At 70.0% G+C, this 113447-nt stretch carries 114 protein-coding genes and 4 tRNA genes (2 of these 118 cut by a window edge); 54 read left to right on the top strand and 64 right to left on the bottom strand.

The annotated features are described in order from the left end of the window. Positions 1-1262, bottom strand: the 5' portion of a protein-coding gene (thrS, locus tag H036_RS0104760) for a threonine--tRNA ligase (RefSeq protein WP_017933636.1). The gene continues 736 nt to the left of window position 1, outside the view; the window shows 1262 of its 1998 coding nt (coding positions 1-1262); it begins with the start codon at positions 1260-1262; its stop codon lies beyond the left edge, outside the window. A gap of 109 nt (positions 1263-1371) precedes the next feature. Between thrS and H036_RS0104765 the strand changes: the two genes are divergently transcribed. From H036_RS0104765 to H036_RS0104775, 3 genes are all read left to right on the top strand, one after another. After that, positions 1372-1752, top strand: coding sequence for a hypothetical protein (locus tag H036_RS0104765; RefSeq protein ID WP_157417060.1), 381 nt, complete (start codon positions 1372-1374; stop codon positions 1750-1752). A 110-nt stretch (positions 1753-1862) separates the two neighbouring features. Next, positions 1863-2525: an HdeD family acid-resistance protein gene (locus H036_RS21795; RefSeq protein WP_017933638.1), complete on the top strand. Its 663-nt coding sequence runs from the start codon at positions 1863-1865 to the stop codon at positions 2523-2525. A 10-nt stretch (positions 2526-2535) separates the two neighbouring features. Further along, positions 2536-3480: a hypothetical protein gene (locus tag H036_RS0104775; protein ID WP_017933639.1), complete on the top strand. Its 945-nt coding sequence runs from the start codon at positions 2536-2538 to the stop codon at positions 3478-3480. 36 nt (positions 3481-3516) lie between these two features. Here H036_RS0104775 and H036_RS21800 read toward each other — a convergent pair whose 3' ends face one another. The 8 genes from H036_RS21800 to H036_RS0104815 all read right to left on the bottom strand — a co-directional run bounded on the left by H036_RS21800 (position 3517) and on the right by H036_RS0104815 (position 10404). After that, on the bottom strand, positions 3517-4044 hold the full coding sequence (locus H036_RS21800) for a potassium channel family protein (RefSeq protein WP_017933640.1): 528 nt from the start codon (positions 4042-4044) through the stop codon (positions 3517-3519). Beyond that, entirely contained in the window at positions 4041-4586 is a 546-nt protein-coding gene (locus H036_RS0104785; RefSeq protein WP_081615443.1) for a DUF1269 domain-containing protein, read from the bottom strand. Before H036_RS0104785 ends, H036_RS21800 begins: the two co-directional genes overlap by 4 nt. Then, positions 4586-5179: a TM7S3/TM198-like domain-containing protein gene (locus H036_RS21805; protein ID WP_017933642.1), complete on the bottom strand. Its 594-nt coding sequence runs from the start codon at positions 5177-5179 to the stop codon at positions 4586-4588. The genes H036_RS0104785 and H036_RS21805 overlap by 1 nt, the downstream gene beginning before the upstream one ends. A gap of 94 nt (positions 5180-5273) precedes the next feature. After that, positions 5274-7076, bottom strand: coding sequence for a SulP family inorganic anion transporter (locus H036_RS0104795; RefSeq protein ID WP_017933643.1), 1803 nt, complete (start codon positions 7074-7076; stop codon positions 5274-5276). Continuing rightward, complete coding sequence (locus tag H036_RS0104800; protein WP_017933644.1) at positions 7073-8179, bottom strand: AI-2E family transporter; 1107 nt, start codon at positions 8177-8179, stop codon at positions 7073-7075. The genes H036_RS0104795 and H036_RS0104800 overlap by 4 nt, the downstream gene beginning before the upstream one ends. Further along, the gene (locus H036_RS0104805) at positions 8172-8354 is read right to left on the bottom strand and encodes a hypothetical protein (RefSeq protein ID WP_017933645.1); all 183 of its coding nucleotides are present in this window, start codon (positions 8352-8354) and stop codon (positions 8172-8174) included. Before H036_RS0104805 ends, H036_RS0104800 begins: the two co-directional genes overlap by 8 nt. Positions 8355-8391: 37 nt before the next feature. Further along, positions 8392-9060 carry a GAP family protein gene (locus H036_RS0104810; protein ID WP_017933646.1) on the bottom strand — a complete coding sequence of 223 codons (669 nt, stop codon included), beginning with the start codon at positions 9058-9060 and terminating at the stop codon, positions 8392-8394. Positions 9061-9174: 114 nt separating this feature from the next. Further along, positions 9175-10404, bottom strand: coding sequence for a threonine/serine ThrE exporter family protein (locus H036_RS0104815; protein ID WP_017933647.1), 1230 nt, complete (start codon positions 10402-10404; stop codon positions 9175-9177). 196 nt (positions 10405-10600) lie between these two features. On the opposite strand from H036_RS0104815, the gene H036_RS0104820 reads away from it, so the two are divergent. From H036_RS0104820 to H036_RS0104860, 9 genes are all read left to right on the top strand, one after another. Beyond that, entirely contained in the window at positions 10601-12088 is a 1488-nt protein-coding gene (locus tag H036_RS0104820; protein ID WP_017933648.1) for an MFS transporter, read from the top strand. Between the two features lie 38 nt (positions 12089-12126). Next, positions 12127-13242 carry a M24 family metallopeptidase gene (locus H036_RS0104825; protein WP_198289899.1) on the top strand — a complete coding sequence of 372 codons (1116 nt, stop codon included), beginning with the start codon at positions 12127-12129 and terminating at the stop codon, positions 13240-13242. 102 nt (positions 13243-13344) lie between these two features. Continuing rightward, positions 13345-14808 (top strand): APC family permease, encoded by a 1464-nt coding sequence (locus tag H036_RS0104830; RefSeq protein WP_051068603.1) that lies wholly within the window; start codon positions 13345-13347, stop codon positions 14806-14808. Continuing rightward, entirely contained in the window at positions 14805-15251 is a 447-nt protein-coding gene (locus tag H036_RS0104835) for a hypothetical protein (RefSeq protein ID WP_017933652.1), read from the top strand. Before H036_RS0104830 ends, H036_RS0104835 begins: the two co-directional genes overlap by 4 nt. Next, on the top strand, positions 15248-16603 hold the full coding sequence (locus tag H036_RS0104840; protein ID WP_017933653.1) for a dipeptidase: 1356 nt from the start codon (positions 15248-15250) through the stop codon (positions 16601-16603). Before H036_RS0104835 ends, H036_RS0104840 begins: the two co-directional genes overlap by 4 nt. A gap of 111 nt (positions 16604-16714) precedes the next feature. After that, on the top strand, positions 16715-18427 hold the full coding sequence (locus H036_RS0104845; RefSeq protein WP_017933654.1) for a SulP family inorganic anion transporter: 1713 nt from the start codon (positions 16715-16717) through the stop codon (positions 18425-18427). Positions 18428-18496: 69 nt separating this feature from the next. After that, positions 18497-19006 carry a DUF1269 domain-containing protein gene (locus H036_RS0104850; RefSeq protein WP_017933655.1) on the top strand — a complete coding sequence of 170 codons (510 nt, stop codon included), beginning with the start codon at positions 18497-18499 and terminating at the stop codon, positions 19004-19006. Positions 19007-19096: 90 nt separating this feature from the next. Further along, positions 19097-19510 carry a DUF7144 family membrane protein gene (locus H036_RS0104855; protein ID WP_017933656.1) on the top strand — a complete coding sequence of 138 codons (414 nt, stop codon included), beginning with the start codon at positions 19097-19099 and terminating at the stop codon, positions 19508-19510. Positions 19511-19555: 45 nt separating this feature from the next. Further along, positions 19556-19984 (top strand): DUF7144 family membrane protein, encoded by a 429-nt coding sequence (locus tag H036_RS0104860; protein WP_017933657.1) that lies wholly within the window; start codon positions 19556-19558, stop codon positions 19982-19984. Positions 19985-20026: 42 nt separating this feature from the next. On the opposite strand, the gene H036_RS25250 is transcribed toward H036_RS0104860, so the two are convergent. Beyond that, positions 20027-20203 (bottom strand): hypothetical protein, encoded by a 177-nt coding sequence (locus H036_RS25250; RefSeq protein WP_017933658.1) that lies wholly within the window; start codon positions 20201-20203, stop codon positions 20027-20029. 171 nt (positions 20204-20374) lie between these two features. On the opposite strand from H036_RS25250, the gene H036_RS21810 reads away from it, so the two are divergent. Together H036_RS21810 and H036_RS21815 are read left to right on the top strand one after the other, a co-directional pair. Next, positions 20375-21787 carry a hypothetical protein gene (locus H036_RS21810; RefSeq protein ID WP_017933659.1) on the top strand — a complete coding sequence of 471 codons (1413 nt, stop codon included), beginning with the start codon at positions 20375-20377 and terminating at the stop codon, positions 21785-21787. A 114-nt stretch (positions 21788-21901) separates the two neighbouring features. Then, positions 21902-23611: a SulP family inorganic anion transporter gene (locus tag H036_RS21815; RefSeq protein WP_198289900.1), complete on the top strand. Its 1710-nt coding sequence runs from the start codon at positions 21902-21904 to the stop codon at positions 23609-23611. A 10-nt stretch (positions 23612-23621) separates the two neighbouring features. Here H036_RS21815 and H036_RS25860 read toward each other — a convergent pair whose 3' ends face one another. Continuing rightward, positions 23622-26201 carry a helix-turn-helix transcriptional regulator gene (locus tag H036_RS25860; RefSeq protein WP_017933661.1) on the bottom strand — a complete coding sequence of 860 codons (2580 nt, stop codon included), beginning with the start codon at positions 26199-26201 and terminating at the stop codon, positions 23622-23624. 318 nt (positions 26202-26519) lie between these two features. Continuing rightward, complete coding sequence (gene cls / locus H036_RS0104885; protein ID WP_051068604.1) at positions 26520-28037, bottom strand: cardiolipin synthase; 1518 nt, start codon at positions 28035-28037, stop codon at positions 26520-26522. A 103-nt stretch (positions 28038-28140) separates the two neighbouring features. On the opposite strand from cls, the gene H036_RS0104890 reads away from it, so the two are divergent. From H036_RS0104890 to H036_RS0104900, 3 genes are all read left to right on the top strand, one after another. Then, the gene (locus H036_RS0104890) at positions 28141-29298 is read left to right on the top strand and encodes an acyl-CoA dehydrogenase family protein (RefSeq protein WP_017933663.1); all 1158 of its coding nucleotides are present in this window, start codon (positions 28141-28143) and stop codon (positions 29296-29298) included. A gap of 94 nt (positions 29299-29392) precedes the next feature. Beyond that, on the top strand, positions 29393-29677 hold the full coding sequence (locus H036_RS0104895; protein ID WP_017933664.1) for a hypothetical protein: 285 nt from the start codon (positions 29393-29395) through the stop codon (positions 29675-29677). 230 nt (positions 29678-29907) lie between these two features. Next, a complete protein-coding gene (locus H036_RS0104900; protein ID WP_017933665.1) occupies positions 29908-30483 on the top strand; it encodes an RNA polymerase sigma factor in 576 nt (191 codons plus the stop codon). Here the strand turns inward: H036_RS0104900 and H036_RS21825 are convergent. Beyond that, positions 30453-31631 (bottom strand): AraC family transcriptional regulator, encoded by a 1179-nt coding sequence (locus H036_RS21825; protein WP_017933666.1) that lies wholly within the window; start codon positions 31629-31631, stop codon positions 30453-30455. The two genes, H036_RS0104900 and H036_RS21825, sit on opposite strands and share 31 nt — an antisense overlap. Before the next feature lie 204 nt (positions 31632-31835). On the opposite strand from H036_RS21825, the gene H036_RS0104910 reads away from it, so the two are divergent. After that, on the top strand, positions 31836-32072 hold the full coding sequence (locus tag H036_RS0104910) for a hypothetical protein (protein ID WP_017933667.1): 237 nt from the start codon (positions 31836-31838) through the stop codon (positions 32070-32072). 16 nt (positions 32073-32088) lie between these two features. Here H036_RS0104910 and H036_RS0104915 read toward each other — a convergent pair whose 3' ends face one another. Beyond that, on the bottom strand, positions 32089-33591 hold the full coding sequence (locus H036_RS0104915; protein ID WP_017933668.1) for an aldehyde dehydrogenase family protein: 1503 nt from the start codon (positions 33589-33591) through the stop codon (positions 32089-32091). 46 nt (positions 33592-33637) lie between these two features. Then, positions 33638-34972, bottom strand: coding sequence for a 4-aminobutyrate--2-oxoglutarate transaminase (gabT, locus tag H036_RS0104920; protein WP_017933669.1), 1335 nt, complete (start codon positions 34970-34972; stop codon positions 33638-33640). 90 nt (positions 34973-35062) lie between these two features. Between gabT and H036_RS21830 the strand changes: the two genes are divergently transcribed. Beyond that, complete coding sequence (locus H036_RS21830) at positions 35063-36544, top strand: DUF2252 domain-containing protein (RefSeq protein WP_232421805.1); 1482 nt, start codon at positions 35063-35065, stop codon at positions 36542-36544. A gap of 12 nt (positions 36545-36556) precedes the next feature. On the opposite strand, the gene H036_RS21835 is transcribed toward H036_RS21830, so the two are convergent. From H036_RS21835 to H036_RS21850, 5 genes are all read right to left on the bottom strand, one after another. Next, positions 36557-37330 carry a SigB/SigF/SigG family RNA polymerase sigma factor gene (locus H036_RS21835; RefSeq protein ID WP_157417065.1) on the bottom strand — a complete coding sequence of 258 codons (774 nt, stop codon included), beginning with the start codon at positions 37328-37330 and terminating at the stop codon, positions 36557-36559. Next, the gene (locus tag H036_RS25255; RefSeq protein ID WP_017933672.1) at positions 37327-37770 is read right to left on the bottom strand and encodes a hypothetical protein; all 444 of its coding nucleotides are present in this window, start codon (positions 37768-37770) and stop codon (positions 37327-37329) included. The genes H036_RS21835 and H036_RS25255 overlap by 4 nt, the downstream gene beginning before the upstream one ends. Before the next feature lie 100 nt (positions 37771-37870). Continuing rightward, on the bottom strand, positions 37871-38209 hold the full coding sequence (locus H036_RS21840; RefSeq protein WP_017933673.1) for an STAS domain-containing protein: 339 nt from the start codon (positions 38207-38209) through the stop codon (positions 37871-37873). A 1-nt stretch (position 38210) separates the two neighbouring features. Beyond that, entirely contained in the window at positions 38211-38549 is a 339-nt protein-coding gene (locus H036_RS24215; protein ID WP_017933674.1) for an STAS domain-containing protein, read from the bottom strand. Next, entirely contained in the window at positions 38546-38974 is a 429-nt protein-coding gene (locus H036_RS21850; protein ID WP_017933675.1) for an ATP-binding protein, read from the bottom strand. The genes H036_RS24215 and H036_RS21850 overlap by 4 nt, the downstream gene beginning before the upstream one ends. A gap of 519 nt (positions 38975-39493) precedes the next feature. Between H036_RS21850 and H036_RS0104965 the strand changes: the two genes are divergently transcribed. The 7 genes from H036_RS0104965 (at position 39494) to H036_RS0104995 (ending at position 45195) form a co-directional block, all read left to right on the top strand. After that, positions 39494-40330 carry an STAS domain-containing protein gene (locus H036_RS0104965; protein ID WP_017933677.1) on the top strand — a complete coding sequence of 279 codons (837 nt, stop codon included), beginning with the start codon at positions 39494-39496 and terminating at the stop codon, positions 40328-40330. Further along, the gene (locus tag H036_RS21855) at positions 40330-40734 is read left to right on the top strand and encodes an STAS domain-containing protein (RefSeq protein WP_017933678.1); all 405 of its coding nucleotides are present in this window, start codon (positions 40330-40332) and stop codon (positions 40732-40734) included. The genes H036_RS0104965 and H036_RS21855 overlap by 1 nt, the downstream gene beginning before the upstream one ends. Then, positions 40715-41131, top strand: a complete 417-nt coding sequence (locus H036_RS0104975) for an anti-sigma regulatory factor (protein WP_017933679.1) — start codon at positions 40715-40717, stop codon at positions 41129-41131. The genes H036_RS21855 and H036_RS0104975 overlap by 20 nt, the downstream gene beginning before the upstream one ends. Next, positions 41128-42165 carry a SpoIIE family protein phosphatase gene (locus H036_RS0104980; RefSeq protein WP_026145795.1) on the top strand — a complete coding sequence of 346 codons (1038 nt, stop codon included), beginning with the start codon at positions 41128-41130 and terminating at the stop codon, positions 42163-42165. Before H036_RS0104975 ends, H036_RS0104980 begins: the two co-directional genes overlap by 4 nt. Beyond that, positions 42162-43490, top strand: coding sequence for an ATP-binding protein (locus H036_RS0104985; protein WP_017933681.1), 1329 nt, complete (start codon positions 42162-42164; stop codon positions 43488-43490). Before H036_RS0104980 ends, H036_RS0104985 begins: the two co-directional genes overlap by 4 nt. Beyond that, a complete protein-coding gene (locus tag H036_RS21860) occupies positions 43483-45054 on the top strand; it encodes a fused response regulator/phosphatase (protein WP_017933682.1) in 1572 nt (523 codons plus the stop codon). The genes H036_RS0104985 and H036_RS21860 overlap by 8 nt, the downstream gene beginning before the upstream one ends. Before the next feature lie 69 nt (positions 45055-45123). Then, positions 45124-45195: transfer RNA gene (locus H036_RS0104995), tRNA-Val, on the top strand. Between the two features lie 136 nt (positions 45196-45331). On the opposite strand, the gene H036_RS25260 is transcribed toward H036_RS0104995, so the two are convergent. Both H036_RS25260 and H036_RS21865 read right to left on the bottom strand, forming a co-directional pair. Further along, complete coding sequence (locus H036_RS25260; protein ID WP_157417067.1) at positions 45332-45571, bottom strand: hypothetical protein; 240 nt, start codon at positions 45569-45571, stop codon at positions 45332-45334. Between the two features lie 148 nt (positions 45572-45719). Further along, on the bottom strand, positions 45720-46181 hold the full coding sequence (locus H036_RS21865) for a hypothetical protein (RefSeq protein WP_017933683.1): 462 nt from the start codon (positions 46179-46181) through the stop codon (positions 45720-45722). A gap of 337 nt (positions 46182-46518) precedes the next feature. On the opposite strand from H036_RS21865, the gene H036_RS21870 reads away from it, so the two are divergent. Beyond that, positions 46519-47085, top strand: coding sequence for a potassium channel family protein (locus H036_RS21870; protein WP_017933684.1), 567 nt, complete (start codon positions 46519-46521; stop codon positions 47083-47085). Between the two features lie 109 nt (positions 47086-47194). On the opposite strand, the gene H036_RS21875 is transcribed toward H036_RS21870, so the two are convergent. The 5 genes from H036_RS21875 to H036_RS0105030 form a co-directional block, all read right to left on the bottom strand. Next, complete coding sequence (locus H036_RS21875; RefSeq protein ID WP_036487489.1) at positions 47195-48940, bottom strand: glycoside hydrolase family 43 protein; 1746 nt, start codon at positions 48938-48940, stop codon at positions 47195-47197. 462 nt (positions 48941-49402) lie between these two features. Further along, complete coding sequence (locus H036_RS0105015; RefSeq protein WP_157417069.1) at positions 49403-49990, bottom strand: hypothetical protein; 588 nt, start codon at positions 49988-49990, stop codon at positions 49403-49405. A gap of 82 nt (positions 49991-50072) precedes the next feature. Beyond that, entirely contained in the window at positions 50073-50744 is a 672-nt protein-coding gene (locus tag H036_RS0105020; RefSeq protein WP_017933686.1) for an anti-sigma factor, read from the bottom strand. Beyond that, positions 50734-51288 (bottom strand): RNA polymerase sigma factor, encoded by a 555-nt coding sequence (locus H036_RS21880; RefSeq protein ID WP_017933687.1) that lies wholly within the window; start codon positions 51286-51288, stop codon positions 50734-50736. Before H036_RS21880 ends, H036_RS0105020 begins: the two co-directional genes overlap by 11 nt. Positions 51289-51393: 105 nt before the next feature. Next, complete coding sequence (locus H036_RS0105030; protein ID WP_017933688.1) at positions 51394-52254, bottom strand: ERCC4 domain-containing protein; 861 nt, start codon at positions 52252-52254, stop codon at positions 51394-51396. A 113-nt stretch (positions 52255-52367) separates the two neighbouring features. Between H036_RS0105030 and H036_RS0105035 the strand changes: the two genes are divergently transcribed. The 5 genes from H036_RS0105035 (at position 52368) to H036_RS21885 (ending at position 57049) form a co-directional block, all read left to right on the top strand. Beyond that, a complete protein-coding gene (locus H036_RS0105035; RefSeq protein ID WP_017933689.1) occupies positions 52368-52862 on the top strand; it encodes a hypothetical protein in 495 nt (164 codons plus the stop codon). 212 nt (positions 52863-53074) lie between these two features. Continuing rightward, entirely contained in the window at positions 53075-54142 is a 1068-nt protein-coding gene (locus H036_RS0105040; protein WP_026145797.1) for a glycosyltransferase, read from the top strand. Then, positions 54139-55212, top strand: a complete 1074-nt coding sequence (locus H036_RS0105045; protein ID WP_017933691.1) for a glycosyltransferase — start codon at positions 54139-54141, stop codon at positions 55210-55212. Before H036_RS0105040 ends, H036_RS0105045 begins: the two co-directional genes overlap by 4 nt. Continuing rightward, entirely contained in the window at positions 55209-56210 is a 1002-nt protein-coding gene (locus H036_RS0105050; RefSeq protein WP_017933692.1) for a glycosyltransferase, read from the top strand. The genes H036_RS0105045 and H036_RS0105050 overlap by 4 nt, the downstream gene beginning before the upstream one ends. Then, a complete protein-coding gene (locus H036_RS21885; protein ID WP_017933693.1) occupies positions 56207-57049 on the top strand; it encodes a glycosyltransferase family 2 protein in 843 nt (280 codons plus the stop codon). The genes H036_RS0105050 and H036_RS21885 overlap by 4 nt, the downstream gene beginning before the upstream one ends. Before the next feature lie 131 nt (positions 57050-57180). Here the strand turns inward: H036_RS21885 and H036_RS0105060 are convergent, their stop codons facing one another. After that, positions 57181-57618, bottom strand: coding sequence for an Hsp20/alpha crystallin family protein (locus H036_RS0105060; protein WP_017933694.1), 438 nt, complete (start codon positions 57616-57618; stop codon positions 57181-57183). A gap of 140 nt (positions 57619-57758) precedes the next feature. On the opposite strand from H036_RS0105060, the gene H036_RS0105065 reads away from it, so the two are divergent. The 3 genes from H036_RS0105065 to H036_RS0105080 all read left to right on the top strand — a co-directional run bounded on the left by H036_RS0105065 (position 57759) and on the right by H036_RS0105080 (position 60039). Beyond that, on the top strand, positions 57759-58016 hold the full coding sequence (locus H036_RS0105065; protein ID WP_269745915.1) for a MerR family transcriptional regulator: 258 nt from the start codon (positions 57759-57761) through the stop codon (positions 58014-58016). A gap of 439 nt (positions 58017-58455) precedes the next feature. Beyond that, the gene (locus tag H036_RS0105075) at positions 58456-59337 is read left to right on the top strand and encodes a hypothetical protein (RefSeq protein WP_017933697.1); all 882 of its coding nucleotides are present in this window, start codon (positions 58456-58458) and stop codon (positions 59335-59337) included. A 270-nt stretch (positions 59338-59607) separates the two neighbouring features. Further along, a complete protein-coding gene (locus H036_RS0105080) occupies positions 59608-60039 on the top strand; it encodes an SsgA family sporulation/cell division regulator (protein ID WP_157417071.1) in 432 nt (143 codons plus the stop codon). Positions 60040-60069: 30 nt separating this feature from the next. Here H036_RS0105080 and H036_RS0105085 read toward each other — a convergent pair whose 3' ends face one another. From H036_RS0105085 to H036_RS0105110, 5 genes are all read right to left on the bottom strand, one after another. Next, entirely contained in the window at positions 60070-60891 is an 822-nt protein-coding gene (locus H036_RS0105085; protein ID WP_017933699.1) for an aminotransferase class IV, read from the bottom strand. Positions 60892-61026: 135 nt separating this feature from the next. Beyond that, positions 61027-61602 carry a 4'-phosphopantetheinyl transferase family protein gene (locus H036_RS21890; RefSeq protein ID WP_017933700.1) on the bottom strand — a complete coding sequence of 192 codons (576 nt, stop codon included), beginning with the start codon at positions 61600-61602 and terminating at the stop codon, positions 61027-61029. Positions 61603-61786: 184 nt separating this feature from the next. After that, positions 61787-61861: transfer RNA gene (locus H036_RS0105100), tRNA-Val, on the bottom strand. Between the two features lie 25 nt (positions 61862-61886). Next, positions 61887-61960: transfer RNA gene (locus H036_RS0105105), tRNA-Cys, on the bottom strand. Between the two features lie 20 nt (positions 61961-61980). Then, positions 61981-62053: transfer RNA gene (locus H036_RS0105110), tRNA-Gly, on the bottom strand. 322 nt (positions 62054-62375) lie between these two features. Between H036_RS0105110 and H036_RS0105115 the strand changes: the two genes are divergently transcribed. Continuing rightward, positions 62376-63029, top strand: a complete 654-nt coding sequence (locus tag H036_RS0105115) for a class I SAM-dependent methyltransferase (protein ID WP_232421807.1) — start codon at positions 62376-62378, stop codon at positions 63027-63029. 28 nt (positions 63030-63057) lie between these two features. Here the strand turns inward: H036_RS0105115 and H036_RS0105120 are convergent, their stop codons facing one another. From H036_RS0105120 to H036_RS0105135, 4 genes are all read right to left on the bottom strand, one after another. Further along, positions 63058-64197 (bottom strand): hypothetical protein, encoded by a 1140-nt coding sequence (locus tag H036_RS0105120; protein ID WP_017933703.1) that lies wholly within the window; start codon positions 64195-64197, stop codon positions 63058-63060. Positions 64198-64204: 7 nt separating this feature from the next. After that, positions 64205-64948: a class I SAM-dependent methyltransferase gene (locus H036_RS0105125; RefSeq protein WP_017933704.1), complete on the bottom strand. Its 744-nt coding sequence runs from the start codon at positions 64946-64948 to the stop codon at positions 64205-64207. After that, positions 64948-66231, bottom strand: coding sequence for a glycosyltransferase family 4 protein (locus H036_RS0105130; protein WP_017933705.1), 1284 nt, complete (start codon positions 66229-66231; stop codon positions 64948-64950). The genes H036_RS0105125 and H036_RS0105130 overlap by 1 nt, the downstream gene beginning before the upstream one ends. A gap of 106 nt (positions 66232-66337) precedes the next feature. Beyond that, positions 66338-67309, bottom strand: a complete 972-nt coding sequence (locus H036_RS0105135) for an NAD(P)/FAD-dependent oxidoreductase (protein ID WP_017933706.1) — start codon at positions 67307-67309, stop codon at positions 66338-66340. A 49-nt stretch (positions 67310-67358) separates the two neighbouring features. Between H036_RS0105135 and H036_RS0105140 the strand changes: the two genes are divergently transcribed. After that, positions 67359-67997, top strand: coding sequence for an ion channel (locus tag H036_RS0105140; protein WP_017933707.1), 639 nt, complete (start codon positions 67359-67361; stop codon positions 67995-67997). A gap of 13 nt (positions 67998-68010) precedes the next feature. Here H036_RS0105140 and H036_RS0105145 read toward each other — a convergent pair whose 3' ends face one another. The 5 genes from H036_RS0105145 to H036_RS0105165 all read right to left on the bottom strand — a co-directional run bounded on the left by H036_RS0105145 (position 68011) and on the right by H036_RS0105165 (position 72197). After that, the gene (locus tag H036_RS0105145) at positions 68011-69492 is read right to left on the bottom strand and encodes a glycoside hydrolase family 6 protein (RefSeq protein ID WP_017933708.1); all 1482 of its coding nucleotides are present in this window, start codon (positions 69490-69492) and stop codon (positions 68011-68013) included. Between the two features lie 73 nt (positions 69493-69565). Then, entirely contained in the window at positions 69566-69931 is a 366-nt protein-coding gene (locus H036_RS0105150; RefSeq protein WP_332308787.1) for an MmcQ/YjbR family DNA-binding protein, read from the bottom strand. Continuing rightward, positions 69922-70437 (bottom strand): VanZ family protein, encoded by a 516-nt coding sequence (locus H036_RS24805; RefSeq protein ID WP_017933710.1) that lies wholly within the window; start codon positions 70435-70437, stop codon positions 69922-69924. Before H036_RS24805 ends, H036_RS0105150 begins: the two co-directional genes overlap by 10 nt. A gap of 37 nt (positions 70438-70474) precedes the next feature. Next, complete coding sequence (locus H036_RS0105160) at positions 70475-71044, bottom strand: type 1 glutamine amidotransferase domain-containing protein (RefSeq protein WP_017933711.1); 570 nt, start codon at positions 71042-71044, stop codon at positions 70475-70477. Then, positions 71037-72197, bottom strand: a complete 1161-nt coding sequence (locus tag H036_RS0105165) for a glutathione-independent formaldehyde dehydrogenase (protein ID WP_017933712.1) — start codon at positions 72195-72197, stop codon at positions 71037-71039. Before H036_RS0105165 ends, H036_RS0105160 begins: the two co-directional genes overlap by 8 nt. 245 nt (positions 72198-72442) lie before the next feature. On the opposite strand from H036_RS0105165, the gene H036_RS0105170 reads away from it, so the two are divergent. Further along, the gene (locus H036_RS0105170) at positions 72443-73450 is read left to right on the top strand and encodes a helix-turn-helix transcriptional regulator (protein WP_017933713.1); all 1008 of its coding nucleotides are present in this window, start codon (positions 72443-72445) and stop codon (positions 73448-73450) included. Positions 73451-73528: 78 nt separating this feature from the next. Here the strand turns inward: H036_RS0105170 and H036_RS0105175 are convergent, their stop codons facing one another. Together H036_RS0105175 and uvrB are read right to left on the bottom strand one after the other, a co-directional pair. Beyond that, positions 73529-74824 (bottom strand): MFS transporter, encoded by a 1296-nt coding sequence (locus H036_RS0105175; RefSeq protein ID WP_036487492.1) that lies wholly within the window; start codon positions 74822-74824, stop codon positions 73529-73531. A 159-nt stretch (positions 74825-74983) separates the two neighbouring features. Next, a complete protein-coding gene (uvrB, locus tag H036_RS0105180; protein ID WP_026145801.1) occupies positions 74984-77110 on the bottom strand; it encodes an excinuclease ABC subunit UvrB in 2127 nt (708 codons plus the stop codon). A gap of 87 nt (positions 77111-77197) precedes the next feature. Between uvrB and H036_RS0105185 the strand changes: the two genes are divergently transcribed. After that, complete coding sequence (locus H036_RS0105185) at positions 77198-78451, top strand: phospholipase D-like domain-containing protein (protein ID WP_017933716.1); 1254 nt, start codon at positions 77198-77200, stop codon at positions 78449-78451. A gap of 91 nt (positions 78452-78542) precedes the next feature. Here the strand turns inward: H036_RS0105185 and H036_RS0105190 are convergent, their stop codons facing one another. Next, the gene (locus tag H036_RS0105190) at positions 78543-79454 is read right to left on the bottom strand and encodes a DNA-3-methyladenine glycosylase family protein (RefSeq protein WP_017933717.1); all 912 of its coding nucleotides are present in this window, start codon (positions 79452-79454) and stop codon (positions 78543-78545) included. A gap of 57 nt (positions 79455-79511) precedes the next feature. On the opposite strand from H036_RS0105190, the gene H036_RS0105195 reads away from it, so the two are divergent. Next, positions 79512-81044: an ATP-dependent DNA ligase gene (locus H036_RS0105195; RefSeq protein WP_017933718.1), complete on the top strand. Its 1533-nt coding sequence runs from the start codon at positions 79512-79514 to the stop codon at positions 81042-81044. Positions 81045-81133: 89 nt separating this feature from the next. After that, entirely contained in the window at positions 81134-81865 is a 732-nt protein-coding gene (locus tag H036_RS0105200) for a TetR/AcrR family transcriptional regulator (protein ID WP_017933719.1), read from the top strand. Positions 81866-81902: 37 nt separating this feature from the next. Here the strand turns inward: H036_RS0105200 and H036_RS0105205 are convergent, their stop codons facing one another. The 3 genes from H036_RS0105205 to H036_RS0105215 all read right to left on the bottom strand — a co-directional run bounded on the left by H036_RS0105205 (position 81903) and on the right by H036_RS0105215 (position 84903). Beyond that, positions 81903-82088 carry a hypothetical protein gene (locus H036_RS0105205; RefSeq protein WP_026145803.1) on the bottom strand — a complete coding sequence of 62 codons (186 nt, stop codon included), beginning with the start codon at positions 82086-82088 and terminating at the stop codon, positions 81903-81905. Positions 82089-82160: 72 nt separating this feature from the next. Beyond that, a complete protein-coding gene (locus tag H036_RS21900; protein ID WP_017933721.1) occupies positions 82161-83405 on the bottom strand; it encodes a serine/threonine-protein kinase in 1245 nt (414 codons plus the stop codon). Positions 83406-83619: 214 nt separating this feature from the next. Next, positions 83620-84903 (bottom strand): acetyl-CoA C-acetyltransferase, encoded by a 1284-nt coding sequence (locus tag H036_RS0105215; protein ID WP_017933722.1) that lies wholly within the window; start codon positions 84901-84903, stop codon positions 83620-83622. Between the two features lie 130 nt (positions 84904-85033). On the opposite strand from H036_RS0105215, the gene H036_RS0105220 reads away from it, so the two are divergent. Both H036_RS0105220 and H036_RS0105225 read left to right on the top strand, forming a co-directional pair. Next, a complete protein-coding gene (locus H036_RS0105220) occupies positions 85034-86368 on the top strand; it encodes a 3-oxoacyl-ACP reductase (protein WP_017933723.1) in 1335 nt (444 codons plus the stop codon). Next, a complete protein-coding gene (locus H036_RS0105225; protein WP_017933724.1) occupies positions 86361-87251 on the top strand; it encodes a MaoC family dehydratase in 891 nt (296 codons plus the stop codon). The genes H036_RS0105220 and H036_RS0105225 overlap by 8 nt, the downstream gene beginning before the upstream one ends. A 101-nt stretch (positions 87252-87352) precedes the next feature. On the opposite strand, the gene H036_RS0105230 is transcribed toward H036_RS0105225, so the two are convergent. From H036_RS0105230 to H036_RS0105250, 5 genes are all read right to left on the bottom strand, one after another. Then, the gene (locus H036_RS0105230) at positions 87353-88252 is read right to left on the bottom strand and encodes an acyl-CoA thioesterase (protein ID WP_232421808.1); all 900 of its coding nucleotides are present in this window, start codon (positions 88250-88252) and stop codon (positions 87353-87355) included. 5 nt (positions 88253-88257) lie between these two features. Next, complete coding sequence (locus H036_RS0105235) at positions 88258-89193, bottom strand: proteasome assembly chaperone family protein (protein WP_017933726.1); 936 nt, start codon at positions 89191-89193, stop codon at positions 88258-88260. Between the two features lie 254 nt (positions 89194-89447). Then, positions 89448-91346 carry a 1-deoxy-D-xylulose-5-phosphate synthase gene (gene dxs / locus H036_RS0105240; protein WP_017933727.1) on the bottom strand — a complete coding sequence of 633 codons (1899 nt, stop codon included), beginning with the start codon at positions 91344-91346 and terminating at the stop codon, positions 89448-89450. 23 nt (positions 91347-91369) lie between these two features. Further along, entirely contained in the window at positions 91370-92311 is a 942-nt protein-coding gene (locus H036_RS0105245; RefSeq protein WP_017933728.1) for an SMP-30/gluconolactonase/LRE family protein, read from the bottom strand. After that, positions 92308-92736, bottom strand: a complete 429-nt coding sequence (locus H036_RS0105250) for an NUDIX domain-containing protein (protein ID WP_017933729.1) — start codon at positions 92734-92736, stop codon at positions 92308-92310. The genes H036_RS0105245 and H036_RS0105250 overlap by 4 nt, the downstream gene beginning before the upstream one ends. Before the next feature lie 76 nt (positions 92737-92812). On the opposite strand from H036_RS0105250, the gene H036_RS0105255 reads away from it, so the two are divergent. Further along, the gene (locus H036_RS0105255; protein ID WP_017933730.1) at positions 92813-93046 is read left to right on the top strand and encodes a hypothetical protein; all 234 of its coding nucleotides are present in this window, start codon (positions 92813-92815) and stop codon (positions 93044-93046) included. Here the strand turns inward: H036_RS0105255 and H036_RS0105260 are convergent. Continuing rightward, positions 93030-93431, bottom strand: coding sequence for a secondary thiamine-phosphate synthase enzyme YjbQ (locus tag H036_RS0105260; RefSeq protein WP_017933731.1), 402 nt, complete (start codon positions 93429-93431; stop codon positions 93030-93032). The two genes, H036_RS0105255 and H036_RS0105260, sit on opposite strands and share 17 nt — an antisense overlap. Positions 93432-93475: 44 nt before the next feature. Then, positions 93476-93775, bottom strand: a complete 300-nt coding sequence (locus tag H036_RS0105265) for a thiamine-binding protein (protein ID WP_017933732.1) — start codon at positions 93773-93775, stop codon at positions 93476-93478. 98 nt (positions 93776-93873) lie between these two features. Here H036_RS0105265 and H036_RS0105270 point away from each other — a divergent pair, with 98 nt between their 5' ends. Together H036_RS0105270 and H036_RS21905 are read left to right on the top strand one after the other, a co-directional pair. Next, positions 93874-94104, top strand: a complete 231-nt coding sequence (locus H036_RS0105270; RefSeq protein ID WP_017933733.1) for a hypothetical protein — start codon at positions 93874-93876, stop codon at positions 94102-94104. After that, positions 94097-94795: a hypothetical protein gene (locus tag H036_RS21905; RefSeq protein ID WP_017933734.1), complete on the top strand. Its 699-nt coding sequence runs from the start codon at positions 94097-94099 to the stop codon at positions 94793-94795. Before H036_RS0105270 ends, H036_RS21905 begins: the two co-directional genes overlap by 8 nt. A 102-nt stretch (positions 94796-94897) precedes the next feature. Here the strand turns inward: H036_RS21905 and H036_RS0105280 are convergent, their stop codons facing one another. Next, positions 94898-97714: an aconitate hydratase gene (locus tag H036_RS0105280; RefSeq protein WP_017933735.1), complete on the bottom strand. Its 2817-nt coding sequence runs from the start codon at positions 97712-97714 to the stop codon at positions 94898-94900. Positions 97715-98045: 331 nt separating this feature from the next. On the opposite strand from H036_RS0105280, the gene H036_RS24225 reads away from it, so the two are divergent. Continuing rightward, positions 98046-98795, top strand: coding sequence for a DUF4232 domain-containing protein (locus H036_RS24225; protein ID WP_017933736.1), 750 nt, complete (start codon positions 98046-98048; stop codon positions 98793-98795). A 28-nt stretch (positions 98796-98823) separates the two neighbouring features. Here H036_RS24225 and H036_RS0105290 read toward each other — a convergent pair whose 3' ends face one another. Next, entirely contained in the window at positions 98824-99693 is an 870-nt protein-coding gene (locus H036_RS0105290) for an LLM class flavin-dependent oxidoreductase (protein WP_017933737.1), read from the bottom strand. 62 nt (positions 99694-99755) lie between these two features. Here H036_RS0105290 and H036_RS0105295 point away from each other — a divergent pair, with 62 nt between their 5' ends. Further along, the gene (locus tag H036_RS0105295; RefSeq protein WP_017933738.1) at positions 99756-100250 is read left to right on the top strand and encodes a DinB family protein; all 495 of its coding nucleotides are present in this window, start codon (positions 99756-99758) and stop codon (positions 100248-100250) included. Between the two features lie 42 nt (positions 100251-100292). Here the strand turns inward: H036_RS0105295 and H036_RS21915 are convergent, their stop codons facing one another. The 4 genes from H036_RS21915 to H036_RS0105315 form a co-directional block, all read right to left on the bottom strand. Next, positions 100293-100850, bottom strand: coding sequence for an N-acyl homoserine lactonase family protein (locus H036_RS21915; protein ID WP_051068609.1), 558 nt, complete (start codon positions 100848-100850; stop codon positions 100293-100295). Positions 100851-100938: 88 nt separating this feature from the next. After that, complete coding sequence (locus tag H036_RS21920; RefSeq protein ID WP_232421820.1) at positions 100939-101460, bottom strand: pyridoxamine 5'-phosphate oxidase family protein; 522 nt, start codon at positions 101458-101460, stop codon at positions 100939-100941. Positions 101461-101465: 5 nt separating this feature from the next. Beyond that, positions 101466-102215, bottom strand: coding sequence for an enoyl-CoA hydratase-related protein (locus H036_RS0105310; protein WP_017933740.1), 750 nt, complete (start codon positions 102213-102215; stop codon positions 101466-101468). Continuing rightward, complete coding sequence (locus tag H036_RS0105315) at positions 102212-102397, bottom strand: hypothetical protein (RefSeq protein ID WP_017933741.1); 186 nt, start codon at positions 102395-102397, stop codon at positions 102212-102214. The genes H036_RS0105310 and H036_RS0105315 overlap by 4 nt, the downstream gene beginning before the upstream one ends. 98 nt (positions 102398-102495) lie before the next feature. Between H036_RS0105315 and H036_RS0105320 the strand changes: the two genes are divergently transcribed. The 4 genes from H036_RS0105320 to H036_RS21925 all read left to right on the top strand — a co-directional run bounded on the left by H036_RS0105320 (position 102496) and on the right by H036_RS21925 (position 108181). Continuing rightward, complete coding sequence (locus tag H036_RS0105320) at positions 102496-103158, top strand: TetR/AcrR family transcriptional regulator (RefSeq protein ID WP_017933742.1); 663 nt, start codon at positions 102496-102498, stop codon at positions 103156-103158. Next, positions 103155-103571, top strand: coding sequence for a VOC family protein (locus H036_RS0105325; protein WP_017933743.1), 417 nt, complete (start codon positions 103155-103157; stop codon positions 103569-103571). The genes H036_RS0105320 and H036_RS0105325 overlap by 4 nt, the downstream gene beginning before the upstream one ends. Positions 103572-103640: 69 nt before the next feature. Continuing rightward, positions 103641-104861: an ROK family transcriptional regulator gene (locus tag H036_RS0105330; protein ID WP_017933744.1), complete on the top strand. Its 1221-nt coding sequence runs from the start codon at positions 103641-103643 to the stop codon at positions 104859-104861. A 344-nt stretch (positions 104862-105205) separates the two neighbouring features. Further along, the gene (locus H036_RS21925) at positions 105206-108181 is read left to right on the top strand and encodes a beta-glucosidase family protein (protein WP_198289901.1); all 2976 of its coding nucleotides are present in this window, start codon (positions 105206-105208) and stop codon (positions 108179-108181) included. A 60-nt stretch (positions 108182-108241) separates the two neighbouring features. Here H036_RS21925 and H036_RS0105340 read toward each other — a convergent pair whose 3' ends face one another. Both H036_RS0105340 and H036_RS0105345 read right to left on the bottom strand, forming a co-directional pair. Next, complete coding sequence (locus tag H036_RS0105340) at positions 108242-109495, bottom strand: class I SAM-dependent RNA methyltransferase (protein ID WP_017933746.1); 1254 nt, start codon at positions 109493-109495, stop codon at positions 108242-108244. Next, positions 109492-111528: an APC family permease gene (locus H036_RS0105345; RefSeq protein WP_017933747.1), complete on the bottom strand. Its 2037-nt coding sequence runs from the start codon at positions 111526-111528 to the stop codon at positions 109492-109494. Before H036_RS0105345 ends, H036_RS0105340 begins: the two co-directional genes overlap by 4 nt. Before the next feature lie 118 nt (positions 111529-111646). Here H036_RS0105345 and H036_RS0105350 point away from each other — a divergent pair, with 118 nt between their 5' ends. Further along, positions 111647-112294, top strand: coding sequence for a potassium channel family protein (locus H036_RS0105350; protein ID WP_442852438.1), 648 nt, complete (start codon positions 111647-111649; stop codon positions 112292-112294). Between the two features lie 5 nt (positions 112295-112299). Continuing rightward, complete coding sequence (locus H036_RS0105355) at positions 112300-112971, top strand: potassium channel family protein (RefSeq protein WP_017933749.1); 672 nt, start codon at positions 112300-112302, stop codon at positions 112969-112971. A gap of 295 nt (positions 112972-113266) precedes the next feature. Here the strand turns inward: H036_RS0105355 and H036_RS0105360 are convergent, their stop codons facing one another. Then, positions 113267-113447 carry the 3' portion of a DUF3159 domain-containing protein gene (locus H036_RS0105360; protein WP_017933750.1) on the bottom strand. Its footprint extends 584 nt past the window's final position, so only the last 181 of its 765 coding nucleotides appear in the window; the start codon falls outside the window, past its right edge; it ends in the stop codon at positions 113267-113269.

Raw genomic sequence — 113447 nt, forward strand, 5'->3', positions numbered from 1 at the left:
TTGACCTCGTCAGGGGCCTGCTCCTGGGTGCAGTAGGAGTGGCTGTCGTCCTGGGCGAAGCCGCGCACGCGGGTCAGGCCGTGGATCACGCCGGACTTCTCGTAGCGATAGACCGAGCCGAACTCGAAGAGCCGAAGCGGCAGCTCGCGATAGGAGCGTCCCCGCGAACTGAAGATGAGGTTGTGCATCGGGCAGTTCATCGCCTTGAGCTGATAGTTCGCGCCCTCGAACTCCATCGGCGGGAACATCGTGTCGGCGTAGTGCGGCAGGTGGCCCGAGGTGTGGAACAGGCCGTCCTTGCTGATGTGCGGGGTGCCGACGTAGGAGAAGCCCTCCTCGATGTGGCGACGGCGGACGTAGTCCTCCATCTCCCGCTTGATGACGCCACCCTTGGGGTGGAACACCGGCAGGCCCGAACCGATCTCATCGGGGAAGCTGAACAGGTCCAGCTCCTTGCCGAGCTTGCGGTGGTCGCGGCGCTCGGCCTCCTCGATCCTGTGCAGGTGCTCGTCGAGGGCCTCCTTCGACTCCCACGCGGTGCCGTAGATGCGCTGCAACTGCTTGTTCTTCTCGTCCCCGCGCCAGTAGGCGGCGGCCGAGCGCATCAGCTTGAACGCCGGGATGCGCTTGGTGGTCGGCAGGTGCGGGCCGCGGCACAGGTCCTTCCAGGCCACCTCGCCGTTGCGGTTGATGTTGTCGTAGATGGTCAGCTCGCCGGCGCCGACCTCGGCGCTGGCACCCTCGGCAGCGTCGGCGGCACTGCCCTTGAGACCGATCAGCTCGAGCTTGTAGGGCTCCTCAGCAAGCTCGACCCGGGCATCGTCGTCGGTGGTGACGCGGCGGGAGAAGCGCTGGTTCTCCTTGACGATCTTGCGCATCCGGGACTCGATCTTGTCCAGATCGGCCGGCACGAACGGGGTCTCGACGTCGAAGTCGTAGTAGAAGCCGTCCTGGACCGGCGGCCCGATCCCGAGCTTGGCCTGCGGGAAGATCTCCTGCACCGCCTGCGCCATCACGTGTGCGGTCGAGTGCCGCAGGATGTCGCGGCCGTCCCTGGAGGCGATCTCCACCCCCGCGACCTCGTCACCGTCGACGAGCTCGTAGGCGAGGTCCTTGAGGGCGGCAGCACTGGAGGCGTTGCCGACCCGCGCAGCGATGATCTCGGGCTCGTCCTTGAACAGCTCCCAGGCCTTCGTGCCGGTCGTGACCGACCGTTCCTCACGACCCGCGGGGGTGAGTACGACGATCTTGATCTCGGACACGGTGCTCTCCTGGTGTGCTGGCGGTGCTCGGCGGTTTCCGACATCGCCGATGCTATCGGCCGCAGCGCGCCGGCCGCGCAGCAGTTCTTCGGCTGCTAGTGTTTCGAACGTGCGTTCGACATCGAGGCGTGCCTCACCGGAGCCGGCGCTGCCCTTCGGCCTGCCCGAGCAGCGAGAGGCACGACCGCGACGGTCTCGGCGCAAGGTCGCGGTGGGCGCGGAGTTCGTGCACACACTGGGCAGCGACGCCCTGGCCTCGCTCGGCTTCCCGGCCGGCACGCAGATGGTCGTCGACACCACGCGGACCCCGCGGCGCGGCGACATCGTCTTCGTGCGCTCGCGCGGACGGCTCAAGGTCGGCGTCCTCGACGTCGAGCTCGGTCGGCCGGCGCTGAGGGCCGACCACGGGACGTTCTGGCTCGACCCCACTACCGAGGTGTGGGGTGTGGCCACCGCGGCCGACCCACCCCTCGACGGCCTCGCGTGGTGACCTCCTGCGACACAGCTCAATCTCGGCCCTGATCGGCACGCCGTGGTCGTACGCTGCGAGGGCACCATCGATCCCGGCGCCCGCGTGGCGCCCGTGACGGAGGGACTGGCATGAGCAGCTTCGACGCGACGGACACCGATCCCCAGCCGGGCGGCCGGCCATCGTACGGCGGGACCCCAGGCGGGCGTCTGCTGGAGGAGATCGCCAACCATTGGGGGCTGGTGGTCGCCTACGGTGTGGCGAGCGCCGCCCTCGGCATCGTGCTCGCGGTCTGGCCGGACGAGACCCTCGTGGTCTGTGCCGTGCTGATCGCGATCCAGCTGATCGTCTCCGGCGTGATGCGGCTGACCGTCGCCGTAGCCGGGCACGGTCTCGACGGTGGCCTTCGCGCCGTGATCGGCCTCTCCGGCGCGGTCGGGCTGATCATCGGCCTGCTCTGCCTGCGGCACCCGGTCCAGACGCTGGTCGCGATCAGCCTCCTGATCGGCGTGTGGTGGGTGCTCGCCGGCATCATCGACATCCTCGGCGCCCTGGTCGCGCCGGTGCCCGGCCGCCGCGGCTGGGACCTGGTCACCGGCGTGATCAGCATCGTGGCCGGAGGCTTCCTGCTGATTGACCCCAAGCTGACCCTGACCGCGCTCGTGGTGGTGGTCTGCTTCTGGCTGATCGCGATCGGCATCGTCGCGATCGTGGCCGGCCTGCGGCTGCGATCCCTCGCACGCCAGGCACCCCACGCATCGGGCCCGGCCACCGGCCTCCACCCCGTCGGCTGAGGGCGCGCCCGTGACCCAGGAGTCCGCGGCGCGACCTTCGCCGACGGCTGCTCCCGGCCGCCGCGGCACCTGGCGCACAGCGCTGGTGGCGATCTGCCTGATCCTGCTCGGCCTGGTGGCTCCGCTCTCGATCGTGTCGCTGTGGACGCACTACGAGATCGCCGACAGCGACAGGTACGTCGCGATGGTCGCGCCCCTGGCCCGCAACCCGGAGATCCAGGACGCGGTCGCCACCCGGCTCACCCAGGAGATCACCTCGCGGCTCGCGTCCAACGGCGTCGCGATCAACGACACGGTGAGCAGCTGGATCAGCAGCCAGGTCCGCACGTCGGTGGCCACCGGCGCCTTCGGCGCTGCGTGGGACCAGGCCAACCGCGAGGCGCATCACCAGCTGATCGGGCTGCTGACCGGCACGAGCACCGTGGCCGCGATCCGCGACGACGCGGTGACGATCGACCTGGCCGCCTTCATCGACCTGGTCAGGGCGCGACTCGTCGACGCCGGGCTCCCGCTCGCCGCGAACATCCCGACGGTGCACGTCGAGTTCACCGTCTTCTCGGCCCGCCACCTGTCAGTGCTGCAGAAGGTGTTCCGGACACTCGACGACCTGGCCTACGTGCTGCCGTTCGCCGGGCTCGCGCTGCTCGTCGTCGCGCTCGCGGTCGGCCGCAGCAGGCGCCGTACGCTGCTGGCTGCCGCGCTCGTGCTGGCGCTCTCGATGCTGCTGCTCTGGCTGGCCCTGGCCGTCGCCCGCTACGTCTACCTCGACGCGGTCTCGGCACGGCAGATCTCCCGGGCCACCGCTGAGGCGTTCTACGACGCCATCACCAGATTCATCCGCACCAGCCTGCTGGTGGTGCTCGCGTCCTCGGTCGTGGTCGCAGCGATCGCATGGCTGGCGGGGCCGGTCTCCTCGGCCGTACGACGCAGGTCCGGCGCCGGTCCGACCGCCTGAGTGCGGCCGACACGCGACGTTCTGACGTCCCGGCCCTCAGTCATCACGGCGCTCAGCATCACGGGGAGGTGCCTGCTGGCGCTCCCGTGCCGAGGCCACGCGGCGCAGCCTCGAGGTGAGCAGGCTGGCAGCCGTGGTGACGAAGACGACGTCGAAGGCCATCTGGAGGAGCACCAGCACCCGCGCGAGCTGGCCGGTGGCGTGGATGTCGCCGTACCCGACGGTGAGCATCGTGGAGGCGGCGAAGTAGAGGGCGTCGACGCGGGTGTGCAACCCGTCGAGCTGCTGCGGATGATGCAGCTGCAACACGTAGAACGCGAGCGAGAACACCGCCCAGACCGCGACGATGGCGCAGACCAGGCCGTCGATCCGGCGGTCGGCGCTGGCGAGCGACAACCGCACCTGAACGAGCACCAGCAGGGCCAGAGCCGCGAAGACGACCAGCGCCGCCACGACCCGCAGGACGACACCTCCCCTGGCATCGGAGTCGACGGGGACGACGAAGTAGAGCAGCACGATCAGTGCCAGCAGCGCCGCCAGGCGGACACGGTGCCGGATCGTCACGGCGCATCGGGCGGGTCCGGCGCGTCGCGCGCGACGGCGTCATCGACCAGGGCACGCAGCTCGGCGGGCGCATCGTCGGCGAGGCGCGCGTGGAGCAGCTGGACGTCACCGCGAGCCAGGCCGCGGGCGACGAACGACCTGACCGTCTCGGGATCGGCCTCGCTGGAGAGCACCACCAGCGCCGACCGGCCCGGGCCAAGCCGGCTGCGGAGATCCTCCAACATCGAACGCTCGATGCCGACGCCTCGCATCTTGCTCAGCAGCGCGCCGACACCGGCCCCTGCGACCGCACCCGCCACCGGCGCGAACAGCACCGCACCGAGGATGACCCCGAGCACCGAGCCACGACCCGCGCTCATCAGCGCATGGTGCCGCACATGGCCGATCCTGGGCTCGTGCGCTCCGGGGAACCACGTCACCGTGACCGCGTCGTGCACGGTGAGCGCGTTGCGCTGCTCCAGGTCCTTGAGCCGGACCTCTCCAGCCGCGGCACCCAGCGCCGAGTCGTAGACCCAGACCGTCAATGTCGTCGAACCTGTCATCACCGCCCCTTTCCCCCTGCGGCCGCCTCAGCGTGATGCCGCGCCTGCCGGGTCCGACCGCGTTGCACGCGATAGCCCAGCACGGTGAGACCCAGCCACAAGACCGCGAAGAGCACTCCCCCGGCGGTCGTGTCAGGTCGCCACAGCTGGTCGGTGTCCCCGGACCCGATCCGACCGATCCCGGACAGCAGCAGCGCCGCTCCGGCCGCGGCGGTCACCATCCGCAGGAAGCCGCGCTGCCACCGGTCCGCGAGGAAGCCGCACAGCACCGCGATCGCAGGTACGACGATGCACGCCAGCAAGACGTCGGGGTCGCCGTGCCCGACCCCGGAGTCGGTGATGACGAAGACCTTCGCGCCCAGCACCGCGCCGGCGCACAGGCCGCCGATGAAGAAGACCAGCTTGGCGAACAGCAGCGTCACCACGAACGCCGCCAGGGCCGCGACCAGCCCGACGACGGCCCGGGTCAGCACCGAGGCGTCGAAGACCTCGGCCAGCAGCCACCCGCCGCCGAAACCCGCGGCCAGCACTCCGAGGCGCAGCGAGACCGCTCCCAGGAAGCACAGCACCGCCCCCAGCACCAACAGGACCATCGCGGACAAGAGGCCCCTCCTCCCCGACCCCGGACGGGACGTTCCGAGTCAACGCCGAGGACGGGGCACCCGCATCACCCATTTCGCACGAGAGCTATTCGGCCGTGCTGTCGTCCTGCGGGTCGCCTTGTGCATCGTCGCCCTGTGCGCCGTGTGCCGCCAGGACCGCGGCGTGCGTCGACTCCCCGAGCACCGGAGTCGCCGGCTCGATCCGCACACCGCTGAGTCGCTGGAACGTGCCGTCGGCGCGCCAGCGCTCGACCAGTCCGGGGTCGACACCCGAGAGGTGGAGCCGGGCGCCGGCGGCCTCCAGGCTGCGGGCGTAGTCGCCGACCATCTTCAAGAAGGTGGCGCCCAGCGTGGTCCGCCCGCGCAGGCGCAGCACCACGACGGCGTGCGACGCCGTACCGGACGGCGTCGGAAGGCGACGCTGGAGCGTCTTGACGCCGGCATAGAAAAGCGAGCCGTAGGCGTCCAGGACGACGACGTCGCCCGCCGCGAGCGTCTCCGGGACGCTCGTCTCGACCACGTGACCGGAGGCGTCGCGCTGCAGCCTGACCACGCGAAGGTCGAGCGAGTCCTGCCGCAGCTGCAGCGCCAGCGAGGCGAGCACGCCGATGCCGACCGCTTGGGCCACGGGCAGCACCAGCACCGCGACGAAGGTCGCGAACATCGCCACCGCCGAGATCCGCCCGGCACGGGCCACCGCCACGATCTCGCGCGGGTGGATCGAGCCGGCGCCGGCATAGATCAGCACCGCCGCCAGGGTCGGCATCGCGACCTGGCCCACGATGCCGGACAGGGCCAGCAGGATGATCGCCATCCACACGCCACTCCAGATCCCACCCCAGCGCGAGACCGACCCGGCGCTGACGTTGAGCGCCGTCTGGCCGACGGAGCCGCCGACGGGTTGACCGCGGAACAGCCCTGCGGCGACGTTGCCCAGGCCCTGGGCGACGAAGTCGCGGCGTACCGAGGATCGCGTGCCGTCGGCGTTGGGCACGGCCTCGGCGACCCCGGCGCCCTGAACCAGCACCAGGGCGGCGATCGCGAAGGCGCCCGCGACCAGGCCGGGACTCAACAGGCTGAGGTCGGGCAGCTGCGGAGCAGGCAGTCCGTGCGGGATCCGGCCTGCGTCCTGCACCTTGGCGACGCTCGACGCGCCGGTCGCCAGCACCACGACGGTCGGTACGGCGAGGGCCACCAGCGAGGAGGCCACCGCGATCCGGGTCTGCGCCAGCAGCACCAGGATCGCGAGCGCGGCGACGCCCGTGGCGAGGGTGGGCCAGTCCACCTCGTCCAGACGACCCAGCAGGTTCCACGTCTTGGCGGCAGCGAAGTCTCCGTGCGCGTCGACCCCGGCCAGGTCCGGCAGCTGGCCCAGGACCATGTTGACCGAGACGCCGGTGAGGAACCCGAGCATCACCGAGTACGACACGAACCGGATGTAGCGTCCCAGGCCGAGCAGGGCCGCTGCCAGCATCAGCAGCCCCGCCAGCACGGTCAGCAGCAACATGGCGCTCGACCGCTCGCCACGGTCGTAGCCCGAGAGTGCGGACCCGGCCGCGAGCGCTGCCGCGCTAGTGGTCGTGACCACCATCAGCCGGGTCGAGGAGGTCAGGCCGCCGACGATCGGACCAGCGAAGGAGGCGTAGAGGCCGTGCGCGGGCCCCACCCCCGCCAGCACGCTGGAGGCCATCCCGTCCGGCACGCTCGAGATCGCTCCCGGCAGCCCGGCGATCAGGTCGCGGCGCCACTGGTGACGACGCGGGATGATCTCGCGCGCCTGGTGGCCGAGCCAACGTCCAGCGCGCGACTGCGCCTGCTGCAACGAGGCGCCGTACAGGCTCTTGAGGGGTGAGCGCCGCCCCGGTCCGCGGTCGTCCTCGGAGCTCACGGCGCGGCGGGCGACGGCTCAGACGAGGGCGGGCCGTGCGGTGGAGGGTCAGGCTCGGTGGTGGCCTCGCGGTTGGAGACCAGCGGCCGCAGCCAGCGGCTCCCCGGATCGGCGTCGATCAGCAGCGCCTTGACGAGCAGCGAGAGGGGAATGGCAAGGATCGCTCCGAGCGGACCGATCACCCATGACCAGAACACCAGCGAGACGAAGGTGAGGGTGGTCGAGAGGCCGACCGCGTCACCGACGACCTTGGGCTGGATGGCCGATTGGATGACCAGGTTGAGCAGGCAGTAGACGGCCACCACCGCCAGCATCAGCCCGAGACCGGAGTCGAGGCCGGCCAGGACGGCGGGCGGCACCAGGCCGATGATGAAGCCGATGTTGGGGATGTAGTTGGTCAGGAACGCCAGCAGACCCCACAGCAGCGGCGCCGGGACGCCCATGATCGCCAGGGCGACGGTGTCGCAGACCGCGACGATGAGGCCGAAGACGGTGGAGACCAGCAGGTAGCGGCGGGTGCCGTGACAGAAGTCCTCCACCGCCTCCACCAGCGTCGGCTTCGCCTTGGCGGCCTCCGCGAGCCTGCTCGGGAACGCGCTCCCGTCGATCGTCATGAAGAACACGAGCGCGACGATGAAGAGCACGCTGGAGAGCGCACCGAAGATCCCGGACAACGCCGCGGTGACAGCGCCGGTCAGCTTGCCGAGGTCGAGGTGGTCGCGGAGGTTGTCGATCTGGTCGGTCGAGATCGACAGCGTGTGGAGATGCGCAGTGAGCTGGTTGAGCTGCTCGTTGAACTTCGCCTCGTACTCGGGCAGGAGCGAGGCGAACCGGGCGACGGCGATCACCAGGGTGCAGGCCAGCCCGATCAGGAGGAGGTTCACCACCAGCAGGCACACCGTCGTCGAGACCCAGCGAGGGACGTGGCGGTCGAGCATGGTCCGCAGCGGATGGGCGGCGATCGTCACCACGAGCGCGAGAAAGATGGGCCCGATCAGCGACGCCGCTCCCCGAGCGCCGGCGATCACCACGACCGCTGCCGCGAGCCCCAGCAGCACCACCAGGATCCGCGGCAGCCCTGGCAGCGCGCGCTGCTCAGTCATCGGGGATGGTCACCACCTCGACCACGTCGATGCCCAACGAGCTGAGCAGGTTGAGCACACCCTGCAGCTCCTGCTGGTCGATCACGTCGCCGACCAGCGTCGTCGAGGCGCGCTGCTGGCGCGCTATCAGGTGCGGGAAGGCGCTCGTCGCGTCCTCCGGAATCTCACCGTCCACCCGAATCAGGGCCCGTATCATCGCCGTCCCACCTCACTCACAATCCGCCGACGCCCTTGCCGATCAAGGCCACGCCGATCACCAGCAACAGCACGGACAACACCGCCGCGTTGTGCACGGTCAGCCATTCGCGCAGCTCGTTCAGCGGTGCACGCATCCGATCCGCCGCAACGAGGTATCCGATCACCGGCACCCCGATGGAGATCGAGGCCACCACCACGAAGACCGCCCCCGCGATCACCTCCTGACCGACGGCGAGGCCGGCCCCGCCGATGGTGGCGCCACCGGCGATGCACAGAGCCAGGTTCTTCGGGTTGGCCGCCGAGAGCAGCAGCCCCAGGCCGCCGGCCCGGACCGCTGTCATGGTGTCGACGGCCTTCATCCAGGACGGCAGCTCAGCGGTCTCACCCGCATGGGGGCGTCCCTGCCATTGCCGCGCCCCGAGCAGTACGGCGAGCGCACCGAGCACGATCTTGAGCACCGAGGCGACGGTCGAGGGGTCGTCCGGGCTGCCGTTCGTCGGTCCCAGCAGCGCGGTCACGACCGCCAGTACGACGGCCACGCCGACCACCCACCCCACCAGGAACGCCAGTGACGCCGACCGGGCGTGGGGCGCGAAGAGCATGAGGATCACGGCGATGATCGGCACCGGCGAGATGGCCACCCCGAGCGCGGTGGGGAGCAGATCGCCGATCACTTTGCCCATGTCCCGGCCTCCCTGCGTCGTAGATCGCCAACGACTTCGTGCGAACCTACGGGCGTGTTTCTGCGCTGTGGTCACCGGAATCAGGCGAGGCCGCACGACTTCACCGCCTGGCCCTCACAGGCCGCGCCACGTCGACGTCGCGCGACCGACCCGTTCTGAGAAGCCGGCGCCCACCAGCACACCGGCAGCGATCGCCACGATCGACAGCAGCGCGTTGAGGAACTCCCCCAGGCCGGCCAGGGCATCGGCTCCGACGAGCTGGGTGACACCCTGCAGGCCGAGCGCGCCGGGCACCAGCATCCAGAACGCCGGAAGGAAGGTGACCGGCACCGGCGGTCCGCTGGGCAACTGCTGGACGGCGTACGCGACCGGGACGACGACGGCGCTGGCCATGAAGCTGGCGCCGAGCGGACCCAGCACCAGCCCACTTCCCGCTTGGACCGCGTAGGCGAGGTAGAGCACCAGCAGCAGCCACCGCAGGGTCCCGCGGGGCGCCGACGAGGCGAAGTACTGGCCCAGACCGAACACCAGCACCCCGAGCCACGGCGCCCACGCCCCCAGTCGGAGGGCTGTGTCTGCCTGCGGCGGCGTTGCCGCGAGGTCGACACCCATCGCGATCCCGAAGGTGAGGAGCAGCAGCCGCTGGAGCCCGTACACCAGGCGCGATGAGCCGGAGATCATCGAGCCGGCGGAGAGCTCCACCGTGGCGATCGTCAGCGCCGCCCCCGGGAGCAGCGTGACCAGCGAGGGGATGACGATGTCGAGCGGATCGGTGTTCAAGAGCGGCGCCGCAAGCTCGAAGGCGACCCACGTCACCGCGAACGAGGACGCGACCGGAAGGATCGGGTAGAGCCACCGGTAGCGCCCGGCCAGCAGACCGAGCGCGCCGACCAGAGCGCCGAGCACCACGTACGCCGCCAGCGCGGTCGTCGCCGGGTTGAGCAGCAGGCCAAGGCCGAGTGTGAGGATCGCGTTGCCCAGCAGCGTCGCGGCCGGCCCGAACCGGGGGCGGGACGTGACGATGGCCTGCAGGCGGTCGGCGGCCTCGCGGACGGGCGGCTTGACCTGTCGGATGTCGTCGACCAGCCGGTACAGCGCGTCGATCTGATCGAGCCGGAGCGGGTCGTTGCTCCCGGGGGCGAAGTCGACACGGGTCGATGGGTCGGCTGCGATCCGGACGAAGACGCCGGTGGGCAGGACGAAGAACGAGACCCTGCGTGCGGCGTACGCGTCGGCGACGTCCTCGAGGATGACCGTCACCCGGTCTGCCGCGTCCCCCGCTCGGCACATCGCGACGCCGAGCCGGCGCAGGAAGTCGAGCACCTCCTCGGGCGGCTGCTCCACCGCTGGCGCCGGCACCGGCTTCGGCAACCGGCGCGACGTCGCAGCATTCAGCCGTGACCAGAAGCGTTGACGGCGCTCGTGCATTGGGCCAGGCACCCGTGCAGCGTGCCCGCCGACAGGGACGGGGTCGTTCGCCCAGAACGGGTGAAGGCGGCCGTGCCACCGTCGGCCTAGCGTGCTCCGCGGGAGGTGTCCGATGGCCGACGTACCGCGTCAGACCAGCCACGCCACCGGCGTACTGGTCACGACCTGCATCTCCACCTTGGTCGTCAACGCCAACACCTCGGCGGTGAGCATCCTGCTCCCGGCCATCAGCAAGGACACGCACACCTCTGTCGACACCCTGCAGTGGGCGGTGACCGGCTACTCGCTGGTGGGAGCGGCCGTGATCATCACCTCAGGCTCGCTCGGAGACGTCTTCGGCAGGAAGCTGATCTTCCAGCTCGGCCTGGTTCTCTTCGTGGGCTCCTGCATCCTGATCGCGCTGGCGAACTCCGGTGGGATGGTCATCGCCGGGCGCGCGATCCAAGGGGCCGCGGGCGCCACCATCCTGGCGTGCGGTCTCAGTCTCCTGACCGTCGCCACCGACGACGAGGAACAGCTGCGTGCCGTCTCGCTGTGGGGCGCGGCGGCCGCCGTCGGGGCGGCCGCCGGACCGCTGCTCGGGGGCGTGTTGGTCGAGGCCACCGGCTGGCAGGGCCTCTTCTGGATCGACGCCGGGATCGGCGTGCTGTGCATCGTCCTGACCGTGGCAACGGTCAGCGAATCCCGGGACCCGGGCCGCACCAGGTCGATCGACTACGCGGGCACCCTGCTCATCGCCCTCACGTTGGTGCCGCTCATCCTGGGGGTCAGCAAGAGCGGCGACTGGGGCTGGCTGTCCGCTGCCACGCTGACCTGCTTCGCGGTCTGTGTCGTCGCCTGCTTCACCTTCGTCAAGGTCGAGCAGCACGTCGCGGTCCCGCTGCTCGACCTCCACCTGCTCGGCAACCGGGTGCTCGTCGGCGCCACCATCGCCATCCTGATCGGCGCCGGCACGATCAACGGCCTGATGTATCTGCTGGGCCTCTACTTCCAGGATCCGGCGACGCTCGGCATGTCCCCGCTCCAGGCCGGACTTGCGACGCTCCCTGCGACGGTGGGGCTGGTCGTGGTGGCGACGTTCGTGCCCCGACTCGCCAAGCGGTTCGGGACCCGCCTGACGGTCGGCGCGGGCTTCGCTGTCACCACCGCCGGCTTCGCGGTCATCGGGTTCGCCGAGGGGTCGTGGAAGTACGCCGCCTTCGTCCTGCCGCTCATCGCGATCGCGGTCGGCATGGGCCTCTCGAACGGGCCATCGTCGTCGGCGGCCACTGCTGCGGTCGATGCCGGCCAGGTGGGTGAGGCCTCGGGGGTCTCCAACATGGCGAGGTACGTCGGAGCGGCCGTTGCGACCGCTCTCGCAGCGACGGTCTACGGCACCGTGATCGCCAACCACGAGCACGACGGCGCCTCCAGCGCCGACGCCGTCGCCGCAGGGCTGGGCGCGGCATCCTGGGTGATGGCCGTCTTCAGCGCAGCCGGGTTGCTGCTGGCGATCCTGGTCATCGTCCGCCACCGCTCCGACCGCGGCACCATGCGTGACGTCGCTGCTGGTGCCGCCGCCCACCTGCACACCCTGCCGGACCCCGGTAGCCAGACCTGACCAGACGGAGATGCGACATGGCCGACACTCACCCTCCCGTGGCCGTTCCCTTCGCCACCGGTGACTACACCGCCCGGATGCGGCGCGTGGTGGACTCGGCCACCGCCGCAGGACTCGACGGCGTACTTGTCACGCCTGGGCCGGACCTGGTCTGGCTCACGGGCTACCAGCCGACCGCGATCACGGAGCGGCTGACCATGCTGTTCCTCACCCGCGAGCATGAGCCGACCCTGCTGGTACCGACGCTCGAGCGGCCCGATGCGGCGGCGGCCCCGGGCACGGCCGACCTGGCGCTGACGGACTGGCGAGACGGCGCCGACCCGTATGCCGCCGCGAGCACGCTGCTGCGACCGGCCGCCCGCTACGGCGTCTCCGACTCCGCGTGGGCCCTGCACCTGCTCGCACTCCAGCACCTGATGCCGAGCGCGCGCTTCGCCTCGCTCACCCAGGCTCTCGCGATGATGCGGGCGGTCAAGGACGAGAACGAGCTCGCCCGGCTCGCAGCAGCCGGCGCGGCAGCCGACGCGACCTACCTCGAGATCCTCAAGGTGCGCTTCGCCGGTAGGAAGGAGCGCGACGTCGCCGGTGACCTCGCCGATCTCCTGCTCGGCTTCGGGCACGAGCAGGTCGACTTCACCGTCGTCGGGTCCGGCCCGAACGGCGCGAACCCGCACCACGAGGCCGGCGACCGAACGATCGAGGAGGGCGACGCGATCGTCCTCGACTTCGGCGGGCTGATGTCCGGATACGGCTCGGATACCAGCCGCACCGTCAGTGTCGGCGAGCCGAGCGCACGCGTCCGCGAGGTGCACGAGATCGTCCGGCTGGCCCAGCAGGCCGGCGTCGACGCGGTGCGGCCCGGGGGGGCCTGCCAGGAGATCGATCGGGCGGCCAGGCGGGTGATCACCGAGGCGGGCTACGGCGAGCAGTTCATCCATCGCACCGGCCACGGCATCGGCGTCACCACGCACGAGCCGCCGTACATGGTCGAGGGCGAGGAGCAGGAGCTCGTTCCCGGCATGTGCTTCTCGGTCGAGCCCGGCATCTATCTGGCGGGTGAGTTCGGCGTGCGGATCGAGGACATCGTCGCGGTCACCGACGACGGCGGCCGCCGGCTCAACAGCACCTCGCGCAGCCTGCAGATCGTGGAGTGAATCTCACCCGGACTGGGTGACCTCGTTCCCGACACCGCCGGTGACCATGACTCTCAGTGTCACAACACCGAACTCAGGTGGAGTCCAGCATCGGAGGCACAGATGAGCGCGATGGACATGCCGGCGGATCGCCCGGTTGCGGGGTCGACGGCCAGATCCACGGCCCCAGCCACGCACTGGATCTCCTGGGTGGCCCTGGCCATGATGACGACGAGCTCGGTCGCGAGCCTGCGTGCTGCACCGACGATGGCCGTCTACGGGCTCGCCTGCGTCTTCCTCTACCTCCTCCCGGCGGTCCTGTTCCTGCTGCCCACCTCGCTGGTCTCCGCCGAGCTCGCGTCGGGCTGGGACGGCGGCATCTACAAGTGGGTCTCCGAAGGCATCTCCAAGCCGATGGGCTTCCTTGCGGTCTGGTGCCAGTTCGCGATGACGATCTTCTACTACCCGAGCCTGCTCGGCTTCGTGGCCAGCACGCTCGCGTACGTCATCAATCCCGACCTGGCGTCGAGCGGCGTCTGGACCGCCTGCGTGATCGTCGTCATCTACTGGGCCGGCGTCTGGGTCTCCTCGCGTGGCACCTCCGGGGTCGCCGGCCTGGCCAGCGGCGGTCTGATCATCGGGACCCTCATTCCCGGCGTCATCCTCGTCGTGCTCGGCGTCGTCTTCCTCGGCCAGGGCAACACGTCGGCCGCCCCGATGGATTCGAGCCATCTGTTGCCGGCGTGGGCCGGCGTATCGAGCCTGGTCCTGATCGTCAACAACTTCCTGTCCTATTCGGGCATGGAGATGAACGCCGTCCATGTGAGCTCGCTGCGCAAGCCGGGCAAGGAGTTCCCTCGGGCGATGTTCCTGGCGATGGGCCTCGTGCTGCTGATCTTCATCCTGCCGGCGCTGGCCATCAGCTGGATCGTGCCGGCCGACGAGCTGTCACTGACCGCCGGCGTGATGCAGGCCTTCGATGCGGTCTTCGCCCAGTTCGGCACCCAGTGGCTGACGCCGATCCTCGGCATCATGCTGGTGGCGGCCTCGTTGGGCGGCATGCTGACCTGGCTCGCCGGGCCCTCGAGGGGTCTGCTGCTCATCTCCCGGCAGGAGGGTTACCTGCCTCCGTTCCTGCAGGCCCTCAACAAGCACGGCGTGCAGCAGAACATCCTCGTCGCGCAGGGAGCCGTCACCACGGTCATCGCGCTGGGCTACGCACTGATTCCGGACGTCTCCAGTGCCTATTGGATCTTCTCGGTGATCACGACGCAGGTCTACCTGATCATGTACCTGCTGATGTTCGTCGCGGCGCTGCGCCTGCGGCGCAACCAACCCGACCATCCGCGCGGATACCGAGCGCCCATGCTCGTGGCCATGTGCGGGGTCGGCTTCGCGGCCTCGTTGGCAGCCCTGCTCGTCGGTTTCATCCCACCGTCGCAGTTCGGCGGCGACAACGGCTTCGTCTACTTCATCATCGTGGGCGGTGGGGCACTCGGGCTCGGCCTGCTGGTCCCCTTCCTCTTCTACCGCTTCCGCAAGCCGACGTGGCGGCAGGCCGAGGCAGAGCCAGAGGCGGCGTCATGATGGCGACATCGCACGGCGTCTCGCACCACCAGAACCGCTTCGTCTACTGGACCGCCGCCGGGCTGCTGGTCGTGTTCGTCGTCATCGGGCTCCTCACCTTCAGCTCCGGACACGCGTCGAACAAGGCCGACGACAAGGCCGATCAGCTGATCAAGGCACTCAAGGACGCCGGCGCCACCGCACCTGACAAGGATCAGATCGTGCGCGTGCTCGGCTCCGACGGCGGGTCGGTGTGCCAAGACCCGGGCGATGCGCTGCGCAAGGCGACCCTCTTCGCCCAGCTGATGAACGGGGCCACCGGGCCGGGGATGCGCCCCGTGGTCGCCGACGACCGAGTGGTCAAGGGGCAGATCCTGATCATGAACATCTACTGCCCCGACAAGCTGGACGACGTACAGGGCTATCTCGATGACCTGAAGACCGGCGACGTGGTCAAGCAATGAGCACCGCGGACCTCGAGGCGGCCGTCACCGGGCTGATGCCCCGGGTACGCGCCGAGCTCGCCGAGCTCGTCGCCATCAAGTCCGTGGCGGACGCCCGCCAGTTCCCTCCCGAGGAGTGCGACAGTGCCGCGCAGTGGGTCCTCGACGCCTTCCGCGAGGAAGGGTTCGCCGACATCGGCCTGCACGAGACGAGCGACGGCAGCAGCGCCGTCGTCGGCTCCCGTCGTGGACCCGGCGACGGCGCGCCGACGGTGCTGCTCTACGCCCACTACGACGTGCAGCCGCCCCTGGACGAGGACGCCTGGCGCACGCCGCCGTTCGAGCTGACCGAGGTCGACGGCCGCTGGTACGGCCGTGGTGCTGCCGACTGCAAGGGCAACATCCTGATGCACCTGACGGCATTGCGGGCCTTGGGTGAGCAGCTTCCGGTCAACCTCAAGCTGGTGGTCGAGGGATCCGAGGAGCAGGGTACCGGCGGTCTGGAGGACTTCGTGCCGAAGAACGCCGACCTGCTCCGTGCCGACACCATCCTGGTCTGCGACACCGGGAACGCCTCGGTCGGGGTCCCGGCGGTCACCGTCAGCCTGCGCGGCATGGTCAACGTCGTCGTGCACGTCGAGGCGCTGCCGACCGAGCTGCACTCCGGCATGTTCGGCGGCCCGGCACCAGACGCACTGGCCGCTCTGGTCGCCATGCTGGCGAGCCTGCGCGACGCGCAGGGCGAGACCACTGTTGACGGCCTCGTCCACGATCAGACCTGGAGCGGCGCGCCCTACCCGCCGGAAGCCTTCCGGCGGGACGCCGGGATGGATCCGGCGGAATCCCTGCTCGGGGCCGGCACCGTGTCCGACATGCTCTGGGCGCGGCCGGCGCTGACCATCCTCGGCATCGACTGCCCGCCGGTCATCGGGTCTGCGGCGGCCATCGTCCCGCGCGCGAGCGCCCGGCTGAACCTCCGCATCCCGCCGGGAACCGAGCCCGACCTGGCCGAGCGGGCCCTCACCGATCATCTGCGCGCCGCCGCACCGTGGGGCGTCCGGGTCACCGTCGAGGTCGAGGCGAGCGGCGGTCCTTTCCGCGCGCACACCGACGGACCGGCGTACGCCGCCATGCGAGCCGCGATGAGCGAGGCGTACGGGCGAGACATGGTGCTGCTGGGGCAAGGCGGCTCGATCCCGCTGTGCAACGTCTTCGCCGAGACCTACCCCGATGCCGAGCTCATCCTGATGGGCGTCGAGGAGCCGCTGGCCCTGATCCACGCGCCGAACGAGAGCGTCGATCCTGGGGAGATCGCGCGGCTGGCCATCGCCGAGGCAAGCTTCCTGCGATCCTTCGGCTCCGCCCCGGGCTGACCTCACCCGATGCGGGTGACAACCCCCTCCTCAGGCCGCACCTAGGCTGCCACAGACGCGCCGGCTGCGTCGCCGGCGACGGTCCGCTCGCCGCGTCGAAAGGGTCCGCACGTGCCCAGACTGCTCGCCCCGTCCTTCGCGTCGTACTCGCGCTCGTGGATCAGGTCCGACCTGATCGCCGGCCTGACGGTGTGGGCCGTGCTGGTGCCGGAGTCCCTCGCCTACGCCACCATCGCGGGCGTCACCCCCGTGATCGGCCTGTACGCCGCGGTGCCGTCGCTGCTCCTCTATGCGCTCATCGGCTCGTCCCGGCACCTCATCGTCGCCCCGATGTCGGCGACCGCCGCCCTCTCGGCCGGTGTCGTCACCGCGATCGGCACGGGTCATGACCAGGCCGCCGTCCTCACCGCCGGGCTGGCGATCACCACCGGGATCGTGGCACTGCTGGCCGGACTGATGCGGCTGGGCTTCCTGGCCGCGTTCATCAGCGAGCCGGTGCTCAAGGGGTTCATCATCGGCCTGGCCCTGACCATCATGATCGGCCAGGTCCCCGCCCTGCTGGGACTGGAGAAGGGCTCGGGCGACTTCTTCGAGAAGACCTGGGACGTGCTGCGCCACCTCGGCGGCGTCGACGGCCTGACCGTCGCGGTGGGGCTGACCAGCCTGGCCGCACTCCTCCTGCTGCGGCGGTGGGTGCCGCTGCTCCCCGGCTCGCTGGTGGTGGCACTGGTCGCCATCGGCCTGACCGCCGCGCTCAACCTGGACGACCACGGCCTCGACATCGTCGGGCACATCGACGCAGGCCTGCCCCACCTCGGCTTCCCCGACGTCTCCGTCGACCAGTTCCGCGATCTGCTCGGTGGAGCGGTCGGCGTGATGCTGGTGGGGTTCGCCGAGGGGCTCGGCGCCGCCAAGACGTACGCCGCCCACAGCGGCTACGAGATCGACGCCAACCGGGAGCTGCTCGGGCTCGGGGCCGCCAACCTCGGCGCTGGCCTGGCCTCGGGCATGGCGGTCAACGGGTCCCTGTCCAAGACGGCCGTCAACGGCTCCGCCGGCGCACGCTCACAGATCTCCGGCGTGACCGCCGCCGCCCTGACCGTGCTGACGCTGCTCTTCCTGACCGGCCTGTTCGAGAACCTGCCCGAGGCGACGCTGGCGGCGATCGTGATCGCCGCGGTGATCGAGCTGGTGGACATCGCCTCGCTGCGACGGCTGTGGCGGGTCCGGGCCGGGCAGATCGCCAAGGTCTACCAGATCAGCGCCCGAGCCGACTTCGTCGGCGCTGTGGCGGCGCTGCTGGGCGTCTTGCTCTTCGACACGCTGCCCGGGCTGGTGATCGGGATCGGCGTCTCGCTGCTCCTGCTCATCGCCCGCACGTCGCGCCCGCACCTCGCCCCGCTGGCGCCGGTCGGGGGTGCCGACCTCGCTCAGGCCGGTCATCCGGCCGGACCGTGGGTCGACATCACCCGCAACCCCGAGTACGCCGAGGTTCCCGGCGTACTGGTGCTGCGGGTGGAGGCACCCCTCGTCTTCGCCAATGCGGACTACGTCCGCGAACAGGTCTGCGCCATCGTCGACGCGGCATCCGACCTGCGACTGGTGGTGCTCGACGGCCGCACCACGCCATCGATCGACGTCACGGCCACCGGGATGCTGATCCAGCTCCGGGCGGATCTGCGCCGTCGGGGCACGGAGTTCGTGATGGCCGAGGACGTCGGCCAGGTCCGCGACGTGCTCGAGCGTGCCGCCGACTCCGATGAGCCGGAGATCTATCGCACCGTGGAGGCCGCGATCCGCGCCTCGTTCACCGGGAACGGGTGAGCAGCCGGCCCACCGGCACGCCCACGCTGATGGGAGCAGAACCCCGCACTCACAGCGAAGGAGCACACGATGGCCAACGGAGCCCTGACCGTATGGAAGTTCGACACGCCTGAAGGAGCGGAAGAGGCGGCCCGGACCCTGGCGGACCTCGCCCGCGAGCAGGTGATCAATGTGCATGACGCCGCGGCAGTCTCCTGGGAGGTGGGCAAGAAGAAGCCCAAGACCCGCCAGCTCAGCGGCAGCACCACCGGCGGCGGGGCGCTGGGCGGAGCCTTCTGGGGGATGCTGTTCGGACTCATCTTCTTCGTCCCCCTTCTCGGCGCGGCCGTTGGGGCGGCGACGGGAGCATTGGCCGGGTCCCTGACCGATGTCGGCATCGACGACCGCTTCATCAACAAGGTCCGCGACGAGGTCACCCCCGGTACGTCGGCCCTGTTCGTGATGACCTCGGACGCGGTCCTGGACAAGGTGCGTGACGCCTTCGCCGGACACCAGCCCTCCGAGCTGGTCTTCACCAACCTCTCCGAGGAGCAGGAGAAGGCGCTGCGCGAGGTTTTCGAGGCAGACGACAACGAGTAGCTCTGAGCATGACCCCGGCCGCCCCGCCTCTGCGAGGTCAGCGGGCGGGATCGCCGCAGCATCGTCGACAACACCTGAGGAGCGTCAGCCATGACCTCACAATTCCCAACGCATTACGAGCGGTCCGACTCGCTGTGGGCCCAGGGGCTCGCGCTGTTCGCCGGGATCATGCTCATCCTGGTCGGAGTCCTTCAGTTCCTGGTGGGTCTGGCCGCGGTCCTGGGCGACGACGTCTTCGTGGTCACCCGCAGCTATGTGTTCCAGTTCGACCTCACCACGTGGGGCTGGATCTGCCTGGTGATCGGGGCACTCGCCGCGCTGATCGGCGTCGGCATCGTCCTGGAACAGAATCTCGCCTATGTCCTCGGCATGATCGCCGCCATCATCTCGACCCTGGCGTCGTTCCTCTTCCTTCCCTACTCACCGGGCTGGGCGATCGCCCTGATCGTCTTCAACGTCGTTGTCATCTGGGCGCTCGCCGCGATGATCCCACGTCGGGTCTGACCCAATCCGAGCCCACTTCGTTCGATCCGACCCAGGAGGTCACCGATGAGCACCACTCACTCAGGTCATGACTACGACGACAGCGCGCGCGGGCTGGTGTCGACGTCCACGACCATCTTCGCCGCTTCCATGCTCGCCATCGTCGGCGCCTGCCAGATCCTGCAGGGCATCAGCGCCGTCGCCAAGGACAAGATCTACGTGTCAGGCATCAACTACGTCTACCAGTTCGACGTCACCACCTGGGGCTGGATCCACATCGTCGTCGGGGCCTTGGCCATCGCGGTGGCCGTCGGCATCATCGCCAATCAGACGTGGGGTCGCATCGGCGGCATCGTCATCGGCGTCATCGGCGCCGTGGCCAACTTCATGTTCCTGCCCTACTACCCGTTCTGGTCGCTGGTGCTGGTGGGCTTCAACGTCCTGGTCATCTGGGCGCTGTGCGTCCAGCTGAGCTCCGCCCGGCGTGCCTACTGACACCGATGCCGGCCCCGGTGTCGGGGCCGGCATCGCGGCGGTTCAGGAGAACACGCCGAGCAGGAGGCGCGAGGTCGCCCAGGCGGCGACGGCGAGCAGACCGCCCACCATGCCCGCCAGCGCCAGCATGGCCGCGATACCGGCTGCGACCGTGCCGATGCCGCGCCGTTCGAGGCGACGCGGTCGAACGCTCGCATGGAACCTCATCATGTGGGCCATGGCCTCTCCCTCCCGAGTAGGTGCTGCGGGTTCCTCCAAGCACGACGGTGCACCGGCCGGCCCGGAACGGCCACACCCGAAACGGGCGAGCCGGTAGCAGGCCCGCTCCCAACATCGTTTCCAGGCATCGTTCCAGCGCCCGCGAGAGCGTCCGCAAGAGAGGAAAGCGCGATGAGCGGCACGAACGACCCAGAGCCCGAAGCCCAGCGCGACCCGGAGGCCGAGCGCGACGCCGAGCGGCTGCGTCGGCTCCGGGCCGAGGTCTCGGGCCTCGAGTCGAAGCTGGGCGACCCTCCGGGCGGGGCGGAAGACGGGAGCGGGCGGCGTACGTCGCGGACCGGCTGGTGGCGACTCCCGGTCGTGACGGTCTGCCTGGTGCTGCTCGCGCTGATCGCACCTCTCTCCATCGTGGCGACGTGGGCCCATGACGAGGTCTCGGACACCGACAGGTATGTCTCCACGGTCGCCCCGCTCGCCCGGGACCCGCAGCTGCAGAAGGCGATCACCGCCCGGATCACCAACGAGATCACCTCCCGCGTCGATGTCAGCGGCCTCACCGCCAGCGCGGTCGCGGCACTGCAGCAACGCGGCGCACCGCCGGCGGCCGCCCTGGGCCTCCGGGCGCTGAGCGGGCCGCTCGCCGATGCCCTGGACGGCTGGATCAGCAAGCAGGTCCACAAGATCGTCTCCTCGGACACCTTCGCAACCGCCTGGGACGAGGCCAACCGCCAGGCACACAGCCAGATGGTCGCGCTGCTGACCGGGAAGGGGCGTGTCGCCCAGGTCCAGGACGGGGCCGTCCGGGTCAATCTGGCCGCCTTCATCGACACCGTCAAGGCGCAGCTGGTGTCGGCGGGATTCGGCCTGGCCGCGAACATCCCCACCGTGAATGCCGAGTTCGTCGTGATGCAGTCCGCCGACCTGGAGAAGGCACAGAAGGGCTTCCGGGCGCTGTCGGCGCTGGCCCACACCCTGCCGGTGATCGGCGTGCTGCTGCTGGTCGCAGCGATCGCGGTGGCGCGCAACCGGCGTCGTACGGTCCTCGCGGCGGCGATCGTCATCGCGGCCTCGATGCTGCTCCTGGGCATCGCCCTCAACGGCGCGCGCAGCTTCTACCTCGACGCCCTCTCCGGCCAGCAGGTCTCGCAGTCCACCGCCCAGCTCTTCTACGACACGCTCGTCCGCTTCATCCGGTTCAACCTCAGGGCGTTGCTGGTGCTCTCGCTCGCGGTCGCCCTGATCGCCTGGCTGATCGGGCCCTCCCCCTCCGCGAGCGCCGTACGCCGCGGCAGCGGCCGGATGCTGGACACGGCACGAACAGGCTCTGACCGGCTCGGCTTCGACACCGGGGCGATCGGCACCTTCCTGCACCGCAACCGGCGGGCGGTGCGGATCGCCGTCGCCGCAGCGGTGATCGTCATCTACGCCCTTGCCGACCACCCCACCGGCTCCTGGACGCTGTGGCTGATCGTGGTAGCCGCACTGATCCTGCTGGTCCTCGAGGTCATCGCCCGGATGGCACCGCGCGAGCCCGCGCCGATCACCACCCCGGACGGGCACGACGCGGCCAACCCGCCCGTGTGAGGTGACGTCGGCACGCCGTGCGCGAGCCGACCTGCGTGTCCCGTGGTCGGGCGCCGCCACTACTCACCCGAGCCGGGTGATGTTGCCGGTGGGCTGCACCGTCAGCGTGGGACCGTGCCCAAGCAACGACCCGCGTGGTGGTGCCCCTCGATGCGCGACTACCAGCACGTCTGGCTGCGCGCCGACGTCATCGCGGGCCTGACCGCCGGCACCGTGGTGATCCCGCAGGCCATGGCCTACGCCACCATCGCCGGGCTGCCCGTGCAGGTCGGTCTCTACACCTGCCTGGTGCCGATGGCCGTCTACGCACTCTTTGGTGGCGCCCGGGCGCTCAGCGTCTCCACAACCTCGACCATCGCAGTGCTGGTCGCCTCTGCGCTCACCGCCCTGCCGGCGCACTCCGTCGACACGGCCGCCCACCAGGTGCAGGCGGCGGCCACGCTGACCTTCATGGTCGGCGTGTGCCTGCTGGGGATGCGGCTGCTGCGCCTGGGCAGCCTGGTCGAGATGGTCTCGCCGGCCACGCTGAGCGGCATCCGGGTCGGCGTCGGGCTCACCGTCGCGGCCAGCCAGCTGCCGGCGTTGCTGGGCGTGACGTCCGACCCTGATGACGACGGCTTCTTCGGACGTGTCGGCGACGTCCTGGGCAAGCTGGAGAGCGTCAACGGCCCGACCGTGGCCATCAGTGCCGTCTGCCTCGTCGTGCTGCTCGCGCTGCGCCGGTTCGCTCCGCGCGTCCCGGGCCCGCTGCTGGTGGTGGCGGCCGGCATCGCGCTCGTGGCACTCACCGCGGTCGAGGACCACGGGGTCGCGCTGATCGACAAGGTGCCGCGGGGTCTTCCCGACGTACAGCTGCCGGTGGCGGGCGACATCCTGGACCTGCTGCCCGCTGCCCTGGCGATCGCGGTGATGGCCTTCTTGGAGACGGTGCTGGTCTCTCGGACCAATCGCCGCCGCGGGGAGCCGGCGATCGACGTCGACCAGGAGCTGGTGGCGGTGGGCCTGGCGTCGCTGGGCGGCGGCCTCACCCAGACGCTGCCCCCGGCCGGCGGGCTGTCGCAGTCGGCGGTGAACCTGCGGGCAGGCGCCCGCTCGCAGGTGGCCCAGCTCGCCACCGTCGTCCTCGCTCTACTGGTCGCTCTGGTGCTCGCGCCCGTGCTCGACGACCTGCCCCGGTGCGTGCTGGCAGCGGTGGTGTTCGTCGCGGTCATCGGCCTGCTCGACGCCACCGACTTCGTCGACTACGCGCGCATCGACCGCGCCGAGCTCTGGATCGCGCTGATCGTGGCGGCCATCGGCCTGACCGGCGGCATGCTGGTGGGCGTCGCCGTCGGGCTGGTGCTGACGCTGGTGCTGGTCGTGCGCCACGTCAACCAGCCACGCGTCCGACTCCTCTATCCCCGGCCCGAGGGCGGCTGGACCACCACGCCGCCGGCCGTGGAGGCCGCGCCGCCCGTCGGCGACGTGCTGCTGCTCCATCTCGACGGCAGCCTCTACGCCGGCAACGCGCGCCCCACCGCCGATGCGGTACTGGCGGCAGCAGACACGGCCCAGCCACCGGCGCGGGCGGTCGTCCTGGAGGCGGCCGCCGTGCACGACGTCACCGTTCCCTTCCTGGACGCTCTGCGCACGATGGCGACCGATCTGGAGCAGACGGACTCGGTGCTGGTGGTCGCGGGTCTGGCGCCGGACGCGAGCGCGGTCCTCGACCGCTCGCCGTGGTTCCGCAAGCAGCACGACGCCGGACGCGTGCAGCGCACCGTCGAGGAGGCCCTCGCCTCGATCGGGCCCAGCCCGGCGCCGGTCGTGGGTGACCAGCCTTGACCTAGATGAGCTAGATGAGGTGGTGCCCGCGAGCCAGCGCGAGCGCCTCGCTGCGTCGGGCCGCGCCTAGCTTGGCGTAGAGGTTGCTGACGTGGGTCTTCACGGTGTTCTCCGAGACGAACAGGATCGCGCTGATGTCCGCGTACGTCGCACCCCTCGCCAGCTGCCGCAGCACCTCGCGCTCCCGCGCGCTGAGGACCGGGAGGTGGACGGTCTGGTCGTCCACCTCCTCCAGCGGTGTCGCCGTGCCGGGATCGAAGTAGGTCGCCAGGCTGGTCGCGTCCGCCATCGCCCCGGCCAGCTCCGTGGCCCAGGGGCGCGGCGCCCGTTGGACCAACCGCTCGAGCATCGTCTGAATCGGCGTGCCTTGTCGTGTCCAGCCGAGGAACGGGGCCGCGTTGCGTCGTACCTCGGTCTCGACCACTGCCTGCCACAGGAGCTCCTGGGCCTCGCCGGTCTCTCCGAGCTCGTCGAGCAGCTGGGCGCGGGCGACGAGAGCGATCGGACGGATCACCGGCTGTGCGAAGCTCGCGTCGTCGGCAGCGGCCTCGAAGAGCTCGGCCGCCTGGCGCCGCTCGCCCTCCAGGTCGGCGCGCAAGGCACCTGCCCAGGCAGCCTCGCCGCGGAAGGCGGCGGCCGCGAGCCTGTCCTCGACGGCCTTGAGGGAGGTGCGGTCGCCCGCGAGCGCGGCCAGCGTCGCCTCCGCCACCAGCCACGAGACCCGCAGGTGGTCGGGCAGGGGCCACGAGTCGGGCAGGTCCAAGGGCTGCTGCAGCATCAGCCGTCCGTCCGCCACCGAGCCCTCGACGAGCACGGCGTGCGCGCGCTGCACCTGCAGCCAGAAGACGCTGCACAGGTCCGCCGGGTGGACCCTGGCGTCCTGGAGCGGCGAGACGGGCTGCCAGGGCACGTCGACGCTCCGGGCCAGGCCGAGGGCGAGCTCGAGCCGCCAGCGGGTGAACTGCGGTGACCACGAGCGGGTCGCGTCGATCTGTGCCAACGCCTGGCGAGCGACCTCGGTGCACGCGCGCTCGCGGCCGAGCATGTACTGCGTCAGCGCCAGGTGACTGAGCGCCGCCGCCCTCAACGCGGGCAGCTCCCTCGTCCGCGCGAGACCGGCGGCCGTGACCAGGTTCACCTCGGCCTCGTGAAGGTCACCGAGCCACGCCTGGGTCATCGCGAGCTCGGTCAGCAGCTGCGGCAGGATCGCCGCGCTCACCTCGCTGGCTCTCTCCGCGAGCATGACCCCTCGGGCGAAGCCGACCGCGGGCAGCATCGGCTCTCGGCCTAGGCGGGCGCGCATCAGCCGCGCGCACGCCAGCTCCTCCGAACGCAGGCACCCGACCATGCCCAGGCACTGGTCGAGCCAGCGCTCTGCGGCCGCAGTGTCACCGGCGACCCAGCGCTCGATCGCGAGCGGGAACCACACGCCCGGAACGTGCTCGACCTGCTCGAGATGGTCGCGGGCGAACACAGCCAGACCGGCACCCTCGCCGCGCATCACCATCGAGGCGCCGTACTCGGCGATGAAGGCGGCGCCCTCCTCGGACGCCCGCACCGCCTCCAACCGCGGGAGCGCAAGGTCGGTGTTTCCGGCGGCGGCGTCCAGCAGGACAGCACGTACGACGGTTGCCCGCGCTCCGATGATGTCCACTCCATCAGTGATCAGCCGCCGCCGGACCACCTCGTTGAGCAGCGGGTGCAGGCGGTACTGGACGGCCTCGTCGGCAGCGTCGGTGACGAGCCGGGAGACGAGCAGCCCGGTGCTGTCGAGATCCTCGAGGAGCTCGCCCGCCACCGGATCGTGCGACAGGTGGGCCGCCGTCTGCGGGGTGACCACGCTCTCCGCCGACAGGCACAGCAGCAGGTGCCGCGTCCGTGGCGACAGCGAGGCGAACACGTCGCTCGCCATCTGATCGCCGAAGCGGCTACCACCTTCGACGCACCGCTGTGCGGCCGCGATGGGGTCGGGCGTCACCGCGACGGCCCGCGACGCGAGCACAACCGCGGCGCACCACCCTCGCGCATAGGTCGTGATGGCGTCGACGACCCCGGGCTCCTCGGTGCGTGCGTGCGCGACGATCAGGGCTCGTGCCTCGTCATCGTCGAGCCGCAGGACGTCGCCCCGGATGACAGCGAAGTGGCCGAGGAGCTCGGGCACCAGATGCGCGATCGGCAGATCCCAACGGCTGAGCAGCACCACCCGCATCGAATCTGGGTCGTTGTTGAGCCGATCGTCCAGCGCACGGTGCGACGCCGCGGGCAGGAGGTGGGCGTCGTCGATCACCACCCGGGCAGGCGCCACCTCGTCGGCGCCGTCGGCTCCAGCCGCCTCGTCCAGCAGATCGGTGAGCCGGTCGGGCCCCCAGGTCTCGTCGGCGTGGACCCATCGGGCCGCCGGCTCCCCGCGTTCGGCCGCGGTTCCGAGCCAGCCCGCCACGCCGAAGGTCTTGCCCGCTCCCGCAGGAGCGACCACGAGGGTGACAGCGCACTCGCGCGCCTGGTCCAAGCGCCGACACACCTGGGCCCGCGGCACGTAGACCCGCGGCAGCCGAGGCATCTTGTCGGGGGCGACACGCGGTCGGGGCACACGCGCTCGCGCCTTGGGCTCCGCCTGGTCACGCTTCCGGTCAGCAGCGCGCCCCCTGCTCGTTGCATCCCCGACTGCTGGCGCACGACGTTGGTCCAAGATCGCTTCCCTTCGAACCCGGGGAAGCCCCACTCTTCCCCGCCCGGTCGGTTCATGCTCGAGTCTCACATCGGATCCCGGCCAGCGCGTGCGCCGGTGCTTCGTCTCTTGCCTGCAACCAACGTAGAGCCCGCGGGTGTCCGACGGTCACCCGTTCCGGGTGAAATTTCGGTGACGCCGGGGGTGCCGGCGGTCCCTGTGACGCCACGTCGCGGGTTCCTACTGCAAGGTCGCGGTCAGTCGCATCACGTTGTCGATGCCGACGCTGCGCCACGGCCGACGCCGCCACGCCTCGAGCGTCAGCTCGGTGGAGAGTGCCCGGTAGGTGTCCTGCACCTCGGCGAGCGCGCGCAGTGGACCCGCTCCGGTGATCATCATGACCACCTCGTAGTTGAGCGCGAACGAGCGCATGTCCATGTTGCTCGACCCCACCACGGCGATCCGGTCGTCGACTGAGAAGTGCTTGGCGTGCAGCACGAACGGCTCGGGGTAGAGCCAGATCCGCACACCGGCGACCAGCAGCGCCTCGTAGTAGGAGCGCTGAGCATGGGCGACCATGAACTGGTCCGCGGTCGCGCTGACGAAGAGCTCGACCTCGACACCGCGTTGGGCCGCGGTGGTGACGGCGTACAGCAGCGAGTCGTCCGGGACGAAGTACGGGCTGGTCAGGGAGAGCCGCCGATGCGCGGAGTAGAGCATGCTGGTGAAGAGCCGCAGGTTGTTCTCGGTGACGAACCCCGGACCGCTGGGAATCACCTGGATCCCGACGTCGCCTTCCGCCGGCGGTACGTCGGAGGCCTCGGCCTCGGTGGGCGGCGCCACCAGGTCGGCGAGGTTCTCACCGGTCTCTGTCAGCCAGTCCGTCGCGAAGACGACATCGAGGCTGTGCACGGCCGGCCCCTCGATCCGCGCCACGAGCTCGATCCACTCGCGACCGAGCCGCTGGTTGCCCGGTTTGTCGTAGCAGGGCTCGATGAGGTTCTGCGATCCGCTGAAGGCGAGCCGGCCGTCGACCACCAGGATCTTGCGGTGGTTGCGCAGATCGGGCCGGCGCAGCTCGCCGTGGAGCGGCCGCACCGGGAGCATCGCGGCCCACCGGATCCTGGTCCCTTCCAGGCGCCGGAGGAATTCCTTGTGCACCGGGATCCCCCGCGATCCGAGGTGATCGAACAGCAGCCGCACCTCGACACCCCGCTCGGTCGCGCGGACGAGCTCCTCGAAGAACGGGGCCGTCACCTCGTCCCACGCCGCGATGTAGAACTCCACGTGCACGTAGCGGCTGGCCGAGGCGACGGCATCCGCCATCGCCTGGATCGTCTCGCGGTAGTCGGGGTGGAGCTCGAGCCGGTTGCCATAGGTCATCGGCAGACCCGACAGGTTCTGGTTCAGCACGGTGAAGCCGTGGTCGACGTCGTCGAGGGGGCGGCGCGGGTCGCCGCTGGGCGACTGCCGCGCCACGGCTCCCACGATCGCCCGGTTGACCTCCTCCTGCCCGCGCCGGCGGGAGCGTCCGACACTGGTACGACCGAAGAGGAGGAAGAGCACCAGCCCCAGGAACGGCAGCACCACGATGAGGATCACCCAGGCCATGGCGGTCTGCGGTCGACGCCCGCGTGGCAGCACGAACAGGGCTGCCAGCACGATCGCGATCTGGAGGACCACCACCGCGCCACTGACCAGGGCCGCTATCACCACGCCCTCCCCCGGCTCAGCAGAGCAGCCGGTTGCCGCTCGCATGACAACCTAGGAGCGCGTACGGCATCGACCCTCCCCCGCATCGGGTGAGACGGTTCGAGCGGCCTAAGGTGCTGACAACCCAGCAGGAAGGAAAGTCCCCGCCATGCGACGTACCGTCTTCAACGACGACCACGAGACGTTCCGCAAGACCCTCCGTGCCTTCATCGAGGCCGAGGTCGTGCCGCACTACCAGGAGTGGTTCGACGCCGGGCTCGTCCCACGCGAGTTCTACGCCAAGCTCGCCGATCTCGGCCTCTTCGGCATCGAGGTCCCCGAGGAGTACGGCGGCGCCGGGATCAGCTCGTTCAAGTACGCGGCGATCCAGACCGAGGAGACCGCTCGTGCCGGCGTCGGCTTCGGCGGCTCCGGGGTGCACGTGGCCCTGTGCCTGCCCTACCTGCTCAAGCTCGGCACGCCCGAGCAGCTCGAGGCCTGGATGCCGGGCTTCGTCTCCGGCGAGACGATGTTCGCCATCGCGATGACCGAGCCCGGCACCGGCTCCGACCTGGCCGGCATGCGGACCACCGCGCGCCTCTCCGATGACGGCAGCCACTACGTGCTCAACGGCGCGAAGACGTTCATCACCGGCGGCGTGCACGCCGATCGGGTGATCGTCTGCGCCCGTACCTCGGCGCCGCTGGAGACCGACCGCCGCTTCGGCATCTCGCTGCTCGTGGTCGACACCTCCTCCGAGGGCTACACCGTCGGACGCAAGCTGGACAAGCTCGGTCTGCGCACCTCCGACACGGCCGAGCTGGCCTTCAACGACGTCGTCGTCCCGGCCGAGAACCTGCTGGGCGAGCAGGACAAGGGCTTCTCCTACCTCGGTCAGAACCTCCCGCAGGAGCGGCTCAGCATCGCGTACGGCGCCTACGCGCAGGCGCAGGCCGCGGTCTGGTTCGCGCAGAAGTACACCCAGGAGCGCCAGGTCTTCGGCCAGGCGGTGGCGTCCTTCCAGAACACCAAGTTCGAGCTGGCTGCCTGCCAGGCGAAAGTGGACGCGATGCAGGCCGTCGCGGACCGTGCCCTCGAGGCACTGGACGCCGACGAGCTGACGCCGGCCGAGGCGGCCTCGGCCAAGCTGTTCTGCACCGAGGCAGCCGCCGACGTGATCGACCGATGCCTGCAGCTGCACGGCGGCTACGGCTACATGAACGAGTACCCGATCGCCCGTCTCTACGCCGACAGCCGGGTCAACCGGATCTACGGCGGCACCTCCGAGGTGATGAAGATGATCATCGCCAAGCAGATGGGGCTCTGACGGCGACAGTGGGGCAGGCAGGCCTGCCCCACTGTCATCAGTCCGCTAGGCATCGCGTCCCTGTTGTGGAAGCACATTCGCAGCAGGAGGCAGCATGGCCATCGAGACATCGCCGGACGACGCCCACCCCCACCTCGAGACGTGGGTCCAGATCCTCGTCGAGGCGATGGTCAGGCAAGACGTCGAGGATCTGGACAGGCCGCACGTCGTCCTCACCTGCGACCCGATCGCCGGCGCGACGTTCGTGACCGGCCCGTTCGTCGACGCCGCTGCAGCGCTTGCCGCCGCGTCGCAAGAGGCGGCCTACGACCGCGACGAGCTCGGTGTCAGCCGCCGCCACGAGATCCTTCCCCTCCTCAACCCCGCCCCGCGTCCCTGACGGACCTCGGCTGCGCAATGCGGCCATTGACGTGGCGCGAAGCGGCTGTTGGCGCCGCGTTCCCTCCCCTAGCGTCGAAGCACGGTTCTGTGGGGCCGCCATTCCTTGGGGGAGGAATTCATGTACTCGATCCATGTCACGCGCTGGCGCGCGCAACCTGTCCACGCCACGCTCCGGGCCGCCGGGCCAGACGTCCGCCGCAGGCGGCGCGAGGAGAGCGCTGAGCGTCGATGACACCGCTCGCCGCGTTGGCAGACGCTGAGCTCGTCGAGACGATCCGAGCCGGCCGTGACGAGGACGGAGGCGCCACCGGGGAGCTCTATCGCCGGCATGCGCCGATGGCGCTCCGGCTCGCGCATCGCCTGCGTGGAGCCGACGGCTCTGGCGAGGACCTCGTCTCCGAGGCGTTCCTGCGCAGCTGGCAACGGGTCGTCGCCGGCCACAGGATCGAGTCCTTCAAGAGCTACCTCATGCGTGCCGTGCACAACCTGCACATCGACAGGCTTCGCCGCGATAGGAACCTCGTCCATCTCGAGACCCTCGGCGAGCACGAGCTGGACCTCACCGCCGACTCGCCGGCCGACGAGCTCGACCGCATCGAGCAGGCCGACGAGGTGCGCTCTGCGATGGCCATGGTGAACCCGCGGTATCGCTGCGCCCTGTGGCTCAGCGCCGTCGAGGGCCGTTCCGTCCCCGAGGTCGCCGAGGCCCTCGACGCCAGCCGCAGCACCACCGCCGTGGTGCTCTTCCGAGCGCGCAACGCCTTGCGGGCGGCTTACGCCGACGTGCTCGGCGGCGTCGCCTGAGTCTCTGGGGACGAGGACGTGGCGCGAGCCGCGTCATGACGTCGAAGGCCCCCCATGATCCGAGTCGCCCGGATCAGCGGAGCGCCGGCCAGCGTCTCGGCGGGCGACTCGCCATATCGCTCCCGATACTTCCTCGCGAACCGGCCGTAGTTGCCGAATCCCCACATCGCGGCCACCGCCGTCGCCGAGGCCGACTGCCGGGTCGCGTCGATCAGCGTGCGGTGGGCGCGCTCAAGCCGGACCTGGGTGAGGTAGACGCCTGGGGTCACTCCCACCGCCCTGCGGAAGCCACTCTGCAGCGCCCGCACGCTGAGCCCGACCTCCGCGGCGATGCTCGAGACCGTCAACGGCTCGTGCGCCCGCTCTTGGATGATCTCGACCGCACGCTCCACCGCGGCCGGCCCGACCGGCCGATCCTCGCGCCGCAACAGATCGCTGAACTGGTGGTCGGAGGCCAGCAGCAGCCCCGTCATCACCGCATCCGAGGTCCGCGCAGCCAAGAGCGGGTGCCACCCGGTCGGGCCCTGCTCGGCGGCTTGCTCCGCCGCCTCGGTCGCGAGCGCCTGGACCAGCCGGATCCATTGCGCCCCGATGCCACGATCGAGCCGCATCTGGGTGTCGAACCGGACCTGTCCCTCGACGTCGCGGCCGGTCAGGGCCCGGAGTTGACCCTCGAGTGCGGATCGGACGAACTTGACCCCTAGCAGCCGCTCCTTACCCGACCGCCAGCCGCTGACAGTGCTCAGGGTCGACGGCGTCGCGATGATCCCGACCGACGGGTCCGCGACCAGGCGCTTGCTGCCGATCCGCAGGTCAACGGCACCGTCGATCCCGGCGTTGACGTGGTAGGCGTCCTCCCGCTCCAAGATGCTGTAGACCGTCTCGGTGTCAAAGCGCAGCAGGGCCGTGGCCATCGCCCCGAGGTCGATCACGTGCATGTCCATCCCGAAGCCGGGCGCGGCCAGATCGATCCGGTTCGGGTAGAAGTAACCGGCCGCTCTGGCCGAGGCCTCCTCCGGGTCCCTCGTCCGGATGATCTTCGGCGCGCTCCTCCTCTGACCCACGCCTTCCACCGCGGTGCCCGACATGGTCTCGCCGTGCCGTTCCGGGCCAGCCCCGGACTCTGCGCCCACACCCTCGTCGCCCATCTGTCCTTCCTGTCTCCAGCGATTCCTGGGAGACAGGAAGGAGACGGACGAGCCGTAGCGTTGTGACACAGATCTGGCAGAACTCTCCAGAGCCGGCATCGGGCGCGGCACTTCTCCACAGATCTGAGCCGATGTCACAACCGACCGGGCTCGCGCGTCGAGACTGTGTTCAGGAACGACATCGACCGACCAGGAAGTGCACCGATGAAGACGATGACCTGTCACCAGCTCGGCGGCCCCTGCGACCTGACCCTGCATGGGCAGAGCGCCGACGAGGTGATCAAGGCCCAGGACCGGCACCTGCGGGACATGGTCGCTGAAGGCGACGATGCGCACGTCCCAGCGCGCGAGGAGATGAAGGGACGCTGGAAGCATCCCATCGCCGGCATGGGCTGGTACCGCGACGTCAAGCGGACCTTCGCCGCACTACCCGAGGAGTGAGCGACCGCCACCCGGATCAGGGCAGGGCGAGTACGCCGTCGACCCGGCGAGGCAGCTGCCACGGGTTCGCCGCGCGCGCCGCTTCCGGCAGAGCCGCGTCGGGGACCGACTGGTAGGTCACCGGCCGCACCCACCGACCCAGCGCGGCCGCACCCACCGACGTCGCCGCTGGCGCCGACGTACTCGGCCAGGGGCCGCCGTGCTGCTGCGCCCAGGTCCAGGCCACCCCGGTGGGCCAGTCATCGACGGTGACCCGGCCGACCTTGCCGGCGAGACGGTCGACCAGGTCCGCAGCGCCGGGGTCCGTGCCCGAGCCGTCGGTGACCACCGTCCCCGCCAGGCTGCCCTGCAAGGCGTCCAGAGCGGTCGCGAGCTCGGCGTCGTCGGCGTACTCGACCACGATCGCGACCGGGCCGAAGCACTCCTCCAGGAGCGGCGAGCCGTCCCTCAACGCCCCGGCGGCCGCTCGGAGCACTACCGCGTCCGCCGACCAGCCGGCCCCCGGACCCTTGGCCCGGGCCACCTCGGTGGCGCCGGCCGCGAGCAGTCGCTCGACGCCGTCGATTGCCGCGCTGGCGATCCGCTCGGTGAGCATCGTCGCCGACGGCGCTGCCTCTGTCAGTGCGGCCCCGACAGCCTCGGCGACCCCCTCGCCCGCCGGCGCGAGCAGCATGCCGGGCTTGGTGCAGAACTGCCCCGAGCCCAGGGTGAAGGAGCCGACGAAGCCACGGGCCACCTGCTCCAACCGATCGGGGTGCTCGAGTGCCCTCGGGGTCAGCACCGCCGGATTGACGGTGCCCATCTCGGCAAAGACCGGGATCACCACCGCACGCTCGTTCGCCAGCCGCCACAGTGCCAGACCACCGGCCTGCGAGCCGGTGAACCCCACCGCGGTGATGCCGTCGGCCCGCACCAGCCCTACGCCGGCGTCCATGCCCGCCACCATGCCGAACGCACCCGCCGGCGCACCGGCCTCGGTCAGCGCCGCCGTGGCGATCTCGGCCAGCCGCTCACAGGTCAGCGCGTGCGCCGGGTGCGCCTTGGCGACCACCGGACAGCCCACGGCGAGAGCGGAGGCGGTGTCGTTGCCCAGGACGCCGAAGGCGAAGGGGAAGTTGCTCGCGCCGAAGACTGCCACCGGACCCAGCGACCGGTTGAGCCGGACCAGCTCCGGGCTGGTCGGCGTGGCCGAGTCGACGCTCACACCGAGCCAGGATCCCTCGACCGCGACGCCCGCGTAGAAGCGCAGCTGTGCGGCGGTTCGGCCGACCTCCCCCGTCAGGCGCGGCAGGCCCAGGGCGGTCTCGGTGTCGGCCAGCGCGGCGAGCTCGTCGGCGTGCGCCTCCAGCGCGGTCGCGACGGCGAGCAGCCACCCGGCGCGGGTCGTCGGGGATGCCGCCGCGAGCAACGGTGCCGCAGCACTGGCCGCGGCGACGACCGCATCGACCTCGGCGGGCGTGGTGTCGGGCACCGAACCGGCGACCGTGCCATCTGCCGGTCGGTAGGACGTGATGCTCATGCGGCACCCTCCGCGCTGCATCCGATGACTCGCTCGCTGCGCTCGCTCATGCGAGCGTCGCCACGGCCGCCTCGAGGACGTCCAAGGCGTCGGCGAGCAGGTCCTCGCCGATCACCAACGGCGGCAACAGCCGGATGACGTTGCCGTAGGTGCCGCAGGTCAGGGTGAGCACGCCGTGGGCGTTGGCGTACGCCGCCACCTTCTTCGCCGCCTCCGGCGCAGGCTCCGTGGTGCCCGGACGGACGAACTCCATCGCCAGCATCGCCCCGCGGCCGCGGACGTCACCGACCCAGGAGTCCTCCCCCGTCAGCGCCTCCAGCCTCGGCTTGGCGAGCTGCTCGATCCGGCGCGCCTTGGCCGGCAGGTCATCGCGCTCGATCACCTCCAGGGCCGCCTTCGCGGCCGCGCACGCCACCGGATTTCCGGCGTACGTGCCGCCGAGGCCGCCCGGCGCGACGGCGTCCATGATCTCGGCACGGCCGGTGACCGCCGAGAGCGGCATCCCGCCGGCGAGCGCCTTGGCCGTCGTGACGATGTCCGGCACAACGCCCTCGTGGTCCACGGCGAACATGGTGCCGGTGCGACCCAGGCCGGACTGGATCTCGTCGGCGACGAAGACGATGCCGTGCTCCTTGGCGAAGGCCGCGACCTTCGGCAGGTAGCCATCCGGCGGCACGACGAAGCCGCCCTCGCCCTGGACCGGCTCGACCACGATCGCGGCCACGTTGTGCGCGCCGATCTGCGAGGTGATCACGTCGACGAGCTGGTCGAACGCCTCCTGCGCGACGTTGTCCGGGTCCCCCACCCAGCGGAACGGGTACGGCGAGGGCACCCGGTAGATCTCGGGCGCATAGGGCCCGAAGCCTTCCTTGTACGGCACGTTCTTCGCCGTCATGGTCATCGTCAGCAGGGTGCGACCGTGATAGGCGTGCGAGAGCACGACCACCGCGCTGCGGCCGGTGTAGCTGCGCGCGATCTTGATCGCGTTCTCCACCGCCTCCGCACCCGTGCTGAACAGGCCGGTCCGCTTCTCGTGGTCGCCCGGGGTGAGCCGGTTGAGCGCGGTCGCGACGTCGACCGCGCTCTCGTACTCGGTGACCATGAAGCAGGTGTGGGTGAACCGCTCGGCCTGCGCCTGCACCGCCGCGACCACCTCGGGATGCGAGGCGCCGACGCTGGTCACCGCGATGCCCGAGGCGAGGTCGATGAGGTGGTTGCCGTCGACGTCGACGACGATGCCACCGCCGGCCTCCGCGACGAAGATCGGCAGACTCACGCCGAACCCGGCCGCGAACGCCGCGCCCCGTTGCTCGTGCAGCTTGACCGACTTCGGCCCCGGGATCTCGGTGACGAGGATGCGCTTCTGCTCGGGGGTGGCCATGGCCGTCTCCTCTGGTGCGTTGTCGGGATGGAGGCAGCGGGCGGCTGCCATCGACGTGGACGGTCCCCATGCTGCCACCATCCGCCATCCGTGACTGTTGCCAGCGGACTGCTCGGCGCGGGATCCTCGGGCAGCGGAGCATCCCCTCGACGGCCACTCGGCCCCGGGGTCTCCGGGCGATGGGGGTCGAAGGGGTTGAGCAGACTACGTGCCGTCGGCGCACCGAGCGAGGGACGAGCAGAACGACGGGCCCTCGGCCGGGCCGCGCGCGGGGTGGTGCCGCGCAAGCGTCTCGGCGGGTGGGAGCAGGCGAGCCGCGGGCACGACGCGCTGGAGACGATCCTCGAGCAGAACACCACCCGGGTCCGCGACCTGGTTCCCATCCGGATGTGGCGGATGGCGGCGTCGCCGTGGACCTACTACCGCGGCGCGGCAGCGGTGATGGCGGCCGACCTCGCCTCGACGCCGAACACCGGCATCGACGTCCAGCTCTGTGGCGACGCCCACGTGCTCAACTTCGGCCTGTGGGCCACACCGGAGCGGCAGCTCTCCTTCGACCTGCGCGACTTCGACGAGACGGTGCGCGGGCCGTTCGAGTGGGACGTGAAGCGCTACCTCGCCAGCCTGGTCGTCCTCGCTCGGGACAACGGGCTGCCCGCGAAGGTCGCCCGCGCGGCGGTCAGCGCGGCGATGACGGCGTACGCCGAGCAGATCGCGCGCTACGCGAGCGCAGGCGAGCTCGCCATCTGGTACGACGTGATCACCTCCGAGGAGCTGCTCGAACTCTTCGCACCCGAGCACCGGGAGAAGGCGGCGCGGCGGCTGACCAAGCAGGCCAACCGCCGTACCAGCGCCGGCGCTGCCCGCAAGCTGGTCCACCAGGTCGAGGGCCATCTGCAGATCGTCGAGGACCCGCCGATCCGGATCCGACTGGCGAACCTGCGTCCCGAGATGGACGTGTCGGTGTCGGTCCTCACCGTGCTGCAGCAGTACCACGACAGCCTGCCCTACGAGCGCCGCTACCTGCTGGACCGGTTCAGCTTCGTCGATGCCGCCCGCCAGGTCGTCGGTGTCGGGAGCGTCGGCATGCAGGTCTACCTGGCCCTGTTCGAGGGTCGCAACGGCACCGACCCACTGTTCCTCCAGGTCAAGCAGGCCGGCCCGTCGGTCTACGAGAAGTTCCTCGGCGACAGCCCCTACGCCACCCACGGCGAGCGGGTGATCAGCGGCAAGCGACTGATCCAGGCGGCGAGCGACATCTTCCTGGGCTGGACCAGCTACCAGGGCGCCGACTTCTACGTGCGGCAGTTCCGTGACATGAAGGTCATCCCCGACAGTCGAGCGGTCGCTCCCTACCTGGTGCCGTTCGCACGGCAGTGCGGCCGGGTGCTGGCCCGGGCCCATGCCCGCACCGGGGATGCGCTGACTATCGCGTCCTACCTGGGGACGGGCACCGCCTTCGCGGAGACAATGACCGCCTTCGCCTTCGCCTACGCCGACCAGACCGAGCACGATCACGGCCAGCTGGCCGGCGCGATCAGCGCCGGGAGGGTGCCGGTGGAGCAGGGCTGATCCCCGGTCGGGCTACTCCTCGAGCAGCAGCCGCATCTTCGTCAGGCTGCGCCGCAGCAGCCGGGAGACCTGCATCTGCGAGACGCCGAGGACGCGCGCGATCTCGGCCTGGGTCTTGCCATCGGTGAACCGCAGCGTGACCGCCTGTCGCTCCGCCTCGCTCAGCTCGGCGATGGCCTCGCTGAGGTCGACCCGATCCTCGACGCTGCCGTACCCACGCTCCTCCGCCGCGACGAGGTGCTGCAGCGAGCCACCTGAGGGATCGATGAGCGGCTCCAGGGAGCGACCCTCGCGGCTGCGTCCGACCTCGATCGTCTCCACCACCTCCTCAGCGCTGGCGCCGATCCTGGTGGCGAGCTCGGAGATCGTGGGCGCTCTGCCGAGCTCCTGGCTCAGCCGCTCCCGCGCCTCGATGACGGCGCTCTGCAGCTCCTGAGCGCGGCGCGGTGCGCGAACCAGCGAGCCCGAGTCGCGCAGATAGCGCTTGATCTCGCCCAGGATCATCGGTGCGGCATAGGTGACGAACTCGTGGCCCCGTTGCGGCTCGAACCTGTCGACCGCCTTGATCAGGCCCACCGATCCGACCTGCACGAGGTCCTCCAGCGCGCCCTTGCGCCCGGCCAGGCGGCTGGCCAGGTAACCGACCAGCGGGAGGTTCGTCTCGATGATCTCCTCGCGGACAGCGCGGTACTCATCGACCCCGATCCCCGGTGCCGACAAGCGTTCAAAGAGCCGCCCGACCTCCTCCGACTTCCTCGAGGTCCAGCGGGATTCGTCCTGCGTCACGAAAGCGTGCCCTCCCGGCGCCGCGTGACAGCGATCGCGATGACGTCGCCGTCGGGTCGCACGGAGACATCGGAGTCGATGGCAGTGAGCATCATCCAGGGTAGTCCGGTGCGGTCCACCGCACTGCCCTCGGCACAGGGCGCGCTCAGCTCGAAGCCGACGCAGCCCTCATCCACCTCGAAGGTGGCGGTCAACATCTGGGGGTCGGCGTCAGTGGAAGCGTCGGAGTGCGCACCGTCCGCACCGCGAAGGAGCGGCAGCAGCAGGATGGCGGCCTCGTCGACGGCCATCTGGAGCTCTTCGGCGTCCTCCAGTGCCAGATCGGCGAGCACGGCCATCGATCGACTCATCGCTCGGATCGAGGCGACGAAGTCCGGGTGCGCAGGCACCTTCACCGTCACGGCCGACGAGGGCCAGGAGACGTTGCCAGGGAAGATCATTGCTACCTCACTGCCGCTCGCGCGGCACCCGGGGCTCGGAAGTCCCCCGGACCCGAGGGGCGCGGGGGCGTGACCGATCAGTTCAGTACGGCGCCGCGCCTCACGCGTCACCCTGCCGAGCGGCGAACAGGTCCGTGATGCCGGCCACGGCCAGTACGCGGTCCACGGCCGCCGACTGTCCGACCACCACGACCTCGGTGCCGACGCTGGCCGCAGCGCGCCGAATCTCGAGCAGCGCGCTGATCCCGGTGGAGTCGAGGAACGTGACTCCACTGAGGTCCAGCCGCACCGGGCCGCTACGACCGGTCGCCGTCCACGCATCGGCGGCCGCGACGAACTCGTGCGCCGTCGCCAGATCCACGTCGCCGGTGATCACGAGGACGTCCTGACCGGTCGCGTCGATCTCGCGTGTTGCTGCGAAGAGGGGCACGACGCTCATCCTAACGATCCACCGTGCTGGCACCGACCAGCGACGGAACGGGGGTCCACACCTGGCCCAGGCCGGTGACCTCGAAGATGCGCTCGACCCGGGCCGAGCGCGGCGCCACCACCATCGCGACGTTGCGGGCAGCAGCCTCGCGGGACAGCTCGACGATCGAGCCGATACCGGTGGAGTCGATGAAGTCCACGCCCGCCATGTCGAGGGTCAGCGAGCCGCCCCGTGCGAGCGCGTCGCGGCCGGCCTCGACCAGCGCCTCGCGGGTGACCAGATCCACAGATCCTTCGAGAGTCAAGGTGCAGTTGCCCTCGTCGTCTCGTCGCGTGATCGTCAGCTTCATACCTTCTCCCCTGCCCTCTCATCTTGGTCCCACGTCGCATTCTCGACCGTGAGACGGAACCACACCGTCTTGCCCTCGCGCCCTTGGTCGACGTCCACGCCCCACTGGTCAGCGAGTCGTTGCACGATCCCGAGGCCGCGCCCCGATGCGGCCGACGGGTCGCCGATCCCGGTCCGCACCAGGGGCAGGCCGACCCCGTCGTCGTGCACGGCGACAGTCAACGCCCCGTCGTGCAGCGAGACCGTCAGGAGCGCGAGCCCAGCGCCATGACGTACGGCGTTGCTCATCAACTCCGAGACCAGCAGCGCAGCATCGTCACGCAGTCCCTGGGGCAGTCGCGCCCCGACCGTGGCCACGACGGTGCGCGCCGTGCCGATCGAGGTAGGGACGGCAGGCAGCTCGAGGGACTCCCGACGTTCGATCATGGCGCCGTCAGCTCCGTGGGCGATGCCACTAGCCGGTCGGATGGCTGTGCCACTCGCAGGGTTCCTCTCGTTCAAAAGCGACGAGACGATCACACACGGTTGAAAGCGCGATCGTCGCCGTCGGCCCACCATCGGAGCGGCGAAGCGTCTGTGTCGGGGCCGGTGCGCCCCCATGAGGGTCGGTCGCATTATGCCGCACTGTCCAGGTTCGTCGCGCCACACCAGCACTCGAACTGCCGGAGGGCCACACCGTCATCGAAGACCACCTCGGCGACGCGCCAGTCGTGGCCGTGGGCGCTCCCCTCGCCAACAGCAGCTCTCGCCACGGTGCTCCCCCTCTGGTCGTACAGCCGGTCCCCACGGTCGAGCCATCACTGCCCGAGGGCCGAGATTCTTAAACAACGCGACCTGCCGAACCTTGTTGACGCGTCAGTAGGGCGGGAATCGAAGCCCTCTGCCAAGATACGGACCACGGTGAGCTCCTTACCGTGCAACTCCTGCGACGAAGGATGACAAGACGTGTCGTCACAACCCGAGAACGACTGGATCGACCTGCTCCGCGACAGTCGGGACGAGGTGATCCCCGCCTGGACGAGCGTCGTCGAGGCGACCCTCGCCGGCCGTATGACGACGAGCGAGCTGACCAACGACATCCGCGAGATCTTCGACGGGCTGACGGCCGGCGACGGCCGCGGCAGCGACATCCGCGCAGCGGCGTACGACGGGCTGCGCGCGCTCGTCGCCGACCTCGGCCGCACCCGTGCTCGCCAGGGCTTCTCCCCCACCGAGGCCGCTGTGAGCATCTTCGCGCTCAAGACCGCCGTGCTCGAGCTGCTCGAGAACCGCGCCGACCTCGCCGCCTACCAGGCGTTCGCCAAGCTCTCGCGGTTCGTGGACGATCTCGGGCTCTACATGTTCGAGACCTATGCGAGCGCCCGCGAGACGGTCATCGCCCAGCAGGCCGAGTCCCTGCTCGAGCTCTCCACGCCCGTCGTGAAGCTGTGGGACGGCATCGTGGCGCTGCCCCTCGTCGGCACCCTCGACTCCGCCCGCACCCAGGTGGTGATGGAGGCGCTGCTGCAAGCGCTGGTCGACACCGGCTCCGAGCACGCGATCATCGACATCACCGGCGTCGCCGCGGTCGACACCCAGGTCGCGCAGCACCTGCTCAAGACGGTCCAGGCCGCCCGCCTGCTCGGTGCCGAGTGCATCGTGTCCGGCATCCGGCCGCAGATCGCCCAGACGGTGGTGGCGCTCGGCATCGAGTTCGGTGACATCCACACCAAGGCCAGCCTGTCCGACGCGATGCTGCTGGCGATGCGCCGCTCCGGTCTCGACGTCGTCAGCAGGGCCTGATGGAGCGCATCCCGATCCTGCGGATCGGCAACATGCTGCTGGTCTCCATCCAGGTGGACCTGCAGGACCACACCGCGCTGATGCTGCAGGACGACCTGAGCAACAGGATCGTGGAGACCGGCGCCAAGGGTGTCCTGATCGACATCTCCGCACTGGAGATCGTGGACAGCTTCATCGGTCGGATGATCTCCACCACCGCAGCAGTGTCCCGGGTGCTCGACGCGGAGACCGTCGTGGTCGGCATGCAGCCGGCGGTGGCGATCACCCTGGTCGAACTCGGCCTGACGCTGTCGGGGGTGCGCACCGCGCTCGACGTGGACCGGGGAATCCGGCTGCTGAGCCGCGGCATCGACGACCGCGCCCGCGGAGGGGACGTGATCCGCGATGACTACCTCGCCGAGTGAGGCGAGCACCGTCATCGAGGTACGCGCCGACTCCGATGTCGTGCGCGTGCGACAGTCCGTGCGCGACTTCGCGATGGCGGCGAAGCTCTCACTCGTCGACCAGACGAAGCTGGTGACGGCCGCCAGCGAGCTCGCCCGCAACACGCTGGTCTACGGCGGCGGCGGCGAGGCACGTGTCCGGATCCTCGAGCGCACCGGTGTGGCCGGTGTCGAGGTGGTCTTCGCCGACGAAGGCCCTGGCATCCCGGATGTCGACCTGGCCCTCACCGACGGGTGGACCAGCGGCGGCGGCCTGGGTCTGGGCCTGTCCGGCACCCGGCGGCTCGTCGACGACTTCGAGCTCGACACAGCGGCGGGCGAGGGCACCCGGATCAGCATCGTCAAGTGGAGGCGATGAGGATGGTCGGGCTCTACGACGCCACCGGCGACATCTGGTGGCACGTCGGAGAGAGCGCGGCCGTCCCCGCCGTACGCCGTGCCGCGGCTGTCCTGGCCACTGAGCTGGGCTTCGCGCCGGAGCGGGTGGCGGAGGCCGGCATCGTCGTCACCGAGCTCGCCACCAACCTGGTCAAGCACGCTGCGGGCGGCGAGATCGCCTTGCGCACCCTCGGCAAGGGCGACGGCGCGGCTCTGCGGGTGCTGGCGATCGACGGGGGTCCCGGCAGCCGCAACATCGATGCGCTGATCTCCGACGGCGCCTCCACCCGAGGCACGCTCGGCATCGGCCTGGGCGCCTGCAAGCGACTCTCGTCGGCCTTCGACATCTACTCCGTGCCCGCGATGGGCACGATCGCCGAGGCCGTCATCGGCCGCGATGGCGGCAGCGGCCCAGCCGCGCCGAACCGAGACGGGACGTCCGTCGCAGATCTCAGCCGGCCGTTGACCGGCGAAGGTCCGTGCGGCGACACCGCGGCCCACCGGGTCAGCGGTGGGATCCATGTCACCATGGTCGCCGACGGTCTCGGTCACGGTCCCCTGGCAGCCGAAGCGTCCCGCCGCGCGGCGGAGGTGCTGATGGCGTTGGAGGCCGTCTCGCCCGCCGCGGTGCTGGAGCGAATCCATGCCGCCCTCGGCGGTACGCGCGGCGCGGCGGTCACGGTGATCAGCTACGACCCGGCAGCGCAGCGCCTCGTGCATGCCGGCATCGGGAACGTCGCAGCCCGCATCATCGGACCGAGCACCAGCCGCACCCTGCCTCCGCAGCCCGGCATCGCCGGCCATCGCTCACCGCGCCTGCGCGAGACGACGTACGCGGTCGAGCCGGCGACAGCGGTGCTCATGCACAGCGACGGGCTCTCCCACCGGTGGTCGGTCGACGACGTTCCCGGCGTGCTGGCCCATGCGCCGGCCGTCATCTGCGCCGCTCTCTTCCGCGCGGCCGCCAGCCGACGCGACGACGCCGGCGTCCTCGTCCTGCGGACGCCTTCATGATCGCCACGCCGCTCGCCGAGGTCACGCTGCGCACCGAGGACGACCTCTTCGTCGCTCGCCAGCTCGGCCGCGAGTGCGCGGTCGGCCTGGGTCTCGACCGACTCGATGCCCTCCGCATGGCGACGGCCATCAGCGAGCTCGGTCGCGAGGTCGTCGCCTCCGGCGGGGGCACCGTGGTCCTCGGTGTGCGCGGCGCGATGCTGCAGGTGCGCATGCACGCCGACGGGGTACCGGACCAGTGGCCAGCTTCGGTCGCCGCAGCCTCCCGGCTCGTCGACGAGCAGTTCCCCTACGACGTCGCGCGCGGCGTGGGTCTGACCCTGGAGAAGTCCATCCCCTCGCCCGTCCCCGACGCCCACGTCCTCAAGCGCTTGCGCGGGCAGCTCCTCGCCCAGAACCCTGCCTCACCGGCCGAGGAGCTGCGCGAGCAGAACCGCGACCTGCTCAACGCGTTGGAGGAGCTGCGGGCCCAGAGCCGCGAGCTCGAGGTGGTCAACAACGAGCTCGAGGAGACCAACCGCGGGGTGATGGCGCTCTACGCCGAGCTGTCCGCGGAGCTGGATCGAACCAACCAGGGCGTGGTCGCGCTCTACGCCGAGATCGACGACAAGAACCTCCAGCTGCGCCAGGCCAGCGAGGCCAAGACCCGCTTCCTGCGCAGCATCAGCCACGAGCTGCGCACGCCCGTCAACTCCATCCTCGGCCTCACCGGCCTGCTCCTGGACCCCCACCAGACCGACCGGCTGAGCGCCGAGCACACCGAGCAGGTGCAGTACGTGCGCACCAGCGCGGGTGATCTGCAGCGCCTCGTCGAGGAGCTGCTCGACCTGGCCAAGGCCGAGTCAGGTCGACTGGAGCCCACCATGTCGGCGACCTCGCTGGAGGCACTGCTCGGCGAGCTGCGCGGCGTGATCGAGCCGATCCTGCGCCCGGACGTCACGCTCAAGGTCGAGCTCGACGGCGTCGACGTGATCAGCACCGACCCTGACCTGCTGCGACACGTGCTCCGCAACCTGCTCAGCAACGCCGCGAAGTTCACCTCGTCGGGGTCGGTCCGGCTCAGCGCGCGCGCCGAGGAGCAGGACCTGCTCTTCGAGGTCAGCGACACCGGCGTCGGCATCGCCGAGGACGACCTCGCCCACATCTTCGAGGAGTTCTACCAGGCCACCTCGCCCCTGCATGCCAGTGCCAAGGGCACGGGTCTGGGACTGCCGTTCGCCCAGGTGGTGGCGACAGCGCTCGGCGGGCACATCGAGGTGACGAGCGTCGTCGGCGAGGGCAGCTGCTTCTCGCTGCGGCTGCCGGTCGGCGGCAGCCATGCCTGAACGGCTGCCGTTGGTGCTGGTCTGCGACGACACCCCCGCCAAGCGCTACGTGATCTCCAGCTGGCTGCGCCGCAGCGGCTACCGGATCGTGGAGACCGACACCGCTGCCGAGGCGCGGCGGATCCTCGCCGAGCAGGACATCGACCTCGCGGTCCTCGACGTACACCTGCCTGACGGGAGCGGCCTGGACATCACCCGCGACCTGCGTCACGACCCGGAGCACTCGGGCATCCCGGTCGTGCACGTCTCCGCCGTCGCGATGGAGACGCTCGACCGGGTGGCCGGCCTGGACAGCGGGGCGGACGCGTACCTGGTCGATCCGATCGAGCCGCAGGAGTTGCTCTCGACCATCCGCACGCTGCTGCGCTCCTCCGGCGCGCGGCGAGACGCGGAGGAGCTGGCCAGTCGGATGAGCCGACTCAACCGTGCGGCCGTGCGGCTCAACATCGCCGCCACCACGGCGCGGCTCACCGATGGCGTCGCCCGGGCCGCGGCCGAGGTGCTGGACGAGCCGGCGGTCGCCGTCCTGCTCGACGCGCAGGTCGCGCACCGATCCGCCGCAGCGCCCGGCGGCACCGTCGACGTCAACGGCCCGCTCTCCCGTGACGGGCTCGCCGAGCTCCTAGCCGGCCTCGATGCCACCGACACGGTCTGTCCGCGCGAGGAGACCTGGTCGACATTCCTCCCGACGCTCCGTGAGGAGCTGTGGCGGGTCTGCCCGATCGTCGTGTACGACGAGCGCGTCGGGCTGGTGGCGGTCCCGGCGACATCGGGTGAGGACGGCAACGACCTCCTCCTCGAGCGCCTCGCCCAACTGGCCTCGGTGGCCTTCGACAACCTGCGGACGCTGGAACGCGAGCACCGCACCGCGGTGCTGCTCCAGCGCAGCCTCCTGCCCGCGAGCCTGCCCGAGCCGGACGGCGTCACGATCGCGGCCCGGTACCGCGCCTCCGAGCGCCATGCCGAGGTCGGCGGCGACTTCTTCGACGCCTTCGAGGTCGGCGGCAACCTGTTCGTGGCGATCGGCGATGTGCAGGGGCACTCGCTGGAGGCCGCCGTGGTGATGGCACAGCTGCGCTACTCCCTGCGCGCCTACGCCTACGACGACTACGGCCCGGCCGAGATCATGCGCCGGATCGACCGGGTGCTGGTGCGCAACGTGCCCGGCGTGATCGCCACCGCTTGCATCGGCATGATCGATGCCGATCGGCGCACCATGCAGGTGGTCAGCGCCGGGCACCCGCCGATCATCGTGGTCCGGGGCGGCGAGGCCGAGCTGGTCTCGTTCAGGGGCGTGCTCCTCGGGCTGGACTCGACCCACACCGAGCACGTCGTGGAGCTGGAGCCGGGCGATCGGCTGCTGCTGTTCACCGACGGTCTCGTCGAACGCCGCGACGTACCGCTGGACGCGAGTCTCGAGGAGGTCTCGGCGTTCCTGGCAACCCTCGCCGACTGCGCCACCGAGACGATCGCCGACCGGCTGCTGGCCAGGTTCGGGGCCAGCGACGACGACGTCGCGCTGCTGGTCGTCGGTCTCGACGAGGCCACCGACTCGCCCACCTAGACGTCCGTCTCTCGGGCCGTCCCGAATGTGAGGTGTGGCAGGAGATGCGCTAGTGTTCAGCAACGTCGCGGGTGATTGGCGCAGTGGTAGCGCGCTTCGTTCACACCGAAGAGGTCACTGGTTCGAACCCAGTATCACCCACCGCAACGAAAGGCCCCCTGACCTGCAGAAATGGTCAGGGGGCCTTTCGCATTTCGTCAACGCGATTCGCTCAAGCCTTCCCTTGTGCGCCCCTCGGGCGGTGAACGGCAGATGCGTGATCTTCGGACCTCCGGCGTCATCGATCCGGTCCGCCAGATTCCGCAGCAGCCGCGCGCCCCAGGCCCTCATCGACGCCCCCTACGACGACGAGCACGCCGACGGCCGTCGTACGCCGTGCACATCGCCGAGCGCCGGGCAGCGCGATCTCATGATGCCGACGGCGATGCGCACAGTACTCCTCGGGGAACCGCTCCAGCGCCGCGAAGAACCCCGAGGGATCGAAGGTCGACTTCACCCGCTTAATCCGCTCAGCCACGACCATCACCGCCGTGCCCCTGAACAGGCATGGAGGGCGACACGGTCGGCATGACGAGCCGAACCGTGGGTGAACGGCTCGGATGACTCAGCGATGTGACCCAGGGCGGGGCTGGGGACGACCATGCCCGCCGTCCCTCACCGTCGCATCACGCCTCATCCCTTGTTGCGTCAGGAGCCAAGGCCGTCAGTTCGGCGGCGGCGCGCAGCAGCGTCGTGTGGAGGACCGAGGCGGCCGTCTCCCGTTCGTCGGCGGGGATGTCGCCCCACACGCGTCCGGTGATCTCGGCGACGTGTCCGTGGACGCGTTGGTAGAGCTCGTGGCCGGTGCGCGAGACCGAAGTCGTGCCCGCATCGTCGATCTCCACGAGCCCACTCTCGATCAGGCTCGTCAGCACCGCGGCACCCGCGCGCGGGGAGATCTTGAGGCTCGCGGCCACCCGCTCTGCCGCAGCGGTCGCCGGTGCTGCGCCCTGGTTCACGGTGACGGTCAGGGCCACCCACTGGGGCTCGGTGACGCCGCTTCCCGTGAGCAGACGGTCGAGGATCGCCGATAGCGTCTTCTCGGTCTGACCGATCAGACGAGTGCCGTAGAGGGTTTCGTCAGTCATCCCGTTGTCCCTTCAGATTATGTTGGTGCGACCAACAATAACATCGTTGGTCGCACCAACAAGATCCGATCGCGGCGACGGCGGGGGATGCGGTCACCCGCAGCCGACCGGAGACGAGGTGCTCGACATGTACGACGCGCGTCTCCGCAGGTCAGCGACCTAAGGGCCGCATCTCGCTACCTTGTGCAGCGCCACCAGCGCCGCCACGAGAGGGAGAAATATGCCCCGGTCATCGATGACGAGGCCAGCCGCTACGCCGGTTGAGCGTTGGGAGCGCCATACAGAGGTTCCGCTGATCCTCCTAGCTCTGGCGTTCCTCGTCGCCTACGCATGGCCGGTGCTGGATCCCCGCATCGACCACGAGCTGCGTGGATTCCTCTCGGTCGTGTCGTGGACGGTGTGGGTGGCGTTCGCGGTGGACTTCGCCATCCGGCTCAGCCTGGCCGGCGACCGGAAGCGCTACGCGGTGGCGCACTGGTACGACGTCGCCTTGGTCGCGCTGCCGGTGCTCCGCCCCCTGCGGCTGCTGCGGTTGCTGGCGCTGGTGCGGATCCTGGACCGCTCGGCCGCCCGGAACCTCGCCGGGCGGGTGCTGATCTACGTCTCCGGCGCGGCCACGCTCGCGGTGTTCCTGGGAGCGCTCGCGGTGCTCGACGCCGAGCAGGATGCACACGGCGCGAACATCACGACCTTCGGGGATGCGCTGTGGTGGGCCGCCACCACGGTGACGACCGTCGGCTACGGCGATCACTACCCGGTGACCACCCAAGGGCGGCTTGTCGCCGTGGTGCTGATGCTGATCGGGATCGGTGTGGTTGGCGCGGTCACCGCCTCGGTGGCGACGTGGATCCTGGGGCGGGTCGCCGACGAACGAGCAGAGCAGGCGAGGGAGGACGGACGGTGACCCGACCGGTCCCACCGGCAACGGCCACGTAGGGAGCATCAGTTTCAAGTTCGCTGCGGGCATCGAGGGGCCGGATTGCAGCACGCCGTGCGCCGGCCGCAGAAGGCGGCTATTGCGTCATGCGGTGGACGCCCAGGTGCTTGGTGTGCCGGTTGCGGTCCAGCGTCGCGATATGGAGGCGCCGACCGACGGCGTCATCGCCTGTGTGTCCGCGCTTCCATGCCGCGTAGGCGAGCCGTAGGCGGCCGTGCGTGTCGACGAAGGCGTCTGCGCCTCCGGGGCCGGAGATCTTGCCTCGGGAGGCCAGGAGCGGGCCCTTGCGCGGCTTGGTGCATGGGCCCGCGAGGGAGGCGCAGATGGCGTACCCGGTGGCGTAGTGCCCGGTCTGGTAGCGGTTGGCGGAGTAGAACAGGTACAGCGTGCCCTGGTAGCGAATCATCGACGGGTTCTCCATGATGACGCCTTCCCATTTCTGGGTGAAGCTGAGCAGATTGTGCCGGTGGCTGCCCCTCGCCCATCCGGTGCCGGCACGGTTTAGGCGCCTGATGGCGAGCTGTGCGCGCCGTTGGTGAGGGATCCCCTCGGCGGCCCACACCAGGTAGGCGTGGTGGGTTTGTGGGTCGACGAACACGTCGGGGTCGATCACCCCGAACGGCGTGGACGGGTCGCACAGCAGTGGCTTGCTACGTGCGCGGTACGGTCCGGCGGGGTCGGAGGAGACGGCCAGCCCGATGCAGGAGTCCCGCCGATCACCAGAGGTGGTCCGGGTGGCCGCGGAGAACGCGGCGACGTACGTGTGCTTGTGCACGCGTGCCAGCGACGGGGCCCACTGCGAGATCCGCTCCACGTTCTCTCGCCTGGAGAAGCTCGCAGCCCACGAAGGTGCCTTCGTCAGAGCCTCGTTGTAGCTGCGCCAACTGGAGTAGTCGAAGTAGTTCGGCAACGCGGCTCTGGGACGCCACCGCTTGAGGTCCGTGCTGGTCATCAACGGCAGGTTGAGGTTCGACTGGGTGGTGGAGGCGGCATAGTAGGTGTTGCCGACCCGCATCACGGTCGGGTCGGCGAACCCGCCCTGGTAGTTCGTGATGGCTGGGGAGAACGACCGGCTCGTGCTGTACCGGATCTGCTTTCGAGCCATCCAAGTGGGCACCCGGACCGGCGCGGTCGTCGTCGGGGCGAGGACCCAGCTCACTCCGTGGGAGGCCGGCCGGACCGTGCGGGTCGGCGTGCTAGCCGGGGTGAAGGTCAACGGTGCCGTAGCCGGGACGGCGATCACCCCGGAGAAGGCGCCGGCGGCGTTGGCACGCAGGGTCGCGGCCGGGATCGATGCTCCTCCCTCGAGAACCGTGACCTGTCCTTGCGGATAGGTGCCTCGGGTGCCGTTGTCGTGCTCGGCGTACAAGGTGCCGGTGACGCGGACGTGAGCTCGGTGGTCCCCCGAGACGCCGTACGGCGCAGAGACGGTCACTCCCGAGACCCAGACCTTGCAGGCCCGGTAGGTGAGGTTGAACGAGTGCGAGTAGCCCTCGCCGCTGACCTCGATCGCGCTGACCGGGCGCGTCAGGGTGCGAGACACCCGGCCGTCGTTCGCGGTGGCTGCGACGATGTGGCCGGCCTTGACGCCGCGGGAGTACCAGTCGAGCGCGTAGGGGCTGTGGCTGAGCGCTTCGCCGGTGGCCCGGTTACGGAACTGTACGTCGATGCTCGTTGCCTGCGGGCACACGCTGATCGTGCTCGTTCCCCCGTTCGCTGCGGCGACGGTAGCGCCGTCGACGGAGACAGAGACCACGGTCGGGTTCGTCCCTGCGTCGGCAGGTCGGCTCTCGACGCTGGTGAGGATCACGAAGGTGGTCACCAAGACGGTGAGGCAGATGAGGCTTGCGGTGCAGAGGCGGCGTAAACGGGCGTGCGAATGAGAGCTGGTCACGTATCTCGAGCTGTTGCGGGCTCGGGGCGTGCCGAGCTGATGGACGGTCGGGTGCGCTGGCCCTGTTAGGGCCCTCGCGAACGGCCCCGCAGTGCCGGCACCGTCGAAACGTCGGTGCGCCGCGGTGGACTACGGCCTGCTTGTACCCGGAAGCGCAAGCGACCGCGGCCCGTCGGTGCCGCCACGCGGGACAGTATCAAGGACCAAGGTCCCGACACGGTTTGGTGCGGCCGGGCGAGTCGGCGCCGAGCTCCGCCGCACCGTCTCCTACCGCGTCAAGCGATTCGACGAGATCAGCGGGCGCGACGTGGCTCATCGCCGCTGGGAGCCGCGACCGTCGATGACGGTCGCGGCTCCCGATGTTCAGGTCATGATTGTCCGAGTACGGCGTCACAGCCGCCCGAAAGGCCGTGGCGTGGCGTACCCGAAGGTGCCGTTCTCCGCGAAGGCGCTCACACCGAAGGTCGCGTTGAGTGCACCGGCGGCCGTGCTGGTCAGCGTCAGGCGCACCAGGCCGAGGTCCGGACGGTCGGAGCGTCGGATCTTGAACAGGTCGACACGACCGACGTTCCCAACGGTGCCCGCCACGACGCCACTGACGCGGAGCCGGCTGAGGTCGATGGTGAAGTCGGACAACGAGATCGTCGCCGGCCCAGCCGTCAGGCTGATGCCTCCGGAATGCCGGATCTGCAGAGCAGAGAACCGGTAACCGGTGATCGGGAACCGGGCTGCGAGAGTCCCCTTGTAGGGGAACGCGGTTGCGCCGCCGACAGGAGCCGGCGTGATTCCTGCGGAGGCGACCAGGGCGTAGACGGGCGGGGCGACAACCACCTGGGTGTAGCCCACCCGGGACTGCTGACCCCAGTGGGCGTGGGCGTGGGCGTGGGCGCCGTGCGCGGCTGCCGGCGTCGTGGAGGTGGCGACAAGACCGGTGACGGCGATCAAGCTGACCGCCACCGCTGCAAGAACTCGTTTCATGAGAATCCCTCCGAGATCGGCCGGCGATTCCGGCCCTCACTCGTTACTTCGCGTCTCAGCCGTGCTCCGGATGCATGTGGCGCTAGTAACGTCCGCGCAGCACCGATGTCGCCGAGTGCCCGGGATCGCCATCGTCGGACTCCAGGCTGATATCGACTGCGCTGTAGGCGGCAACGGTCGCGTCGGTGACGTTGAACGAGCTTCCGTGGGGCCCGACCTGACCCAACGGCAGCATCTTCTGGGTTGTCGGATCGAGTAGCCACGCGTAGTAGAAGTGACCGCCGCGGATCGCCGGCAGGTCGGTGGTGCGGATCCGCATCAGCGTGCGGCCGCCTGCCTCGCCGTACATCTTCACCGTGCCGGACACCGCGGGGTTGCCGCGCTCAACAGGCGCGAGTCGAGCAACGGCCAACGGCTGCGACGACGGCCGGGACGATGTCGAGTGCTCGGTGACCGCAGCCGTCACCACGCCGCCCAGCACCAGCCCGATCAGAGCAGCGCCCGCAACCAGGAGCACCGTCCAGGGTCGGCGTGGGTGCGGCAGTGCCATCGGCCGCAGGGTCGGCTCCGGCGCGCCGGTTGCCAGGACCCGCGAGCTGCGGCGCAGCAACGCATGTCCCACCACGGTCTGTCTCAGCTCGTCCTGGCACGCCCGGCAGCCGCCGAGGTGGTCACCGGCAGCAAGGATCTCGACGTTGTCGACCTCCCCGGTGAGCAGACCGAACAGGTCCGGGTGGCCCTCATCAGAGACCATCGGACTGACTCCTTCCGGCATGCTCGGCACCGATCAGGTCGGCGAGGTGACGGGTTCCTCTCGAGGCGCGGGACTTGATCGTCCCGAGGGGAACATCGAGGCGGCTTGCGATCTCGCGCTGCGTCAGGTCGGCGAAGTACGCCAGCTCGAGCACCTTCCTCTCGTGTTCAGGCAGCCGTGCGAGCGCGGCACGGACCTCGGCCGCGTCGGCATACCTGGCTGCGGTCTCTCGCCCGTCCTCGCCGACCAGGTCGCGGATCGTGTCAACATCCACGACGTGGTCGTGCCGGCGTCGTACCGTGTCGACCGCCCGGTGGTGGGCGATGGTGAACAGCCAGCTGCTGAGGCGCTGCTGCGGGTCGTAGCGTCCAGCGCTGCGCCAGACATCGAGGAAGGTCCGCTGCAGCACGTCCTCGGCGTCGTCCACCCCCACGAACCGGCGGAGGTAGGTCAACAGCGCCGGCCCGTAGACCGTGTAGACGTCGTCCAGGGCAGACGACTCACGGCGTGCGAGCCGCATGCCGAGCGCCTGGTCGGTGTCCACACCTCTTCTTCGGTGCGAACAGCAGAATCGGTTGCCGAGCTGGTCGCATCCGTCCGAAGTCTCCGACGTACTGGCACGGAGGTCACCGATGCCCTGCGACCACCCTCACCAAGGACCGAGAGCATCGGGGTGGGAACTCACGCCGATGATCTCCCCTGTCAGCCCGTCGATCAACTGGGCGCCGTCGCCGGCCGAGCGTACGGCGCGCAGCGCGACCGCGCGACGGTCGAACGACTCAGGCTCCGCGCTGCGGTCAGGCCCGGCGACGATCCAGCGCCGGGGCGGACGCTCTGCCCGCGCGGGCCGCCCCGGTTCCGGCTCGCGGTCGACCGCATCGACATACCCACCGCTGAGCGCCTCGGCCAGGCGAGCAGCTCGCACCGGTCCGATGCCGGGATGGCGAAGCAGACCGGCGGGAGCGGCCGCTGCGATCGCCGCCACACTGCCATAGGCGGCGAGCAGGCTGCGGGCCATCGTCGGGCTGATGCCCGGCACGACGGAGAGCATCACCTCGGCTTGTGCCGACGGATGGCGTGGAGCCCGGCGCGGGCCCTCGCTGCGGACGGTCGGCGCGACGCGACGCGCCCGCTTGGCGAGTCGGACGATCCACGCAGCGCTGTCCTCCGCGTCCAGGCTGTGCAACACGGTGAACCCGTCCTCCACCAATCGACAGACCGCTCCACGCCAGGCATCCTCGGCTATCCCCCGAGGCTCGCCCTCGACCATCAGCACCGCCTGAGGGAACGCCGACTGCAACCGCACGGCCTGATCGAAGATCCGCCCATCCCGGATCGAGGCGCCCAGATCATGCGGGCCCTTGCGCTCAACCGCCAGCCCAGGACCCAGCACGTAGTCCCCGACCGGGAGATCAGTCAGTCGGACGTCGAGGCCGGCAGCCACGAGCGCGTGGGGAATCGCACTGCCCCGTTCGCGGTAGTCGACCAACACAGGACCCGTCTCGACCACGCCACGACGGTACCCGCCACCTTCGCGGCAACTCGTCGGAACCGGCGTCAAGACGCACCCCTGTGGGTACATCGTCTCGCCACGATGCCCCGGACGCCGGAAGGACCTCCCCCATGGACGAGCTCGACAACATCGCCGCCGACCCCCTCGGATCACCCGCACCCGGTTCAGCCCAGGTCTCGACCGCGCTCGGGCTCCTCGGCGACCTCCTCACCACCGCTCCCGCGAAGACCCAGCTCTGGGAACGGCGGGACCACGGCAACGGCCTGCCGTACCGCCTGTGGGATGCGCTGCCGATCGTGCACGCCCTCGCCGCCGACCACCTCATCACCGAGGCCGAGGCCGTCCACGCCGTCCAGGCAGCCGTCCGTCAGATCAAGACCGACGACGACGTCATCGACATCCTCTCCGAGCGCCTCGCCGAGCTCGGGGTCGAGAGCCTCAAGGACTTCATGGGCCGCACCATCGAGCTCGAGACCCATCATCCGCTCAACCTCGGCGCCTACGCGCTCAGTGTCGTCGACTCCGATGCCATGCAGGCCGCCTACGCACGCACCGCCACCGCCCTGCGCGAACGGTCGCTCCCCGCTCAGCCGACCGCAGCCTGACAACGTCCGCCGACGTCCGCCGACGTCCGCCGAGCTTGTCGAGGCGCCTCGACAAGCTCGGCGGCCGGAGCTCGGCAGCCGGAGCTGCGGGCATCAGTCGACTCCGTACTGCCACTCGCAACCCGTACGTCGGCAGCGTCGTCGCCGGCTAGTCCATCGGTCGCAGGGTACTGGTATCCGTGGTCGACGAATCCTCTCCCCGGCTTCGGCGGGTGACGGTTGCATCCGTCCCTGCCTCCCACGTGTACGTACGACATGTTGCCGCCGAGGACGATGACGGCGTACGCCGCCTCGCCGATCCGGACCCGTCGAGTCCCGGACGCTCCACCGAGCAGACGTGGTGGCCGCCGGTGATGCTTCAGAAGGGGTGGGCGACCTCGCATGACTTCGACGTGTTCCACGTCCAGTTCGGCTTCGATGCGTGGGACCCGCACGCGCTGCGCGAGTTGGCCGCGGAGCTGGCCGCACGGCACAAGCCCCTGATCTACACCGTGCACGATCTACGCAATCCGCACCACCAGGATCGCAGGCTGCACGACGCCCAGCTGGACGTGCTGGTGCCCGCAGCGGACACGGTGATCACCTTGACCGCGGGCGCCGCCGCCGAGATCCGGCGGCGCTGGGACCGCGATGCCGTCGTCCTGCCCCACCCCCACGTGGTGCCCTTGGACCGGACGAGGCGACGCGCCCTCGCCAGTCCGAATCAGGAGCCCTTCCGCATCGGCCTGCACGTCAAGAGCCTGCGTGCGAGCATGGCTCCCTTGCGTCTGCTGCCTCAGCTGATCGCCACCGTACGGGCACTTCCACATGCGGTCTTGCAGGTCAACGGCCACCGCGACGTACTGGACGACGAAGGCCCGCGGCGCGATCCGGCACTGGCCGACTACCTGCACGCGGCCGCCGCGCGTGGTGATCTCGACCTGAGGGTGCATGACTTCATGTCCGACACCGAGCTGTGGGACTACCTGGAGTCCCTGGACGTATCGGTGCTGCCCTACCGCTTCGGCACGCACTCAGGGTGGTTGGAGGCATGTCTCGACCTCGGGACCGCCGTCGTCGCCCCCGACTGCGGCTACTACGCCGATCAGGGCGCGACGGCGATCTTCCACCACACCGAGGACTCCTACGATCCGACCTCACTCGATCGCGCTCTGCGGCACGCCTACGAGGTCGGCGCCCCGGGGCCCACACCGGTCGGCGAGCGTCGCCGGCAGCGCGCCTGGCTCGCTGAAGCGCACCGCCGGATCTACCACGAAGCGTTGGGCGGAGTGCGGACATGACGCCGCTGCGCATCTGCCTGATCGCCTCCAGCAGGTTCCCGATCTGCGAGCCCTTCGCAGGCGGGATGGAGGCCCACACCCACGCACTGGCGCGCGAACTCATCCGACGCGGGCACGACATCACCTTGTACGCCGCGGCGGGCACCGATCCGAGCCTGGGGGCGCGCACTCTCGAGGTCGCGAGCTTCGCCGCCAGCACGCAGGCGCGTGCCGACGTCGCTGTCTCCTCCGACGGCTGGATGGAGGACCACCACGCCTACCTCGCGCTGCTGCTGGACCTCTCCCGCGAGGCGCCGAGCACGTTCGACATCATCCACAACAACAGCCTGCATCACCTTCCGATCGCGATGGCCGCCGCGGTGCCGGTGCCGATGGTGACCACGTTGCACACGCCGCCGGTGGCGTGGCTGGAGTCGGCACTCCGCTTCGCTCCGTCCCACAGCCGATTCGTCGCTGTCAGCGACCATGTCGGCCGGGCCTGGCGGCACGTCGTCTCATCGCGCACGATCGCCAACGGCGTGGACACCGACCTGTGGGCACCGGGCCCCGGAGGTGGCGGGGCCGTCTGGTCGGGGCGGATCGTGCCCGAGAAGGCGCCGCACCTCGCGATCGACGCTGCCCGGGCGGCCGGTCTGGCCATCGAGCTGGCTGGTCCGGTCTTCGACCACGCGTACTTCGCCGACCACATCGAGCCGCGGCTGGGTGGCGACGTACGCCTTCTCGGGCATCTGAGCCAGCGCGAGCTGGCCACGGTGGTGGGCCGCGCGCGGGTCGCCATCGTCACGCCGGCCTGGGACGAGCCGTACGGACTGGTCGCAGCCGAGGCGATGTCGTGCGGCACTCCTGTCGCGGCGATCCGACGCGGCGCGATGAGCGAAGTGGTCGGGAAGACCGCGGGACGGCTGGCGGAGCCCGGCGACGTACCGGGGTTGGCACGTGCTGTTCTCGAGGCCGCGGCGCTGAGCCGCAACGAGGTCCGGGCGTGGGCATGCCGGCATCACGGCCTGAGCCGGATGGTGGACGAGTACGAGGACTTCTATCGCACGGTGAGACTCCGGGGCGCTGCGTGATCGGCTGGTACGTCCATCACCAGGGTGCCGGCCACCTCCACCGTGCCCGAGCGGTGCAGCGCGTCCTCGATCTGCCGGCGACGGTCCTCTCCTCCCTGCCGCGCCCCGAAGACTGGACCGGCGAGTGGGTGCAGCTGGAACGCGATGACGGCGATCCGGCGCGAGAACCCGATGCGGGTGGGCGGCTGCACTGGGCGCCGCTGCACCAGAGGGGGCTGACGACGCGAATGGCGCAGATCTCCGCATGGCTCGGGTCGGCGCGACCCACGCTGCTGGTCTGCGACGTGTCGGTGGAGGTGTGCCTGCTTGCCCGGTTGCACGGCATCCCGGTCCTGGTCGTCGCGATGCCCGGTGTCCGCTCCGATCCCGCCCACCTGCTCGGGTACGACGTCGCAACCAGCGTGGTCGGCTGCTGGCCGGTCCAGGCTCGCGGCCTGTTCGAAAGCTCCCCCGCCGTGGCCGGCCGACTTCGGCTCGTGGGTGGACTCTCGCGGTTCTCTGTCGTTCGACCTGAGCCTCGCCGTCCCGGTCCCCCACGGGTGAGCGTGCTGCTCGGCACGGGAGGCAGCGACATCGACGAGGTGATGATCGACCAGGCGCGGACCCGGTCCGCAGGCTGGGACTGGACGATCATGGGTCGGCATGTTCGGCAATGGCACGCGGACCCGTCCGAGAGCTTGCGGCACGCGGACGTCGTGATCACGCAGGCCGGCCAGAACGCGGTGGCCGAGGTGGCGGCCGCTCGGCGTCCCGCGATCGTCATCCCGGCCCGGCGCCCGCACGACGAGCAGCTACGGACGGCGGCGGCCCTCGAGCAAGGTCCGTGGCCTGTCTCCGTCCGAGCGGAGTGGCCGCTGCAGGACTGGGCCTCGCTCCTGCACACCACCGCTGCCCTCGACGGCGAGGCCTGGGCGAGCTGGTGCGACGGGCTGGCCGCGAGCAGGTTCGCCGCGATCGTGGAGGAGCTCGCCGCTCGCTTCCCGGACCCGAGCCCATGAGCACCGCGGTCGTCACCATCGCCCATGGGCGCCACCAGCACCTCCTCGCCCAGCAGCACTCGCTGCTCGCCGGCTCGCTCGTCCCGGAGATCTACGTGGTGGTCGCGATGGACGACCCGAGGATCGCAGACGGCCTCAGCTCCGGCCTGCGGCCCGACGTCGTACACCTCCCGGCGGATCCGCGTGGCCTTCCCCTCGCGGCCGCGCGCAACGCCGGCGCCGAGCGTGCCCTCGACTCGGGCGCGGAGATCGTCATCATGCTCGACGTGGACTGCCTGGCCGGGCACGACCTGGTCGACGGGTATGCGGAGGTCGCCTCGACCCACCCGACCGCGGTGTGGTCGGGTCCGGTGACCTACCTGCCAGCCGAGCCACGCGGCTATCGCCTCATCGACCTCGATGCCTACGACGCGCCCCATGCGGCGCGGCCGGCACCGGAGCCAGGCGAGGTGGTCCTAGACGCTTCACCCGACCTCTTCTGGTCGCTGTCCTTCGGGCTCCATCGCCGCGCTTGGACGCAGGCGGGCGGCTTCTGCGAGGGCTACGTGGGGTACGGCGGCGAGGACACCGACTTCGGGCACACGGCTCTGGCTCGCGGCCTGAGGCTGGGCTGGGCCGGGACGCCACGGGCCTATCACCAGTACCATTCCACCGCCGACCCGCCCTACCAGCACCTCGACGACATCCTCCGCAACGGACGCCTCTTCCGCTCCCGCTGGGGCCGGTGGCCCATGCAGGGCTGGTTGGACGCGTTCGCCCGCGGCGGCCTCATCGAGTGCCGCGAAGGCGACTGGGTCCGCACGGAGACCCGGTCGACCTCGCCGCACGCGGCCCCCTAGAACGCACGTCGCGAAGGAAATCCGCAACCGGCGCGCGCCCGGGACGCGTAGGACGGAGAACGGCACGAAGCCTCGGGACCCCGCTCGCTGCGTGAGGGCGGACGTCCCGAGGCTTCGTCGCCTCTCGCAGATCAGGCGGTGATGGCCGTCGGAGACTCCGTGCGGCTCTCGGGGTCGTGCGTGATCTCGATCTTGCGGGGCTTCGCCCGCTCGGCGACCGGCACCACCAGCCGCAGAACGCCGTCGGCGTACCCGGCCTCGATGCGATCCAAGTCGAGGTTGTCGCCGAGCACGAGCTGGCGGCTGAACGCACCGCGGGGGCGCTCGGCCGCCAGCGACTCCCAGTCGCCGTTGCGAGCCACGCGCTCCGCGCGGACCGTGAGCACGTTGCGCTCGACGTCGAGGTCGATGCTGTCACGGGCCACGCCGGGCAGGTCGAACTCGATGACGAAGCGGTCGCCCTCTCGCCATGCGTCCATCGGCATGACCGCGGGGCGGTTGGTCGTACCGAAGACCTGCTGAGCCACGCGGTCGAGGTCACGGAACGGGTCGGTCGTACGGATCAGCATCACATGTCCTCCTGGTTCGTGAGGGCCGAGGTTCGGAGCCCCCGGATCTGTATTGACGGTTATAGGTTTTATATAGTCGAGGAGTGAACCGCGGTCAAGAGAGGCTTGATGCACGTCGTCGTGGGGTGTTCGCCATCTCAGTGGCTGCGGAGATGGTCTCCATGGAGATCCAGAACCTGCGCGTCTACGAGCGCCGGGGGCTGGTCGCACCCGACCGCTCCCCCGGCGGCTCGCGGCTCTACAGCCCCGACGACATCGACCGGCTGCACCGCGTCCGCGAACTCCTCGCCGAGGGCCTCAACCTCGTCGGCATCGCCCGTGTCATGGCCCTCGAGGAGCGGATCGAGATCCTCGAGGCACGGCTTCGCCGTCGCGGCCGACCGGATACGCCAGGCTGACGGTGCGACACGTGGCACGCCATCGAAGCATCGGCCAGGGCGACCTTCTGGCGGACCTTGAGTCCCGCTGCCACAGCCGTACGGGTCCGAGCCACCAGGCCGGTGGTGACGCGGACACGGCTGACCTCGCCGTCGGCGTACACCTCCACCGCACCATCGCAACCGCCGACGTCGGCACGCTGAGGACGTGCGTGGACGAGCCGAGGACGACGTCGATCGCGGCCCCTGTCAGGAGGTCGAGGTCCTCCTGGTCCAGAGCCACGGTCACCGGGTACGTCGAGGAGCCCGACGTATCTGCGGGGCACCTTGCCGACCAGCGTGACGGCGGTGGTGCTGGGAGCGACCACCGCCTTGCTGCAGATCGGGAGCCCTTTGCCTTCCGGTCGCGTCCGCTGTGCTGCACAATGTAAATCGCGTTACACCACAACTGGGCGGTCCAATGACCACGAACCACAGGGCATCTCTGGCGGCGTTCATCGCCGTCGCTCTGGCCTGCGTGGTCGCCTTCCACATCCCGCTGAACTACAGCCCCACCCATCCGGTTCCGCACCTGCCCCGACCCGGCTGGCACCTCATCGCGGGCGCTGAGCTCCTCCCGGCACAGCTCGTCGTCGCAGGGTCGTCCCTCGCGCATGCCGTGAAGGAGGACGTCAGCGAGCCGAGCGAGCCGTCGGTCGCGACGGTCTCCTCCGCAAGCGCGAGCTCGGCGGTCGTCGAGGCGGTGGCGACCCAGGCGCACGCCGGCGGCACCACCACCACCGCCGCCAGCACGACGGCGAAGCATCAGCAGGCGCACACAAGCCCCACCCAGAAGCCTCCCTCGAAGCACCCGCATACCAAGAACCCGCATACCAAGAACCCGCACACCAAGAACCCGCCCGTGGCTCCTGTGACGACGCCGCCGGTGACGGCACCCACCCCGCCGACAGGTACGGGGACGGGTGGCACGGGTAGTGGCACGGGCAACGGCACGGGTAGCGGCACGGGGACGGGCGGATCCGGTAGCGCCGGGTCCGGTGACGGCTACGGGAACGGCTACGGCGGCGGCCATCCCTCGGTGGCGCATGCCGCGACCTACCCGACCGCGTATCCGGGGCACTACTCCGGCTACTACTCCGGCTACGCCTCGAACGCCTACGCCGCCCGCACGCGGTTCGGTTCGTGGCCCTCGCCCACGCATGGCAGCACGGACCGGTCCAGAGCACCGCGACCCCGGTACGACGCCGCGCCCGGTCACCACGCCGGCACCGGCCAGCGCCATCGTTGCGATCGCGGCACGGGAGATGGCGCCCGCACGGCCGGGCGCCACGCGCGTCGCTGAGTGCTGATCTCGCCCCTGACCTGGGCGAACGTTGCTCATCCACGGTGCTGCGCTGACCACAGCGAGGCTCAGGCGACCCCTTCGCGCCCATCTGGTCTATGCAACCAGGACCGTCCCGGCGTACCCCTGGACGCTCACGCGCGTTGATACCTGTGGAGACGGTCTTCGGGATGGTCCGATCCACGACCAGAGTCACTTTCCCGAAACCGGCGTCATGGGGGACGGCACAGACCGTCTCAAGTTCGTTACCAGCGACAAGGAGCGAGAACGATGACTCAGCAGCCAACCACTCCGGTGCTCTTCCAGGACATCACCCTGGCCTGCGTCGACCCGTGGGGCCGCAACGTCGACGTGCCGACCACCCTGGGCTTCTGCTCGCACGACCCCTATGCGGTCACGATGACGTTCCACTCCAGCGCCGGCGACGTCGACTGGGTCCTCGCTCGGACGCTGCTGCTGCGTGGTCTGGCAGCCCCGGCCGGCGAGGGTGACGTCAAGGTCTACCCGAGCATCGACGACGACGCCCGTGCGGTCGCGGTGCTCGACTTCTCCTCCCCCGACGGCCGGCTGGTCGCCCAGGCCTCCACGCACGAGCTCCAGACGTTCCTCTCGCGGACCTTCGCGGCCGTTCCGATCGGCACCGAGAGCGATCACCTCGACCTGGACAGCCTCATCGCGGACCTGCTCCGATCCGTCGAGTAGCCAACGCGTCGGCGGCGCCTGTCAGCGTCGTCAACCCCCGAGAAGCTCCGACTCCTTGCTTCGCCAGACCTCCCGTACCGCCCGCGTGATCGGTCCGTACGGGAGGTCTTTCCCGTCCCAGCCGAGCACGGCCTGCGCATCGCGCAGCGTGGAGGCGAGGAAGACCTCGCTGGCCTGCTCCGCGACGACCTCGATCGGCTCGTTGACCTCGACCCCGCCGTACCACTCCAGGATCAGCGCTCGTGTGACGCCGGCCAGGCAGCCGCTGGCGAGCGTCGGGGTGCGGAGCTCGCCGTCGACGACGTAGAAGACGTTCGTCCCGGTGCCCTCGCACAGGTGACCCCGCGTGTTGGCGAAGACCGCCTCGCTGGCGCCCTGCCGGTGAGCCTCGGCCAGTGCCACCACGTTCTCGGCGTACGACGTGGTCTTCAGGCCGGCCAGCGCTCCTCGCTCGTTGCGCGGCCAGGGCACGGTGATCACGCGCGTGGTCTCGGCGAACGCCGGCACCTCGCTGACAGCGACGATGACGGTCGGCGCGGCGTCGCCACGACCCGAGCCGAGCGGCGCGGGGCCACCGGTGACGGTGATCCGGATGCGGCCCAACCCGATCGGTTCGCTGTCCAGTACGGCGCGAACGCCCTCGCGCAGCGCAGCGTCGTCGACCGGACCGATGCCCAGCCCGGCGGCAGAGCGCTGCAGCCGCTCAAGGTGCCGGGTCAGGGCGAACGCCTGCCCGTCGACCACCTTGATCGCCTCGAACACGGCGTCGCCCACCGTCAGGCCATGGTCGAAGACGCTGACGGCCGGGGCGGTGGGGTCGTCGAGGAGCTTTCCGTCGATCCAGGCGCGCATGGACCGACCCTAGCGGGATAGTCCCGGACGGAATGGCTGGGTCACCGGCCAATCAGGGGACCACTTCGTCCAGGACTACCTGGGCTCCGCGCGTAGCCGGGTCACCTGTCCCCACCAGAGCGCGAGGGTCGAGACTCAGAGCACCACCCAGGCCGCGGCGTACCCATCGGTGAGCAGTTCGCCGGTGAGCCAGTCGGCCTCGAGCACGTCCATGTCGACCGCCCGGTCCAGCCCCTCCCCGGTGGCCTTGACCCACGCCTCCTTGCGCGTCCACAACCTGGTGAAGGCGGCGCCGGGGTCGGGCTGGCGCGCAATCCAGGACTGCTCGCGGGCTGTCAGCGTCCCGGCAGGTACGCCGTCGCCGCGGTAGGGCTCGACGTCGATCCCGCAGGCACCCCCGGCCGCGACGGCCGCGACGACCCCGCGGGCATGGCTGAGGCTGACATGCACATCCGGCAGCCCCGCGATGCTGGGTCGGCCGTGGTCCGCACCGCCGCAGCTCGGACACTGCTGCGCCAGCACCAACCGCTCGGGAGCCACACCGGCGAGCTCTGACGCGACCAGCCGGACCAGGACATGGGCCGCCAGGTAGGCCTCGCGATCGGCCGTCCGGACGAGGCGCTCGTGGCGTCGGGCCTCGGCGCTTGTCAGGAGCCGGAGGTCCCCCGGCACGTCGGCGACACCGCGCACCTGGACGACTGGCTCGCTCACGGCTGGCAGTCTCTCAGATGTCGAGTCATGGCTCCGTCCGGGACGAGTCGGGCCTCCGTCCCGGACCGTGCGGCCTTGGCGCGGTGCTGCGGATGAGCGAGTACTACGAGGCGATCTTCCTGCCGCTGGTGAGGAAGGAATGAAATGCAGATCGGCCCCGCAACTGCGGGGCCGATCTGCATGGTGGTGGACGATACTGGGTTTGAACCAGTGACCTCTTCCGTGTCAAGGAAGCGCGCTACCGCTGCGCCAATCGTCCGGGTCTTTATGAAATTCTAGCGGGTTGGAGGTGGGTACGGGATTTGAACCCGTGTACACGGATTTGCAGTCCGTTGCCTCGCCTCTCGGCCAACCCACCGCGGAGGCTGTGCACCTCAGAGCGGACGACGAGGCTCGAACTCGCGACCTCAACCTTGGCAAGGTTGCGCTCTACCAACTGAGCTACGTCCGCACATCCCCTCGGTTCGGTGCTTTCCCTTGCGGTCCAGCCCCTCGCCTCGGCGACGTCGAGAACATTAGCCGAGTCACCATGCGGTGCCAAATCGGGGGTCACTCGCGTGTCATTCACTCGTCATGCGCGTGTTTCCGGGCCGCTTCTGCGCCTTACCTGTCTAGCCAGCCACGCCCGGGTTTGCCGATTCCGTGAGACAGCGGTCACCTCAGCGCTACCTTTCGCATGGCCCTTGTCCCCACAACAGGGTGAGTCAAAGTCGGAGCTGCCCCCGGACGCGTGTCCAGCCCGGGGGCAGCTCCCGGCGCGCTAGCCTCGGCCGGTGACAGCGCCCCAGCCATCCGCCACGATGCCTGCCGATCTGCTCGCTCACGCACGGGCCGCCAAGGGATTCATGCCGCCCGACGAGGGCGATCTGCTCTTCCGGTACGCCGTCGAACGGCTCTCGCACGGCCCCGCCCTCGAGGTCGGCACCTACTGCGGGAAGTCGGCGGTCTACCTCGGCGCCGCCGCGCAGCGAGCCGGTGGTGAAGCGGTCGTCTTCACGGTCGACCACCACCGCGGCTCCGAGGAGAACCAGGCCGGCTGGGAGCACCACGACGGCTCCCTGGTCGACGAGGAGATCGGGCTGATGGACACGCTGCCGGTCTTCCGGCGTACGGTCCGGGCGGCCGGGCTCGAGGAACAGGTCATCGCCGTGGTCGGTCGCTCCCGCGCGGTCAGCCGCTGGTGGACAACCCCGCTCAGCCTGCTGTTCATCGACGGCGGCCACGGCGAGCAGCCCGCGCGGGACGACTACGAGGGCTGGACCCCGCACGTCATGCCGGGCGGCCTGCTGGTGATCCACGACGTGTTTCCCGATCCCGCCGAGGGCGGGCGCCCGCCGTACGAGCTGATCTACCTGCCGGCGCTGGCGAGCGGTCGCTTCGAGGAGATCGAGGCCCTCGGGTCGATGCGGGTGCTGCGCCGGGTGTGAGACGGCACCCCGGGCGGAATCGGCGCCGTCAGCGCGAGGAGAACGGTGACTCGACGCTGCCGCAGCCGCACTCCAACCCGATCTCGGCGAAGTCGGGGGCGAGGGAGGAGCCGCGCATGATGCCGGAGCCGGCGGTCGCAGCGCCGTACCGCTCCCCCAACGCGTCCACCGCTAGCAGCACCGCGGCGGCGGTGTAAGTGGTCTGCTCGTGCGGCCAGTACACGTCGGGGTTGTCGTTGTCGTAGTCCGGATCGCCGTAGACCCAGCCGGTCCAGTAGGCGCCGCTCTCGTGCCGCAGGTGCTGCATGTCGGCCAGCAGCTGCCGACCACGCTCAGGCTGGCCGACAGCATCCAGCGCCATCACCAGCTCGCAGGTCTCCGCGCCCGTCACCCAGGGGTTGGTGTCGACGCAGCGGATCCCCAGGCCCGGTACTACGAAGTCCCGCCAGCGGCTCGCCAGCAGCGCATGCGCCGCCTCGCCGCGGACCGCACCGCCCAGCACCGGGTAGTACCAGTCCATCGAGTACGTCGACTTGTCCGCGAACAGGTCCCGGTGCGCGCGCAGCGCGTGTCCGAGCCGCCCACCGGCCAGCTCCCACTCGGGCTGCGGGTCGTCGAGCAGGTCGGCCAGCGCCACGCCGGCTCGCAGCGCGTGATAGATCGAGGAGCACCCGGTGAGCAGGCAGAAGTCGTCCACCGGCGTCCACCGGATGCCGCCCCACCCCTGCTGCAGCCCGACCACCCAGTCCAGGCCCGAGCGGACACTGGGCCACAGCTCCTCCACGAAGCCGCGGTCACGACGGATCAGCCAGTGATGCCAGAGCCCGACCGCGAAGTAGGCCGACATGTTCACCTCGCCGCGGGGATCCTCGATCTCGCCGCCGACGATCTTCATCGGCCAGGAGCCGTCGGACCGCTGCAGGGTGGGCACCCACAGCAACGCGTGCTCGGCGGCCGCCACCTCACCGCCGACCAGCATCGCCATCGCGGCCTCGACGTGGTTCCAGATGTCGACGTGCTCCCCTGGCGCCCACGGGATCGCCCCGGACGGCTCCTGCATGGCGACCAGGGTCGCGGCGGTGGCGCGCACCTGGTCGGCGCTCAGGACGCCCTCGACGTACGGGATGGGCGGGATGGGCGGGACGGGCGGGACGTTGCTCGGCGTCATGCCGAGGTCACTCCGGCTTGTGGAAGTAGAGGACGATCGACTTGCCGATGGTCGGGTCGAGCACCTTGCCGGCCCAGTGCAGGGCCTTCGGCTGCTTGACGATCTCCCACACCAGCAGCTTGTGGTAGGCCTTCGCCAGCGGGTGCTGGTCGTTGTTGACGCCGACGGCGCACTTGATCCACCAGTAGGGCGCGTGCAGTCCGTGGGCATAGCCCTTGCCGTCGAAGACCATCGCATCGCCCGGCGTGCCGTCGTTCGGCCGGCCGGCCTTGGTGACCTTGTCGATCAGCTCCTCGGCGGTGTAGATCCGGATGTGGCCGCCCGGGGCGTTGTGATAGTCGGCGGAGAGCCGCCAGTTGATCACCTCGGGCAGCCAGCGCGGCACCGAGATGGCCAGCGTGCCGCCCGGGCGAAGGACCCGCACCAGCTCCTTGATCGCGTCCACGTCCTGCCAGATGTGCTCGAGCACCTCGGCCGCGACGATCCGGTCGAACTCGCCGTCGGCGAAGGGCAGCGAGAGCGCATCGCCCTGCTTGACGTCGGCCTCGGCGCCCGCGGGCACCTCACCGGCGTCCTTCATCGCGGCGAAGAGGTTGCGGACGTTCTCCAGCTCCTCGGCGTCCATGTCGAAGGCGATCACGTCCGCGCCACGCCGGTACATCTCGAAGCTGTGCCGCCCGGCGCCGGCGCCCATGTCGAGAACGCGGTCGCCCGGCCGCAGTCCGAGCCGGTCGAAGTCAACGGTCAGCATCAGTTCTCCTCCGTCGTTGAGGTGCGGTAGTCATCGATCACGCGTGCAAGTACGTCGGCGGTCTTGGTCGCGACGGCGGTCCAGCTGAAGAGCTCCTTGACCCGCAGCCGACCGGCGGTGCCCATGCGGGCTCGCCGCTCGGGATCGTCGAGCAGGGCGCCGATGGCCCTCGTCAGCGCCCCCACATCGCCGGGCTCGACGACGTCGGCGCACAGGCCATCGGGCCCGACGACCTCGGGGATGGCGCCGGCGCGCGAGACGACCAACGGGGTCTCGCAGGCCATCAGCTCGGCGGTCGGAAGCGAGAAGCCCTCATAGAGCGAGGGCACGCACGCCAGCTCGGCCGAGCCCATCAGCGCGACCAGCTCATCGTCGCTGAGCCCGCTGGCGAAGGTGACCCGCTCCCCGATGCCCAGCCTGTCGATCAGCCTCTCGGTGAGACCGCCCGGCTTCGGCTTGGACACCAGGACCAGCTCGAGCTCACGCTCGGTGAGCAGCTTGGCGAACGCCTCCAGCAGGATGTGGATGCCCTTGAGCGGAGCGTCGGCGCTGGCCATCGCGAGGATGCGTCCCGGGACTCGGGGCGCACCCGAGGGCCGGAACCGCTCGTCGACACCGAGCAGGACCGTGGTGATCCGCTCCGGGTCCACCGCGAACTCACGGACCACGTCACGCGCGGACGACTCCGAGGGCACGATCACGTGCCTGACCCGCGGCGCGGTCAACTTCTGCTGACGCAGGAACGCATACCAGCGCCACACCCCGATCTTGGGCAGCTCGAGGTGGAACCTCGACCCTGCCTTGCGTCGGAACCACGGCGCGACATCGAGCTCGATCGCCCGGTCCATCGTGATCGGATGGTGGATGACGGCGGCGAGCGGAAGGCCGTGCTTCTCGATCTCCAGCAGCGGCGTCGCCAGCGTCTGGTTGTCGAGGACGACGTCGAAGTCGTCGCGGCGAGCCTCGAGGAGCTTGATGACGCGCTTGCTGAAGGTGAGCGGCTCGGGGAATGCGCCGCTGCGCATGGTCAGCCACTCCCGGACGTCGATCAGATCGCGGAACTCGCGCAGGCCCGGGTTCCGGAACTCCTCACCGGGCCGGTAGAGGTCCAGGCTCGGCACCTTGGTGAGCGTGACACCCTCGTCGAGCTCGGGATAGGGCTGGCCGGAGAAGACCTCCACGGTGTGGCCCAGCGCGACCAGCGCGCGGCTGAGTCGTCGGATGTAGATGCCCTGTCCGCCCACGTGTGGCTTGCTTCGGTAGGACAGCAGGGCTACCCGCATGCGTCACGACCCTTCGAAGGTGAAGCTGATGACGGCGGCACCCGATGTGACCCGCCAGTAACGTAGGCAAGACTAGATCACGTTCCAGTACTCGGCGCGCCGGGCCTCAGCCCTCACTCGAGTGTCCGGGAAAGACGTGCGCGCCCGGATCGATGACCGGAGCGAGGTTGTTGATAGCGGTCGCTGCCTCACCGAAACCGACGGCGACCAGTCGCACCTTGCCCGGGTAGTCGGTGATGTCACCGGCGGCGAAGACCCGCGGCTGGTTGGTCCGCATCGCCTGGTCGACCACCACGTGCCGTCTGCTCGTCTCCAGCCCCCAGGTCTGCAGCGGGCCGAGGTCGGCCACGAAGCCGAGCGCCGCCACCACGGCCTGTGCGGCGATCACCTGGGTCTCGCCGTCGACCTTCAGCTCGGCCTCCTCGACCGTCGTCGTACCGCGCAGCTCGACCACCTCGGCGTTGGTCACGAGCCGCACCCTGCTGGCCCGCACCTGCGCGACCGTGCGCTCGTGTGCCCGGAACGCGTCGCGCCGATGCACCAGCGTGACGCTGGCGGCGAGGGGCTCCAGGTGCAGGGCCCAGTCGAACGCCGAGTCACCACCGCCGACAATCACCACGTCCTTCCCGGCGTACGGCGCGAAGGACGGCACGAAGAACTCCACTCCCCTGCCGACCCAGCCCTCGCCCGCCGGGAGCGGCCTCGGGTGGAAGGTTCCGATGCCGGCGGTGATGAGCAGGGCCTTGGCGTCGACCACCGTGTCGTCGGCCAGGGTCAGGCTGAGTCCGTCCTCGCGGATCTCGAGCTGCATGGCGGCGCGGTCGAGGAGATAGGTCGGCTCGGCGGAGTTGGCCTGCTCGACCAGCCCCTCGACCAGGTCGCGGCCCTTGACGCTGGGGAAGCCGGCCACGTCGAGGATCTGCTTCTCCGGATACATCGCGGTGATCTGGCCGCCGAGCTCCGGCAGCGAGTCGACCACCGCCACTCGGATCCCGCGGAAGCCGGCGTAGTAGGTGGCGAACAGGCCGGTCGGGCCAGCTCCCACGATGACGAGGTCGGTCTCAAGACGGTCGCTCACCCCGCTGATCCTGCTCCCGACCTGCTTCCGGGCTCAATAGGCTCGGCACGTGTTATCGATCCGCACCGTCCGACGTCACCCGTCCGCCACCCTGCTCGCCGCTCAGCTCACGGCCGTCCTGGCCTACCCGTTCCTCGACGGCTCCACCGCCGGCCGCGCGATCCTCGGGGTGCTGCAGGTCCTGGTGGTCCTCTCGGCCGTCAGCGCGGTGCGGCTCTCGCCCGCGGAGACCTGGGCGGCCGTCAGCCTCGGCGTACCGACGATGGTGATGGCGCTGTGGGAGTCGCTCGCGCCGAACACCGATTGGGTGGTCTTGCTCTCGGCCGCGCTGCACGTGCCGTTCTACGGCTTCGTTTCGTACGCCATGATCCGCTACCTCTTCCACGACGAGGACGTCAGCGGCGACGAGCTGTTCGCGACCGGCGCCGCGTTCACCGTGGTGGCGTGGGGCTTCGCCTATCTGTACGCCGCCGTGCAGGTGCTCTGGCCGGGGTCGTTCGGCGACCACCAGCCGTGGTTCGACCTGCTCTTCCTCTCGTTCACCACGCTGACCTCGACCGGGCTCGCCGACTTCGCACCGGTGCTCCCGCACGCCCGCTCGGTGGTGATGATGGAACAGGTCGCCGGGGTGTTCTACGTGGCGCTCGTGGTCGCTCGGATGGTCGGGCTGGCGATCCGCCGGCGGTGACGAGCCGCCTGGTTCAGTCGGCGAACGGCGTCGTACGCGCGACCTGGAGCGAGCGCGACAGGGAGAACGGCGAGGCCTGGCGGACCAGCCAGGGGCGGCCGAACCACAGGTAGCCGTCGACGTACCTCTCCGCCCGAGCCGCCTGGGTGGCGGTCAGGTCGAGGCGTTCGTCGTTGACGTTGGTGGTCGGCGGGATGCCGAGGGTGTCGCACTGCGAATCGCCGGCGGAGGCGCACGGCTCGGCGTTGTCGAAGTCACCGTGCGGGTGCTTGGCGTAGTACTGCTGCCAGGTGAACGGCTTGCCGTTGTCGGCCGTGTCGATGACGAAGTGCTTGTCCGGATGGCCGGCCGCGGCGAGTGCCTTGGTCAGCTCGGTGCCGTAGTCGATGTTCTCGGCCACGCTCGAGTAGTGCGTCGCCCCGAGCGCGAAGCCGCGGACGTCGTCGATGCCAGCAGCGGTCAGCAGCGGTACCTCCTTCTCGACCGATAGCCAATCGCTGTCGGAGGCGTCGAGGTAGACGGTGGTGCGCGGCAGCTGAGCGAACCGGTGCGCCGCATAACGGACCAGGCCGAGGCGCACGGCCGGGTCGGCGGTGCGCTTGTCGTGCGGGTCGTTCGGTACGGCGTCGAGCCCCAGGTCGGGCTCCAGGATCATCGCGACCCGCGCATCGCCGATCGCGTCGGCGACCCGGTCGGTCCAGGCCCGGTAGTCGGCCTGCTCCGCCCTGCTCAGCGGTGTCCCGCGGCCGGACTCCTCCCGCGGCCACTGCCGGAAGACGGCCAGCTGCACCAGGGCATCCGGGTCGCCCTGCTGCTGGTCGGCGATGAACTGCCGGATGTCGTCGCCGATCCGGCTGGTGCTCAGGTTGGCGGCGAACCAGATCGCGCGCGGCTGCAGCGCGATCCTGCCCAACAGCGCACGGTCGTTGCCGCTGGCGTGCTCGTAGGAAGGGTAGATGCCGTTCCACGGCCCCTTGTACACAGCCCACCGACCGCCGATCAGCGGGTCGTCCCGCTCGACCGCGACGCTGTGGCTGTGCTCGCTGGCGGTGACGTAGCCGGTCAGGGTGCCGGTGACCTGGACCGCGAGCTTCGCGCCGGCGAGCCTGTCCGGCACCGTCAGCCTCGCCTTGGTCGCACCGGCGATCGGCCGCCCGTCGGCGAGCCACCGGTAGCTGAGCGCGACGCGCTTCGGTCGCCAGTGCCCCGGAACCGTCGCATGCACCGTCTGGCCCGCCATCGCGGTGCCCTCGATCCGCGGCTTGGTGGTCCGCTTCAGGGCTTTGGGCGCCGGAGTGGGGCTCGGACTGGCAGCCGGTGGCGACGAGGGCGCCGTGGTGCCCTCGTCGCCTCGCTCGGCGCTGGACGGCGTGCTCCCGCCGTGCAGGGCGAGCGCTGCAACGACGACGGCGACAAGGGCGAGCGCAGCCCCCACGACCGCGAGAAGTCGGCGCGGCGGGCGCGGGCGCGAGAGCCGGTGGTCGGGAGCAGGCATCGCCGCGAGAGTACGTGAGCGGGCGAGCGAACCCCAGCCCGCGAACGAGCCCCGCCGGGAGTCAGGTCGGGAGTCAGGTCGGCCGTAGCCGCTTCGGCAGCTTGGCCAGGATCAGGTCGTAGGAGTCGTCGATCGCGGCCAGGATCTCGTCGTCCGGTATCGCTCCGCCGACGGTGAGGGTGTTCCATCCGGAGCGACCGATGTAGGCCATCACCACCGCGTCGCCGGGATAGCGCGCCAGCCACTCATCGGCCTCCTCGCGAGTCGCGGCAGCCTTGATCCCGACGGTTCCGGCACCGAGGAACGCGAAGATCTTGCCGCCCTCGCCCGGCCCGACCTTGACGACCGGATGCTCGTGCACCCACGGGTTGTCGGCCCACGCGCCGGGCTCGTCGAGGCAGTACGCCGTCGGCGCGGCCGCGTCGAGGCTCAGCGCGATGGCACGCGTTCTGGATGTCGCGCTCGTTGTCGAGGTTGCGACTGGTGGTGCCGGGGGCGGCGTGCGGCCTTGCTGACCACGGCGACGGACACCGCTGCGGCGACCGCGCCGAGCAGCGCACCGGTGGCGTTGAGCAGTACGTCGTCGATGTCGGCGGCTCGGCCGATCTGGTACTGGCAGCACTCGATCGTCGTCGACAGCAGCGCCCCGCCGAGCACCGCGCGGGCGATGCCGTCGCCGACTGCCGTGACCAGCAGGAACCCGATCGGCACGAACATCGCGACGTTGCCGAAGATGTTGATCAGCCCGACCCGCGGGTTCAGATTGTGCAGCTCGAGCCAGATGTCGTGCCCGGGCCGGAGGTTCGCGGACCGCGTCCCCGAGGAGATGCCCGGGCTGAGCGTGAGCCCGAGCACCACGACCACAGATGCGAGCAGCAGGAACCAGCCCGTCAGCCGGGCCAGGTGCACGCTCGCCGGAGTCACCCATCCAACGTAGATCGCCACCAGTCTCCTGCGAGGCCGCCACGCCCGCGAGGTCTCGCTACCGTCCTGACCGCGGCGCCCTGGCGAACTCCTCCACGATGCGCTCGCAGAACGCCGGCAGGTCGTCCGGTGACCGGCTCGTCGTGATGTTGCCGTCGGTGACCACCTGCTCGTCGACCACCTCCGCCCCGGCGTTGCGCAGGTCGGTGCGCACGCTCGGCCACGAGGTCAGCCGGCGACCCCGTGCGACGTCGGCCTCGACGAAGTTCCACGGGCCGTGGCAGATCGAGGCCACCGGCTTCCCCGACTGGACGAAGCTGCGTACGAACTGCACCGCGGCCGGTTCCATCCGCAACTTGTCCGGATTGACCGTCCCGCCCGGAAGGAGCAGCGCCTCGTAGTCGTCGACCGACACCTCGTCGACCAGCCGGTCGACCGCGAAGGTACCGGCGTCCACAAGGTCCTGGTTGCGCGCCTGGATCTCGCCGCTGGCGATGGAGACGACCTCGGCGTGTGCACCCGCGTCCTCGAGCGCCTGCCGCGGCCGCTCCAGCTCGACGCGTTCCACCCCGTCAGCGGCAAGGATGGCGACCCGGCGTCCGTTCAGCACCGCGGCCACGTCAGGCACCCGCTCCCGCCATCGCCGGGTGCAGGATCACCTTGGTCCAGCCGTCGTCGCGGTTGTCGAAGTGCTCGTAGGCCCCCGGCGCCTGGTCGAGGGTCAACTCGTGACTCACGATGAACGACGGCTCGGCCTTGCCCGCCGCGACCAGGTCCCGCAGCTGCCGGTTGTACTTCTTCACCGGCGCCTGACCACTGCCAACGTGCTGACCCTTGAACCAGAACATGCCGAAGTCGAAGGCGAGCTTGCCCTGCTTCGCCAACTCGTCGCTGGCACCCGGGTCCTGAGGCACGAACACACCCACAGTGCCGATCGTGCCGGTGAAGCGCACCGAGGCGACCAAGCGGTTCATCGTCAGGTTGGCCTGCTCATGGCCATCGGGCTCGTGCGCCTGGTAGCCGACGCACTCGCAGCCGTTGTCCGCGCCCAGCCCCATCGTCTGGTCCAGAACAGCCTGCACCGGATCAACCTTCGAGTCGTCGATCGCGATCGCACCGATCGACTCGGCCAGCCGCAGCCGGTCGGGCTGCCGATCGACCACCATCACCTTGCTGGCCCCCTTGATCGTCGCCGAGAGGGCGGCCATCAACCCGACCGGACCGGCACCGTAGATCACCGTCTGGTCGCCCGGCTTCACGCCGGCCATCTCGGTGGCGTGGTAGCCGGTCGGGAAGATGTCGGCCAGCATCACGTAGTCGGCCTGGCGCTCCTCGGCATCCTCCCCGAGCCGCAGGCAGTTGAAGTCGCCCCACGGCACCCGCAACAGCTCGGCCTGACCCCCGGCCCACGGCCCCATGTCCGCGAAGCCGTACGCCGCCCCGGCCATCGACGGCTCCGGCTGGGCCGTCAGGCAGTAGTTCGTCAGCTGGCGCTCGCAGTTCTTGCAGTGGCCACAGGCGATGTTGAACGGCAGGACGACGTACTCGCCCACCTGGACCTTGTCGACCCCGTCGCCGACCGCGACCACCCGACCCAGATTCTCATGCCCGAACCACCGCCCGGGTTCGAAATCAGTCCGGCCCTCGTACATGTGCAGGTCCGAGCCACAGATGTTCGTCGAGGTGATCTGTACCAACACGTCGGTCGACCGCTCGATCCGTGCGTCCGGTACGTCCTTCACGCTGACCTGCCGCGGGCCGTCGTACACCACTGCCTTCATGCTGCCCTGCCTCCTCGTCGCGGATGTGCTCCCCTCCCCGAGATCGGGGCGGGACCTCCATTACACGAGGCCGACAGCGGCGCGCGGTATCGGCAGACATGCCTATAGCGACCAACGGGTTTGTGGTGGTCGCGGCGGGTACCGGGGCATGTGCCTTCGTGAGCGAGGGGCACCGGCCAGTCACGAGTCTCCGACCCTGTCGGACCTCTGAACGCCTCTGATCCGATATCGCTGGAGGGAGTCCCATGCGGGACGATCCGCCGGTCGCCGAGATGGTCGAGATCGCTGCGTCGAGCGCTCCCGCACCGGAACGAGCCCAAGCGATCCTGCAGTGGCTCGACCGCTGGGTGCCCTGCGACGCCGCATGGCTGGCGCTGTGCGATCCAGGGTCGACGGTCTACATGACCGTCGGGAGCAGCGGGCTCGATCGATCCGTCGTCGACCACATGAACCGCCCGGTAGTGGCGCAGGAGATCGAGCTGGCCGGCCTGGACCGTGACCGCCCGCCGGTCAGCCTGGCGGACCTCCCGATCCACGCCGACGAGCTGCCCACGTGGGCTGAGTGTCTGATCCCGGCTGGATTCCGCGAGGGCTTGGGCGTGGCGCTCTTCGAGCCCGGCGGCCCGCACATCGGAGTCCTCGGCCTGTTGTCCTCCACCAGGGACTCACCGTCCGCTGGGATGCGTGGCCGCATCAGGCGGATCTCGCCCTTGATCGCTCGGGGTCTGTCCCCGATGCGGTCGCTGCTCGCTACCGCGCGCATCGTGCAAGGTGCAACGTCGGGTGTCGTGCTTCTTCGGGATCGCACCACCTTCCCGCTTCCCGGCCTCGGGGATCACCCCCTCCTGCTCGCGGACTCACCAGTCGTCAAGATCGCCCAGGAGACGCTCACGGCCGGCCAGGTGTACCGGTCGTTCCTGTGGCCGACGCACGACGGTGCCGGAGCCACCGGTCACGCGCGCATGACGGTGCTGGCTGCGACTGAGGAACCGGCCTTCGTGCTCGGCACGCTCCTGGTGACGCCGGATGCGGGCTGCCGAGGCCTCACCCCGCGCGAGCTCCAGGTGCTCGGGCTGCTGGTCGAGGGCAGCTCGAACCAGCAGATCGCGAAGAGGCTGGCCGTAGCGCCCCGCACCGTCGCTGCGCACCTGGAGCACCTGCTGGACAAGATGCAGGCGCCCACGAGGACCCTGGCTGCGGTCCGGGCCGAGCGGGAGGGCTGCTACGTCCCTGCATCGCCAGGTGCGGCCTGACCGACCCCTACCGCCCGCGCTGACCCATAGCAGGCGGAGGGTGGCCTCTCGACACCGTCACGGAGTCTGGCGGTGGCCTCAGATCGCGGCGCGGACCATGCTGTCGCCGGAGTCGACCGCCGCACGCTTCACCTGCGCCCGGATCACCCGACGCTGGCGCAGGATCATGACGGTGCCCAGTCCCCACACGAGGTACTGGAAGGACATCGCCCAGTGGAATGCGGAGTCGGTGTAGGTGGTGCCGCCACCGGGGGTGCGCCAGTCGAGGATGAACCCGACGGCCACGATGGTGATCAGCGCGGCGACGAAGCCGGCCACGTTGATGATGCCGCTCGCGCTGGCCAGTCGGTGACCCGGGTTGCTGGTGCGGCCGACGTCGAAGCCGATCATCGACCCCGGACCGCCACACCCGGCCACGAAGACGGTGATGGCAAGCAGCCAGTACGGCGCATGGCCGGGCCAGAGCAGCACCACCGTCCAGCTCGCGACGATCGCGGCGACGATGCACAGGGCCAGCGACGAGCGATGCCACGGATGCCGTCCGACCAACCAGCCGAGGACCGGGCCGGCGACGATGTTCGCCACCACGATCAGACTCAGCAGGCTGCCAGCGGCACCGTCGGAGAGGTGCTCGCCCTCGACGAAGAACGGGTAGCCCCACAGCAGCGCGAGCACGGTCGCGCTGAACGGCGTGGTGAAGTGCACCCAGAACCCGAGTCGGGTCCCCGGCTGGTCCCAGGCGGCGCGCAGGTTGCGTCCGAGGTCGGGGAGGCTCAGCGCCGTACCCCGGTGGTTGCGTGACCCAGGCGTGTCCCGCAGGAAGAGCAGCAGCGGCACCAGCAGGACGGGGCCGGCCCCGGCAGCAATCAGGTACGCCGCATGCCAACCCAGGTGGCTCAGCGCCCACGTCATCGGTACGGCCGCGAACAGCGCGCCCAGCTGGCCGACGTTTCCGGTCAGCTGGGTGACCAGCGGGATCCGCCGCAGCGGGAACCATGCGCTGACCAGCCGCAGCACGCAGATGAAGGTCATCGCGTCGCCCATCCCGACGAACACGCGCGCGACCAGCGCCTCCGGGTACGTCGTGGCCAACGCGAAGCCGGTCTGCGCCGCGCTCATCACCAGCAGACCGCCGATGAGCACCGTCCGCGACCCGAACCTGTCGACCATCAGGCCGACGGGGATCTGCATGCCTGCGTAGACCAGCAGCTGCAGCATCGCGAACGTCGCGAGCTGTCCGGCGCTAATGTGGAATCGGTCGGTCGCGATGAGCCCGGCGACAGCGAGGCTGCTGCGGTTGAAGACGGCCAGCAGGTAGACCGCGACTCCTGCGCCCCACACGAGCCAGGCTCGCGAGGCGGGGGCGGGATTCATCGCTTGATTTTATGCCCGCGGTCGGAGGCGGGCGAAATTCAACTAGTGGGCGCTCTGTCGCTCGCGCTCACTCAGTCGCCGGCGCTGGCTTCGCTCGCGCAGCGTCCGCGTTCGTCGGGAGAGCACCACCGCCCGTTCCTCGGCGGGCGCTCTCCCTCCTCACTTCGTTGCTTCCATCATCTGACGGAGCTCCTTCTTGAGGTCGCCGATCTCGTCGCGCAGCCGGGCCGCCACCTCGAACTGCAGCTCGGCGGCGGCGCCCCTCATCTGCTCGGTGAGGTCCTGGATCAGCTGAGCGAGGTCGGCCGAGGGCAGGCCCACCAGGCCGTGCTCGCGAGCCTCGGCGGCGCGGTCGCCGAGCACCGGCGTCGGAGACTTCTTCCGCACACCACCGGCACGGCCCTTGGCCTCGGTGCCCGCCCAGGTCTGAAGCAGGGCGTCGGTGTCCTCACCCTCACGGGCGAGCATGTCGGTGATGTCGGCGATCTTCTTGCGCAGCGGCTGCGGGTCGATGCCGCGCTCGGTGTTGTAGGCGACCTGGATCGCCCGGCGGCGGTTGGTCTCATCGATGGCGGACTCCATCGAGGGGGTGATCCTGTCGGCGTACATGTGGACCTGGCCGGACACGTTGCGGGCCGCTCGGCCGATCGTCTGGATCAGCGACTTGTCCGAGCGCAGGAAGCCCTCCTTGTCGGCGTCCAGGATCGCCACCAGCGAGACCTCCGGAAGGTCGAGACCCTCGCGCAGCAGGTTGATGCCGACAAGCACGTCGTACTCGCCCAGACGGAGGTCGCGCAGCAGCTCCACCCGCTTGAGGGTGTCGACCTCGGAGTGCAGGTAGCGGGTGCGGATGCCGGCGTCGAGGAGGTAGTCGGTCAGGTCCTCCGACATCTTCTTGGTCAAGGTGGTGACCAGGACGCGCTCGTTCTTCTCGGTGCGCAGCTTGATCTCGTGGATCAGGTCGTCGATCTGGCCCTTGGTCGGCTTCACGACAACCTCGGGGTCGACCAGTCCGGTCGGACGGATGATCTGCTGGACGGTGTCTCCCCCGACCTTGTCGAGCTCGTAGTCGCCGGGCGTTGCCGACAGGTAAATCGTCTGGCCGATCCGCTCCAGGAACTCCTCCCAGCGCAGTGGCCGGTTGTCCATCGCGCTCGGCAGCCGGAAGCCGTGGTCGACCAGGTTGCGCTTGCGGGACATGTCGCCTTCATACATGCCGCCGACCTGCGGCACCGCCACGTGCGACTCGTCCACCACCAGCACGAAGTCCTCGGGGAAGTAGTCGAGCAGACAGTTGGGCGCACTCCCCCGACTGCGGCCGTCGATGTGCATCGAGTAGTTCTCGATGCCGGAGCAGGAGCCGACCTGACGCATCATCTCGATGTCGTAGGTGGTGCGCATCCGCAGTCGCTGGGCCTCCAGCAGCTTGCCCTCGCGCTCGAACTTGGCGAGCTGCTCCTCGAGCTCCCGCTCGATGCCGTTGATCGCACGCTCCATCCGCTCGGGGCCGGCGACGTAGTGGGTGGCCGGGAAGACGTAGAGCTCCTTGTCCTCGGTGATGACCTCGCCGGTGACCGCGTGCAGCGTCATCAGCCGCTCGATCTCATCGCCGAAGAACTCGATCCTGACGGCGTGCTCCTCGTAGACCGGGAAGATCTCCAGGGTGTCCCCGCGCACCCGGAAAGTGCCGCGGGTGAAGGCCATGTCGTTGCGGGTGTACTGGATCTCCACCAACCGGCGCAGGATCGAGTCCCGATCGTGCTCCTCGCCGACGCGCAGCCGGAGCATCCTGTCGACGTACTCCTGCGGGGTGCCCAGACCGTAGATGCAGGAGACCGTGGAGACGACGATGACGTCGCGCCGGGTCAGCAGCGAGTTGGTCGCCGAGTGACGCAGCCGCTCCACCTCCTCGTTGATCGAGGAGTCCTTCTCGATGTAGGTGTCCGTCTGCGGGACGTAGGCCTCGGGCTGGTAGTAGTCGTAGTAGCTGACGAAGTATTCGACAGCGTTCTCCGGGAAGAGCTGGCGCAGCTCGTTGGCGAACTGCGCGGCGAGCGTCTTGTTGGGTTGGAGCACCAGCACCGGGCGCTGCAGCTGCTCGGTCACCCACGCGACGGTGGCCGTCTTGCCGGTGCCGGTGGCGCCCAGCAGCACGACGTCCTCCACCCCGGCCTTGATCCGCTTGGAGATCTCGGCGATCGCCGCCGGCTGATCACCGCCGGGCTCATAGTCGGAGATGACGTCGAACGGCGCCACTCGGCGCTCGAGATCAGTCACGGGTCGCATACCCCGAGCGTACGTCCGCCCACCGACAGGATTGGATCCAGCCCGACCGGCCCGGTCCCTGCCGTGCGCGTGCCCTAGATTGGCAGCGTGAGAGCACCCGACATCGAGCGGCTCGCCCGCGTGCTGCGCCGTACTCTCCTGGCCGTCGTCGTCACTCCGGTGGCACTGGCGGTCGTGATGACGCTGGTGGACGCCTACCGCAGCCGGGGCAAGAAGCCCAAGCCCTTTCCTGTCACGCCCCCGCGTGCCACCGCGGTGGGCGAGGGCACGATCACCACCTACACCTTCGGCCAGGATCTCTACGCCGACATGATCCGGGCGATCGAGGACGCGCAGCGGCAGGTTCTCTTCGAGAGCTACATCTGGAAGGGCGACGAGGTCGGCCAGCGGTTCAAGATCGCCCTGATGGACGCGGCCGCCCGAGGGGTCGAGGTCTACTGCGTCTTCGACTCCTTCGCCAACCTGGTCGTGCCGCCACGGTTCAAGCGCATGCCGGCGGGCATCAAGGTGCTCCGATACCCCGTCTACCCGGCCGGCTGGCGGTTCTTCGACTTCCGTCGCTACGGCCGCGACCACCGCAAGATCCTGGTCGTCGACGAGACCGCCGCGTTCATCGGTGGCTACAACATCGGCACTGCTTACGCGACCGAGTGGCGCGACACCCACCTGCGCATCACGGGCCCTGGGGTGGTCGACCTCAAGCGCGCGTTCGCCGACTTCTGGAACCTCAACCGCCGCAAGCGACTCGGCGCCTCACAGCCGCCGCTGCTCATCGAGGCACCGAGCGCGTGGGAGGCGACGATCCGGTTCCACCGCAACGTGCCGCGACTGATGATGTTCCCGGTCCGCGCGATGTACCTCGAGGCGATCAACCGCGCCTCCACCAACATCTGGTTGACCACCGCCTACTTCCTGCCCGACCAGGACTTCGTGGACGCGCTCAAGGATGCGGCCCAGCGCGGCGTCGACGTACGGGTGCTGCTGCCACTGAAGTCCAACCACGTCGTCACCGACTGGATCAGCCGCGGCTACTTCGCCCAGCTCCTCGACGCCGGCGTACGGATCTTCCGGTTCCGCGACGCGATGATCCACGCGAAGACCGCGACCGTGGACGGAAGCTGGACGACGGTCGGTACGGCGAACATCGATCGCCTCAGCCTGTCCGGGAACTATGAGATCAACGTCGAGGTGATCGACCATGCGCTCGCTGAGTCGATGGAGGAGATCTTCACCACCGACTGCACGAACAGCCTCGAGCTGACCATGGCCGAATGGCAGGCGCGCGACGTCCACCGCAAGTTCACCGAGTTCGTGCTGACTCCGCTGCGGCCGTTCCTCTAGGCGCCTGCCGCAGCGCCCGCGCCCCGTACGAAACGGTGGCCGACACGCCGGTAGCGACCACCGTTCCGTACGGGACGCGTGGCTGTCGGCGTCAAGGCAGGTGCGTGCGCGGCGCCATCCGCGGGCCGCGGCGCGGGCGTGATCCGCGGGCCCGGTACAGGAGCCGCACCACGCGCCCCCGGTGCGGCCGGTACGGCGCCAGGAACGTCCTCAGCTGCTCGTCGTCCCACGGCTCGCCCGTCACCGCCCAGCCGACGTCCTTGGCCACGTGATAGTCGCCGTAGCTGACGGCATCGGGGTCGCCGTGCGCGCGCTGACGCACCTCGGCAGCGGTCCACTCGCCGATGCCGGGCAGGCTGGTCAGCCGGCGCTCGACCTCCTCACCGGGCAGGCCGACCGTGCGTTCGAGGCTGTCGGCGACGCGGGCGGCGGTGACGAGGGCGCGGGAGCGCGCGGGGTCCACGTGCATCCGCAGCCACCACCAGCTGGGCACCTGGCGGATCACTGACGCGGTCGGCTGCACGCGCAGCCGGATCTGTGCGGCGGCGGGGCCGGGTGCGGGCTCGCCGTACCTGTTGACGAGGTGGCGATAGCCGGCGAAGGCCTCCTGCCCGGTCACCTTCTGCTCCAGGATCGCCGGGACCAGCGCCTCCAGCACCAGGCCGGTGCGGCCGATCCGGGGCACGCCGAAGTGCTGGAGGGCTGCCTGCAGCAGGTCGTCCTCCGGAGCGAAGCCGGCCGCATCGTCCTCGGCGCCGAGCATGGCCGGCAGGCTGTCGAGCGCCCAGGTCGCCCCGCTGCCCCAGGCCGTCGCCTCGACGTCTCCCCCACGCTCGCCGCGGGCGCGGATCGCAAGCGTGGCCGGTCCGTCCGGCGTGCGGATGCCGCGCCAGTGCACGCCGTCGACCAGGCGGTAGGTCGGGTCGCCCGGGCCGCGCCGGTGGATCAGCAGGGCGCCGAGGTCGAGGTCGTACGGCGGGACCCACGCGCGGGTCAGGCTCATGACGGTTCACCCTACGCAAGCGCTGGAACTGTCGGAGGTCTCGGCTTTGATAGGGACATGCAGCTGAGCACGCTTGTCGCCACCTCCGCCGCGGTCGCAGCGACCCGCTCGCGCAAGGCCAAGGTGGCCTCGCTGGCCTCCTGCCTGGTCCAGGCCGGTTCCGATGAGCTGCCCGTCGTGGTGTCCTACCTGGGCGGCGCGCTGCTCCAGCGGCGGACCGGGCTGGGCTGGCGATCGCTGACCACCCTGCCGGCGCCGGCCTCCTCCTCGACGCTGAAGGTTCAGGACGTGCACGAGGCTTTCGAGCGGATCTCGCTGCTGGCAGGTGCCGGCTCGGCAGCGGCGCGGGCCGCCGCGGTGGTGGAGCTGTTCGGGCGGGCGAGTGCCGAGGAGCAGGCGTGGCTGCGCGGGCTGGTCACCGGCGAGGTGCGCCAAGGTGCCCTCGACTCACTGGTGCAGGAGGCGCTGGCGAGTGCCGCCGAGGTGTCGCTGGCCTCCGTGCGTCGCGCGGCGATGCTGGCGGGCTCGACGGTCGCGATCGCGGCGCGGGCCTTCGAGGGCGAGCAGGCGCTGGGCCAGGTCGGGCTGGTCGTCGGCCGGCCGGTGCTGCCCATGCTTGCCTCCAGTGCGCCATCGGTGGCCGAGGCGATCGCCAAGGTCGCCGGTCCGAGCGCCGGCGCAATCGCCGTGGACGCCAAGCTCGACGGCATCCGGATCCAAGTGCACCGCGACGGCGACGACGTGCTGGTCGCCACCCGCACGCTGGACGACATCACCGCGCGCCTGCCGGAGGTGGTCGCGGTGGCCCGGTCGCTGCCGCTGCAGCGCTGCGTGCTCGACGGCGAAGCGATGACCCTGGACGACGGCGGTCGGCCCCGACCGTTCCAGGAGACCGCTTCCCGGACGGCCACGCACGGTGACTCGGCCGCGCGGGTCGCGCCCTACTTCTTCGACGTGGTGCACCTCGACGGCCGTGACCTCCATGACCTGCCGCTGCGCGACCGGCTCGCGGTGCTGGACTCCATCGTGCCCGAGGAGCACCGGGTGGAGCGCCTGGTCACCGACGACGTCGCAGCTGCGGAGACCTTCGCCGCGCAGACCCTGCGCTCAGGCCACGAGGGCGTGGTGGTCAAGTCGCTCGACGCCACCTGGGAAGCCGGCCGACGCGGCTCCGGCTGGATCAAGGTCAAACCTGTGCACACCCTCGACCTGGTGGTGATCGCGGTGGAGTGGGGCTCGGGCCGACGCCGCGGCTGGCTCTCCAACATCCATCTCGCCGCCCGTGACCCGGACACCGACGGCTGGGTGATGCTGGGCAAGACGTTCAAAGGGATGACCGACGAGATGCTGCGTTGGCAGACGGAGCGGTTCACCGAGCTCGCCACGGAGGGAACCGACGGCTGGGTGGTGCCGGTGCGACCGGCCCAGGTCGTCGAGATCGCCTTCGACGGCCTCCAGCGCTCCACCCGCTATGCCGGCGGCCTCGCCCTGAGGTTCGCCCGGGTGGTCCGCTACCGCGACGACAAGCGACCCGAGGACGCCGACACGATCGCCACCGTCCGTTCGCTGATCGCCGGCGAGCAACACTGACCGCTCGCGGGCACCATCGCACCCAGCGCGGCAGTGGGCCGGACGGCCTTCCTGCAACTCCCGGTGTCACACGTCGTACAGTTCTTCGCATGAGTCCGCAGACCGAGCCGACGGACCGCCCTGAGGAGTCAGCCGGCAAGACCAGCAACGACGTGCCCAAGGACGGCCGTCGCTCAGCGGCCGCGGCCCGGCGCCGAGCGCGCGAGGCCGAGATCATCCAGGCCACGCGAGAGCTGTTCGACCAGCGCGGGCTGCGTGACGCCCAGATCGAGGACATCGCGCGCGCCGTCGGCATCAACCGGGCGATCGTCTACCGGCACTTCACCGGCAAGGAGGAGATCTTCGCGCTCACCCTCGTCGACTACCTCGAGGAGCTGCGAGCAGCGCTGGTCGCGGCTGACCCTACGGACGCCGACGCCACGGAGCGGCTGCGGGCGGTGGTCGGCGCGTTCGTCGAGTACGGCGTGCGCTACCCCGCCTTCGTCGACTGCGCCCACGCGCTGATGCGCCGACGCGGCCCCGAGCTGTTCGACGAGATCTCGGAGAGCGCGATGTTCCGGCTCGGCCGCGCGATGGCGGGCGCGATGGGCCCGCTGCGACGGCTGCTCGAGGACGGCACCGCCGCCGGCGACTTCGCCGTCGAGGACTCCACCCTGCTCGCCAACATGCTCTACGGCGTCGGCCTCGGCGCCCTGCAGCTCGCGCACGTGGGCATCCTGGTCGCGGAGACGTCTCCCGGCGTACCGACCGTCGCGACGCTCTCCCCCGAGCAGGTCCGGGACCATTTCGTCACGGCCGCCATCGCCCTCGCCAAGGGCTGAGCGCACGTTCCGCCGACAGGCCAGGCAGCACTGCGGCTCAGGGGCGCACGCTGTTCGTCACGCCCTGCTCCGCCGGCACCCCCGCCTTCTGCGCCAACAGGAATCCGGCCACCAGCGCCAACAGCAGCGCGATCAGGGCGGCGATCGCGTGGTGGCGCCGTACGGAGCGCACCCGGCGCTCACCGCCGGCCGCCACCCCGGCACCGCTCTCCCGAAGAGACATCACGCACGGGAGGTATCCCCTCGGCGCAGTTCGATGCAGCGGTTCGCGACCGGCCTAGACCGGTCGAGGCGATCAACTCTTGCGGCCCGGCCCGTGGCCCCTCTTCTTCGGCTTCTTCGGCTTCTTCGGCTCTTTCGAGTTCTTCGGCTTCTTCGGCTCTTTCGAGTTCTTCGGCTTCTTCGCCTTCCCATGTCCTTTCGACCGGGCACCGCTGACCGCGCCGACCGGTTTCGCGGACCGGTGCCCTCCGGCCCGCGGCGCCGCCGGGTGTCGATGCGCGGACGATGTCGGGCCCGATGATCCCGACGCGTGCCTCGACGTCCCTTCGACTGCCGCCAGGACCACGGGGGCCGATGCTGTCGGCGACGGCGCTGCCGAGGTCGCTACGGCAGCGGTTGCGGGAGCCGCCGGATCGCTGCCCCTGCTGCCGAACGCCACCATCCCCGCCGCCGCGAGCAGCACCGCGCAGGCGCCGACCAGCACGTGTCGGCGACGTCGGGCGGAGAGACCGGCCGTGGGCCGCGGCTCCGCAGCAGCTCCGACGGGCCCGCGGGTGAGCACCGTCGCGAGCGGAGCCGCACCTGACGCGGGTACGACGCCGGGCGTCTCCCCCAGCTCGCGCAGCAACGCGCGTGCCCGCGCGGCGACCGCGGCGGCACTCGGCGGGCGCTGCGCCGGGTCGAGGGCGACCATCGCCTCGACGAGCTCGCGGATGCCGGCCGGAATGGTCGCGGGCATCGGCGGCAGCGGCGTGGTGGCATGCGCCATGAGGGTCGAGACCTGGGTGTCGCGATGCAGCGGCCGCAGCCCGGTCAGGCACTCGTAGGCCACCGTGCCGAGTGCGTAGAGGTCCGAGGCGGTGGTGGCCGAGGCACCAGATGCCTGCTCCGGGCTGATGTAGTCGACGGTGCCCACGATCGTGCCGGTCAGGGTGAGCGGCTCTCCGCTGTGGTGGCGAGCGATGCCGAAGTCGAGCAGCACCGCCCGCCCGCTCGCGGCCAGCATGATGTTGCCGGGTTTGAGGTCACGGTGCACGATCCCGGCGGCATGGACGGCGGCCACCGCCTCGGCAACCTGGGCGAGCAGGCGCATCACCTCCTCGACGCTGAGGCGCTCGCCCGAGCGGATCAGGTCGCGCAAGGTCTGCCCGTCGACGTGCTCCATCACCAGGTACGGCGCCCCGCCCAGGATCGTGTCGTCCTCGCCGACGTCGAGCAGGCGCGCAACCCCGGGATGGGCGAGCGACGCCGCGAGGCGTGCCTCCTGGTTGAGGCGCTGGTGGGCGACTTCGTCCTGGCCCGGGCGCAGCAACTTCACCGACGTCGCGATGCAGCACCAGATCGTGTGCCAGGAAGACAGCGCCCGAGCCACCGGTGCCGAGCAGTCGGCGCAGCTCGTAGCGTCCACCGAGGGGGCCGGCCCCGGACATCGGTGCGCCAGCGCCCCCATCACCCCACGGCATCACGAACGGGAGGTACCCAGTCCGTGATGCCCGATGCTCACCGCGCCGCGGCAAGCAGTCGTCGGTGCCTCAGGGGCGCTCGATGATGGCCGTCACGCCTTGGCCGCCCGCGGCGCAGACCGAGATGACACCGCGGCCCGAGCCCTTCTCCGCGAGCAGCTTGGCCAGGTTGTTGATGATCCGGCCGCCGGTCGCGGCGAACGGATGGCCCGCCGCCAGGGAGGAGCCGTTGACGTTGAGCTTCTCTCGCGGAACCACCCCGAGCGGAGCATCGAGGCCGAGCCGCTCCTTGCAGAAGATCGGGTCCTCCCACGCCTTGAGCGTGGCCAGCACCTGCGAGGCGAACGCCTCGTGGATCTCGAAGAAGTCGAAGTCGTCGAAGGTCAGCCCGTTGCGGGCCAGCATCCGCGGCATCGCGTAGGCGGGCGCCATCAGCAGGCCCTCGCCACCGTTGACGTAGTCGACCGCAGCGACCTCGGAGTCGACGAAGTAGGCAAGGACGGGCAGACCGCGCTCCTCGGCCCACTCCTCGGACGCGAGCAGCACCGTGGAGGCACCGTCGGTCAGCGGCGTGGAGTTGCCCGCGGTCATGGTGGCCGCCTCGCCCTTGCCGAAGACCGGCTTGAGCTTGGCGAGCTTCTCGGCGGTGGAGTCGCCGCGCAGGTTGTTGTCCCGCTCCAGGCCGCGGAAGGGCATGATCTGGTCGTCGAACCAGCCCCGCTCGTACGCCGCGGCGAGCTTCTGGTGCGACGCGGCCGCGAGCGCGTCCTGGTCCTCCCGGGCGATCTGCCACTCGACCGCGGTCAGCGCCGCGTGCTCGCCCATCGAGAGGCGGGTGCGCGGCTCCACGTTGGCCGGGATGGTCGGCACGATGTCGCCCGGCCGCACCTTCAGCAGCGCCTTCAGCCGGGCCGAGGTGCTCTTGGCGCGGTTGGCCTCGAGCAGGATCTTGCGCAGGTTCTCACCCAGTGCGATCGGTGCGTCCGAGGTGGTATCGGCGCCGCCGGCGATACCCGAGTCGATCTGCCCGAGCGCGATCTTGTTGGCGATGTACGTCGCGGCCTGCAGGCCGGTGCCGCACGCCTGCTGCAGGTCGACCGCGGCGGTCTCGGGAGCGAGCCTCGAGCCCAGCACCGACTCACGCGTCAGGTTGAAGTCGCGGCTGTGCTTGAGCACCGCGCCGGCCGCCACCTCGCCGATGCGCTCGCCGGCCAGGCCGAACCTGTCCACGAGACCGTCGATCGCGGCGGTGAGCATCTCCTGGTTGGAGGCGGTGGCGTAGGCGCCGTTGGAACGCGCGAACGGGATGCGGTTGCCGCCGATGATCGCGACGCGGCGGGTGGTCTTGGTCATGTGTACATCCTTGCTTCGAGGCGGCTGTGAGAGAAGGGTATGAGAGGGACACCACGAAATGTGGACACTGAGTTACACGTCTAGTTACATCAGTACCGTCCAACGCGTACGCGAGCAAGGAAGCCGGAGCATGAGCGACAAGTACCAGGCCTTCACCCAGTCCACCATTGGCAAGCTGCTGGTCAAGAACCTCGGCTTGCCCCAGCCGACGAAGCTCGAGCGCTACACCGCCGGCGACCCGCTGGTGAAGGGCACCGTCCTGATCGGCGGCCGCGGCCGCCTCGCCGACGAGCTGCCCGGCCTCCTCGACGTGCTCGGGGTGACCTCCGCGACCGCGCAGGCCGACGGACAGAAGTACAAGGGCCTGGTCTTCGACGCCACCGGCCTGACCTCGATCGCGGAGCTGGTCGCCCTCCAGGAGTTCTTCACCCCGGTGCTGCGCAGCCTGCAGACCTGCCCGCGCGTGATCGTGGTCGGCACGCCGCCCGAGCTGCTCGCCGGCGCCGAGCGGGTCGCGCAGCGCGCCCTGGAGGGATTCACCCGCAGTCTCGGCAAGGAGATCGGCAGGGGCGGCACCGTCCAGCTCGTGTACGTCGCCGAAGGCTACGAGGACTCCCTGCTCAGCACGCTCGGCTTCCTGCTCAGCCCCAAGTCGGCGTACGTCTCGGGCCAGGTCGTCCGGATCGGCGCCCACCAGGAGCAGAAGGCCGGCGAGGTGGCCGAGTGGACCCGACCGCTGGCGGGCAAGGTCGCCTTCGTCACCGGTGCCAGCCGGGGCATCGGCGAGGAGATCGCGCGGGTGCTGCACCGCGACGGCGCCACCGTCGTCGGACTCGACCTGCCGCAGGCCGCCGGCGAGCTGCAGCACGTGATGAAGGAGCTCGACGGCGACTGGCTCACGCTCGACATCACCGCCAAGGACGCCCCGCAGCGGATCGCCCAGCACCTCAAGGAGAAGCACGGCGGCGTCGACATCGTGGTGCACAACGCCGGCCTCACCCTGGACAAGAAGCTCGCCAACCAGACCCCGGACCGCTTCGGCAAGGTGCTCTCGATCAACATCGAGGCGCCGGAGCGGATCACCGCTGAGCTGCTGGAGCAGAAGACGATCAACCCCAACGGCCGGATCGTCGGGGTGGCCTCGATCGCCGGCATCGCCGGGAACCTGGGCCAGACCAGCTACGCCGCCTCCAAGGCCGGCGTGATCGGCCTCGTCGACTCGCTGACCGGCGAGCTGACCGACGGCATCACCATCAACGCGGTCGCGCCCGGCTTCATCATCACCCAGATGACCGCCGCCGTGCCGTTCGCGACCCGCGAGGTAGGCCAGCGCCTCAACGCGATGGCGCAGGGCGGCCTGCCGGTCGACGTCGCCGAGACGATCGCCTGGTACGCCTCGCCCGCCTCCACCGGCATCAACGGCAACGTGGTCCGCGTCTGCGGCCAGATGATGCTGGGTGCCTGAGGTGGCCACCGAGAGCGCGGCCACCCTGGTCTCCGGCGACGGTGGCCCCAAGGCGCTGCTGCGCGCCGCCCTGCCCGGGCTGCCGGTCGTGGGACAGCTGCCCGGCATCAAGAAGGATCGCGACGCCACCGCCGGCTTCGCGCTCACCCGGCCGCCGGTGAGGGTCGAGCGCGCCGCTGTCGAGAAGTACGCGCTGCTGTGCGGCTTCCCGGTCAAGGACACCGTCCCCTTGACCTACCCGCACATGCTCGCCCAGCCGCTGCACCTGGCGATCCTGACCGACCCGCGCTTCCCGGTCCCGGCGATCGGCATGGTGCACCTGGAGAACTCCATCTCCCAGTACCGCCGCATAGGCGTCGGTGAGACGCTCGACGTCCGGGTCGACGTCGGCAGCCCGCTCCCCCATCCGGTCGGCACCGCGTGGCAGCTCACCAGCACCATCACGGTCGACGGCGAGACGGTGTGGGAGTCGGTCTCGACCTACCTGCGCCGGGGCCGGCGCAACCCGGACGCGGCCTGGCCGAACGAGCTGATCGACGTACCGCCGAGCGGGCCGGTGTTCGCGCTGAAGGCGGACCTCGGACGCCGGTACGCCGCAGTCTCGGGCGACTACAACCCGATCCACCTGACAGCACTCACGGCCAAGGCGCTCGGCTTCCCGCGCCAGATCGCGCACGGCATGTGGACCAAGGCCCGCTGCGTGGCGATGCTCGAGAACCGGCTGCCCGAGGCGGTGCGGGTCGACGTCGCCTTCAAGAAGCCCGTCTTCCTGCCGAGCGCGGTGACCTACGGCGGCCGGCCGGCCGAGGGCGGGTACGCGTTCTCGCTGCGCAAGCGCGGCAGCGACACCCTGCACCTACTGGGTCGCACCACCGCCCTCTGACGCACCACGTACGCCGAGCCGAGACAACGTACGCCGAGCTTGTCGAGGCGCCTCGACAGGCTCGGCGTGCACCAGCCATGGGGAAGGTCAGGTACGCCGTATCAGCGCCGCGGCGGCCTGATGATGCCCTGCTGCGCGACGGTCGCCACCAACCGACCGTCGGCGGAGAACACCCGGCCGAGGGAGAGCCCGCGGCCGTTCTCGGCCGACGGCGACTCCTGGTCGTAGAGCCACCACTCGTCGGCCCGGAACGGTCGGTGGAACCAGATGGTGTGGTCGAGCGAGGCCATCTGCACGCGCGAGCTGTCCAGTGTGTGCGCCGCCAGCGACGCACCGAGAAGACTGATGTCGGAGGCCCAGGTGAAAGCGCCGAGGTGGACGTTGGGGTCTGCGGGCAGCTCGGCGGCGATCTTCAGCCACATCCGCTGCTGCGCCGGCCGGGCCGGGTCCGGCTCGAGACCGTGCAGCGAGTTGCCCACGATCCGGCCGTCGATGGCCGCCCACTCGCGAGCCAACGCCTCGCCCTCGGGGGTGCCGCCCTTCGACATCAGGGCACGCAGGTCGATGCCTTCGTCGGCCGGCAGGGCCGCGGGCATCACGTCCTGGTGTTCGAAGCCCTCCTCGTGCAGCTGGAAGTTGGCGGTGAGGTAGAAGATCTCGCGGCCGTGCTGGCGCGCGGCTACGCGGCGGGTCTGGAAGGAACGGCCGTCGCGGATGCGCTGGACGTCGTACACGATGGGGTGCATCGGGTCCCCGGGCAGCAGGAAGTAGGAGTGCATCGAGTGCACCGTGAAGCCCTCGCCAGCGGTCCGGATAGCCGCCATCAGCGTCTGCGCTGCGACGTGCCCGCCGAAGGTGCGGCCCCTGTCGTTGGGTGCCGGCACACCGCGGAAGAGGTCGTCGTCGATCGTCTCCAGCTCGAGCACCGCGACCAGGTCGGCGACCGCCTCGGCAGGGCTCCGCTCCGCGATCACCGAGTCCGCCGACACGACATCCGACACGTCCGTCACTTCTCCCCCTCGCCCTTCTCCGGGTTCTCCAGGTCGGCCAGGAACCGCTCGAACTCACGACCGAGCTCATCACCCGTGGGCAGCGGCTGGTCGTCGGCCAGCAGCGAGGAGCCGCCCTCCTCGGCGCGCGCGAACGCGTCGTACTGCTGCTCCAGGGCGCGCACCACCTCGGCGGTCTCCTCGTGCTCGGCGAGGTAGCGCGCGATCTCCTCGGCGCGCGACTCCGCCTCGAGCCGCAGCTCGGTCAGGTCGATGGTCAGGCGGCCGGCGAGCTCGGCCTTCTCCACCAGCTCGGCGGCGGCCAACGGGTAGTCCAGCTGCGCCACGTAGTGCGGAATGTGCACCACGAAGCCCTGGGCGTCGTGGCCCCACTCGCCCAGCCGAAGCTCCACCAGCGCCTGCGCACTCGAGGGAACGCGGATCTCCCCGGTCCAGTGGCTCTCCTCGGGCACCAGATCAGGATTGTTGGCGTGATGGGTGACGGTCAGCGGGCGGGTGTGCGGCACCGCCATCGGCACCGAGCCGAGCGAGACCAGGTTGTCGACCTCGAAGCGCTCCACGACCTCGCGCACGGCCCGCGCGAAGGCCTCCCAGCGATTGTCGGGCTCCGGGCCGGTCAGCAGCAGGTACGGCGTGCCGCCCGCGTCGTGCAGCAGCCGCACCACCAGGCGCGGTGCGTCATAGGACTCGTAATGGTCCCGGACGAACGAGATCGCGGGCCGTCGGGCCCGGTAGTCGTGGAACGCGTCCACGTCGAACGTCGCCACCACCGGGGCGGTGTCGGAGACCTCGACGAGGTGCCGCGCGGCTCGCGCAGCGGCGTTGCCCGCGTCCAGGAATCCGTCGAGGACCTGGATCATGGTGAGCGGGCCCTCGAAGTCGTCGAGCTCAGCGACCTCGTCGACGATATGTACGAGCTTCGATCTCGACACGGCCTGCTCCTGGGACTTTCGGTTGAGACTGTTCCGCTTCCACATGGCGTCGGGCCAGCGTCAGCGCGTCCCACGATATTCCCAGACCTAGGATCCGGAGGGGGCCGCGACCCGCGTGACTACTCCCACAACGCGGAGGGTGCCATCGCCTTGACGGCGCGGTAAACTCCGGATGAACTCAGTTGCTCCCTGAGGGAAAAGGGCTCCGGACACCACCGGGGCCCTTTCCTTTTGCCTGGTAGCGGCACGGCCGCTCAGTGCAGCGACGGCTCGGCGTCGGAGTGGTCCACCAGTGCGCTGAGCCGGGTGATGGTGTCCAGCGCGACCGCCTGCGGGGTCAACCCGATCCGGTCCAGGATGACGGCCCGCTTGGCGTGGTCGAGGAAGTCCTGCGGGATGCCGTGCAGCCGCACCGGAGTTCGCACGCCCGCCTCGGCGAGGGTCTGCAGCAACACCGCGCCCACGCCGCCCACCACGCCGTTGTCCTCGATGCTGACCACGAGCCGGTGTGCTGCGGCGAGCTCGATCAGGGCCGGGTCCACGGGCTTGACCCACCGCGGGTCGACGACGGTGACGCCGATGCCCTGGGCGACCAGTCGCTCCCCCACCTCGACGGCGGTCCCCGCCATCGCGCCGACGCCGACGACGAGCACGTCCTTGGTCCCGTCGCGCAGCAGTACGTCGCAGCCACCCGCCGTACCGACTGCGGGGATGTCCTTCGGCGGAGCGCCCTTGGGGAAGCGCACCACGGTGGGTGCGTCGTCGACCTCGACCGCCTCGTTCAGCAGCTCGCGCAGCCGAGCGGTGTCGCGCGGCGCGGCCAGCCGCAGACCGGGGACGACCTGCAGGATCGACATGTCCCACATGCCGTTGTGCGAGGCGCCGTCGTCACCGGTGACGCCCGCGCGGTCGAGCACGAAGGTGACACCGGTGCGGTGCAGCGCGCAGTCCATCAGGACCTGGTCGAAGGCCCGGTTGAGGAAGGTCGCATAGACCGCGACGACGGGGTGCAGGCCGCCGAGGGCGAGCCCGGCCGCCGAGGTGGCGGCATGCTGCTCGGCGATGCCTACGTCGAAGGTGCGCTCGGGGAAACGTGCCTGGAAGCCGTGCAGACCGACCGGGTGCATCATCGCGGCGGTGATCGTCACGATGTCTCGACGGCGCTCGCCGATCGCGACGATCTCCTCTGCGAAGGCGTCGGTCCAGATGCTGCCCTTCGGCGTCTCCGCGCCGGTCGCCACGTCGAACGGACCCGGGCTGTGGAACTGGTCGGCCTCGTGCTTCTCCGCAGCGTCGTAGCCGAAGCCCTTGCGGGTCATCGCATGCACGATCACCGGCCCGCCGAAGCCCTTGGCCTGGCGCAGCGCCTGCTCCATCGCGACCCGGTCGTGGCCGTCGACGGGGCCGACGTACTTCAGACCGAGGTCCTCGAAGAGACCCTGCGGAGCGACGGCGTCCTTGAGGCCCTTCTTCATCGCGTGCAGCACGTCATAGGCGGCGCTACCGATACCCGGCACGGCGTTGAGCCGGCGCTTGACCAGGTCGAGCACCTTCTCGTAGCGCGGGTTGGTCCGCAGCGAGGTCAGCGCGGTGGTCAGTCCGCCGACGGTCGGGGTGTAGCTGCGACCGTTGTCGTTGACCACGATGACCAGGCGGCTGTCCTTGGCCACCGCGATGTTGTTGAGTGCCTCCCACGCCATCCCGCCGGTGAGCGCACCGTCGCCGATGACGGCGACGGTGTGGCGGGCGTCGCCGCGCAGCCGAAAGGCCTTGGCGAGGCCGTCCGCGTAGGACAGCGCGGTGGAGGCGTGCGAGTTCTCCACGATGTCATGCTCGGACTCGGTCCGGCTCGGGTAGCCCGAGAGGCCGCCCTCCTGCCGCAGCGCACCGAACCGGTCGGCACGGCCGGTGAGCATCTTGTGCACGTAGGCCTGGTGACCGGTGTCGAAGACGATCCGATCGACCGGCGAGTCGAAGACCCGGTGGATCGCCAGGGTCAGCTCGACCACGCCGAGATTGGGACCGAGGTGACCGCCGGTCTTCGCGCAGGTCTCCACGAGCAGGTCACGGATCTCACTGGCGAGGAGGGTCAGGTCGTCGTCGGAGAGATCGTTCAGCTCGCGGGGCGAGGACAACGACGCGAGAACACCCATGCCCGGCAGTGTACGACGCCCGCTCAGCGCGACAGCACGACGCGAGCCACCGCCGACTGCTCCAGGCTCCCCAACCAGACGGTCCCGTCGTGCTCGCGCACTCCCGTCACCATGGCGTAGTGCTCGGCCGGAAGCTGGAGATCGTGCACCACCCGGCCGGCGACGTCGTAGGCCTGCACACGGACGCTGGGCTGGATCCTGGGCTGCAGCCACTCGGGAACCCGGGTGGCGCCGCGCTGGATCCACGACGGCGCGCGGTGCAGCCGCTCCAGCATCGTGTTGACAGGGCTGGCGATCGTCACCCAGATCAGCCCGTCCGAGCCGGTGGCGATGTTGTCCGGATGGCCGGGCAGGCCGGCGACGAGGAGGTCGCTGATCCCGGCGCGCTCGCCGGTGAGCCAGTGCCGTACGACGGTGCAGGCGCCCGTCTCCGCCACCGCGACGAACGACTCGTCGGGGGCCAGCGCCACGCCGTTGGCGAAGGCCAGACCGTCGAGCACGACGCTCACCTCGCCCGAAACGTCGAGTCGCAGCAGCCGCCCGGTGCGGGTGTTCTGCACCAGGTCGTCCTTCCACTGCGGCTGGCCGAAGCGGGTGGAGGAGTCCGAGAACCAGACGGTGCCGTCGGTCCCGATCGCCGCGTTGTTGCAGAACCGCATCGCTCGCCCGTCGACCTCGGCGACCCGGCGCTCCACCGCGCCGCTGCGCGGATCGACCAGCAGCAGGCCGAGGGTCGAGTCGCACACCAGCAACCGGCCGTCGGGGTAGAGTTCGATGCCGAGCGGGCGCCCGCCGGTCTGCGCGATCAGGTCCAGCCGGCGCCCATCGTGAGCGATCCGCCACAGCGAGCCGTCGGCGGTGCCGGTGTAGACGCAGCCCTCGTCCGGGCCGGCGGTGGCGACGAGGACGTCCTCACAGCCCTGGGCGGGCACGGGCAGGACCTCGAGGTCGGTGGGCGCCGTCATGGTCGCAGGGTGGCATAGACCTCGGACCCGAGGAACCCCGGAAGCACCGCGCGGGCGGAATCGCTCAACGGGAGGTCCAGGATCACCTCCGGATCGACGAAGACGATCTGGCGACCCTCGCCGAGCACGATGTCGGCGTCCGTCGCGGTGGTGGCGGCGGTGTAGAGCGCCATCCGGTCGTCGCTGGCCCGCTCGACGTGGTGGATGTCGTAGACGCCCACCAGCTGGAGCTCCTCGGGCGCGAGCACGAGGCCGGTCTCCTCGTGAAGCTCACGTACCGCTGCCTCGAGGAACGACTCCCCCGGCTCCACGTGCCCGCCGCTGGCCGCCCAGCGGTCCGGGGCGATCGGAGCGTGCTCGTCGCGCTCCTGCAGAAGCACCCAGCCACGGCTGTCGACGAGCAGGACGCAGGCGAAGTCGGTCATGCCCCTCACGGTAGCGACGGCCTGTCCCCCACCCCGGGCGCGTTGCACTGCTGGGCCGGGGTGGCAGACTCGGCCCATGGCTCTCGACAACACCCAGAAGGCCCGTCTCACCGTTGCCGCCGTCGCGGTCCAGGCCGCCATCGCTGCGGTCACCATCCGCGACATCAACCGGCGCCCGAAGGCCGGAGTGCGCGGCCCGAAGGCGATCTGGCGCCTGCTCGGGAGCGTCAACACCCTCGGCTCTGCCGCCTACTGGGTGATCGGCCGCAAGCGCACCGCACCGGCGGTGCTCGTCAGCCAAGAAAGCTGAACCGCACCTCGCGGACGTCGTTGTCGACGTTGAGGTCGACCAGGCAGACGCTCTGCCAGGTCCCCAGCGCCAGTCGTCCGTCGAGCACCGGCACGGTCGCGTACGGCGGGATCAGCGCGGGCATCACGTGCGAGCGACCATGACCGCGCGAACCGTGCCGGTGCCGCCAGCGGTCGTCCCTGGGCAGCAGCTCGTCCAACGCCGCCAGGAGGTCCTCGTCGCTGCCGGCACCCGTCTCGATGATCGCGATCCCGGCCGTCGCGTGTGGGACGAACACGTGCAGCAGACCGTCCCCGCGGCCGGCGGCGTACTCCCGGGCGTCGGCGGTGATGTCGAGCACCACCTCGCGGTCACCGGTGCGATAGGTCGTGGTCCGTGAGTCCATGCCCCCATGCTGCCGGGTGGCGCAACCCGCGGATGCCGTGGCGATCAGTCGCCGAGCAGCCTGTTGACCCGGTCGACCTTGGCCTGGAGCTGACCGGTGAACCCGGGACGGATGTCGGCCTTGATCACCAGCGAGACGCGCGGCGCGACCGCGACCACGGCGTCGGTGGCGCGCCTGACCACGTCGAAGCACTCCTCCCACTCGCCCTCGATGGTGGTGAACATCGAGGTGGTCTCGTGCGGCAGACCGGACTCGCGCACCACCTTGACGGCGGCGGCGACGGCCTCGGCGACGCCGCCGCTCTCATCACCGGTGGTGGGGGCGACGCTGAAGGCGAGAAGCATGGCTCCACCCTAGGGGCAGGCCACGAGGTCGATCGGTGACGGTAGGGTCACCGAACCAACCACGCGCGCGTCGGGTCGCGCGCCGGCGGAAGGACTCCATGAGCACCGCACTGCAGCACCTTGCCCATCGCCTGCGGGTGCCGGTCGACCAGGTGCCGGTACTGGGCGAGCACGACGAGGCCCGGATCCTGGCTTACGAGAAGCTCGTGCACCGGGCGATGGATCGTGAGGGCGCTGCCCTGACCCACGCCCTGGAGGAGGCGCTCACCTTCGTCCCGCGCCTGCTGCGGCCGGTGGCGAAGAAGCTGCTCGGCGGCGCGCATGAGTGAGCTGCGCACCCGGATCGAGATCACCAAGCTGGCCCGCGAGCTCGACGTCGAGGAGACCGAGCTCGACTACCTCAGCGCCAGCAGTCCCGAGGAGCTGCGCGAGCTGCGCCGGGTCACCGGCGCCGCGCTCTTCGCGCGGCACGAGGCCCGACTTCGGATGCTCGCCTCGGCGAGCGGGATCCTGCCCGCTGGGGTGACGGCGAAGATCGCGGAGAACGCGATGGGACCCCGCCTGAGCGCACGGTTGGTCAGCGTGATGGAGCCCGAGGCGGCGGCCCGGGTGGCCGGCCACGTCTCCCCCGAGTTCCTGGCGGCGCTGGCGGTCGGGCTCGACCCGCACCGGGTGCGGCCGATCCTGGCGCTGCTGCCCGCCGAGACGATGCTCGACATCGCCCGCAGGCTGATCCGGTCGGGCCAGCTGATCGCGTTGGCCCGGTTCGTCGCGGTCGTGGAAGCCGACATCATGGTCACGATCGCGGAGGAGGCGAGCGGCGCCGACCTGCTGCAGATCGTCCTCTACGCCGACGAGGAGACCGGGCTCGCGACCCTCTTCCGCAGGCTGCCCGAGCCGACGCTGTCCGAGATCCTGGACGCGGCCGGGGACGCCCAGGAGCGCGACGTCGTACTCGAGGTGCTGGCGGTGCTCGATGCGGAGGCACGGGACCGGGTGCTCGCTGCCGCGGGTCACTGACGGTTTTGACCCCTGGGGGTCAAGACCGCCACCCAACCACAGACGCACACGACCCGCCCCCGAATCCGGGAGCGGGTCGTGTGGTGGTTCAGCCGGTCAGCGTCAGTTGTTGTTGACCAGGTTGCGCAGCACGTACTGCAGGATGCCGCCGTTGCGGTAGTAGTTGGCCTCACCGGGGGTGTCGATACGGACGATCGCATCGAAGCTGACACCCGAGTCGGTGGTGACCTTGACCGTCTTCGGCGTGGTGCCGTCGTTGAGCGCGGTGATACCGGAGATCGAGAACGTCTCCTCACCGGTCAGACCGAGCGAGTCGGCGTTCTGCTCGGCCGGGAACTGCAGCGGGATGACGCCCATACCGATGAGGTTCGAGCGGTGGATGCGCTCGTAGCTCTCCGCGATGACCGCCTTGACGCCCAGCAGCGAGGTGCCCTTGGCCGCCCAGTCACGCGACGAGCCGGAGCCGTACTCCTTGCCGGCCAGGACGACCAGCGGGATGCCGGCGGCCTGGTAGTTCACCGACGCGTCGTAGACGGCGGCGACCGGAGCGTCCGCCTGGGTGAAGTCGCGAGTGACGCCACCCTCGGTGCCCGGGGCGACCTGGTTCTTGATCCGGATGTTGGCGAAGGTGCCGCGGATCATGACCTCGTGGTTGCCTCGACGCGAACCGTAGGAGTTGAAGTCGCGCTGGGCGACGCCGTTCTCCGCGAGGTAGCGACCGGCCGGCGAGTCGGCCTTGATGTTGCCCGCGGGGCTGATGTGGTCGGTGGTGACCGAGTCGCCCAGCTTCAGCAGCACACGGGCACCGTCGATGTCGGTGACCGGCGAGGGGGTCAGGGACATGCCGTCGAAGTACGGCGCCTTGCGCACGTAGGTCGAGTCCTGCTCCCACGTGAACGTCGAGCCGGTCGGGGTCGGCAGGTTCTGCCAGCGCTCGTCACCGGCGAAGACGTCGGCGTAGTCCTTGGCGAACATCTCCGAGGTGATCGAGGAGGCGATGACGTCCTCGACCTCGGTCGGGGTCGGCCAGATGTCCTTGAGGAAGACGTCGTTGCCGTCCTGGTCCTGACCGAGCGCGTCGTGGAACAGGTCGATGTCCATCGTGCCGGCGATCGCGTAGGCGATGACCAGCGGCGGGGACGCCAGGTAGTTCATCTTGACGTCCGGGTTGATCCGACCCTCGAAGTTGCGGTTGCCCGAGAGCACCGACACGACGGCCAGGTCGTTCTCCTGGACCGCTGCCGAGACCTCGGGGATGAGCGGACCGGAGTTGCCGATGCAGGTCACGCAGCCGTAGCCGACCAGGTTGAAGCCGAGCTTCTCGAGGTACGGCGTCAGCCCGGACTTGTCGTAGTAGTCCGAGACGACCTTCGAGCCCGGGGCCAGCGTCGTCTTGACCCACGGCTTGCGGACAAGGCCCTTCTCGACCGCCTTCTTCGCCAGCAGGGCCGCACCAAGCATGACCGACGGGTTGGACGTGTTGGTGCACGAGGTGATCGAGGCGATCGTGACCGCCCCGTGGTCGAGCACGAACCTCGAGCCGTCCTCGAGGGTGACCTCGGTCGGGTTGCTCGCGCGACCGCCGTCCTTGGGCGCGGCCGAGAGGTGGTTGTCCGGAGCGGGCGAGCCGTTGCCGCCGCTGTAGGACGGAGCGTCCGAGCCGGGGAAGCTCTCGGCGACGGCCTCGTCGTAGCCCTGCTCGTCGCTCGCGTTGCCGGCGTAGTCGACCAGAGCGCCGCGGAAGGCGGTCTTGGCGTCGGTCAACTGGACGCGGTCCTGCGGACGCTTCGGGCCGGCGATCGAGGGGACGACCGTCGAGAGGTCCAGCTCGAGCTTCTCGGAGAAGCGCGGCTCAGCGGCGGGGTCGAGCCACAGGCCCTGCTCCTTGGCGTAGGACTCGACGAGCTTGAGCTGCTCCTCGCTCCGGCCGGTGAGCTTGAGGTAGTTGATGGTCTCCTCGTCGACCGGGAAGATCGCGATGGTCGAGCCGAACTCAGGCGACATGTTGCCGATGGTGGCGCGGTTGGCCAGCGGCAGTGCGGAGACACCGGCGCCGTAGAACTCGACGAACTTGCCGACCACACCGTGCTTGCGCAGCATCTCGGTGATGGTGAGCACCAGGTCGGTGGCCGTCGAGCCCTCCGGGAGGTCGCCGGTGAGCTTGAAGCCGACCACGCGCGGGATCAGCATCGAGACGGGCTGGCCCAGCAGCGCGGCCTCCGCCTCGATACCGCCGACGCCGAAGCCGAGCACGCCGAGGCCGTTGACCATGGTGGTGTGCGAGTCGGTGCCGACGCAGGTGTCCGGGTAGGCCTGCAGAACGCCGTCGACCTCGCGGGTGAAGATCGTGCGGGCGAGGTGCTCGATGTTGACCTGGTGCACGATGCCGGTGCCCGGCGGCACGACCTTGAAGTCGTCGAAGGCGGTCTGGCCCCAGCGCAGGAACTGGTAGCGCTCGCGGTTGCGGTCGTACTCGATCTCGACGTTCTTGGCGAACGCCTCCGGCGTACCGAACGCCTCCGCGATCACGGAGTGGTCGATGACCATCTCAGCAGGGCTGAGCGGGTTGATCTTGGTCGGGTCGCCGCCGAGGTCGGCAGCGGCCTCACGCAAGGTGGCCAGGTCGACGATGCAGGGCACGCCGGTGAAGTCCTGCATGATCACGCGCGCCGGCGTGAACTGGATCTCCTTGTCCGGGTCCGCGTTCTGGTCCCACCCGGCGAGCGCCTTGATGTCGTCCGCGGTGATGTCCGCACCGTCCTCGGTGCGGAGCAGGTTCTCCAGGAGAACCTTGAGCGAGAACGGGAGCGAGGCGACGTCGAGGCCCTCACCCTTCACCGCATCGAGGCGGAAGATCTCGTAGGACTTGCCGTCCACGTCCAGGGTGCTCTTGGCACCGAAGCTGTCCTGACTGGCCAACGCTCACATCTCCTAGGTTCAAGCGACGGGCTGTGAAGTCTTCAACGCCATCCTGCCGCCTGCTGACACGGGCGGGAAAGTAAGGCTCCCCTTGCTTCGGGAGTGATTCACCCAGGCCTAACGTCTTGATATCAAGATACACGAGATCGAGGGATTTTTCAGATCTGCCGATCACTGGGCGAAGGGGCGTCGCCTGGGTGTAGACCCAGCATGGAGCAAGCCCTCGATGCGACAGGAGAGGTCCCGATGGCCGGGACCGACGACTCGTTCGAAACCTGGGGGCGGCCGCTCCAGGCCCGGCTCGCGTGGCGCGACAGTTGGAGGCAGCACGATGACCGAGAACCCCGGGCACCGCGACGAGATCGGTCAGGCGCTGCGCTGGCGGGTCGCAGGGGTGGCCGCCGCCGTTCTGCTCGTGGCGGGCGGGATCAGCGTCGCCGTCGGCGTCCTCGCTCACGGGGCCGATCGCAGCCTGCCGCTGAGCGCTCCGACGAGTTCGACCAGCGTGACCGGCGCGACCACACCTGCCGGGGCCGTGCCGTGGAAGGCGCTCCCGACGACCGATCCGACGCCGGCGAAGACCGCCCCAGCGTCTCCGGACCCGGCCGCGGCCGAGGGCGTGCAAGCCTGCATCTCCGGCGACCTGCATGCTGAGATCAGCAAGATCGCCGGTGCCATGGGAACCGCCTACCGTCACCTCACCCTGACGCTTCGAGGCACCAGCCCCTGCCGGATCGAGGGCTACCCGACCATCCAGCTGATGAGTCACGGCCATCCCCTCGATCTGCCGCTGATGCATGAAGCGGGCGGCATGCCGTTCGGCCGCGCGGAGCCGGTGCTGGTCGCCCCCGACGAGCCGGCCGTGATCACCATCGCCTGGGCGGTCTCGCACTCGTGCCCCGTGGTCGACAACGACGCGCTCCGGGTGACGTTGCCAGGGACCACGTCCGTTCTCAGCTTCTCCGGTTTCGGCACCAGCAGCTGCGACACCACCGAGACGTCCCCTGCGCCACTCATGGTCGGACCGGTCCACCCGCCGACCCCCGTCCGGCACACAGAATCTCGCCGTACGACGGCGTGACCGAGAGCTGGCCGACGTTCGTGTGGCGTCAGCGTGCGGCGAGCACCTCGGCATGCACCCGTACGTCGGAGGCAACGTCCGCGGCCGGCAGCCCGAACGGCCCGTAGACCACCAGCTCGTCGAAGCCCAGCTCGCCGGCTCGACCGATGGCGTCCTGGTAGGCCGCCACCGACGCGGTCGGTCGGACGGTGCCGAACCCGAGCAGCAGCGAACGGCGCAGCGTCCCCGGTTCGCGCCCGGTCTTCTCACAGGCGTCGTCGAGCCGCTCACACTGCTCACGCACCAGCGTCCAGTAGGCCTCCGGCTCGAGCCGGCTCGCCTCCCAGCCCCCGTAGGTGTTCCAGCCGTCGGCATAGCGCGCCGTCAGCGCGAGTGCTCGCGGCCCGTGCGCGGCCAGCAACAGGAACGGCCGGTCCGTGCCCTCGGGCAGCGCCACCGTCTCCAGACCCTCGAACCCGCGCGCCGTGCCCCGCCACTGCGTGGCCCCGGCCCAGACCGCGTCCAGTCCGACGACCAGGTCGGCGAAGCGCTCACTCATCTCCCGCGTGGTGAGGGGCGTGCCGGTGTCCGCCAGCGGCTCCCGCGGCGACCCGGCGCCCACGCCGAGGATCAGCCGGCCACCCGAGACGTCCTGGACCGTGGCGGCACGACGCGCCAGCGAGACCGGCGAGTGCAGCATCGCCGAGGCGACCAACGGGCCGAGCTCGATCCGCTCGGTGACGGTCGCGGCAGCTGCCAGGGTGGCGAAGCCGTCGGCCAGCCAGCCCCCGGCCGCGGTCGGATGCGTCAGGTGGTCGTAGACGTACGCCGCGTCGTACCCGATCTCCTCCATCAGCCGGAAGTCGGCCGCGAGCTGCCGCCAGGGCCGGGTCTGGACGATGACGACGCCGAGTCTCATGTGCCGATCGTCGCACGGGGCGGTTCGTCACAGCATCGACCTCCGACCGATACGTTGCTCCGGTGAGCACTCACGAGCCCTCGGACTTCAGCGCGAGCATCGGTGAGCAGCTCGCCAGCTTCATCGATGAGCACCGAAGCGGATTGACCGTCTGCCTCGACGGGCTCTCCGAAGCAGAGGCCCGCCAGCGGCTGGTGCCGTCCAAGACGACGCTGCTCGGACTCGTGAAGCACGCGACCTTCGTTGAGCGGGTGTGGTTCGACGAGGCCGTCACGTGCCGCCCCCGCTCCGAGATCGGCATCCCCCTCGATCCGGACGAGTCCTTCGATCTGACCGAAGCGGACACGATCGCATCGGTGAGGACTGCCTACGTGCAAGCGTGCGTGGCGTCGCGCAAGGCTGTGGAGCACCTCGGCGTCGATGACATCGTCAACGGCAACCGACGTGGCCCGCTCCCGATGCGCTGGGTCTACCTGCATGTCCTGCGTGAGCTCGCCCAGCACTGCGGACACGCCGACATCCTGCGCGAACAGGTGCTGGCCTCACGGCCGCGCTGAGCGCTCGGATCCGTTCGTCAGGGAGCCGTGCGCCTTTCGCGTTCACGGGAGCTTGACCTCCCCTTCACCGCCGAACCGCGCCCAGTCCTCAGGGTCGTGGTTGACCCAGACAGCGGCGTCGAGTGCGTCGGCGACGGCACGCAGACGCTGGATGGATCGAACCGCGCGCTCGGTGCTCCAGTCCCATCCGCTCGGCAGGATCTGGGTGAGCCCGATCTGGAGGTGCACCGCGTCGCCGGTGAGGATCAGCGGGCCGTTGTCCATGGTCAGCAGGAGGCTCTGGTGACCCGGCCTGTGTCCGGGTGTCGAGAGGATCTGAACGCTCCCGTCCCCGAATACGTCGTGGTCGCCGTGGAGTGGGTGCCAGTCGAAGCCGCGGGTGAGCTCGATGTCCTCGCGTCGGAAGTGCCCCTCGAAGGCAGCCGTGTGCGGCCACAGCGCGTAGGGCAGGTCGTCGGCACCGGCGTAGAGCTTCGCGTGCGGGAACAAGTGCAGTCCACCGGCGTGGTCGCAGTGTGGGTGGGACAGCACGACGTGGGTGATGTCGGCGCAGCTCAGCCCGAGCGCCCCGTTGTCGGTCGATGCGCTGCTCGGGCTCAAACTCCAGGCCCATGTGGGTCAGCAATGCTCCGTAGGTGCCAACCGGGTCCTCGGCCGCGGAGGGCGCCATGCCGGGACGGGGTTGCCGTCAGCGGGTACTTCCGGGGCCGCGCGCGCCGCTCGACGGCTGTAGCGCGGGGTTCTTGCGGAAGTCCCAGCTGGTGACCTTGGTCGGGGTGACCCGCAGCCAGCCGTGCCGGCCATCGGCGACGAAGGTGTCGCTGCCGGCGTACTTGCGTGCGAAGAGCAGCTCGGGTTGGACCAGGTCCGGGTTCGGTGCCGACGTCCGGGGTGCCTCGCCGACGACCTCGACCGTGCCGTTGATCTCCACACCGCGGAGCTCGTGGAAGTCGTGCCCGGCGTCGATCACGACCGCGACATGGGGGTCACGCATCAGGTCGGTCCAGCGCTGGCTCTTGGTCAACGAGTTGAGCCAGAGGTGCTTCCCGTCCCAGACGAACCACAGAGGTACGACGTGGGGCAGGCCGTCGCCGCCGACGGTTGCTACACGACCGATACGCTCGTGGTTCAAGAACGCGTCCATCTCGTCGGGAGTCATCGCGATGCGGCGGCCGCGGCGCTGCTCCTTCATCGGGGTGTCGTCCGCCATCGTCGTCACTGACCGTTCCATTGAGGTTGTCTCTTCTCCAGGAAGGCAGCGACGCCTTCCTGCATGTCCTGGGATGCCATCGTCGACTCGGCCGCCCGAGCGGTGGCCTGCCATCCGTGCTCGTCTGCTGCTTGGTGGAGCTCGGCGACGGCCGCGAGTGTGGTCCTGACCGCGAACGGGGACGAGCGACAGATGTCCTCAGCCACCCCCAGCGCGGTCTCGAGCGCGTGGCCCGGCTCCGCGAGGCGGCTGGCCAGACCCAGCGCGTACGCGCGCTCTCCACTGAGCTCGGCGCCGGTGACCAGCAGGTCTTTGGCGACGTGGAGCGGGAGTGCTCGAAGTGCCCTGAAGAGTGCCCCCGACGTCGCCACCAGCCCTCGCCGCGTCTCGGGCAGGGCGAAGCGGCAGTCGCTCGCGGCGACGATGATGTCGCAGGCGAGCGCGATCTCGAATCCCCCGCCGAAGGCGACACCTTCCACGGCCGCGACGAGCGGCTTCGCGCGCTGCCGGCGGATCAGGCCGTACTCACCGCCGCGCTCCGTGCGGGCGTCACGGCCGTTGACGAGGTCGGTGCCGGCCGAGAACAGCGACGTCGTGCCGGTCAGGACGCCGACCCAGAGTTCGGGATCGTCGTCGAGCCGGTTCAGCGCGGCATCGATCCCCAGCGCCGTGTCGACGTCGATGGCGTTGCGCTTCTCGGCCCGGTCGATCCGCACCACCAGGATGCGGCCACGCTGCTCCGCGTGAACGGTCACGACGACTGCTCCGCGGTCGGCGGCAGACCCACGTGTGGGAACAGGTCGAGGAAGGAGCCGATGGTGATCCGCTTCCTAGCGTCCTCGCCGACGTTCTTGAACAGGTGCCGCAGCGTGTCCTGCGCATGGCCGAAGCCGCCCTTCATGTGCGAGGCGCCCGAATGCACCCAGGTCTTGTCCATGCTTCTCCTTCGCGCTCCAAACCCGACAGATGTGTCAGGTAAGCGCTGCGTATCGAGTGTGCGGATACCCGACAGATCTGTCAAGTAAGGTGGCGGGCATGACGAGCGGGGTTCGGAAGGCGCAGGCGTCCAAGTCGGACCCGGTCCGCCAGCCCGTGAGCGCCCGCGGACAGCGGACGCATGCAGCGCTCCTCAAGGCGGCGCGCGAGGCGTTCGAGCAACAGGGCTTCGGCGAGGTGAACGCCACCGAGATCGCGAGCCGCGCCGGCGTGGGCTACGGCTCCTTCTACGCCTACTTCACCTCGCGAGACGACATCTTCACCGCCGTCGCCGACCAGTTCCTCCAAGAGGTGCACGACCTCTCGAGAGCACCGGCCGACGTCACCGAACCGCTTGCGCGCTTCACCGCCGAGAACCAGCGGTTCTTCCGCCTCTACCGGAAGAATGCCCGGATGTTCCAGCTGGTCGAGGAGCGCGCTGCTGTCGACGAGGAGTTCCGCACCGCGTGGCGCGCCCTTCGTCGCCAGTACGTCGGTCGGATGGCTCGCAACCTCAAGCGACTCGAGCAGCAGGGCGCCATCGAACAAGGCCTCGACCTGCCCTACACCGCCGAGGTGCTCTCGGCGATGGTGGAGCGGGCTGCGCATCTCTCAGCCCTGGTGCCAGAACAGGACGACATCAGGCTGCTGCAGGCGCTCGAGGACACCTGGAGCCGCGCCCTGGGCTACGCGGGCCGTTCGCTCGATACTTGGGAGGCATGACGTCCCGACTCACCGAGATCAACGTCGACTGCATGGATCCCCACCGGCTCGCAGGCTTCTGGTGCGCGGCGCTCGGTTACTCGGTCCTCGAAGCCACCGACAGCCTCGTCGAGATCGGCCCAGACCGTCGGCCCGATGCACAACTGCTGGACGCCGTGCGCCGCGAGCCGGTCGCAGCATCGCTGTTCTTCGCGTTGGTCCCTGAACGCAAGAAGGTCAAGAACCGTCTGCACTTCGACCTCTCGCCGATCGATTGCACACAGGCCGACGAGATCGCCAGGCTTGAGGCGTTGGGAGCGCAGCGCGCGGACGTCGGCCAGACCGGCGCCGAGTCGTGGGTGGTGATGGCCGACCCGGAGGCGAACGAGTTCTGCGTACTCCGCAGCCTGGCACCGGGCCAGTTCGACGTGTGAGGCACCCATCCCTCCGCTGCCCATGATCGTCGCGGGGAACACCCGAGTGACTGGCGCTACCGTGGCGCCGTGACCAACGAGCTTGCCGAGGAGCCCGACACCGCGCCGAGCGGCAAGGCCGTCCGCGCGGTCCGGACTGCGCTGTTGGTGCACGGCCCCCAGTCACGTGCAGAGCTTCAGAAGCGCACCGGTCTTGCCCGCTCCACGGTCGCCCGGGTTGCGCAGACCCTCGTCGACCAAGGCGTGGTGCGGGAGGTCACCGCTCCACACCGTTCGGCCCGGGGACGGCGGCCGGTGCTCCTCGCTCTGAACAGCTCCGACGATCTTGTCGGGTGTCTGGTGCTCTCGCACCGCGAGCTTCGAGCCTCGGTCCTCACCCTGGACGGGAAGACCGTGGCTGACGTTCGAGCCCCCACCGATCCGCTCTCGGCGGATTTCGACCTCGTCGGGTGCAGCGAGAGCCTCCTGCAATCAGCGATGACCTCCATCGATGCCGCATCCTCCCGCCTGATCGGCGTGGCCCTCGCCGTCCCAGGCCCCTACCAGCCCGGCGTCGGCCTTGTCGGCGTCCAGGAGCTCGCCGACCAGGTGCACCACATCCGCGGGGGCCAGCGGCTGCCCACCTGGATGACCCGTGACCCAGAAGTCGAGCTGGCCGACCGACTGCGCGTCCCGGTCGTCGTGGAGAACGACGCCAATCTGGCCAGCGTCGGCGAACACGGTTGGGGCGCCGCCCGCGAAGCCCGCATCGCTGTGGTCGTCACTCTGTACGACGGGTTCGTCGGTGCCGGTCTGGTCCTCAACGGCGAGCTGTGTCGAGGCGCGGCCGGCATGGCCGGCGAGATCGCACACGTGAGCGTCGTCGAAGACGGGCCGCGATGCATGTGCGGGCGCACCGGCTGCCTGGCCGCTGTCTTCGCCACCACCGAGCTGCGGGCGCCTGTCCAGGAGGGCAGTGGCCCTCTTCAACTCGTCGACGTGTTCACCCGGGCGGCGTTCGGCGGCTCCGCCGTTCTACCTGCGTTGCTGGACGCCACCCGGCACGTCGGCAAGGTACTCGCGGACCTCTCGATCTGGCTGAACCCTGACGTCATCGTCATCGAAGGACTCGACCCACGCGTTGCCGAGCGCGTCATCGCGATCTTGGAGGCCGAGATCGACGCGCGCGCCGGCCATGCCGTGGCGCGGAGCACCCGAGTGCTCGCCGGCACCCTGGGTGAGGACGCCACGGTCCTCGGCGGACTGGCCTCGGTGCGCCAGCGGTTGGCCATGTCAACCAACCACGGCTGAACTGCCGCTCTCCAGCCCACAACGGCACCGAGGCGCAGGCAGATCAATCCTAGCGATTATGCATGAATCGGTCATTTATCCCGGGATGAAGCGGATTCTTTCAGCCTCATTGACGCGTGACGCACGCCACTTTTAGAGTCCGAGAACCGATGGTCCGCGAGGTTCGAGCGTTGCGACCCAGCGCCTCAAGCCCCCGTAGACATGCCGATCCGGGCTTGCTCTCGGAGCGCTCACCCGTGCGCTCAAGCCTGCGACGCATGCTGCCTCGGCCACGTGCCGAGCCAGGGTCAGCGGGGTTCTTGCTGGTCCCTCACCGCCGAGTGCCCTGAAGAAAGGCTTCCTCGATGACAACACGACCACGACACATCGCGTACGCCGTAGCCTCCTCGGCTACAGCCATCGCGATGGGCGCCGCCCTCACGGCCGGGGCGGGCGATGCGGCAGCGGCCGCACCTCCCCACCTCGCAGCCGCTGCCGTCAGCTCCGCCACCGCGCGAATTCCAGCGGTGACAGGTGACGCGCGTGTCGACAAGCTGCTGACCCAGATGACGCCGACCGAGAAGATGACCCTCCTGTCCGGCGCCAGTGAGGATGCCTCGACCAACGAGTACGAGGCCGGCTACCTGCCCGGCGTTCCCCGACTCGGAATCCCCTCGTTGCGGCTCACCGACGGGCCACCGGGCATCGCCACCAGGCGCACGTCCACCGGCATGACCTCGACGATGGGCGTCGCAGCGACCTTCGATAACGCCCTCGCCCAGGAGAACGGCAAGGTCATCGGCCGCGATGCGCGAGCGCTGGGCCAAGACGTCGCGCTGGAGCCGTTCATCAACATCGACCGCGACCCGACGACGGGGCGCGGCTGGAACACGTTCGGCGAAGACCCTCTCCTGACCGGGTCCACCGGAGCCAGCGAGATCAAGGGCATCCAGAGCCAGGGCGTGATGGCCCAGGCCAAGCACTACATCGCCTACGACGGTGCCAGCGGGAACGTCGTGGTCGATCAGCAGACACTGCACGAGATCTACCTGGCGCCGTTCCAGGACGCGGTCGACGCCGGCGTCGCCTCCATCATGTGCTCCTACAACGCCGTGAACGGGCCGGCGGCGTGTGGGAACTCCACCACGCTGCAGACGATCCTGCGCGGCCAGCTCGGCTTCAAGGGCTTCGTCACTTCCGACTGGGGCGCGAACCACGCCACCGACTTCCTGGCCAAGGGCCTCGACATGGAGATGCCCGGCAATGGACTCGGCGGCGTGATCCCGCAGTACTTCTCGCAGGCCAACCTCACCCAAGCGCTCAATGCAGGCACCATCACTGAGGCAGAGATCAACACCGCGGTCGGCCGGATCCTCTACGAGTACGACCGCTTCGGCCTGCTCGACGGCAAGTCGAAGCACACCGTCACCGCAGAGTCGATCACTCAGAACGCGACCGTCGTCAAGCAGACCGGTGAGGAGTCCGCCGTACTCCTCAAGAACACCGGCAACGCCCTGCCGCTCAGCACCTCGGCACTGTCGGCCCTCGCCCTGATCGGGCCGGGCGCCGGCCAGACCATCGCCGAAGGCGGCGCCGGGGAGAGCTCGACCGGGCGCGCTGACCGCTGGATCGGCACGGTCGACACGCTCAAGAAGGCAGCACCGAACGCCGCGATCACCTACCGGCCGGGAGACGACCTGACCGGTACGCCGGTGCCCGCGTCAGCGCTGAGTCACGACGGGCAGCCGGGTCTGCTGCGCACCACGACAGCCTCCGGCGACACCGCAGTCGACGACCAGCTGAACTTCACGACCGCCCAGGGCAACGCCCTGCCGGCAGGCTCTGCCCACACCTGGACCGGCCAGATCACCGCACCCGAGGATGGCACGTACTCGATCAACTTCGGCGAGCTCGGCACCACCGGCACCGTCTCCATCGATGGCAAGCAGGTCGTCGCCACCGACAGCTTCATCACCGGCGCGCCGCGTTACGGCACGGTCAAGGCCGGAGATGCCGGCCCGCTGCCGACCACCGACGGCTTGAACAACAAGCGCGCATCGGTCGACCTGACCGCCGGCGCCCACGACATCACCATCACCCAGACCCCCGACGTGTCGGGCGACCCGGTGCAGGTCCACCTGTTCTGGACCACGCCGACCCAGGCCCAGGCGAATCACGACGCCGCGGTCAAGGCCGCCAAGAACGCCGACACCGCCGTCGTCTTCGCCTACGCCGATGCACAGGGCGGCAACCTCACCACGCCGCTCCCGGACGACCAGGACGAGCTGATCGAGGACGTGGCGGCGGCGAACCCCAACACCATCGTCGTCCTTCAGTCGAACGCACCCGTCGCGATGCCGTGGCTCTCACGGGTCAAGGCGGTCCTCGAGGGCTGGTTCCCCGGTGACGAGGGCGGTTGGTCGTTCGCGGACCTGCTCACCGGCGCAGCGAACCCCAGCGGTCGGCTGCCGTTCACCTGGCCGGCCGCGGCCTCTCAAGGCGTAGCCAGCGACCCGGCCCACCCTGAGCGCTCCTCGCGGGGTGTCGACCCGGGCACGAGCACGCCCTGCACCGCACCGTCCACCTTCGGCAGCATCCCCGACTGCGAGACCGACTACTCCGAAGGAGTCGACGTCGGCTACCGCTGGTACGCCGCGCAGCACGAGACACCACTGTTCCCGTTCGGCTTCGGCCTCTCCTACGCGAGGTTCTCCTACTCCGGGCTGAGGATCACATCCGCCAGCGACGGGGGCTTCAACGTATCGGTGCAGGTCAAGAACGTCGGGACCAGGGCCGGCTCAACCGTGCCGCAGGTCTACCTCGGGGCGCCGGCCCACAAGGCGGCCGGTGTCCAGTTCGCGCCCGTCGCCCTTGCCGGCTACGGCCGAGTGATGCTCGGCGCCGGGAGGTCGACGACGAAGACGATTCACGTCGGCAAGCGGCAGCTCGAGTACTGGTCGACGGCCGGCAACGCCTGGCGGCTTGCCACCGGCCCGCGTACGGTCCGGGTCGCCGACTCCGCAACCGCCAACGGCCCTTCCTCAAGGGTCACCGTCGTCGCGGGACATCTGAGGCCCTCCAAGAGGCCTCATGTGACCGGTAAGCCACGTGTAGGCCAGAGGCTGCGCGTCTCGAAGCTGACGTGGAGTGTCCAGGGCGTGGAGGTCAGGTATCAGTGGCTCCGCAACGGAAAGGCGATCGCGCACGCATCCCACGCCACCTACCGCGTTCGTCCAGCCGACTACCGAACGCGCGTCTCTGTTCGCATCACTGCGGAGAAGAGCGGCTACGCGCCGGGAGAGGTGACGGCCAAGGGCGTCCGGGTGAACCAGCGACGCTGATCCAGGCGACGGGACGACGGCGTCCTCGCTCCACAGGCCGTCCGTCGTCCCGTCTCCCCATCACCGCAGGTCAGAGCCGGTTTTCTCCAGCAGCGCGACGCATTCGACGTGGTGCGTCATCGGGAACAGGTCGAACCCCCGCAGGCTCGTCAACCGGTAGCGGTGCTCGGCGAAGATCGCCACGTCACGCGCGAGCGCCGCCGGGTCACAGGCGACGTAGGCGACCGCCCGCGGTTCACGGTCGGCCACAGCCTCCACGACCGGCCGCCGAGCGCCTTCGCGCGGCGGGTCGAGCACCACCAGGTCGAACCGCTCCGGGAAGGAGTCGAGCACGTCGGCGACGTCGCCGACGCTCACCTCCGCTGTGGGCACGTTCTGGCGGGAGTACGCCGAGGCTGTCGGCTCCCCCTCGATCGCCACCACCCGGCCGGACTCCCCCACCCGGTCGGCCAGGAAGGCGGCGAACAGGCCGACGCCGGCGTAGAGGTCGAGCACCGACTCGCCCGGCCGCGGGTCGAGCGCACCGAGCACCGCCTCGACCAGGGCGGTCGGTGCACCCGGGTGCACCTGCCAGAAGCCGTCGGCGGCCACGTCGAAGACGTGCGTCGTACCGGCTGCGCTGACGGTCTCCGTGACGGTCCGGGGGTCGGATGTCTCCTGAGGATCGCGCGCTGCCCCGGTGTCGAACGACTCCCGGGCATCGGGGCGGGCGATGAGGCAGTCGTCGATGGCGATGACGTCGTGGGAGCGGTACTTGCGCATCCCCTTGCCCGGTCCGACATAGCGCTGCCGGGTGCGCCAGCGCAGCCCGTCGACGTCGCCCGGCACCGCCTCGACCTCGAGGCCCGCGACCAGCGGGTCGGCGGCGTCGAGCCTGGCCAGCCGGACCAGCTGCTCGCGCACCACGGCGGCCTTGAGCTCACGCTGGGCGGGCACCGCTACATGTTGGAAGTCGCAGCCCCCGCAGCCGCCAGGACCGGCGTATCGGCACGGAGCCTCGACGCGGTCCGGCGACGCCTCGAGTACGTCGACGGCATCGGCGCGCCAGAACCGGTCGCCCTCGCCGCCTTCGGTGATCTCGATGATGACCCGCTCACCCGGCAGCGCGTGCCGGACGAAGACCACGCGCGTCTCCAGCACCTCGGCGTCGAGTGCACTCGAGGTCACCCGCGCGACCACGTGGCCACCGTGCGCCACCGGCCCGGCGGTCACCTCGAAGCGCTCCCCGACCCGAGAGCGGCCGCGAGCCTGCTTGGCACGGGCCTGGCGACCCCGGTTGTGGTGCGGGCGGCGGTCGCCGCGGGCGGTGCTCACTTGCCGATCTGACGGTTGCGGGTATCGACGGCGCGGCCGGCCCGCAGGTCGCTCGGGGCCACCCAGATCTCCTCGCGCAGCTCGCGGGCGCGCTGGGCCGAGGAGTGCAGCTGATAGGGCACCGAGATGACCATGACACCGGGCGTGAAGAGCAGGCGCCCCTTGAGCCGTAGGGCGGTCTGGTTGTGCAACGCCTGCTCCCACCAGCGGCCCACGACGTACTCCGGGATGTAGACGGCGACCACGCCGCGGGGGTTCGCCTTCTTGATCGCGGTGGCGTAGTCCACCACCGGGCGGATCAGCTCGCGGTAGGGCGAGTGCAGCACCTTGAGCGGCATCGCCATGTTGCGGTCGTCCCACTCCTCCAGCAGCGCGGCGGTGCCGGCGTCGTCGATCGAGACCGTGACCGCCTCGAGCACGTTGGGCCGGGTCGCCTGGGCGAACGCCAGCGCCCGCAGCGTCGGCTTGTGCAGCTTGGAGACCAGCACGATGGCGTGGACCCGGGTCGGCATGACCCTGTCCTCCTCGTCGGCAGCCAGCTCCTTCTCCACGTTGGTGTAGTGCCGGCGGATGCTCTTCATCACCAGGAAGAAGAAGACCATCGCCAGGATCGCGATCCAGGCTCCGGCGAGGAACTTGGTCAGCAGCACGATCACGAAGACCACCGCGGTCATGCCCAGGCCGAAGGCGTTGATGATCCTGGACCGGTGCATGCGCCGGCGGACCGCAGGGTCCCGTTCGGTCTTCAGGTGCCGGGTCCAGTGCCGGATCATGCCGAGCTGGCTGAGGTTGAACGAGACGAAGACGCCGACGATGTAGAGCTGGATGAGCCGGGTGGTCTCGGCGTTGAACGCCTGGATCAGGACGATCGCCAAGATCGCGAGGAACAGGATGCCGTTGCTGTAGGCAAGGCGGTCGCCGCGGGAGCCGAGCGCTCGCGGCGCGAAGCCGTCGCGGGCCAGGATCGAGCCGAGCACCGGGAAGCCGTTGAAGGCGGTGTTCGCCGCCAGCACCAGGATGATGCCGGTCATCGCGACCACGAAGTAGAAGCCCGGCGGGAAGTCGTGGAACACGGCCCGGGCGAGCTGGGCCACCACGGTGTGCTGCTCGTAGCCGGCCGGGAGCGGGTTGCCGTTCGCGTCGCGGAGGCGACCGACGTCGCCGGGATCGACGTACTTCAGGCCGATCGTGTTGGCCAACGCCATGATGCTCAACAGCATGCTGACGGCGATCGCACCGAGCAGCAGCAGCGTGGAGGCGGCGTTCTTCGACTTCGGTCGCCTGAACGCGGGCACGCCGTTGGAGATCGCCTCGACACCTGTCAGCGCCGCACAGCCTGAGGAGAAGGCGCGCGCGAGCAGGAAGATCAGCGCGACACCGCTCAGCGCGTTCTGGTGGTGGGCGTCGGGTACGACGGTCAGGTTGGCGCTCTCGACGGGGTGCAGCGAGCCGGTGGCGTACTGGATGAAGCCGTAGGCGCCCATGCCGAGGATCGCGAGCATGAAGCCGTACGTCGGGATCGCGAAGAACGTGCCCGACTCGCGGACACCACGCAGGTTCATGCCCGCCAGCACGATCACCAGCACCGTGGCGACAGTGGCCTCGTGGCCATGGATGAAGCCGAGCGCCGAGGCGGCGTTCTGCACACCCGAGGAGATCGAGACGGCGACGGTCAGCACGTAGTCGACCAGCAGCGCGCTGGCGACGGTGATGCCCGCATTGGGACCGAGGTTGACGGTCGCCACCTCGTAGTCGCCGCCGCCGGAGGGGTAGGCGTGCACGTTCTGCCGGTAGGACGCCACCACCGTGAGCATCACCAGGGCGACAGCGACGCCGATCTTCCACGACCACACGTACGCCGACGCTCCGGCCAGCGAGAGCATGATGAAGACCTCGTCGGGGGCGTAGGCCACCGACGAGAGCGCGTCGCTGGCGAAGACCGGCAGCGCGATCCGCTTCGGCAGCAGGGTCTCGCCCAGCTGCGAGCTGCGCAGCTTGCGGCCCAGCAGAATTCGTTTGGAGACGTCGCCCATGCCCACGACGAAGAGGCTAGGGCATGGACGCCCGCTCGGGTCTGTCGAGACGGTGTGGAGGACAAGTAGGCGTACCCGGGCGAAGTGCGGCTACGGTAGCCGCGTGCACGTCGTGATCATGGGCTGCGGCCGCGTGGGTTCCACGCTCGCCCGCGGCCTCGAGGACCGCAACCACACCGTGTCGGTGATCGACAGCGAGCCGGAAGCGTTCCGCCGTCTCGGACCCGCCTTCAACGGCGACAAGGTCACCGGCATCGGTTTCGACCAGGAGGTGCTGGAGAAGGCGGGTATTCGCCGCGCGGACGCCTTCGCCGCCGTCTCCAGCGGCGACAACTCGAACATCATCGCCGCCCGGGTGGCGCGCGAGACGTTCGGCATCCGCAACGTCGTGGCCCGTATCTACGACCCCGGCCGCGCCGAGGTCTACCAGCGACTCGGCATCACCACGGTCGCGACGGTGAAGTGGACCGCGGACCAGGTGCTCCGTCGGCTGCTGCCGCAGGGCAACGAGCCGGACTTCCGCGACATGTCCGGCACGATCCGGCTCGACTCCGTGCCCGCGCCGGAGATCTGGATCGGCCAGCGCACCATCCACCTCCAGGAGCAGTCCCGCTCCCGGATCGCCTGGATCGACCGACTCGGCGAGGGCGTCCTGCCCACCCGCGAGAGTGTCATCCAGGAGGGCGACGTCCTGCACCTCGTGATGCGCGAGGAGAACGCAGCGCACGCCTACAAAGCCATCAAGCACGGTCCAGAGGAGGGCTGACCGACATGCGTGTCGCCATCGCCGGAGCCGGCGCGGTCGGTCGCTCGATCGCCCGCGAGCTCATCGCCAACGGTCACGAGATCCTGCTCATCGACAAGGACCCCAACTCCATCCGCCCCGAGCGCGTCCCGGACGCGGAGTGGCTGCTGGCCGACTCCTGTGAGCTCTCCTCGCTCGAGGAGGCCCGGATGGAGCGCTGTGACGTGGTCATCGCCGCCACCGGCGACGACAAGGTCAACCTGGTCACCTCACTGCTGGCCAAGACGGAGTTCGGCGTCCCGCGGACGGTCGGGCGGGTCAACCACCCCAACAACGAGTGGCTCTTCACCGAGGCCTGGGGCGTGGACGTCAACGTCTCGACGCCACGGATCATGTCGGCTCTCGTCGAGGAGGCCGTCACCGTGGGCGACCTCGTGCGGCTCTTCTCCTTCCGGCAGGGCCAGGCCAACCTGGTCGAGCTCACCCTGCCGGCCGACAGCCCGTACGTCGGCAAGCCGTCGGGGCTGATCCCGCTCCCGGAGAACTGCGCGCTCGTGACGATCCTGCGCGACCGCAACGTCTACGTGCCCGCGCCGGAGGAGCCCGTGGAGGCCGGTGACGAGCTGCTCTTCGTCGTACCTGCCGAGAACGAGGACGCCCTCGAACGGCTGCTCGCCCCCGCCAACCACGGCGGCTGATCGACCCCACTGATCGACCCCGCTGATCGGGCTCTGCACTGGCAGCAGTGCAGAGCCCGATCTGTCTCCGCGCGCGGTGCGTGCGGTCGCGAAGCGCCAAAAGGGGCGCCGCCGGACGACGCGCCGCGACGAAGGAGCGCCGCGCGGCGGTAGGCCTGCCCCGCGGCGCTGCGCGGACGACCGCACCGCGCAACAGACATCCCGGATTCAACCGGGACGGAGGCCCGATTCAACCGGGACGGAGGCCCGATTCAACCGGGACGGAGGCCCGAATCAACCGGGACGGAGGCCCGATTCAACTCTCCAGCGGAGTCGCGTTCCGCGCCAGCAGCCAGACCATTCCGCCCCAGGCGACCAGCCGCAGCGGCCAGCCGATCCCGAGCCGGATGATGCCGAGCACCAGCACGGCGGCGTCCTTGTGCATCGCTCCGCCGTAGCCGAGCAGGATCACGATCCCCTCGACGATCGCCAGGATC

Origin of the sequence: Nocardioides sp. Iso805N (assembly GCF_000364605.1) — a bacterium.
Taxonomy (GTDB): Bacteria; Actinomycetota; Actinomycetes; order Propionibacteriales; family Nocardioidaceae; genus Nocardioides.

Coding starts and splice junctions, on each gene's coding strand:
- H036_RS21795 (WP_017933638.1), top strand. CDS start 1,863: ATGAGCAGCTTCGACGCGACGGACACCGATCCCCAGCCGGGCGGCCGG.
- H036_RS0104785 (WP_081615443.1), bottom strand. CDS start 4,586: ATGACAGGTTCGACGACATTGACGGTCTGGGTCTACGACTCGGCGCTG.
- H036_RS21805 (WP_017933642.1), bottom strand. CDS start 5,179: ATGGTCCTGTTGGTGCTGGGGGCGGTGCTGTGCTTCCTGGGAGCGGTC.
- H036_RS0104800 (WP_017933644.1), bottom strand. CDS start 8,179: ATGACTGAGCAGCGCGCGCTGCCAGGGCTGCCGCGGATCCTGGTGGTG.
- H036_RS0104810 (WP_017933646.1), bottom strand. CDS start 9,060: ATGGGCAAAGTGATCGGCGATCTGCTCCCCACCGCGCTCGGGGTGGCC.
- H036_RS0104820 (WP_017933648.1), top strand. CDS start 10,601: ATGGCCGACGTACCGCGTCAGACCAGCCACGCCACCGGCGTACTGGTC.
- H036_RS0104830 (WP_051068603.1), top strand. CDS start 13,345: ATGAGCGCGATGGACATGCCGGCGGATCGCCCGGTTGCGGGGTCGACG.
- H036_RS0104835 (WP_017933652.1), top strand. CDS start 14,805: ATGATGGCGACATCGCACGGCGTCTCGCACCACCAGAACCGCTTCGTC.
- H036_RS0104840 (WP_017933653.1), top strand. CDS start 15,248: ATGAGCACCGCGGACCTCGAGGCGGCCGTCACCGGGCTGATGCCCCGG.
- H036_RS0104850 (WP_017933655.1), top strand. CDS start 18,497: ATGGCCAACGGAGCCCTGACCGTATGGAAGTTCGACACGCCTGAAGGA.
- H036_RS0104855 (WP_017933656.1), top strand. CDS start 19,097: ATGACCTCACAATTCCCAACGCATTACGAGCGGTCCGACTCGCTGTGG.
- H036_RS0104860 (WP_017933657.1), top strand. CDS start 19,556: ATGAGCACCACTCACTCAGGTCATGACTACGACGACAGCGCGCGCGGG.
- H036_RS25250 (WP_017933658.1), bottom strand. CDS start 20,203: ATGGCCCACATGATGAGGTTCCATGCGAGCGTTCGACCGCGTCGCCTC.
- H036_RS21810 (WP_017933659.1), top strand. CDS start 20,375: ATGAGCGGCACGAACGACCCAGAGCCCGAAGCCCAGCGCGACCCGGAG.
- cls (WP_051068604.1), bottom strand. CDS start 28,037: ATGCGAGCGGCAACCGGCTGCTCTGCTGAGCCGGGGGAGGGCGTGGTG.
- H036_RS0104890 (WP_017933663.1), top strand. CDS start 28,141: ATGCGACGTACCGTCTTCAACGACGACCACGAGACGTTCCGCAAGACC.
- H036_RS0104895 (WP_017933664.1), top strand. CDS start 29,393: ATGGCCATCGAGACATCGCCGGACGACGCCCACCCCCACCTCGAGACG.
- H036_RS0104900 (WP_017933665.1), top strand. CDS start 29,908: ATGACACCGCTCGCCGCGTTGGCAGACGCTGAGCTCGTCGAGACGATC.
- H036_RS21825 (WP_017933666.1), bottom strand. CDS start 31,631: ATGGGCGACGAGGGTGTGGGCGCAGAGTCCGGGGCTGGCCCGGAACGG.
- H036_RS0104910 (WP_017933667.1), top strand. CDS start 31,836: ATGAAGACGATGACCTGTCACCAGCTCGGCGGCCCCTGCGACCTGACC.
- H036_RS0104915 (WP_017933668.1), bottom strand. CDS start 33,591: ATGAGCATCACGTCCTACCGACCGGCAGATGGCACGGTCGCCGGTTCG.
- gabT (WP_017933669.1), bottom strand. CDS start 34,972: ATGGCCACCCCCGAGCAGAAGCGCATCCTCGTCACCGAGATCCCGGGG.
- H036_RS25255 (WP_017933672.1), bottom strand. CDS start 37,770: ATGATCTTCCCTGGCAACGTCTCCTGGCCCTCGTCGGCCGTGACGGTG.
- H036_RS21840 (WP_017933673.1), bottom strand. CDS start 38,209: ATGAGCGTCGTGCCCCTCTTCGCAGCAACACGCGAGATCGACGCGACC.
- H036_RS24215 (WP_017933674.1), bottom strand. CDS start 38,549: ATGAAGCTGACGATCACGCGACGAGACGACGAGGGCAACTGCACCTTG.
- H036_RS21850 (WP_017933675.1), bottom strand. CDS start 38,974: ATGATCGAACGTCGGGAGTCCCTCGAGCTGCCTGCCGTCCCTACCTCG.
- H036_RS21855 (WP_017933678.1), top strand. CDS start 40,330: ATGGAGCGCATCCCGATCCTGCGGATCGGCAACATGCTGCTGGTCTCC.
- H036_RS0104975 (WP_017933679.1), top strand. CDS start 40,715: ATGACTACCTCGCCGAGTGAGGCGAGCACCGTCATCGAGGTACGCGCC.
- H036_RS0104980 (WP_026145795.1), top strand. CDS start 41,128: ATGAGGATGGTCGGGCTCTACGACGCCACCGGCGACATCTGGTGGCAC.
- H036_RS0104985 (WP_017933681.1), top strand. CDS start 42,162: ATGATCGCCACGCCGCTCGCCGAGGTCACGCTGCGCACCGAGGACGAC.
- H036_RS21860 (WP_017933682.1), top strand. CDS start 43,483: ATGCCTGAACGGCTGCCGTTGGTGCTGGTCTGCGACGACACCCCCGCC.
- H036_RS21865 (WP_017933683.1), bottom strand. CDS start 46,181: ATGACTGACGAAACCCTCTACGGCACTCGTCTGATCGGTCAGACCGAG.
- H036_RS0105015 (WP_157417069.1), bottom strand. CDS start 49,990: ATGAAACGAGTTCTTGCAGCGGTGGCGGTCAGCTTGATCGCCGTCACC.
- H036_RS0105020 (WP_017933686.1), bottom strand. CDS start 50,744: ATGGTCTCTGATGAGGGCCACCCGGACCTGTTCGGTCTGCTCACCGGG.
- H036_RS0105035 (WP_017933689.1), top strand. CDS start 52,368: ATGGACGAGCTCGACAACATCGCCGCCGACCCCCTCGGATCACCCGCA.
- H036_RS0105045 (WP_017933691.1), top strand. CDS start 54,139: ATGACGCCGCTGCGCATCTGCCTGATCGCCTCCAGCAGGTTCCCGATC.
- H036_RS21885 (WP_017933693.1), top strand. CDS start 56,207: ATGAGCACCGCGGTCGTCACCATCGCCCATGGGCGCCACCAGCACCTC.
- H036_RS0105060 (WP_017933694.1), bottom strand. CDS start 57,618: ATGCTGATCCGTACGACCGACCCGTTCCGTGACCTCGACCGCGTGGCT.
- H036_RS0105075 (WP_017933697.1), top strand. CDS start 58,456: ATGACCACGAACCACAGGGCATCTCTGGCGGCGTTCATCGCCGTCGCT.
- H036_RS0105080 (WP_157417071.1), top strand. CDS start 59,608: ATGACTCAGCAGCCAACCACTCCGGTGCTCTTCCAGGACATCACCCTG.
- H036_RS0105085 (WP_017933699.1), bottom strand. CDS start 60,891: ATGCGCGCCTGGATCGACGGAAAGCTCCTCGACGACCCCACCGCCCCG.
- H036_RS0105120 (WP_017933703.1), bottom strand. CDS start 64,197: ATGACGCCGAGCAACGTCCCGCCCGTCCCGCCCATCCCGCCCATCCCG.
- H036_RS0105125 (WP_017933704.1), bottom strand. CDS start 64,948: ATGCTGACCGTTGACTTCGACCGGCTCGGACTGCGGCCGGGCGACCGC.
- H036_RS0105130 (WP_017933705.1), bottom strand. CDS start 66,231: ATGCGGGTAGCCCTGCTGTCCTACCGAAGCAAGCCACACGTGGGCGGA.
- H036_RS0105145 (WP_017933708.1), bottom strand. CDS start 69,492: ATGCCTGCTCCCGACCACCGGCTCTCGCGCCCGCGCCCGCCGCGCCGA.
- H036_RS0105165 (WP_017933712.1), bottom strand. CDS start 72,197: ATGAAGGCAGTGGTGTACGACGGCCCGCGGCAGGTCAGCGTGAAGGAC.
- H036_RS0105170 (WP_017933713.1), top strand. CDS start 72,443: ATGCGGGACGATCCGCCGGTCGCCGAGATGGTCGAGATCGCTGCGTCG.
- H036_RS0105175 (WP_036487492.1), bottom strand. CDS start 74,824: ATGAATCCCGCCCCCGCCTCGCGAGCCTGGCTCGTGTGGGGCGCAGGA.
- uvrB (WP_026145801.1), bottom strand. CDS start 77,110: ATGCGACCCGTGACTGATCTCGAGCGCCGAGTGGCGCCGTTCGACGTC.
- H036_RS0105190 (WP_017933717.1), bottom strand. CDS start 79,454: ATGAGCCTGACCCGCGCGTGGGTCCCGCCGTACGACCTCGACCTCGGC.
- H036_RS0105195 (WP_017933718.1), top strand. CDS start 79,512: ATGCAGCTGAGCACGCTTGTCGCCACCTCCGCCGCGGTCGCAGCGACC.
- H036_RS0105200 (WP_017933719.1), top strand. CDS start 81,134: ATGAGTCCGCAGACCGAGCCGACGGACCGCCCTGAGGAGTCAGCCGGC.
- H036_RS0105205 (WP_026145803.1), bottom strand. CDS start 82,088: ATGTCTCTTCGGGAGAGCGGTGCCGGGGTGGCGGCCGGCGGTGAGCGC.
- H036_RS0105215 (WP_017933722.1), bottom strand. CDS start 84,903: ATGACCAAGACCACCCGCCGCGTCGCGATCATCGGCGGCAACCGCATC.
- H036_RS0105220 (WP_017933723.1), top strand. CDS start 85,034: ATGAGCGACAAGTACCAGGCCTTCACCCAGTCCACCATTGGCAAGCTG.
- dxs (WP_017933727.1), bottom strand. CDS start 91,346: ATGGGTGTTCTCGCGTCGTTGTCCTCGCCCCGCGAGCTGAACGATCTC.
- H036_RS0105245 (WP_017933728.1), bottom strand. CDS start 92,311: ATGACGGCGCCCACCGACCTCGAGGTCCTGCCCGTGCCCGCCCAGGGC.
- H036_RS0105250 (WP_017933729.1), bottom strand. CDS start 92,736: ATGACCGACTTCGCCTGCGTCCTGCTCGTCGACAGCCGTGGCTGGGTG.
- H036_RS0105255 (WP_017933730.1), top strand. CDS start 92,813: ATGGCTCTCGACAACACCCAGAAGGCCCGTCTCACCGTTGCCGCCGTC.
- H036_RS0105260 (WP_017933731.1), bottom strand. CDS start 93,431: ATGGACTCACGGACCACGACCTATCGCACCGGTGACCGCGAGGTGGTG.
- H036_RS0105265 (WP_017933732.1), bottom strand. CDS start 93,775: ATGCTTCTCGCCTTCAGCGTCGCCCCCACCACCGGTGATGAGAGCGGC.
- H036_RS0105270 (WP_017933733.1), top strand. CDS start 93,874: ATGAGCACCGCACTGCAGCACCTTGCCCATCGCCTGCGGGTGCCGGTC.
- H036_RS21905 (WP_017933734.1), top strand. CDS start 94,097: ATGAGTGAGCTGCGCACCCGGATCGAGATCACCAAGCTGGCCCGCGAG.
- H036_RS24225 (WP_017933736.1), top strand. CDS start 98,046: ATGACCGAGAACCCCGGGCACCGCGACGAGATCGGTCAGGCGCTGCGC.
- H036_RS0105290 (WP_017933737.1), bottom strand. CDS start 99,693: ATGAGACTCGGCGTCGTCATCGTCCAGACCCGGCCCTGGCGGCAGCTC.
- H036_RS21920 (WP_232421820.1), bottom strand. CDS start 101,460: ATGGCGGACGACACCCCGATGAAGGAGCAGCGCCGCGGCCGCCGCATC.
- H036_RS0105315 (WP_017933741.1), bottom strand. CDS start 102,397: ATGGACAAGACCTGGGTGCATTCGGGCGCCTCGCACATGAAGGGCGGC.
- H036_RS0105320 (WP_017933742.1), top strand. CDS start 102,496: ATGACGAGCGGGGTTCGGAAGGCGCAGGCGTCCAAGTCGGACCCGGTC.
- H036_RS0105325 (WP_017933743.1), top strand. CDS start 103,155: ATGACGTCCCGACTCACCGAGATCAACGTCGACTGCATGGATCCCCAC.
- H036_RS21925 (WP_198289901.1), top strand. CDS start 105,206: ATGACAACACGACCACGACACATCGCGTACGCCGTAGCCTCCTCGGCT.
- H036_RS0105345 (WP_017933747.1), bottom strand. CDS start 111,528: ATGGGCGACGTCTCCAAACGAATTCTGCTGGGCCGCAAGCTGCGCAGC.
- H036_RS0105350 (WP_442852438.1), top strand. CDS start 111,647: ATGGGCTGCGGCCGCGTGGGTTCCACGCTCGCCCGCGGCCTCGAGGAC.
- H036_RS0105355 (WP_017933749.1), top strand. CDS start 112,300: ATGCGTGTCGCCATCGCCGGAGCCGGCGCGGTCGGTCGCTCGATCGCC.